We start from the raw sequence: 115,343 nt of genomic DNA, 5'->3' as shown, positions 1-115,343 counted from the left end.
ACATACTTTTTTCAATTGCACTTACTCCTTCATAACGCGTCCCACCGTGTGCTGCTTTCCCTTTCACATGTAGACGAAACCACATGGATCCTTGTTGTTTCGGGAAAAACTTCATATTTGTTGGCTCCGGAATAATAACACCATCTGCTTTATATCCTCGTAATATAGTTGCTAATGTTCCTGCTCCGCCGCTTTCTTCTTCTATTACACTTTGAAAATAAATATCTCCTTTTAATTCAATACGAGATTCAATAATTGCTTCCATCGCAAGCATTAATGCGACATTGCCGCCCTTCATATCTGTCGTTCCACGACCATATATACGATTTCCTATTTTCTCACCACTATAAGGATGATAGTCCCACTGATTCACATCTCCTTCTGGTACGACATCAATATGCCCATTTAATATCATAGATTTCCCGTCGCCGCTTCCTTTAAGGGTTGCCACAATGTTCGGGCTATCTGAAAAACTTGTACGCGGTGAAACAAAATAAGGATGATCTTTCATTTTAGAAAATGATGGCTCCCATATATCAAGATCTAAGCCTAGCTCACGTAATTTTTCAATCACAATTGCCTGCGCACCACTTTCATCACCAGATACGCTCTTTTCTTGAATTAATCGTTTTAAAAATTTTACGCTTTCTTCTTCATGACTCTCAATATAATCACAAACTTGTTTTTTTAATTGCTCCATATATTATATCTCCCCTCATTCAATTACTAGTAAGTTAGAGCCAATTTTAAAATCCGCTTCTGTATGTTGTTTTATATCTTCCACTGTGTATGGGCTCATCAATTCTTGTAAAATAAGTCCACCCTGCGTTACTTCCATTACTGCCATATCCGTAATAATTAAATCTACGCATTTTTTTGAAGTTAATGGTAATGTACACTCCGAAACAATTTTTGCATTTCCGTATTTATCGACATGATTCATCACAACAACGACCCGCTTCGCTTTTTGAGCTAAATCCATTGCTCCTCCAATACCTGGAACACGTTTCCCTGGAACAATCCAGTTTGCTAAATCACCATTCTCGCTTACTTGTAATGAACCAAGAATCGTTATATCTAGTAAACCTTTTCGAATCATCCCAAACGCTGTGCAACTATCAAAATAACTTGCTCCTGTAATAAGAGAAGTTGGCAAACCTGCTGCGTTACATAAATTTTCGTCTTCATTTCCTTTGCTTGGCGTAGGTCCCATACCTACAATTCCATTTTCCGCATGAAACATAACGTTTATATCGTCAGGCAAATGATTCGGTACAAGCGATGGTATACCAATACCTAAATTTACAATCATGCCATTTTGTATTTCTTTCGCCGCACGTCTAGCAATCTTATCTCTCACTTCTACGCCCATACCCATTTCCAATTCACTCCTTCCGACGGTACGATATAATTTACAAATACTCCTGGGACAACAATTTCTTCTGGATCTAAACTTCCAAGTGGAACAATTTCTTCTGCTTCTACAATCGTTATATCCCCGGCCATAGCAACGTGAGGATTCATGTTACGAGCACTCTTATCAAACACAAGGTTACCGAACGGATCCGCCTTTTTCGCATATACAATCGCAACCTCAGCAGTTAATGCTGTTTCAACTAAATATGTTTTACCATTCATTTCAACAGTACGTTTTCCTTCTTCTACAATCGTATCAACACCTACATCAACTAATACACCACCAAGTCCTACACCACCAGCGCGAATACGCTCTGCTAGTGTTCCTTGGGGAGAAAACTCAATTTGTAACCTTCCTTCGTTTAGCTGTCTTCCTGCATTTGGATTTGAACCGATATGAGAAGTAATTAATGATTTTACTCTTTCATTCGTAACGAGACGACCAATTCCTACATCAGGAAACCCCGTATCATTTCCTATTAAATTTAAATTTGTAACTCCTTTTTCTAAAATCGCCTGTATTAATGATGGAGGGGATCCAATCCCCCCAAATCCCCCAAACATTAATGTCATATCATCGTGGAACAAAGAAATTACTTCCTCTATCTCTTTTAATTTACCGAATGTATTCGTAATAGTTGTCATGCGATACTATGCCCTCCTTTTTGCATCATTTCTTCTACACTTTTTGCAAAAATTGAAAGTAATTCATCTAACTCGGAATATGTAGTTGTCATTGGCGGTGCTACAAGCAGTGCACTATCTTCTTTTCCTGCTTGCCCTGAAACAGCTTGGTATAAAAGAAGACCATTTTTAGCTGCAACCGAAATAAGTTCCGACGCTTTTGTAAACGGTTGCAATTCTACTCCAATCAGCAATCCTTTTCCACGCACATCAGCAATGATTGTCGATTGTTGCTGAACTTTCTGTAATCCTTTTATTAAATACTCTCCCTTTTCCGCTGTTTTTTCAGGTAGATTATGTTTCTCCATATATTCAATAACAGCTAGAGCTGTTGCTGCAGATAATGGATTTGCACTTAACGTATGTCCACTCATAACAGAACGCGATCCTCGTAAAATTGGCTCCATAACACGGTCACTTACAACCGTCGCTGCCATCGGTGTGTATCCAGCTCCTAAACCTTTACCAAGGGTCATAATATCCGGTTCTACACCCCAATGCTCCATCGCAAACCATGCACCAGTACGCCCAAGCCCAGTCATTACTTCATCAGCAATAAATAAAATATCGTAATGACTACAAATGTCTTTAATAACTTTATAATATTCTTTCGGCGGAACGACTGCACCTCCAGCTGCTCCAATAATCGGTTCAGCAATAAAAGCCGCAATATGTTCTGCTCCAATCCTTTCAATTGATCTTTCTAGTTCAGTCGCACAAGCAAGCTGACAAGTTGGATATACCTTTTGTACTGGACATCTAAAACAATATGGAGCTGGAATAGTTGGATAATCTTCTAAAATTGACACGAAACGTTGTCTACGCAGTGGATGCCCAGACATTGATAAGGCTCCCATCGTAATACCGTGATAACTCATCCATCGTGACAATATTTTATGTTTCCCTTGAATACCTCGCTCTTGAAAATGCTGGATTGCAATTTTCATAGCTGTTTCATTTGCTTCCGTACCACTATTTACAAAAAAGCTCCAGTTCAAATCTCCTACACTTAAATCGCTTAGTTTCTTAGCTAATTTTTCAGCTGGTTCACTCGTAAACTGTGATCTATAAACGAAAGCAATCTCCTCAGCTTGCTTTTTGATAACGTCCGCAATCTCCTTTACGCCATGCCCAATACCTGCCGTAATTGCTCCTGACGAGCCATCAAAATATTTATTTCCGTTTTGATCATACAAATAGACACCTTTTCCATGTGAAATCATTGGATACGGCTGACCAACAAGTGGTTTAATTAAGTAATCGCGCATAGCGCTCCCCCATTTCTCCAATTTGTATATATATATGAAGAAAATTGACGTTTCTTTCATAAAAAAGAACCCTCTGCGAAAGCAGTGAATTTATCAAAAAACTATTATAAAATATACAAATGAGTGCTAAATACCAATTTTAAAAACAGAAAATTCAGAACTTAATTCAAAGACCAACCCTTATCTATATGCTCAAATAACCCTCCCTTATATAAAATTAACGCTTCACTAAATGTTTTTCTAACATAATGTCAGCTTCCCTCAAATGCCGACATTGTGTAAACTTCGACGAAACTCCCTTTAAACTCCTTCCTGTTCTCCTACTTTATATTGCATATTTTTAAACAAATCTCGACAATTAATCCTACTAAATGCATAGCAATTATTTTTATAGAAACCAATATTTCACATATACTTCGCTCTGGTTTATACAATAAAAAAAGAACCGATTAACCACATTAATCAGTTCGGCACGACGCTCTGTTATCAGTTAATACCGTCACTTGCTAACATAAATAGAAACAATAGTATTACAAAATCACAATTCATCCTACAGTATAAAGCACAAAACCGTCCATAACTCCATTCACAATTCCTTGCGGGATATCCCCATCCCAAAGTTTCATTCCTTTCCTTAATTTCAAACTACCTTTCCTTTATAATTTATGTAGGACAATTATTACTTTGTATGTGTATTTGCCCATAATTAAAAAAATCCCTAGTTTCCTAAGGGTTTCAGGACATGGTTTCGACATGTCACGTGTTATGCTCTCAAATTTTTCATTTCGAAATACACACTTCCTCTGCCAATATGGATGATATATTTTTGTATCCTCTAGAAAATTATAACTCTCGTTCACCTAAACTTAGCTTATCCTTAAAAAATACTTATTATTAATTTTCAACCTTTCTCCTTTAAAAAACAATTTTTTCGCATAACCTCATTCTTGCTAAGCATATAGTTTTAATGATGACAAAGGAGGAATGTTCATGTCTCAATCTGAAATCGAAAAATATGGACAAGAAGCTGCACGTTACGAACAGCTCGCTCGTTACTATCAATTTCATAATCCAAAAAAATATGTAGAACTATATATGAAATATTATGATGCGCTTACGAATCTTGTACAGGCATACGAAAAAAGAAATTCACAAGAAGCTGCTTTACCATCGCACATAAGATTTTTTCACTCTGCTTCAAATACACCTGCCGTTGACATTTTAGTAAACGGGCAAAAGGTAATTAAAAATATTTCATTTAAACAATTTAGTCCTTATTTAACATTAGTACAAGGTAAGTACCGAATAGATATCGTTCCTGTTGGAAATGAAACGCCCATCTTTTCAGCTTTAGTACCAATAATGGGAAATCACACTTATACTTTTGCCGCAATAAATAGTGATAATCATCTACAATTACAACCTATGCTTGATAATACTCATTTACCAGCAGGCCAGGCAAAAATACGCTTTGCACACTTTTCTCCCGATACCCCTGTTGTAAATGTAAGTTTAAAAGCTGGCGATCATTTATTTGAAAATGTACTCTTTAAACAAATAACAGATTTTTTAGAAGTTAGCCCTGGTACAGCGGATATAGAAGTTTCACTCGCAGATCATCAAAGTGTCTTACTAACTATACCGGATTTCAAAGTCGAACCGAACATTATTTATACAATTTCAATTTTAGGTTATTCAACGAAAGATCCTAAATTAGAAGCCGTTATACTTACGAATTAAAACAGTCTACACCATTCATTTGGTGTAGACTGTTTATTTTTGAAATGCAATTTGAAATTCTGTCCAATCATTATCTGAACGACACATGATGGACCCATTATGCTTTTCTACAATTTGTTTACATACAAATAACCCAATACCAGTTCCTAACTTTTTAGTAGTTACAAATGGTTCAAAAATCGTTTCTACATTTTCAGCTGGAATCATTGGCCCGTTATTTTTTATTACAATCCGAATCGATTGATCTTCTTCAAATACATCAATGATAATTTTTCGTTCTTCTTTCATTGATTCAAGAGCGTCAATTGAGTTCATTAATATATTTAAAAATACTTGTCTCACTTCACTCCGATAACCAGTAAGCGGAATTGGATATGGCAAATTCTTTTCAATAGAAACATTTGCATTGACCAAACTTGGATATAAGAACTGTATAATGTCTTGAAACAAATCATTTAGCCAAAACCGTTCAGATTCAGTCCACATTTCTTTTTTCGATACGAGTAAAAATTGCGAAATGCGAAAATTTAATTGGTCTAATTCATGAGAAATAATATCTAAATACGATAAACTAGGATGGTCTGCCTTTAATAATTTGACAAACCCCATAATGGAAGTAAGCGGATTACGAAATTCATGTACAAAACTAGCTGACATTTGCCCTAAAATTGTCAGCCTTTCTTTATGTGTTTCGTTAATATATTGCTGTTTTTCCTCTAAATTTCTTGATATAATTTCCGAGTATTTTAAAACAGTGTAATAAATTAATTTGTCAAAACAAGTATGTATTTGGGCCATAATTGGTTTCAATTCACGTGCACTAACATCTAATTCACACATCGCTTCGAAAAGCTCATTTCTTCCTACATTTGCATTATAAACAAAATCACCTATATTCGCATCTGCTCCTGCACGTTCAATAGCAATTTTCTCGCATAATGGCTGAAGATAATTTATATCTTTTTCTTCCATAGTAAGTTCAATAATAAACTCTAATAAATCCTCTCCATTTTGAACTGCTTCTAGTCTAAATGGATCTTTATCGGAAATTATCATTTTGTTTTTCCAGTTCTCAACGAATTGGTGCCTGTTGTTTTTCAAGTGCGAACAAAATACTTCTTTAATATCCTTATCGATTGGAAAAACCTCCATTCCTCCATTTCCATGCGACGAACACCCTTTATATTTTGAATATTAACACAAAAAACATGATTCGTTAATAGATTATTGTCACATTTTGTTAATATGTGTTGATAAAATTTTTATAACTTTATTAATTGTTTAGATTGATACATTCCATTTTCCTTCCTTTCATTCAAATTTTTTATATTCGATGCGACTTTTTTTGCATCCTGCTTCATTCTTTCGTACAATAGAAAAGGAAAGGTGTGAAAAATATGGTAAATAAAAATGTGGAAGATTATCTCCAAGAAGGCATTTACGGCCAAAAGCAAAACAAACCAGAAGAACGTAATATGTATTTAACTACATTACGTGAGCGTGTAGAAATCGCTTTAACTATCGGTCAAGTAATGCAAAGTAATGTATATTCTGAAGTAGCTAGTAGCATGCGCTCTTCTCAATCATTACAAATATTCCTAAATGGTGGCATTGCTTACCCACATTTATCAAAATACATTAAATTAGCGAACGAAAAAAATGTTCCTTTTACAATTGTTCAAAATAAAGGTACAGAAACACCAATCGGTTTAGTATTATCTCATAGCACTGCTGTCGACAAAGAACAAATTTATGTAGAAGATGCTATTTTCAAACAAGAAATGAAGTAAAAGGTACACTTGATTAAATGAAATCATTCTAAGAAACGTCAAATAAACAAAAAAAAAACGAGTATGGAATCGTAAACATTTCCTACTCGTTTTTTTGCGATGTTTAAGTTCTAGTTCCTTTATTTTTTAATACACACTAATTTCATTTCTGTCATTTCTTCGATTGCATATTTAATTCCTTCACGCCCCGTACCACTTTCTTTCACACCCCCGTAAGGCATATGGTCTACTCTGAACGTTGGAATATCATTTATCATGACACCACCAACTTCAAGCTCATCAATTGCACGCATAGCTTTAAACAAATTATTTGTAAATACACCTGCTTGTAGACCGTAACGTGAATGATTTACTTGCTCTATAGCCTCATCAAATTCTTTAAATGTATTTACTGTCATAAGTGGACCGAATACTTCTTGGCACTGTACAGATACATGCTTTGGAACATTCGTTAATACAGTAGGTTCAAAAATCCTTTCATCACGTTTGTTACCACCATATAAAACGTTCGCTCCTTCTTTAACTGCTTCTTGCACCCAGTTATCGATACGGTCGACATCTTTTTTCGAAATTAAAGCTGATACATCCGTTTCCTCAATCAGCGGATCACCAACAACAACTGTTTCCATCGCTTTCTGTAACTTCGATAGAAATTCATCCATTCTCTCTTCATGTACAAAAACGCGTTGTACCGAAATACAAACTTGTCCATTATTAACAAATGCTCCCCATTTTACTCGTTCAATTAATTCATCTGTTAATTCAACATCTTCATCAATAATAACAGCGGCATTCGATCCTAGTTCTAACGTAACTCGCTTTAACCCAGCCTTTGCCTTAATTCCAAGTCCAACTTTCGGACTTCCCGTAAAAGTAATGGAAGCAACATCATCATTTGTAACTATTGCTTCGCCTACAGTTGAACCAGGACCAGAAATAATATTTAAAGCCCCTTTTGGCAATCCTGCTTCTTCAAATAGTTCAACTAATGCATAAGATGATAGAGGCGTTTGATCAGCTGGTTTTAATACAACTGTATTTCCAGCAGCAATTGCGGGGCCCACTTTATGTGCCACTAAATTTAATGGAAAATTAAATGGTGTAATCGCCCCTATAACCCCAATCGGTTTACGTATTGTGTATGCAATACGCCCATCTGCACCAGGTGCTGCATCAAGCGGTAGTGTTTCACCGTATATACGCTTCGCTTCTTCAGCTGCAAATTTGTATGTCTGAACGGTACGATCTACTTCTCCCCTTGCAGCACGTATTGGTTTTGCAGCCTCTTTTGCAATAATTTCTGCAAATTCTTCTCTTCTTTCATCCATTTTTTGTGCGACTTTCTCTAAAATAGTCGCACGATCATATGCAGATAACGTATTCATTTCTTTCATTGCATTTTTTGCAGCAATAACAGCCTCTTTTACATCTTCTTCCGTTCCTTGTGCAATTTCCGCTAATGTTTCTTCAGAGTATGGTGCGTATAATGGTTTATACGTGTTTACAGACTTCCAATCTCCATTTATATATAAATGCTTTTTCATAATTCTTCCCCTTTCAAATATATGTATACAACAATACTTCACCTAGTGAAAGGTCTGACTTATTTCATTGTAACATAGCCCTTATTCTGCCAAAAACATTATGCTCAAAAAAAACTCTGCCATCTAGCAGAGTCTACGAACTAATTTGTTCTTGTAATGAAATTTGTTTTTCATCTTCTAAAATAACAATTGATTCTACAGTTTTTGTAACTTCTAGTCTCTTTATATAGTGTCCATCTAATTCTTTCACGCAAAACTTATAATTTTCGATTTCAATGAAATCCTCTTCGGCAATTTCTATATTTTTCGTTAAAATCCATCCACCTATTGTATCAACACCATTATCATCAATCGTTAAACCTAATAACGTATTTACTTCACTAACAAGTACTTTTCCCTCTAGTATCGTTTTCGTTTCACTAACTTGTTGAATTTCTGGCTGTTCATCTGTATCAAACTCATCTTGAATATCTCCAACTATTTCTTCTAAAATGTCTTCAACAGTAACAAGTCCAGACGTACCACCATATTCATCTATCAATATAGCAATATGTGTTCTTTCTTTTTGCATTTTTAAAAATAAGTCGTGTATTGGGATGGAGTCGATAACTAAAATAATCGGCCTCATATATTGCTCTACTTTCTTATTACTAACGGCATTATGCTGCACAAAATCTGTGAAAATATCTTTAAAATTCACAAAGCCTATTACGTGATCTTTGTCGCCATCAACAACTGGATATCTCGTATATTTTTCCCGAGACATTTTTTGCAACGCTTCTTCAGCAGGCATTTCTTTACTTATAATATGCATCTCGGTTCGGGGTACCATTATCTCTTTTGCTATACGATCATCAAATTCAAAGATTTTATTTACATATTTATATTCAGACTGATTAATCTCTCCATTTTTGTAACTTTCTGAAACTAATAACCGTAATTCTTCTTCTGAATGAACTTCATCGTGCCCTTTCGGTGGTTTCAGCCCTAGCAACTTCGTAATTATTCGGGCTGATCCATTTAATAGCCAAATAAATGGAAACGCCATACGATAAAAGAAAGTTAACGGTTTAGCAACAAATAAACTCACCTGTTCAGCTTTTTGAATCGCAAATGTTTTTGAAGCCAATTCCCCTATTACAACATGTAAAAATGTAATAAACAAAAACACTAAAATTACAGCAAAAATATCTGCTAGTTGAGTAGAAATGTTCAAATTCACAAAAAATGTGTCAAACATTTGCTTTAACGCAGGTTTACCGAACCACCCAATTCCCAGTGCTGTAACTGTTATTCCTAGCTGACAAGCAGATAAATATTCGTCTAAGTTTGTAATGACTGTTTTGACAGATGTTGCGCGATTATTTCCTTCTGCAATTAAATAGTCAATTCTTGAACTTCGCACTTTAACAATTGCAAATTCTGCTGCAACGAAAAATGCCGTTAAGGCAATTAAAACAATCACTATACTTATACTATATATGTCCAAATACTTTTCCTTACTTACATTGTAAGCAAGGAAGCCACCTCCTACTTAATTTTATTCAAGTGAAGTAAGCATTCTAATACTCTAACAAAATTCTACATTTGCAACCACCTTTTTATATATTATATGCATACATAAAAAAGATATTTATCATTATGATAATCTAATTTATTTCCCTCAGTCAAATGATTCTAAATTTTAAAATAAAACATTTTTATATACACGGTATATTCTTTATAGCTTCTTTTCGTGAAAAAACACTTTCTTTGCCGATTCCACACTTCTTTTGTCATACCAGAAGGGAACTCCATTCATAAATCGAAATCATTCAACAGGATATATATAGGAGGGATTATTTTGGAATATAAAACACCATTTATCGCAAAAAAATTAGGTGTTAGCCCAAAGGCTGTTGTCCGGATTGCACAACAATTAAATCTTACTATAGAAAAAAATAAATATGGTCACTTTATTTTTACACAAGATGATTTAGACCAAATGTTAGAATACCATCTTTCACAAATAGAGAAGTCCCAAAACACTCACCCTACTCAAAAAACATCATCAAATGATGTTGAAGAATTGAAAAATCAAGTAAATACAATTGTTCAAAACATATCATCACATGATTTTGAGCAATTAACCGCTCAATTAAACACAATTACGAGAAGACTAGATCGAATGGAAGAACAAATGCAAGATAAGGCAAATGATGTTGTTACGTACCAACTTTTACAACATCGCCGTGAAATGGAGGAAATGTTAGAGCGAATTCAAAAGCTAGAATCTGCCCTCAAGAAAGAAGAACCAATCTATATTACTCCCGATACAAAGCCAATATATGAACGTGAAAAGAAACCGAAGCGCCGTAAAATGATTTTTAGTATATTTGGATTATAATTTTTAGACCCTTATTAAAATAATAAGGGTCTTTTTCATGAAGAATGATTTCATTTTAAAATCGCATTCTCTTTATTATACATATTCATTTCGTTTTATTTGGTTAACATAATATTCTTACTGTATTCTGCGATTAATGCCTGTGCATGGGCATTTCCTTGAATTACATCTCGAAATTCTTTTAAAGAATACAAATGCGTAGCCCCTTTTCGGGCATGAATTCGTACTGGTACACCTTGTAAAGTATCATGAAATTGAAATGGCTTATCTATCGGTTCAATTGGGAAACCGAGTGTTAATAAATACATATACATTCTTTTTGTAACCGCTGCGATATACCATTCTGCTTTTGTTTCTAATGCATGCATAAATAAAATAGCTGTTAGTCTTTTGAAGTGTCCTCTCCCACGAGACGTTTTCGCGATACTTAACTTGCCTATTTCATATACATTTTGCAAATCTTTCACTAAATCATTTTTAGAAAACGGATAGAAAAACTCAGAATTTGATTGTTCTGGTACCGTATACTTCATACATTCTACTGTACCGATATGATGTTCATCTTCTATTAATAAAAATCGTGATGGATTTAAATTACGTTCTACGAACATTAAGTTTCTTTCTTCACAAAAATCTCCCCACAGTTGCTCGAACCAAAAATGTTCTTCCTTTGTTTGAACACGCTGGAACATATTTCCCCGCCTTTCCCATCGCCGCTCTGTTTTTGATAACGCTTTCACTATCTATCATATAAGAACAAATCTTCGTATGCAACTAAAAATATTTACGCCTTATTATATTCTGCAAAATAAATTAAATTCCATCATAATCGCCTTTTATCCCTTATGTACCGTTCTTCTCAAAATATATTTCTATCACTTGCAAATTCATATCATATGAAGCTGTCTCCCATACTGCATATAATTCTTCTTAATCTAAAAAAATCCTTTATAAAAAAGGATTTCTTTTACTTCTTCATGCTTTTTAACCACTTCTCAAAAATTTGTACCATTCCATGTTTCCCCGCTAATTTCTCTTCTCCTTGTTTCGTTTTATATGGATATAATTGCAAAAAAACACCGCATCCAGACTCAATTTTTTTACTATGCATATGACTTCCTGGGTATACACAAATGACTTCATAAATGGCCCTTCGATGATAGATTCGCTTTCCATCTTGTTCTTCTACATATTTTATAGACCAGTACTTATACATTTGCTCAGTTGCTTTCGTATTTCCAACGTGCTGAAAAATATTGTACATTGGGCTATACTTCACTTCAATAATAATAGAAGATTGATATACGTATTTCTCTTCCTCCTTTACATAACAGTCTAATCGAATATCTGGCTTCTTCGTGTCTTCTCCATTATAAAAATTACTCCCTTTACTTAATGCAATAAGAGGATGTGTTTCAATTAAATCATTAAATGCGACATGGACTTTCATATTATCTCGATGTAAAACTACTGTCGTTCCATCTTGTAATCCATCTACATAAAAATGTTCTTGTATTTGTTCGCGAATGGAATTTCTAGCTTCAAAACCAATTTGCTCTAACATGGAAATAACGATAAAAAAAGCGTAATATTCATACACTAAAAAAGTTGGTTTATAAACAAATAATAAAGATGGAGATTGATCTGTATATTGTGGAAGTAAATCTAAATGCTGTAGTAATTGTTGATGTGGTATCGGTAAATTATATGAATTCATCTTACCTGTTTCAGAAACTTCTCTCCAAAATGGAGAATGCATTAAAGTTTGAAAGTATTGTACACTATCATGTACAAAATGCGCTAAAATTTTATATTCTTGTATCTTCATAGAACTTTTTCGTAAATCCGCCTCTTTTAGTAAATGTATATTTTTATATTTTTGTTTCTCTCTATCGGTCACTGATCCATTACGCTCAATTGTTTGTATAATCGTTTTTACAGCTTGAAATTCTTCTGATTTCTTCTTTTTTTCTCTTTCTAATATTTCAATCGTTTGACGCAAAAAATTTTCCGCTTCAAGTAAATAGAGATAAAATTGCATCGCTTTAAATTTAAGAAATGCATTTTCTATACTATTTTTTTGTTCGATAAACTTACGATTATAATATTTTGCATACGGTTTTCTTTCCGCCACTACCGCTCCTTTCCTCGTTGCTTTCCGCTCCTTTTCTTCCCATTTATATTCATGTATAAATTTTGAACTTGATTCTATTTTCTTAAAAATTTGCTTTATCTTTTTCATTTTTTGCGGCAACTTTCTAAGTAACACTAAATAAGAAGAATCTTCAATATCGCTAAGTGCAGAGAAAGTCTTTTTATAATAACCTCTATCTAAAATCAACTCATTTAAAATCGACTTCACATAGCTTTGAATCATTTCAAATTGATCATCAAAAAAATTTTTGGGAACGACTTGAAAAGCGCCATAATACGTTCGCTCTTCTATATTCACTTCAAAATGATATAAACCACAACGCCATGGATAAAAGAATTCCGTTTTTCCATGTTCATATATTAATACCTTTTGTTTTTGGTCATTTATTTCATATTTTGTCTCTTTTATATTCTTCTGTCCCTCATAGACTTTATTCCATATAAAAGTAATATTCATTGGATTTTCATAATGGTATTGCAATCTAATTGGTTTTAATTCTTGCACTTTATAAATACATTGAGCTAATGCTGTTGCAGAGGTACAAAGACGATTTAATAAAATATATTCTCCTTTTGACTCCGTTCCAATAATTAACTTTAATACAAAAGGAAACGTTTCTTTCGTATCAACGATTTCTGTTTCGTATCGTCCATCATTTTGCATAACCATACAACTCCAGTTCTCTACGCTTTTCTCTTATATATGCTAAAGAGTGTTCAAATGTAGATACTCTGTTTGCAAGTGGAGATTGCAAAAGAGGTACTAATGTTGCCCCCCTTTTTACTTCCTCTGAAAGTAAAGACCCAACCATCATTTCAGTCCCTCTTATTTTCGTCAATACACGTTGCTTTATTTGTAAATCAAATCCTTCCTCTCTACTAATCATATAAGAATGATTATTTTGGAACGGTATATTTTGCAAATAAGTCGCAATTGCATTTGCACATCGAAAAGAAATTCCCTTTGACGTATCGTGTAATGACAATACACCATGTAACTTATCTAATAGCTCTAACTCTTCTTCAGAAAACACCTCAATCATCGTTTTATTCCTGACCCAATTTATGCGAAATTCTCCTGCAGTTACTTTCAGAGGTGGTTGTAATACAACTTTCTCTTGCTCCATACACATCTCACAAAACGGAATCTTTCGTAAAGTTATTACATTCGTCCGATCTAATAATCGATCTGAGAGCTCCTTCGTTGTTTCATCAAAATTCACAGTACCAACAAATATAATATTTTCTCCAATTTCAATTGTTGGCGGAATTGAATTTTCTTTTTCTTGCACACCTTCATATAAATTTAAAATACGATTTTGTTTTTCAAGTTGAAGAACAGATAGAAATGGAGTAAACCAATGCTCAATATGTGACATATTCATTTCATCAAAAACGATTATATACAGCTGATTTTGATTTTCTTTTGCCTTCATTAACGCCCTAACTAATTTTGTTTCACTTTCAATAAAAGTACCATTTGGATGAAGGTAACCAAGTAAATCATGTGGTTCTTGATATGATGGTGAAATCGGGATCCAAACCAATTCTTCCCCGTATTGTAATCCAAGTGCTTCTGCATAAGCTTGCACAAAACGGGATTTTCCAGCACCTGGTATCCCCCCCAGAATCGTCAACATATTTGTTTTTGTACTTATATGAAAGTTATAAATATCTGTTTCATCCAGATATAGCCCTTTATTACGTACAAAACTTTTCACATACTGTAAAAAGACGGATTCACGCTCATCCCATTCCCATTCATCCTTTTGCACTTTTATTTCCTCTACCTCTACAAGCTTACCTTCTTCAGTTATTCGTTTTTTTAATTGCTCATACACATGATTGCTTACAAAATATAATTGATCTTCTACCGCTATTTCTACATACTTCATCCAATCATTAAGTTCTATATACTTACATTCCCGCTGCTGTTCAAAATATGCGATTGAACTAATTGACGATGACTTTAAAGATATATTTCCATATAACCTTCCCTCATGCCACAATAACTCAGGAGGCTCAAAGTCTTTCGGATATTTTGGCATTAGAAATGACAAATAACCATTACTAAGTTTTCTTTCTAAAGACTCTCCCTTTTTATAATCAGAAACTTTAGGTACTGGAATCATTTTATAACCGTTTGCTATTTCTCGCGCTTCTTCTGTACAAATTAACTCCACGTATATATGTCCTCTTTCATAATAGAGACGAAACATAATCAATTGCTTTTCTAGTTTTCTTTTCTTTAATTCCGAAAAGACTTTTTCATTCTTTTTATTGCTACATAAACCTTCAAATACATATGGTTCATTTTTCAATTGTTCTTGCAACGTGAATGGTATTGGCGATAGGCATTGTACAAAGAAATTCTCTCCACTCTTCTCACTCTCTGCTTTTGTAAACTTCCCAATAAACCTCATATAGTACATTCGTTTTATAAAACTTGGCTGAAGAGCTTTATGTAATTTCACCTTCGTCACCTTCTTTTTTTCATACTATTCTTAGTGTATGAAAGAAACGCAAAACTAGAAACAAAAAACCTGACGTTATCCGCCAGGTTCAAAATGAAATCGTATATTAATGAGATGGAAATGCGTTTTTCTCTTGTAAGATGGCATTATGAGCAATTTTCATTTTAGCAAGTACATATCGTAAACGATCTTCAGCGTTTTCATCTTTATGTTGCTGTAATTCCGCCAAATTCTCTACCGCACTCGCTAAATTTTCAATCACTCCTCGCAGTTCAGGATGATGATTAAAAAAAGATTCTTGCACTAACACTTTCCTTACTTCACTCGCTAAATCAACAATTCTGTTCAACTGTTCTTTTCCTTCCATTTTCATCCCTCCTGAATATCTTATGTATTAAATATTCTATAGACAAAGAAAAAAGCCCTTTAAATGAAAAGGACTTTTACATTTTTATATTTCCAGTCAATAACATATAAAGAGATGTAACAGCTGCTACAACAATTGCCCACATTACATATCTCTCTATACGAGTAAAACAACGATTTCCTTTTTCTTTTCTTGCGTACACATAAACAATGATCCCAATTCCGTATACGATTGAAACGAGCAATAAATTCTTCAAACCAGCTGCATAAATAAGCCATACAGAGTAAAGTGAAGCAATTAAAGCTAGCGAACCATTTTTCACTTTTGCATCTTTTAGTTCATTTGTAATCACTAATTTGAATTGGAATAACGCTGATAATAAATATGGTACTAAAATTGATGTTGACGCTATGAAATACATAATTTGATATGTTGACTCTGAAAACAGAACGATTATAAATATAACTTGGGCAACGCCATTTGAGATCCATAATGCCATATGCGGCGTTTGTTTTTTATTTGTTTTCGTAAAGACTTTCGGAAACACACCATCTTTTCCTGCTACATGGGAAATTTCAGAAACAAGTAAAAACCAACCTATTAATGTACCTACAAGTGAAGCAACTAACCCGATGTTAATCGCTACTGCGCCCCATGTCCCAACAACATGTTCTAATACATGTCCCATTGACGGCGTTTCTAAAACAGAAAGCTCTCCTCTTGTCATCGCTCCCATTGACAAGACAGAAATTAAAATATAAATAGACATTACTAAAATAAGTCCTAATACTGTCGCTTTACCGACGTCTCGACTATTTTTCGCTCTTCCAGATAATACTACCGCTCCTTCAACCCCGATGAAAACCCAAAGAGTTACAAGCATTGTATTCTTCACTTGACCAAGTATAGAGGAAACTGAAATAGTTCCTTCTCCCCAAAAATCATGTGTAAATGTATCCCAGCGAAACGCTGTTACCATTACAACAATAAATAATACGATTGGAACCAATTTCCCTATTGTTGCAATCACATTCATAATAGATGCTTCACGAATGCCAAATAAAATTAGAAAATGAAGTGTCCATAATAAAAGTGATGCTCCTACGATAGACGCAACACTATTTCCACCTTTAAAAATGGGGAAGAAATAACCTAATGTACTAAACAGTAACATGATTGTTGCAACGTTTCCTAAAATTCCTGCTAACCAGTATCCCCAAGCGCTATTAAATCCGATATATTCACCGAAACCAGCACGTGCATAACTATAAATTCCGCCCTCAAGCTCTGGTTTTTTTCTTGCTAACGTTTGATATACGAGTGCGAGTGGAATCATTCCCATCGCTGTAATACACCAGCCAATTATGATAGAGCCACTATTTGCTCCTACTGCTAAATCATGCGGTAAACTAAAAACACCGCCACCAACCATTGTTCCGACTACTAATGCAATTAATGGAAAAAACCCTAACTTCTTTTCTATTTGTACCACCCCATCTGTCATTCTAGGTGTTATGTTCGTTCAACTATTAAAGTCACCTTTTTCTCTAATAGACGTTTCTCTTATATTTTTTCAGGAAAACATTACTTATTCTAAAAGAAAATGAAGAAAAATGGAATACTTTTTTGAAAAAATGTATAAGTATGCACAAAAAAAACCGTTCATTTTATAATGAACGGTCATTTCATACATATAAATTTGTATATTTCTTGTAAAATTAACGAAGTAAATTCTCTTTTTGTAAAAATCGTTTTGCTACTTCTTCACTACTTTTACCATTCACATTTACTTCATAATTCATTTTTCGCATTTCTTCATCTGTAATCTTCCCAGATAATTTATTTAATACTTTTTCAAGTTCAGGATATTTCTGTAACGTCTCTTTTCTTAATAACGGTGCACCTTGGTATGGTGGGAATAATCCTTTGTCATCTTTTAGCACTTTAAGTCCGTATTGCTCAAGTTCACTATCAGTTGAATATGCATCAATTACGTTAACATCCCCAGATTGAATTGCACTATAACGTAATTTCGGTTCCATCGTTTTCACATTTGAAAATTTATAGTTATATATTTTTTGCATTCCTTTATAACCGTCTTCACGATCAGCAAATTCTAATGTGAACCCTACTTTCGCATCCTGTGCAATTTTTCCTAAATCAGAAATTGTATTTATATTATTTTGATCTGCTATTTTTTTCGGCATAGCTAGTGCATATGTATTGTTATACTCCATTGGTTTCAACATAACCATACTATATTTCTTTTCCATTCCAACGCGAGCCTGCTCATATACTTCATCCCGATTTGTACTTTTTGGCTCTTCTTTCACGAATGTAGATAAAGCTGTTCCCGAAAACTCAGGGTATATATCTACTTCCCCTGATTTCAATGCTTCGAATACAAATGCTGTTTTTCCAAGACCTGGTTTTAATTGTACATGTAAATCGGTATCTTGTTCAATAAGCTGCTTATACATTTGAATTAAAATTTCAGGTTCTGATCCAAGTTTGCCCGCAATAACAATATCTTTCTTTTCTGTATTCCAAAGAAATGGAGAAGCAACCATTATACAAACAATACAAATCGTCAATATAACACGCTTAAACGAACGTTTTGGACTCTCAAGTACCCGAAGTACTATATCAAAGAATAAAGCAAGTAACGCGGCTGGTACGGCCCCTAGAATGATAAGCGCATGATCATTCCGATCGATACCAAGCAATATGAGTTTACCGAGCCCTCCAGCACCTATAAGAGCTGCTAATGTAGCCGTTCCAACAATTAATACCATTGCCGTACGAATACCGGCCATAATAATTGGTAACGCAAGAGGAAGCTCTACCTTCCACAGTCTTCTCCAGCTATTCATCCCCATAGCTTTCGCTGCTTCGATTAAAGATTCATCTAACTCCCGTATTCCTGTATATGTATTGCGTAAAATAGGTAATAGTGCATACACAACTAATGCAATAACGGCCGGGATTTTTCCGATTCCCACTAACGGAATTAATAATCCGAGTAATGCAAGTGATGGCACCGTCTGCATTACTGCAGAAGTTCCTATTATAAATTCAGCCATTCGCTCTTTTCTCGTTAATAAAATGCCAAGCGGTACCGCAATAATTACTGCAAAAAATAATGAAATAAGCGATATTTGTAAATGCTCACTTAATGCAGTTAGTAATTCTATTTTTCGTTCTTGGAACGTCTGTATAAAATCAGTCACTGTTTAGCCTCTTTCCTTCATTTGTTCAACAATATAATTGACAATATGACGACTTGTTAAAGCTCCAACATATCGACCATTTTCTTCAACTGGAACGACTTCATCAGCTCGCAGGCGAACTAATGCTTCTTGTAAAGAAGAATGTAATGATAGTGCCTCCCCTTCTATCCGCATACTTTCATCAAGTGGCAATACATCTTCAATACTTTTCCCCTCATACCAAGGTCTTCCACGATTTCCAATGAATTCTTCTACAAATTCATTTTTCGGGTTATGTATAATTCCTTCTGGCGTATCTAATTGAACAACTTTTCCTTCTTTCATAACACAAATGCGATCTCCAAGTGATAATGCTTCTTGCATATCATGTGTTACGAATACAATTGTTTTTTGAATCTTCTTTTGCAATTGTACGATATCCTTCTGAAGTTGCTCTCTACTTAACGGATCTAGCGCACTAAATGGTTCATCCATAAGAACAATTTTCGGGTTTGCGGCTAATGCCCGCACGACACCTACACGTTGTTTTTGTCCTCCTGACAATTCATCAGGCATACGATCGCGATATACGTCTGGATCTAGCCCGACCATCTGTAGCAATTCATCGACACGGGCTTTTGTTTTTTCTTTGCTCCACTTTCTCATTTCAGGAACAACTGCAATATTTTCTGCAATTGTCATATGCGGGAACAAAGCGATTTGCTGCAACACGTATCCTATATCCCAGCGTAATTCATTAATATTATATTGTTGAATATCTTTTCCATCGATTAAAATTGAGCCTTCTGTCGTTTCAATTAAACGATTAATCATCTTCATTGTCGTTGTTTTCCCGCAACCACTCGGACCAATAAGGACAAAAAATTCTCCTTTTTTAATTTCTAAATGCAATGAATCCACTGCTTTTGTGCCATCTTCATATGATTTTGACACTTGATTAAACTGAATCACAAATACAACTCCTTTATCGTTGTTTCCTTTATTTTGATGGAATATGGAATTCATTTCAAATGATACGCATTATTCTACAAAAAAAGAGCTCACATTTGAGCCCTAACGGTCGAACAATATTGTTTTCATTATTGCTGCATATTCACGCACATACATTTTTCTCTTAGAACGTATTGGTGTTTCAGCAGCTAATGCCTCCATCTTCATTCCTAAACGTTTTGCAATTATTTTCGTTCGATATAAATGATACGTATTGCTTACAACTACCGCATGTTTCACATCATATAAATCTATACTAAACTTTACATTCTCATACGTATTTGTAGATTGATCTTCTATTAAAATACGACTCTCATCTATACCATGTACCATTAAATAGTTCCTCATACTATGAGCTTCCGGTATATCTTCATCTTCTCCTTGACCACCTGAAACAATTACTTTCACTTCAGGATGAGAATATAAATATTCCAACGCTACATCTAACCGATTTTGAAGAGATAAAGATGGTTTATCTCCAAATAACTTTGCACCTAATATAAGAACGTATGGAGAGTGATGACTCAACTTTTCACGAGCAGCTTTCTTCATTCGAAACGTCATATAAAGGATGTATAGTGGAGGTAATAATACGATTATAAGTAAGATCCATTTGTTCATAAATAAGTTTACACTTCCTTTCTTTTTATTATATAAAAAAAGAAAGGAAGGCAGAAGTGTTTTTTAAACAATCGATTTATTAGAAATACTCGCTTCGAATTTACGTTTTGAGATTACATAGTTTATAGCAATTGCTAACGAAAGGATTAATATGAAACTTAGTAAATAAAACTGTACTATGACACCTACTTTAGAAACACCAACTGTAAACAACATTAACAATACAATTCGTATTCCTGTACCAATTAATCGGAATAGGCTGTCTACACGTCCCATTACTTCATTTGGAATTTCCTCCATCATCAATACATTTCTCGCCACTCTTGTCCCCGCATTTCCAATCGCATGAAAAATCGCTAGTCCATATAAAAATAATACGGATGGTTCGATAATCATTACGGTAATTGAAATTACATAAATGCACATCGTCATAACGATTGAAACTTCTGTTTTGACATATTTCATTATGAGTGGAATACAGATTCCTGCAACAACAGCTCCAACACCGTACATCATTCCCTCTATCGCGTATACAGAGGCATTAGCTTTAAGTATATCCGAAATATAAACTGGTATTAAATAATTTGCCATCATGACACCTATAAACGGCATATAAGTAGCAAGTAAGAACCAAAAGAGCTTAGGACGGTTTTTCATAAAGTGAATTCCTTCGAACAATTGCTTCTTAAATGTTATTTTCTTTTTAATCTCTTTTTTCTTGACATACGGTATACATAAAAATAGTAAAAATGCTCCTGCAAAAGTTAACATATCTACTAACAATATCCACTTCAAAGACACAACTTCAATTAGGAAGCTCGCGGCTGCTCCTGAAATAACTTGTGTTAACTGTCCCTGTATTTCCATCGTTCCACTTAAACTTTTATAATGTTCTGCTTGAAAAATTTCTTGGTTGAACGCAAAAATTGTAGGATAAAATAATAGATAGTAAAAAGAGCCTGCTATATAAATAAGAATATAATGAATAGAATGATAGGATTGCCCAGCAAATCCCCATATAACCATTATTCCGATTACGGCTATCCCAATACCTTCATTGCATAATAATAAAGATTTTCTTGAAAAACGATCAATACTTTGCCCGATAAACGGAGTTAACAAAAACATAATCAGTGTTGAGATGATGGAAACATAACCAAACGTTGTCTCTCCTCCACTCTCTTTAATTAACAACCATGGAATCGTTATCATTACAATACCAGAACCAATAGCTGATAGACTATTGGCCCCTAGAATGAAATACAAGCGTGAATCTTTATAAAGAGATGACATATCACTCAACCCCTAGTTGCTTTTTCACCTCTTTATATACGCTCATATATGCTTTCAATTCTTTAACTACATCATGAATTAATGGTTTTGCATCTTCCCCAAGTTCACCATCTTGCACATGTAATCCATCAAGAACAACTTGTTTTGGAATTGCATTTGCATAAACACCTCTAGCGACCGTTCGCATGCTGTTTAATGCATTTATTCCACCTTTACCGCCACCAGCAACCGCTAACAACGCAACTGGTTTATGAATAAATTCATTACTACTTAAGTAATCTAAAGAGTTTTTCAGCGCACCGCTCATCGCATTATGATATTCTGGTGTACATAATACAACCCCATCCGCAGCTTTCACTAACGTTTTTAATTTTTTCACTGCCTCTAAATCACGTTGTGACTCTTCTCCATTGTATAAAGGTAACTCCTCAATTGCTAAATCATATAATTCCCCTTCAAATTGATCCGCAATATATTTTGCCACCACGCGAGTCCTACCAAATTTTCTTGGTGTACCGTTAATAACAACTAGTTTCATGATTATTTCTCCCCTTTGTTTTCAATTTCTACTTATATATTATCAGAAATTTCTACACAAAACACAATATAAAGAGTTAACTTGTTTCATAAAATAGTATGATAAACAAAAAAGAACTCATACTTTCGTATGAGTTTCGTACAATTACTTTGTTTCATCTCTCATGCTCAATGTACCTAAACTTTCATTTGCTTTAAAATGGTTATATGCTTTTTCCGCTAATCTTTTCCGTTCTTCTGGTAATTCTATATATTTCATTACGTTTTCAATTATTTTTTCATACGGAGTAAATACAATACCTGGCCAATCTATTTCGTCCTCCGGGTTGCTATTTTCCGAAATAATAAATTTCTTATTTGCCACTGCATAAGAAACTCGAGGAGTTTCAAGAATACCAGATAAGTAAAAGTGGATATTTAATATAATTTTAGACCTAGCAATTAACTCATTTCTAACAATTCCCCATGCATTATTTTTAAAAACAATATTTAAATTCGGGGCAACGACTTTTAATTGATCCAATATAGCTTGCCGTCTTGGGTTAAGAGCACCTATAAACAGTATATCAATGTCTTCAATTAATTCTTCATCAAATGCATCTTTTTTTATTTCTAAAGTTGGTGCATAGTTCATGCCTACATGTTTTATTTCTTTTCCTACTCCTCTTTGTTTTAACCATTCTATATTTTGTTTACTATATTCCCAAATTTCCTTATCTTTTAATAACATTAAATAGAGAGGATGCGCATAAGGGCTTCCTTCATATAGCTGTTCTAAATTATAAATAATTGCATTTTTCGGAAGGAGATGTGGGCTATGTGCATATGTATGCGCTCCAAAAACAATTGTATTCCCCACATTTTCGAGTATTGTTTCTGATATGATTGCTGTATTTCCCTCTTGCTCCAATCGCCATTTCAAAGCTCGCGCAACATCTATAAAACTACCATACGTCTTTGGACATATAAACAAACAATAATCATATTCTTTATTCAAATAAGCTTCCATTAGCCTTAAATTATTCTTATATAAATCTACATCCGGATATTTCAGTAAAAGATCCTTTGCATGTTTTTTTGCTACTTTATATAGTCCAGCATAATAAGCAGCAATGCACCTTCTTAATTCAATTCTTTGCTGATGTTCATCTGATACGTCCATGTTTAACAGAAGATTTGCGATACAATACGCTTTTAAATGATCACGATCATAATAATAATCTAGTAGTGGCAACAATTCTTCATACGTATTTCCATGCACAGATTCTCCTAGTTCTAGCGCCCATCGTATTAATTCCATTATTACTCCACTACTCCTTTAACCGAAATTGTATTTAATAAAATTTCGCATTACTTTCTACCATATTTGCTATATGCAACGGTAACTCATCTTTTTTCGATTCCAAAAATTTTTGTGACACTGCACCTAAATGCTTTTTATGTGGTATATAAAAAGCATTTATAGAAATTTCATAGTCAAATAAGTAATCATACACATGATAATCTACAAATAGAAGATCATTTTTCGGAAAAGGAATTTCCTTCCCTTGCAGAGCATACATCAAAGCAATATTATTTTGAGATTTTAATCGATACATTCTTGCAAGTTGATATAATGGCTCAGCCCTAGTTGGTCTATATTCCCACGCTTTTTGAAAATAAAGAACAGCTAATGCTGTATATTGCTCTTCTTGTTTCTTAGCATTTTCTTTTTCATCCACTTCTGTTACTTCAAGTTGTTTATTTGCTGAACGAGTTGCTAATTGTTCATAACAAAATCCTATTCGCAATAACGAATAAAATACCTCTTCAACCCATCCCCCTGCTTCCACTCGTTTTTTATACCATTTAATCGAATCTTCAAATTGACTTAAATGAAAATACGTTTGGGCTAAATAAAATAAATATCTTATATGCAAATCTGGCGTAGTTTCTGGATCACTCAGCCCTTGTAACAACAGCCTCTCATCTCTTTCAAATTTATCCGCTTTACTCCCACCATCACCAGGGTCATTAACGACAAGCGTCTCCAGTCTAGCTACTCTCGTATTGTAATCCTCTCCAACTTTGGAACGATCTATATCCCAATACTCATGAGTAACACCGACTGATTTCCATGGTAAAGACGCTTTTAAAAGCCGTGTAAGCCAATACTTAATATGAATATCATATTGTAATGTAAGATAGTGGTCTTCCGTTAAGCTCGTTTTATCGAAATTCGGATCAACCTCTAAAATCATATCCGCATCTAATATTAATAAATAATCTGCTTCTGGGTATGTTTTTTGCGCTAACGATACAGCTAAGCTTCTGTTATAACCAAAGTTTTTAAACGGCTCATGATGAACCGTCCCAGGTATCTCATTTTCCTTACACCAATTTTCAATAATTTCAGGCGTATGATCAGTTGATCCAGTATCACAAATAGAAACAAAATCTACAATTGATTTCGTAGCATTTAAACATCTTTCCATAATTCTAGACTCGTTTTTAACAATCATACAAAGACATAACTTTTTTTCTTCCCCTACATTCTTCACTTGCTCATTTCCCATTTAACCACCTCATATTTTTTAACACGCTCTCTCCATATGTAACATCATTTCTTAGCTACACTGATGACATAATCATTCTTTTACTATTTATGAAAACTTCATTTTATTTATTCTTATTTTTATGTTGGGACATATTTCATGCAGCGCTTTATACTTAATACAACCAATACAAAAAACATAATGCGGGAATCCGTATATTTCAAAGTCTAAGAGGAGGTTATATTTTGTTGGATTACATTTGGCTAGATGACAAATCACCAATTTTAGCACAACTACCAAGCACCTTTAAATCTGCAGCTATATTGCTACACCCTTTTGTCCAAATGCCTTTAGGATGGGAAAAGTCTATGAGAAAAAAACCATATGAGCACATCTATCCTAGCGCTGAAGAAATCATTCATAATGGGAAATCCGTTTCTTGGAAGGAAATAATGCCTTATAGTGGATTACATTCATACGCAGAATTAGCAATGGCCATGTTGACTTCCATTGGTGCTTTTACAGAAGAATATAAAAGAGAGGATTTAGCTGAAAAGCTACATTCAAACTTAAAAGAAGATCTTTATTATCCAACAGAAGATTATACGTCTATATTTTTATTACATAAATTACTTAAACTCCTCGGTTCTAAAGGTGCAAAAAATTTATATTTCTCTGAACCAATTCTTGATACAAGCGGATTATTAGAGATAAATAATACTACTCCATTAGATATTTGGGACATTAGCAATAATGAGTTAATTATTACTAGCGAAGACAATGAGTATGCGTTTATGAGTATATTCGATTCCTTTACAACCTTATTATTAGCTAAAGAAGAAAATATAGAATATATTGTTCAATCAATGAACGTTGAAGCTGTCATTTATGACAAAAAAACGATGATTGATTGGTATTTTTAAATTAGTAATTTCTTAAACTATAAAAAAGAAACTTGCGCTTATGCACAAGTTTCTTTTCAAAAATCATCCTCTATTTTTTCACAACTTCATGCCCACCGAACTGATTACGAAGGGCTGAAACTACTTTTCCATGGAATGTATCATCTTCCTGAGAACGGTAACGCATAAATTATGACATTGCGATTACTGGTGCTGCAGCTTGCAGTTCAAGTGCAGTTTCAACAGTCCATTTTCCTTCTCCTGAAGAGTTCATTTCACCTTTAATACCATCAAGTTTAGGATCTTCTGCAAATGCTTTTTCAGTTAAGCCCATTAACCAACCACAGGTAACTGATCCATTCGGTAAAGTTACATAATATCCGTTTCGAAACAAACTCTTTTTCTAGTTTTTGAGTAACTTGTTCTTTCGCTTAATAGGTATGTGGTTTGTTGTACAAACTCAATATTTTTAGTAAGATTTCGTAAGGTGTTAGGGGACAAAAAGTTTTAAATTTCGTGAGCAAATTGTAGTAATAGATTAGATCAAAAATTGTATTGCTGGTTGATAGTTATGTCATATGCTAATCACACAGCTATCAACCCTCCCAATGATAAAAGTCAATACTGAATTTGCAATCATCTATAGATCAATCATTTCTACAAGCAACGCTCTGACCGAATAAATAATTAATCCCTCTTCTTCAGATATCTGTTAACTTCTATAATTTCTTCTTTTCTTCCATAGCGTTTTATTAATTAATTTGTTTTTATATAAATAGATAGTAACTACTCCCCCTCCCGTTCTTCTCTATATTTTGATCATACACATTGAAAATCTCTTTTTTCTTACTCCTTCCTTACAAATTCCTTACGTTCAAAACTACTTCTATATTTCGGTGGTTTTTGTTTTAAGAAAATTTAGTTCTATTAACTTTGTAACATTGGAATAACAGCAAATGCCAATCAATTGAAGTAAAGTAAATGCTTCAAAAATAGAAAAAATAGGAATTCCTCTTGATAGACATAGAAATCCGGTCCTCAATATAGAAATTTCCTTATGTAAAAATATAGCGTATTATAATTATAAAACTTAATCAATTTCTTATTTTTCAGAAAAATATAAAAATATACCAGAATTTATTGTATAATGTTGTAAAAAGATGTCGGAGGGATTTAATGTTACATAAAATATCTCAATTCACAATTAAGCTTTCATCAATTCTTTTATCACTCTTATTATTATTAAATTTACCTTATTTATTTATCACTCAAAATGGATTTACCTTTCAACCAATTCTTTTTTTTAATCAGATTGTTACTATGTTAAAAGATGTTTTCTCCCCTGAATCATTAGTAGTGATAGGATCAGATCCAAAATTTGGTGGTTTCAAAAAAATACCCTTATTCCCAACTGTTTTAGAACCTTACCTATATTCATTTACTGTATTATTTTTAGCCTTTTTACTTGCGCTCTTTCTATCATCCAGCATGGCATTTTTTTATTTTTTAGCAAAAGATTATATAAAAAAATGGATAAACCGAATTGTGTTCATATTAGAAGCTGTCCCTGATATGATGATGATGATTTGTTTGCAAATATTTTTCATATGGGTACTTAGGAAATTCGGGGAAGCTCCTTTCACCATTATTTCTTTTAATGAAAATCGAGCTTATTTACTCCCAATTGTATCTTTAGCAGTCTTACCTACATTACAAATGTTTCGGATGATGGTGTTATACATAAAAGAAGAACATGGAAAAGATTATGTAGAGGTTGCCTATGGAAAAGGCCTTTCATCAAGTTATATACTATGCATTCATTTATTCAAAAATATATCTATCCACTTCTTCCACCATTTAAAAACGATTTTTGTTTTCTTACTTTCTAATTTATTCATTTTAGAATTTGTTTTTAATATGGAAGGCATTATTCAATTCTTATTTAATAAGGCGTTTATTTCACCTCCAGCTGCATTTATCATACTGGTTATGATTATTTTACCGTTTTATACTATTTTTCAAATAACCTCATTCATGATGAATAGATGGCAAAAGCACTTGAAAGGAGTAGCATTATGAAATCTATTTGGAAATCAAAACGCTTTTTAATCGGCTTTACCTATTTATTTATACTTATTTCAGCTAGTTTTATTTATAGTTGGTTCTTTAAAGATAACATCCCAAAACCTCCTCAGTTACTTTACAATGACAATAACGAATTACTTGGAAAGGCTCCCTTTCCGCCGTCGTTAATTCCGCCTTTTGGATCTGATCGTTTTGGAGAGTCTGTTTTCTTTCAAATTATAGAAGGAGCAAAATTTACTATTCTATTAGCCGTGGCAATTAGCTTCTTTCGAATTTTATGCGGAACATGTATAGGAATCCTCTTAAGTTTATATGCTCCAAAACTCAAGAGATTTTTCCAGGCATGCTCAGAAGTTTTTTATTATATTCCAACTCTATTTATCGCATTCATACTCATCACACCCGTTAATATTGTAATCACATCAAATGCTGATGGGTTAAATCCAAATATTTCATTTACGTTTTATCAAGTACTCGTACTTATTTTCGTCGCTCTGCCTACACTTTCTTTATATATATCCTCAGAGGTTGATGAATTTATGAAACGAGATTACATTTTAAGTTCACAATTATTGGGTGCTAGCCGTTTTCATATTATGAAAAAACACTTACGAGTCTTATTACTTGACCGCTTATTTGTATTATTTATGGAACATATCGTCCAAACACTCATACTCGTTATCCATTTAGCGTTGCTTAACATTGTAATTGGCGGGATTCAAATGCGTGAACTCTATGACGGAGTACTCAAACCTGTTTCTCTATCTAATGATTGGGCAGGTCTTATTGGCTTAAATCGTAATGAAATGAATCTTTCATGGTGGATTATTTTTTATACTCTCGCTTCTTTCTTTATTACGATTCTATTTATTAAGCTTATGACAATCGGGATTCAAGATGCACTGAAAGCAAGAGATTCGCAAACTGTAGCAATTCAAACCGTTCCTGATCATAAAAAATTTGTTAAAGGTAAAGATTCTTTTTCTTTTGCAAATAAAGTGAACCTTTAATCCTGTCTCATTAATCAAGTATGGATTGGCATTGATATTAGTAGAATATAAAAAAGATGATCCCTATTGCATACAGGGATCATCTTTTTATGCAGTCTAACTTTTTTACATGTACTTTGTTAAACTCATATTTTTTATATTTAATGTGAATTATTTGCAATCACAATTATACTGTTTAAAATCGATTACCATACGTCCTTGAATTCTACCTTGTTCCATTTCTTCGAATACATTTTGTACTTTATCTAGAGAACAAGTTTGAACAACAGGCACTACTTTTCCTTCTGCACCGAACATAAATGCCTCTTCTAGATCCTTACGAGTACCGACTAGAGAGCCAACCACTTCAATTCCATCTAATACAAGTCGCGGAATGTTTAAATCCATCGTTTCTACTGGTAAACCTACTGCAACGACTTTACCACAAGCACGTACTGCATCAACTGCAGAGTTGAATGCTACTTTTGAAACAGCTGTTACTACAGCAGCATAAGCACCACCAAACTCATCTTGAACAATCTTATCAGCAGGACCTTGAGAAATTGGATTGATTGTCATATCAGCTCCAACCTCTTTTGCTAAGGCTAATTTATCGTCATTAATATCTACTGCAATTACCTTTGCACCAAATACGTTTTTAGCATATTGAATAGCTAGGTTACCTAATCCACCACAACCATAGATGACGATAGGTTGGCCAGGTTTAATATTGGATACTTTTATAGCTTTATATGTAGTTACCCCCGCACATGTGATTGATGATGCTTGAGCTGGATCTAATCCTTCTGGTACTTTCACCGCATAATCAGCTGTCACAATACATTGTTCAGCCATACCACCATCTACTGAATAACCAGCATTCTTAACTTCACGGCAAAATGTTTCCCTACCTGTTACGCAATATTCACAACGTCCACAAGATTGGAACATCCATGCAATACTTACACGGTCCCCCACCTTTAGTGAAGTAACATCATCAGCGATTTTCGTCACAATACCTATACCCTCATGACCAAGAATACGGCCATCTGTATTTCCAAAATCATGATTTGCAACGTGTAAATCAGTATGACAAACTCCACAATACTCTACATCTACTAGCGCTTCACCTGAGTGTAACGGACGTAATTCTTTTTCAATAATTTCAATGTTTGCTTTACTATTTTTATTAACTACTACTGCTTTCATATGTGATCTCCCCTTTAGTGTTTTAGAATTTTTCATGAGTTCATCTCACAACTTCTGTCTTCACTAGTTTGGCTAATCATTGTGCCAAGTTTAAGTGTTCAATCATCATTACATGTTCATCATAACATGACACTTCAAAAACAAATTGTGAAATTATGAACAATGTTTGAATTGTTGTATAAATCGTTTTATATTTTTTTAATGAGAGTCATCACTGGCTATAAGTAAGTCACATATTTCTACAAGAAAATAAATAAACAAACTATTCACTAATAAAAAAGGGGCTGTCTCATAAGTCTCTTTCGAAGTAAGATCACATGAAATTGAAAAGGCAGAAACGTTATAAAATCAACATTTCTGCCTTTCACTTTTTATTCGATTTTGGCTAAAAAGCACCTTTATTAGACTTAACTATAACATTTTAATTGCTCTTATGTATTCTGTCATACTATACGAAACATTTATTCATACTTATTATTATTTTCCCCATGTTTCACTGCATACAATGCAGCTTGCGTACGATCATCTACTTCTAATTTAGCTAAAATATTTGAAACATGTGTTTTTACAGTTTGTTCTGTAATATGAAGCACTGCTGCAATTTCTTTATTACTTCGCCCTTTCGCAATTTCACGAAGTACTTCTTGTTCTCTTTTCGTTAACATAGAAAAAGGGTTTTCTTTTTCTTTCTTGACTACTGATCGTCCTAATAGTGCTGGTGTTACTTTCGGATGAAAATTCGTATTTCCTTCATGTACTGCAATAATAGAAGCTACAAGTTGCTCAGGTTGTACTTCTTTTAATTGATAACCATCTGCTCCGGCTTCAAGTGCTGGTAAAACATAATCTTGCTCTGAAAAACTGCTTAATATTAGTATCTTTATTGTTTCATCATATTGTTTTATCTGTTTTGTTGCTTCAATACCATCCATCTTCGGCATTGATAGATCCATTAATACTACATCTGGCCTTTTTGTTTGGACGAATGTTAACGCATCTTCTCCATTTTCTGCTTCCCCAACAATTTCAAATTCTTCTCTCGTTTTCAAAAAGAATACAAGTCCTCTTCGAACGATATGATGATCCTCAACTAGTAGTAATTTAATTTTCAACCTTCTTCTCCCCTTCAAACTGGCAATTGAATTTCAATTTTCGTACCCTTTTTCAGCTCCGTTTTTATTTGAAATGATCCCCTCATTAACTGAATACGTTCCTTCATACTTTTTAAACCGAGTGCTGACTCTCTTACTTGCTCTTGTATAAATCCTATTCCGTTATCCTCTATGTAAAAATACAACTGGTTATCTTCTATTTTTAAAAGAACATGTACCTTTTCACATGAAGCATATTTTTTACAATTATGTATCGCTTCTTGACTAATACGCCATAAAACCTCTTCTATTTCATCACCAATTGAAACCATTCCATCAATTCGAACTTCCACGTGAATTCCTAACAACTTTCCGTAATTTTTAATTGCTTCAGCTAACCCTTTCTCTAATCCTTCCGGTCTTAATTGCCAAATCAAGAGTGTCATCTCTTGTAATGCTTCCTGTGATAATTCTCCAATATAGCTCAACATCTCTTGCAAGTCTCTATCTTGCGTCATATTTAGAGTACCTTTTGCGGTTAACATGATAGAAAATAACAATTGTTTTACTGAATCATGTAAATCACGTGCAAGTCGATTTCGTTCTGCTACAACTACATATTTACGTTCTTTCTCTACTAACTGAATACGTTGTATAGTTGTTCCTATTTGAAATGCAATTGATTCTAATAATGCTAATTCTTCCTCTGAAAAATTTGTTTTTTGAGGCGAGGCCACATTTAATAGACCAAACTTCTCTGATCCAGACCTAAGGGGAATTGTCGCATGGTGCGTAACATTTTCGGTATCTCCCCAATTACATTCAATCGCATCCTCTATTCGCTTACATTCAATAATATTAGTCGCTTTTTCCAACCTGCCATTCACAAAACGCTCTACACACCAGCAATCTCCTTCACACATCGGCTTCTTCTCTTGCCACGTAAGAGCTGGCGGTAAGTTTTCATCCACAAGCATACGGTGCTTTCCACTTTCATCAATAAAAAAGATCCAGCCTGTTTGCAAATTCATAACTTGTAACAATGTATGTAACACTTTTTCCAACATGTCTTGTAAGTCTGTTGCTTCATTTAATAATTCAGCAATTGCTTTTAATGCCTCTAAACGATGCATCTCTTTTTCTTCAAAGTTCATTTTCATCACCATCTATCATTATAACATTAAGAAATTTCTAAATTCTACAAATTAAAAAGAACTGAATTTCTTCAGCTCTTTTTTATATCAATCATTTTATTATTATTTTTCTATCCAATGCTGAAAGCAGCATTTCCGTTACCAAACTATTCTACTTTAGCTGTCCGATAAATATTGTCCACCTTGGCTATGCTGTAAACTTTCAGTAGTAACAACCATATTTGCTGCTGGCATTTGCACTTGATTCTTATGGAACATAGACATTAATTCAAATCTTACTTGTCTAGAAGTTTCAAAATAATCTTCCGGTTTTATTAAACCTGTAATACAAAATTCATATCCAACGTATTTCAGATTCGGATTTAAATCTGTAACACCTACATATTTAAAAGGTTCAACAGCTTCATCCTCTACTTTATAAAGACTTGGAGTCAACTTTTCATTACAATTCACACAAACTTCCTCTAACAATTCCTTAACTCTTGTCGGATCTTCCTGATAACTTACCGTAATTCGTTCAATTACACGCATCCAACCTTTATTAAAATTTTGTATCGTTCTAATCTCTCCGTGTGGTATGGTAAGGAGTTTTCCTGACCATTCACGAATTTGCATAAAACGAATACTAATTTCCTCAATCGTTCCTGAGTTTGTTCCGTTAAAAGTAACAAAATCGCCAACACGAAACTCTTTGTCCGCTAATCTCGCAAAGCCTAATATAACATCTTTCAGCATCTGTTGTGCAGCAAAACCGATAACAACCCCCGCTATCCCTGCACCTGCAATGATACTTTTTATATCTACAAATTGGCTAATTAAATATATGATTAGACTAATGATAATGATATATCTAAAAATAGATCGAATCACACTTTGAATCGTTTGCTCTACCTCTTCATCAAAAAAGCTTGATTTCCTAAAAAACCAATCAATAATGCGGTTTATGACAAATGAAATAATGATTAGAACGAAAGCAAATAGTAAAAATCTTAAAAGTAAAAACTCTCTTACATAATTAAAAAATTCTTCAGTATACGTTAATAAACTCATCTAACCACTTCCTTACTAATTAAAAAATTCATAATCGTCTCAGTTTATTCTAGGAAAATCTATTATCTTCTCTAAAACGTCGCTACCCTTACTATGTATTTTGACTTTATTACTAATTCACTTTAAACAGTATGTCTAGATGTTCTTTTCCTTTCCCTTTAAATATACCCTTTTTAATAACCTAAGGGGAGCTAATCGTGAAATTTTTTAAACGTTAAAACTTTATTCTACTCATTACGATTTCAACTAATTTATTCATTAACTAGATAAAAAAAGAGCTGAATTTATCAGCTCTTTTATTCGATATTAATTGTTGTTTTACTGTTTTTTTCTTCTTTCAATTTTGGCAATTCAATTGTCAGTACGCCATCTTTATAATTTGCTTTAACATTTTCTTCCTCAACTCGTTGAAAATTAAAGCGTCGAGTTACAGAACCTATAGAACGTTCTTTACGAATATATATGCCATTCTCATTTTTTTCTTCTACTTCATTATGATTAGTTGCTTGAATCGTTAATACATCTTGTTCAAATTCAACTTGAATGTTTTCTTTTTGAAAACCCGGTAAATCTGCTTTTACTGTATATTTATCAGACTGTTCATGAACATCTACTTTAAAAGTATCCATGTTCATCGGTTTAAAGAAAGCATCTGTCATCCCTTCTAATAAAGAAGGCCCAAAATCAAAAATACCATTTTGACGTTTTGTTATCTCTGGAAATAAATTACGCATATTTTTTCCTCCTTATTATTTATGAATGAAAGATTATCTCTTTCTGCCTTTATTATAACACTTGGTCAAAAAAGGTCAAAGATTTTATTTGACCTTTTTTGATGTATATTTTACCAAATAAAACAAATAAGTTATATGACTTCTCTCCCTCTTATAAAGAGGAAAATATTCACATAACAACGAATAGTATATTTGCTCTTATTTTTTCTTACGGAGGTTACATACAATGGGGTATATTGAAGAACTTAGAAAATTTGTCGGATCAAGACCACTCAATCTAGCAGGAGTTGCTGTAGCTGTTTTCAATGAACAAGGACAAATATTACTTCAACAAAGGTGAAATGGTATTTGGGGTGTTCCTGGTGGATTCGTTGAACTTGGTGAATCAACAGAAGAAGCTGGGAGACGAGAAGTGCTCGAAGAAACAGGGATTGAAATAGGAAGCTTACAGTTAATAAGCGTATTTTCTGGAAAAGAATTTTTTGTAAAATTACCAAACGGGGATGAGTTTTATCCTATAACAATCGCATATCTTTGCAAAGACATTAAAGGCGGCTTGCTAAAAGCTGATGGGATCGAATCATTAAGTGTACAATTTTTTGGTTTTGATAAGCTACCAGAGAATATTAGCCCATTTATAAAAAAGTTAATTGAGCAAAACCTCGTCTCAATTTAAACGCAAAAAGAGACCTTTTTTAAAGGCCTCTTTTTTTCACTTCACTTCTGCGTTTAAGCAAGATTTAAAATGTCCAAGTGCAAATTCATGCCCTTGCGCATTAAAAGATGCAACCGCCTTTTCATAAACTACAATTTTAAACCCTTTATTATAAGCATCTACTGCTGTATGAAGAACACAAATATCAGTGCAAACACCTACAAGATGAACTTCTTCTATTCCTCTTTCTCGTAACTTCATCTCTAGGTCTGTTCCTGCAAATGCACTATATCGTGTTTTATCCATATAATATACATTCTCTGCATTTTTATATGTTTCATACACATCTTGTAATTCACCAAATAAATCCCTTCCATTTGTACCGGCTATGTTATGAGGCGGGAATAACTTTGATTCTGGATGATATACATCGTTTTCTTCATGTTTATCGATTGCAAAGACTACGTAATCTCCATTTTCAATATATTGCTTCGTTAAATGGACAATTTCCTTCTCAATTTCTTGTCCTGGTTTTCCGCATGTTAAAGCACCTTTCTCAGCTACAAAATCATATGTATAATCAATATTTATAAGAGCTCGTTTCATTACTATCTCTCCTTCTCCTGTTTCACAGTAAACAATAGAAAATTTGTTATTACGACATCGTATGTACTATTCGACATTTCAAATGAAATACCTACATTTTTCTTCTGAAACTTACCTTATTCCGAGTTTATCATATAATAGCTAAACAATGGTAAAACAAATAGACCCTATCGATAAGTCATAAATTTGATAATGGAACTTAACTTGCATCATAAACCAAATTACTGACATCATCATATTAATCAAGAAGATACAAATACACCAGTTCACCTCTTCAACCGCTTTTTCTGTCATAGTAGTAACAAGTGGTCTCTTCCTAATTTAATCATATTAGAAAACGAAACAAGTGATTCACTATTACAACCTCTAGTATAAACAAAAAAGTACACTACTTTTTGAGTAATGTACTTTTTATTCTTCTTATGACGCTGGTTTTGTTTCGAATGTTGCTTGATTAAAACTAATAACCTTTCCTTTCGGATCATTGTTTTCATACTGAACTGCCGTAATTGTATGACTACCTGTTTCAAGCGTCTTTTCTTTTAATTGTACTGTTGTCTGTGTTGTACTAGTTACTTGATATTTATCTGCAAACACTCGATCTACAAATACGAATGTTTCTTTATCATTTTGAAAATTAGAGAGCTCTAATTCAACGTGTTGAATTAAAGTATCCTTTTTAATGAATACAGCTGGTATATTACCATTCTCAGAAGTACCGTCTGGTGTAATAACTTTTACTTTTCCTTCTCCAATTGGCATTACGCCTTCCGGAAATACAACTATATTCTCATTACTTGCGTTTACGACTTGTTCTTCAGGCTTTGATTGTGTACCCTCTTTTTCCTTTGGAGCACCGCAACCAACTAATAACAATACAGACAATCCAGTGATTATGAATTTTTTCAAAATTCATCCCCCCTGTCATTTCATTATAATTTATTATACAAAAATAACTTTTAAATTTTAAGACTACTTTCAACACTTTCATGAACAACTAGAATCTTGCTCACGATTAATGTATCATACTTTCCTTAATAGAACATTAATTTTTTTTATGAAATAAATAGTAATTCCCTCTTATCTATCATTTTAGCCTAATGGATTAATTACATACCTATCCAAAATAAAAAGACATTGTTTCATTCAATGTCTTTTTATTTTCGGCTTTAAAAAACAAATGTTGTAATCTCATCCACTTCTTTTCTTGGAAGTTTCTTCGGCTTATCTTTCGGAAAACCGAGTGAAATAACCATATTTATTTGTTTTTCAGGCTCAATTTGTAAATATTGTCGTAGTTCATCTTGAGCTAACAATACCGGTCCTGTCATTGGGCATGTACCAAGCCCCTTCGCATGTGCAGCTAACATTAAGTTTTGTGCCGCTAAACAGCTGCTCTTAATTCCTTCTTCTTCCCAAACTGAATCTGGAACAAAAGCAATCGGATCAAATATTTTTTCACGAAACTTTGATTCATATGGCGTTGCCAAACATACGATTAATACTGGTGCCTCCGAGAAAGCTGTTGCATATGGTCCAAAAGAACGTGTAAGTAATTTCCCTGCTTTCTCTTCTCCGTTTTCTGCCGCTTTTGCCGCAAGTTTATGTAATGCATCCCATGTCATTTGTTCAATTTCTTTAATTTTCTCTCGGTTCATAATGACCAAGAACTCCCAAGTTTGTGAGTTCGTATCACTCGGTGCATAACGAGCACAATCAATAATTTCTTTTATATCACTAGTGGATACTTCTTGTTCTGTGAACTTTCTAACACTTCGTCTACCGTGAATTACTTCTTTAAAATCTTCATAATTCATACATTAAATCCCCTTTTTACAGCGTTTTCAAATCTTGTCCTATGTTTGAATTATATCATGAAAAAAAGCTGGAGTAATACCAGCTTTTTTCTTCAATATTAGTTCGTAACTTTAAACAAACGAATACTTTCTTCATATGCAACTTGGAGTTTCTTTGTGATCGGTCCTCTTTCCCCGTTCCCGAACTGCTCGTCACCAATTTGAACGACTGGGAATATTTCAAGTGGCGTCGCTGTGAAGAAGCATTCATCGGCCTCATACACTTCTTGAAGTGGAAATTCTCTTTCTTCTACTTCAATATGTAACTCTTTCGCTAATGTAATAACGTAGTGACGTGTAATGCCGTGTAGAATGAAATTGTCAGCCGGATGTGTAATCAATTTATTATTTTTCACCATAAAGAAATTTGAATGACACCCTTCCGTTACAATTCCATCTCGTACTAATATCGCTTCTTGATAGCCTTGTTCGTTTATTTTATTTTTGATCATAATATTAGGTAGCAGGTTTAAGGATTTTATATGACAGAACTTCCAGCGTATATCCTCTTCTACAGTAACTTTTATTCCTCGTTCCATAGAAGCAATTGGTCGTGGAAAAGAAACAATGTTTGCAAAATATGTTGGTTGCATATTTGACTCATATACATGATTACGCGCTTGAGCCCCTCTTGATATTTGCAAATATACATTCCCATCTTCTTGAAATTTATTTTTTTCAATCATTTGATATAACTCTTCCACTAACTCTTCCTTAGTAAACGGTGGAATTAATTTTATTTCTTCCATAGAATGAAAGAATCGTTCTAAATGTAAATCTAATAAATGTGGCTTCCCATCATATAGTCTGAATACCTCGTATATACCATCACCAAATTGAAAGCCTCTCTCCTCTAATGGAATCATTGGCTGTTCTTCCTTCGTATTTACAATTCTTCCGTTAAATAAAATCCAATCTTTATGAGTAGCTTTCATTTATTCCCACTCCTTTATTACATGATTGTTTTAATTGTACAACTTATGCATGATCAAAAGAAGGAATTTTCTGCATTTTAATAAAATAAAAAGTGCATCACCTATTTAAAGTGATGCACTTTTTATTTACTTCAGAAAATATTTTTCAATATCATCTAACATAAGATTTGCAGCTACAATACCACCTGCTGTATTCCAAATCACTTCATCTACTTGGAATACTTTATTATCTTTAGAAGCCTGCAGTTGTTTAAATAGTGGATCTTCTGTCCATTCTTTTGCTAATGTATTTCCTTCATTATTCTTATCCGCGTCTTTATCAGATGTGAAATAGAATAAATAATCCCCGTCCATATTTGGAATTTGCTCTTTTGTAATTCCTTTAATTGCAAATTCATCTTTATCTTGTAATGGTGGTCTTTTAAATCCAATATCATTTAATACAACACCTGAGAATGAATTTTTTTGATAAATACGAACGTCACCAGGGACGAAACGAATAATAGAAACTTTAGAGTTAACTTTATCACCTAATTTTTCTTTTATTCCTGCAATACGCTTTTTATAATCATTAAGAGCATTTTGCCCTTCTTTTTCTTTATTTACAGCTTTCGTATAAAGTGTAAAGTTTTCTTTCCAATCACCGCGTAATGTTTCAGCATATACTGTTGGCGCGATTTCTTTTAATTGCTCGTATATTTTTTCGTGACGCATTTTATTTCCGATAATTAAATCCGGCTGAAGCTTCATTACTGCTTCTAAATTAATGTCACGCTCAGTTCCTACTACTTTCGTATTTTTTAACTCTTTCGCTAAATGAGGATACCATTCATCACCAGCTCGTGGTTTCGTCGTTCCAACCGGCGTTACTCCAACAGATAAAAGTGCCTCAGCGCCCTCATTTGTTAAAACCACAACTCTTTTTGGCGTACCATTTACTGTCGTTTCTCCCATTGCATGCTTTATACTATAAGAACCTTTTGCCTTTACTGATGTATCTTTATCTTTCTTCTCTTCTTCTTTACCGCACCCTGCGATTACGACCATTAGTAACATAACGCAAAGTATAAGAATATTTTTAGTGCGTGTCATAAGCCCTCCTGGATGAAATTGATTATCATTTACACTTAAAGGTTAATGTATATCTCATACATTGTCAATAGATATATCAGAAAACTTTTTCAATATATATAATTACACCCTCATTTTTATTCAAAATATTTTTGTGCCTATTTGCTACTCAAATTTTTTTAATCGTAACATATGAAAAATAAATGGACATAAGAAAGTAATTGTAATTCCAGTCACTGCATAACGTAAATAATACATATCAGGTATTACTTTTTTTAGTATAAACTGCATTATTAGCATGATACTTAGGCCCAATACTGTTTTTACCACTTGCATTTTAAAATCATTACTTTCATTCATATTAATAAAATGATTCTCTAACATGATACCAATCGTAGAACCTGTCAAAACTCCTAGTAATTTAAGATTATCTACTTGGCTTGTCATAACATACATAATGAGTGAAACAGCCAATATAATTCGTTGTAACAATATAAATTTCCTATCACTTAATCCCATTGTTACCTTCGTATATAAATAAACAACTATGACACTAAATAAAACGGCACCTATTATATCACTGAGCCAATGTACACGTAAATATAGACGAGAAATAGCAACTAATATAATAAAAACAATACCAATGATCCAAATGATTCTCTTTTTACATAAAATCATGAATGAACCCCAAAACGTTGTTGCTAACTGCACGTGTGTACTTGGGAAAGAATAACTTGCAGCTGATTTTTCATATAAAGATTGAATTCCGTCGTATGTATACGGTCGCGGAATTTTCATAAATTCTTTTATCACTATCCCTATATATCCAGAGAAACAAAGCATAACAATCATATGAAATGCTTTTCTTTTAGAAACGCACCAATACGAAATTGAAATAACAATTAAATATAATGTTTCATTTGCAATAATAGATACAAGTTTAAAAAATGCTGTAAGTACACTTCCCTCCAGACTGATCATCCATTCAAGAAATAACATATCAATATTAAACATACAAACACGATACCTCCCTAAAATTTAATTCTGCTATTTTTCAGCACTTCATATAAAGTGAAACTTTAATCAGTGGGGGTTTTCTTCATCCCCCACTGATTATTAGCCCCCACCAATCGGACTTTAATGGGCAGCCCGATCCCCATTTAACTTCTTTGCTTTCGCTGAATTTTGAGGTGGGGTTCTTACTGCCCATTAAAGTGGGATAAACTAGTTGATTAACATTTCAAATTTATACACCTACTTACTTTACATGTTAAGAACATATAGTACCACATACTAATAATAGATAATATGTTAAAACATCCAATCATTTTTATAGATTTCCAATGATTTTTGGGCTTTATATACAAAATCACTCTAATTACAAATAAAAAAACCGCCCTTAAGTAAGGCGGTTTCTATCATTTTGCTTTAACCAATTTAATATAAATATATACGATTGATAGTGAATATAACGTATGCAAAATAAAAGAAATAAAAGGGCTATTCCAGTGGTACTATACAGCAAACCGAACTTTAAAAAAACATTTAAAAGCGGTGAAAAGTTCGTTATGCTTTGTAATGTAAGTAGCATACAAAACAAAAGGAAAAACACTGGAGCATATTGTAATTCATACGGCTTTCTCTTCTTATTCATTCTTTTTCGAATAAACATATGGCTTAGCTCCGCTACTAAAAAACACCCTCCAATTAATACAAGACCAGAAGTCATCGTCATACATCCACCTGCCTTATTTTTATCCCACATAACTACTCATCGCTATATTTTCTTCACATATATTCCGTCTTCCACATTAAATCCAAAGCTCTCTATGAAAGATTTCGCTTGTTCTGTTAATTCCGTTTGTAATACCTTTATCTCTTTCACATTTCTTTCTTTCATCATCATTTCAAATGTGAAATACGTATTTGTCCCATAACCATAACTTTGATAGTCAAAGTGAATAATTAACTGAGATAAAATCGCAGTCTCCTCTTGTACATTATAGTCTATTACACCGATATATGTATCATCAACCTTCACACAATACTGTACTTGATTCTCAGTTAAACTATGTGAGCGAAACATTTCTTTCACAACGTTTTCATTTTCTACAGTTACTTTTTCAAACGTAATCATATGTTGTCCATCCTTTTACTATTATTGTATCAATAATACGTCCTATTTATGAAAAAAACCTTAAGACCGTATGCGATCTTAAGGTTTTTCTAATTAAACTAAGCTATACGCACGTTTCGTTTCTTCGTGGAACTTATTCGTATCGTATTTATGCTCAACATAAATTTGATGCCATACCATAAACGCAAGTACAGTCCAAATTTTACGGCTATAATCGCCTTTATCTGCACAATGTGCTTCCAGTAAGTTTAATACATACTGTTTGTCGATTAAATGCTCTGTCTTACTCTCGTTTATAATATTGATAGCCCAATCATGCATTTCGTCTTTTAACCAGTGACGAATTGGTACTGGGAATCCAAGTTTTTTACGATCTAATACGTGATCTGGAACGATTCCGCGTGCTGCTTCACGTAAAATAGCTTTCGTAGTTCCGTTAGCAATCTTAAATTCAGTTGGAATTTTAGATGCAACATCGAATACTTCTTTATCTAAGAACGGTACACGAAGTTCTAATGAGTTTGCCATTGTCATTTTATCAGCTTTTAATAAAATGTCACCGCGTAACCATGTGAACATGTCAATGTACTGCATTTTGCTTACATCATCATAATCTTTAATTTCGTTATACAATGGTTTCGTGATATCCATATAGTTAACACTTTCATTGTAATACTTCATTAATTCAGCTTTCTCTTCTTCACGGAAGATTTTCGCGTTTCCATAGTAACGCTCTTCAATTGGCGTACATCCACGCTCTAGGAAGCTCTTTCCTTTAAATCCTTCTTTAAGAGCACCACTTAGTGCTTTTAGAACGCTCTTACCTGGGCTAGGAATGTAAGAGAACATTTTCAGTGAGTTTGGCTCACGATAAATGTTATAACCACCAAATAGCTCGTCTGCACCTTCGCCTGAAAGAACAACTGTTACATGCTTACGTGCTTCTTTTGCAACGAAGTACAACGGTACAGCTGCTGGATCTGCTAAAGGATCATCCATATGCCAAATGATTTTTGGGAATTCATCCATAAACTCTTTCGCTGAAATGAATACGTTATGGTTTTTAACGCCTAATTTCTCAGCAGTTTCTTTCGCAACATCAACTTCACTGAAACCACGTTGCTCAAAACCAACAGAGAATGTTAAAAGATTTGGATTCATTTCTCTTGCGATAGAAGCGATGATAGATGAATCGATACCACCAGATAAGAATGAACCTACTGGTACATCACTGCGCATATGCACTTTTACTGAATCATATAACACATCACGAATTGCTTGGATATGCTCCTCTTTCGTTGCACTTGAAGCATTGAAATAAGGTTTCCAGTAGCGATGGATTTCCATCTCTTTACCGATTTCTTTTACGAAATAATGACCAGGTTCGATTTTATTAACATCAATTGTTAATGTTTCTGGCTCTGGACCATATTGGTACGTAAAGTAATGTTGTAATGACGTTGGGTTAACGCCTTTATCTTCCATCACATGCATAATACTTTTCTTCTCAGATGCGAAGAATGTAGTATCACCTTGTTGTGCGATGTATAAAGGTTTAATACCGAAGTGGTCACGTGCACCGAAAAGTTTCTTTTCTTCACGATCCCAAATCATAAATGCAAACATACCACGAAGGTAGTCTACACATTTTTCTTTCATATGTGCATACAATGCAATGATAACTTCTGTATCAGATTGCGTTGCAAACGTTGCACCTTTTTCAAGTAACATTTCACGTAATTCTACATAGTTGTAAATTTCACCATTAAAAATAATTACATATCGATCATTTTCATAAGTTAGCGGCTGATGTCCTGCCTCTAAGTCAATGATACTTAAACGGCGGAAGCCAAATTGTACATGCTCATCACGAAAATATCCTTCGTCATCTGGACCACGGTGGAAAATCATCGTGTTCATATTTTCAAATTGATGTTTTTCTGTTTCTGAAAACTCTCTAGGGTTTTCACATAAACATCCTACAAAACCACACATACTTCTTACCCTCTTTCAGTTTTCATTCTGTCTCTATACTACTATATCAACCCTATTTATACTAGCATAATCAACTGAATATGGCGACCAAAAACTATAAAAAAATCACTCCATTTCACATTTTTAACAATTTTTTATGAAAACATGAAAATTAGGCAATCACCTTTCTCCGCTTTTGTCATATGATATTGCAAATTGATTTCTAGGAGGGAATACCATGAGTGAAGAAAAAAAAGACTCTTCTCGCCCACCGGTTCGCAATTATTTAAAGCAAATTGATGATTTCTTCGAGCAAACACCACTTCGCAATGTAATTGCTGATTTAAATCATTTTTTCCAAAAAGGAAATCGTTTATTAACATTCCCTGTAGATTTATATGAAGTTGGTGAAGAACTCGTTGTTACAGCTGAACTACCAGGTATACAAAAAGAACAAATTCAAATTGAAATACAAAATGAATACTTAAAAGTCTCTGTAAAAGAAGAGATACTGGAAGAAGAAGAGCAAACATCCCATAACTATTATCGCCGAGAACGTTCTATTTCAGAAGCATCCAGATTAATTAAATTACCGTACTCCATTAATAAAAAAGCAGCAAAAGCTTCGTATCAAAATGGCGTGTTAGAAATTCGGGCTCCAAAACTTCCACAGCAACATGACATTTTATCCATAGATTAATGTAAAAAAGAAGGGTGCTTTAATCTGCACCCTTCTTTTTATTCTGCTAATCGCTTCATATCACGTATAATGTCCTCATACGGCGTATTACTAATACCACTGTACTTTTTCATTACTTTTCCGTTTTGATCAATTAAATAAAATGACGTACCATGTATCACTTGACCATTTTCAGGTTTATCTACAAGTGATTGGAAATTATCTTTTGAAAACTTTGTAATATCTTCTAACGAATAACCTGTTAACAGGTTCCAGTTACTTGTATCTTCTGTAAACTTTTGAATGAAAGCTTTCAAGTTTTCTGGCTTATCAAGGTCAGGATCTACGCTAAATGATACAAACTGAACATCTAATTTCTCTTCCTTTGCCATTTTCTGTAATTTAGCCATATTAGCAGTCATTGGCGGACAAACTGTTTGACAGTTTGTGAACATAAAATCTGCAACCCAAACTTTCCCTTTTAAATCTTTTGTACCAAATGGCTTTCCATCTTGATTCGTAAATTGGAAAGTTTCTAAATCCCAATTCAATGGTTTACGAAGCTTTGAACCTGATCCACTACATCCAGCAAGTACAAAGAGACAAAATACAACCATAAGACCAATTACTTTTTGATAACGCTTCATTTATAAACCTCTTTTCTCTATCCTAAATTTAAATAGGTTATGTTTATCATAACAAAAGTTAACACTACGAGAAAATTGTTTACTACATTTGTTCACGAAATCGTACGAATTTACGTATGTTACTTCTTTATTTCAAGCGAATTACTAGACAAAATAATTTTTTTACTATTATTTCTCTAAATAATCGTCGCAAAACTAATTTTATTGTTATTTTTGTAAATGCATCTTCCTGTTTTTTTACAATTATTTAAACATTCATCCATGTTATACACTGTATTCCTTAACAACATTTCGGTACAATACAATTACAACGATTTTAAATGAGGTGATGTTCATGGCAAAGCGCTATGAAAATATGGATAATGTGAGTACAAAAAAATCAATTCGCTCTTTTATACGCTGGCGTAAAGAACGAAAGCAAAACAAAAAAGATTTTTCTTTCTTAGTAGAACAATCACCCGTTAAACAAAGTGCATTTTTGCAAAGTAATATTGAAAAAACGACTGTCACATGGATTGGGCATTCTACTTTTCTTATCCAAACGAATGGACTTAATATATTAACGGATCCAGTATGGGCCAATAAATTGAAGCTAGTCTCAAGACTTACTGAACCTGGTCTTTCTATACAAGAACTACCTAAAATTGATATTGTCCTCATTTCACATGGTCATTATGATCATTTAGATTTTTCAACACTTCGCCAACTTAATGATGACGTATTATACTTAGTACCCATTGGGCTAAAAAAATTATTTACTCGTAAAAAACTCAACAATGTAGAAGAGTATAAATGGTGGGAAAGTACGACTATTGATGATGTTTCCTTTCACTTCGTACCTGCTCAGCACTGGACGAGAAGATCATTATTTGATATGAACACATCTCACTGGGGTGGATGGATTATTAAAAATGACAATGTGGAGGAAACCATTTATTTTTGTGGAGACAGTGGCTATTTCCAAGGTTTCAAAGAAATTGGCAAACGCTTTTCAATTGATATTGCCCTTATGCCAATTGGAGCTTATGAACCAGAATGGTTTATGAAAATATCTCACGTTTCACCTGAAGAAGCAGTGCAAGCTTATTTAGATTTAAATGCTACACACTTTATACCAATGCATTACGGAGCTTTTGCACTCGCTGATGAAACACCTCGCGAGGCAATAACAAGGCTTCGAAATAATTGGAATTTACGTATGTTACCGTGGGAACAACTGCATGTACTCTTTTTAGGTCAAACTTTCACTTATAATAGCGTAACAAATGATAAACAAGTAAATGAAAAAAGCGAAACGTTACATGTATAACATAACTACTTATTTTCTATATTCAACATATACTATAGAAAATCATAAAGTGAAACTTTAATCAGTAGGTGTTTTTTTATGAATGAATATTTACAGACTCGCTATATTATTAGCGGTAGCGCATGTATAGCCCTTCTTATTTCTTACTTTCTATTCACTTGAACTACCCCCACTTAACACTCTAACGAGCTGTTTGAAGTGGGGGATTCCTACGAACACTAAGGTATCCCTCAGTTTTATGAGTAGGCAATCCCCGTAATTCCTACGGTTAGCAGCCTTATGGCCTCTTTTCTCAGATTTTCCGCTGCATTCACATCTCTATCATGATACATACCACAAGAAGGACACTTCCATTCACGCAGGTTTAGGCTTTTCACATCTTTATTTTTGTAGTCGCAATGCGAACAGGTTTGGGAACTAGCGAATGTTTTTGACACCACAATCACTTTTTTCCCATACCAGCTTGCCTTATACAACAACATCGCTTTGAATTGTGCCCATGATACTTCTTGAATCGCTTTCGCTAGTTTGTGATTCTGTAACATATTCGATACTTGCAAATCTTCTATCCCAATCACATCGTGGTTTTTGATGATCCTTGTAGAGAGTTTTTGCAAGTAATCCGTTCTTGCATTTTTGATTCGTTCATGAATACGAGCGACTTTCATTCGCTGTTTATGCCAATTCGCTCCGCCTTTTGTACGTCTAGATAGAATACGCTGGGCATGAGCGAGTTTCTTTTCTAATACCCGAGACCATTTTGGATTACCGAATACCTCACCCGTTGAAAGAATAGCAAAGTTTTTCACCCCAACATCTATACCAACAGTGGAATCGGTCTTCGGCAATTCTTGTACTTCTGCTTCAGCAAGAATCGAGACAAAATATTTTCCACTTGGATTCCTTCTGACAGTAGCACTCAAAATTCGTCCTTCTATCTCACGACTTTTGACAAATTTGACAAGACCAAGTTTCGGTAACTTCAATTTATTATCTATAATCGCAATGTTTCCATTTGTATGTTTCGTTGTATAGGATTGGACTTTATTGTTTTTCGATTTAAACCGAGGTGCTTTGTTTTGTTTTTTGAAGAATCTTGCATACGAGTCAGCGAGGTTGTGAAGAGAAGATTGAAGAGCGATACTGTCCACTTCTTTTAGCCATACAAATTCTTTTTTGAGAATAGGTAATTGCGAAGAACAAGTGCCATAGGATAACCCTTTTCCTGTTTCTTTATACCTATCATTCCACTTTTCCAAAAAGTAGTTAAATACAAATCGTGAACAACCAATTGTTTTCGTAATAGCTATTTTTTGTTCTAAACTAGGATAGATCCGAAACTGATACGCTTTATGGATAAGCACCGCTTTTCACCTCACTTCCTTTTTATTTGTTTACAATCTTTTTCATGATATACGTAGGAACGATATCATGATATAACCAAATAATACTGATCACGTATTATTTCTTCTTTTTTGTCGAAAGTCCTCTGTCCCTTTCAAAAAAATACAAATGAAACAATTTCGTAGATGTAAAAATTCCTCTGAGCTATAACATTTTCTTTCTATAGGAACGAACTGATTACGATACCGGTACCTTATACTGATTCTTCACCAAGAAGAACCTTTAGGCTGTTGCCTAACCGTCATTCAGCTCCCACCTACTCATTGGAACACGTCCTACCCATTCCTTGAGGTGGGAGTTTTCTGTCGGGAAATGATAAAGTGAAGCTTTAATCAGTGAGGGCTTGGCTTCATCCCCCACTGATTATTAGCCCACATCAATCGGACATCTCCTGCGTAACTTCTTTTCTTTATGTAGGGAGTCCTACTGTCCGCAAATAGCAGCATAAAAAAGCTACTTGAAAATTCATTTCAAGTAGCTTTTTTATTATTCTGCTAAATACATAAATCCGATTGCACCCGGACCTGTATGAGTACTAATAATAGGCGTTGTAAAGAAAATTTCTGATTTAGCAAATCCACTTACTTTTTCAACAGCCGCTTTTACATTTTCAGCTAAAGGAATTGCTTTCGCATGCGGAATTGCCACAGCTTTTACAACTTTTCCAGCTGTATCTTCCTCAAATAACTTAGCTAACGTTTTTACAATTTGACCTTGGCTACGCACTTTCGTTACAGGGTTATAAACACCCTCTTCAAGGCTAGCAATTGGCTTTATATTAAGTAGCGAACCGATAAACGCTTTTCCTTTACCGATACGCCCACCCTTCACTAAGTTTTCTAATGTATCTACTACTACATATAATCGAGTATTCTTCCTTACTTCATCTACACGTTTTAAAATTTCTTCTAGTGAGCGTCCTTCATTTGCCATTTTCGCAGCTTCAACTACTTGATATGCTAAAGCATGTGTAATAAATTGCGAATCAACAACTGTTACTTTTGTGTCGGTCATTGATGCAGCACTATTTGCAGTTGCCACAGTACCACTCATTCCACTTGTCATATGAATGGAAAGTACTTCACTTCCATCTTCCCCTAACTTGTCATACATTTCTACAAATGTACCCATTGCTGGTTGTGATGTTTTTGGTAGTTCCTCTGATTTAATCATTTCTTCAATAAATTCATCTGGTTGTAGATCAACGCGATCTAAATATGTTTGTCCATTTACAGAGATTGATAATGGTAGAACATGGATGTCATACTTCTCAATTACCTCTTGTGATAAATCTGCCGTTGAATCTGTTACAATTTTAATTTTTTGCATATTATATTCTTCCCTTTCCAATACGCTCTCCTTGTTATTATACTAGTATTCCCATTGCTTTCAACAATTTGAAACGAAATTTCATTAAATTAATTATATTTTTATATCTAAAATGAAAAAGACAGAGCTCTTAACCCTGTCCCCACTCTATATTATGCATTTTTTTCAAGAGTATTTGTTTTATATACATTTAAATAATCATTCCACTTCAAACAATTTTGTAAATATTCACGGAAAGAATACGAAAATCTTGGGTGCTTTTGTTTTTGAATTTTTGCAATAAATAATTGAAGACGAGACTGTATTAGAAACGATAATGGATGCTGCGCTTGTAGGACAGGGATTTCAAATATTTTAATACACTCCCCTGTTGAATGAGTGAAATAAAAACTTTTCGTAATCACAATATCAATCCTCTTTTTCATTGGATTTTTGAACTTCTTCTACTTTACGCTGTAACACGTTGTTTAAAGTGGCGACTCCCATTAATACAAAAGTATCCCTAGACAATCTCTGTAGTCCTTATGGTTAGAAGATTTATACTCTATTCATCTTCACCTAATCCATCCCCCACCCTAAATTCCTAATAAGATAAGGACTCGTTATCCGTATATTGCTTAATATATTCAGTATAAACTTATAAAAGCGCAAAGTTTGTCTAAATTTTGGAGATTCTATAATTTTTTTCTTCTCTATATTGTATACGTTTATAACTAGAGTATAACAAATAAATAAAAAAAGTGCCTTTATAACGAGGCACTTTTCGACTGAATTTCTTCTTCTCTTTTCTTTTTTCGCTTACTAACAATCTTTGATAAAGCGATACTAATTTCATAAATACAAATAAGCGGTACCGCAACTAAACTATGTGATAAAAAATCTGGCGGTGATATACACGATGCAATGATAATCAATGCTACGTAAGCATACCTTCTTATTTTTATTAGAAATTCCGCCGTCAATAGTCCAATACTCGTTAAAAACATTACTACTACTGGCAATTCAAAAATTACAGCAAATGGAACTGTTAAATTAAGAACAAAATGAAAATACTTTTCTGTCGTAAACATCGTATTAAACATTTCATTACCTATCGTAGTTAAAAAATGAAATAAAAACGGCATTACAACGAAATATCCAAAGCATAAACCTGCAATAAATAATATAGACAATACCGGTATATACATTAACGTCATCTTTTGTTCATTTGGATGTAAACCCGGTTTTACAAATAACCACATTTGTATAGCAGCAAAAGGAATTGTACAAACGATAGCAAATACTGTAGCAATCGAGAAAAAAATCCACAATACATCACTTGGACCGAGAACAGTTAATTTCATTGGTAAGTCTTTTACAAGCCAAAAATAAATATCCTTCGTAAAAGTAAACCCAACAATTAAAAATAGTACAAAGGATAACACGGTATATATTACTCGTTTGCGAAGCTCAACTATATGTTCTACTACACTCATTTCCCGATCTTCCATCTCGTTCACCACACTTTATTTATCCATTTCGAAGAAAATTCATTACATTTTTTCTTTCTTTTCCTTCTCTTGAAATGCATCATCAGTCAATTCTTTCGTTGATTTTTTAAATTCTTTTAACGTTTCCCCTAAAGCCTTTCCGATTTCCGGCAATTTTTTCGGCCCAAATAAAATAAGTACAGCTACTAAAATTAAAATTAATCCTGGAAAGCCAATATTTGAAAACATTTCTCCATCCCCTTTATTAGTAGATTCCTTGTCCTACTATTGCATAATTTTATTTTGTCAAAAAAGTTTGAAAACGTCAACAAAACCATTACCTTTTGTCAAAAAAATTCAAAAATATAATCAATTATACAAATTTCATTTTCTATTGCTCTTGTGTATGATATGGTAAGGGAAAAGACATATTATTTTATCCCGCTTTAACGGGTAGTAAGAACCATCACCTTAAAATTCAGTGCAAGCAAAGAAGTTACGTGGGGGGTGGGCTGCCCGTAAAAGCCCGATTGATTCAACTAATAATCAGTGGGGGGATGCCCCCCACTGATTAAAGTTTCACTTTATAATAGTAGAAAGGATTACCATTATGACTGAAAAAATGACACGAATGACACAATTTGTGAAAGAAGAAATCGCAAATGCAATAACACATGGTATCGGTGCCATTTTAAGCATCCCTGCCTTAATCATATTGATTATTCATGCTTCTAAGCATGGTACCGCATCAGCTGTAGTTGCATTTACTGTTTATGGTGTAAGTATGTTCTTACTGTACTTATTTTCAACGTTGCTACATAGCATTCATCATCCAAAAGTAGAAAAAATATTTACTATTTTAGATCATTCAGCCATTTACTTATTGATTGCTGGCACGTATACTCCTTTTCTACTTATTACACTCCGCGGCCCATTAGGATGGACATTACTTGCTATTATATGGACCCTTGCAATCGGAGGTATCATCTTCAAAATTTTCTTTGTACGTCGCTTTATTAAGGCATCAACGCTATGTTATATCATAATGGGATGGCTCATAATCGTTGCTATTAAACCACTTTATGAAAATCTAACTGGACATGGTTTTTCACTACTTTTAGCAGGTGGTATTTTATATTCTGTAGGAGCTATATTCTTCCTTTGGGAAAAGTTACCTTTCAACCATGCCATTTGGCATCTTTTCGTATTAGGTGGTAGTGCGATGATGTTCTTCTGCGTACTCTTTTACGTCTTACCTACAGCATAATAAAAAAGGTTTCAGCTTAATGTAAGCTGAAACCTTTTTTATTACTTATGTAATTGTGATGCGATAACATCCTGTGTATACTTCGTTAACTCTTTAATATCCATAGTCGCATACTCTTCAGGTGTAATCGGCTTAGAAATTGTTACTGTTGCACGAGCTCGCTTCATACGATTTCCATTTGCTTCAAACATTTTATATGTCCCATCTAATGTTACAGGTAAGATTGCTACACCAGATTTTACAGCAAGATGAAAACTCCCAGCCTTAAACTCTCCAATTTCGCCACCCTTACTTCTCGTTCCTTCAGGGAAAATTACGATAGAATGTCCATCCTTCAATAGTTCAATCCCATCTTTAATCGCTTGAAGTGACTGGCGACGATCGCTACGATCCATAAATACACAATTCATAAGTTCCATCCAAGTTGGTACAACTGGGAACTTTTTAATCTCTGCCTTTGAAACGAAGCCAATTGGTTTATTTAAATAACCTAGTAAAACAGGGATATCCATATTACTCTGGTGATTACTTACAACTAGTACCGGCTTATCTTTCGGAACATTTTCAAGTCCTTTAACTTCTACTGTTCCTCCAGCTACACGTACCATTTTCTTACCAAACCAATTTGTCGTTTTGTACACAGCATTATCTTTTTCTTGTGGCGACATCGTATTTACTTGTCTTTTAAGACGCCACATTCTCGGTGTAATCGCAATTACGATTAAAATTAAATAAAAGATTTTAAAAAACGTTTGAATCATACAGAACCCCCACCTATTATCATTCCGACCTTCATTATACTAGACAAACGAAGGAAAAAGAAGAAAAAATGTCCAAACAACAAGTGTTTGGACATTTTTAAGTATGATATATTAGAAACGTTTTGCTAATTCACGAGCATTAGCAATTGCTGCTTCTTTAATTTCTTGTGCTTTTTCAGGGTTTGCATTCATACCTTCAACTGCAATATATTCAGTATCATTTACACCGACAAATCCTAATACAGTTTTTAAGTGATTGCGTCCGAAGTCTACAGCTGCGTATGCTCCTTCAGAATATACGCCACCTGTTGCTTGAATGTGAAGTGCTTTTTTACCTTCTAACAAGCCAACTGGACCATTTTCAGTATATTTGAATGTTTTACCTGCGATTGCTACGTTGTCTAAGTATGCTTTTACTACTGGTGGGTAGCTAAAGTTCCACATTGGAGTTACAAATACATAACGATCTGCATTCATAAATGTTTCTAAGTTTGTGTTCATTGCTGCAACTTTTTGTTGTTGAGCTTCAGTTAAAGCTTCAAATCCTTCACCTGCTGCAAATTTACCCCAAGCAGCGAATACATCTGCATCGATTGCTGGTACTGTAGTATTGAATAAATCAATTGTTACAACTTCATCTTGTGGATGTTCGTTTTTATAAGCTTCGATGAATGCTTCCCCTACTGCCATTCCGAAAGAACCTTCTGCTGAATTTGGATTTGCTGTAATAAATAGTACTTTTGTCATTGTATTCTCTCCCTTTTCTACATTTTATCTTTAATTTGAGATTTATAATTTTAAAGTAAATAACTTACCTTATGTAAGTATAATACAAAAAGTTTCATTCGATGTCAATAAAAAATAGCTACTTTTTTTTCGTAAGTTAATGATTTATTTTGTTTCCTTAAAATTCAGTATATAGATATTAAGAATTCTTTCATAGAAAAAGGTTAGCTCTACAAATTATAGAGCTAACCTTTTATTACATATTATTTTTGAAATACATGTTTTACTTTTTCAGCTGGAATATTACTTCCGCCTCTACCTTTTACATCTTCAATCATCATAGTAATAACCATATCTGGTGAATTTAAATCAAATGCAGCGAACCAGCCTAGTTCTTTTCCTTCAGCCTCTTTTGATACTTTTAATTCCGCTGTACCTGTTTTTCCAGCAAGAGTCATGCCATCAATTTTAGCAATTTTCCCAGTACCATCTGGATCATTAATTACTTTCGTCATAGCAGTTTTTAATATATCCTGATTACCTTTTGAAATGACATTCTCTTTCCAAACTTTTGGCTGCTTATCTGTTTTAATAATGTATGGAGAAGGTATGTTTCCATCATTAACAATTGGTGCGTACGTTAATGCTAGATGGAGTGGTGTCATTAATACTTGGCCTTGTCCATAACCTGTGTCTGCCATTTGAATATCATTTTTAATACTATCATTTGCGATTTTAGAAGCTGGGAATCCATATTCAATTGGTAATTTCTCATCGAATCCAAATTTTTTCGCTTCACTCATAAATTTGTCTTTTCCGATTTTCAAAGCTTCTTGTGCGAAATAAATATTATCCGAGTATTTCATCGCCTTATCAAAATCAATCGGATTTGCATCTTTTACACGAGTTACATAATAATTACCCCAAGAAGAATCTTTTGTCCATTTTAATCCTTCAATTTTTAACTCTTCTTTTGGATCAATTGTTTTCGTTTCAAGACCGATTGCAGCTGTAATCGGCTTAAATACAGATCCTGGAACTGATAATTGTGTAAATCGATTCGTCATCGGTTTTTTCGGATCATTATTTACCGCATCACGTTGCGCTTTTGAAGCCCCTCTTGTAAGGGTATTTGGGTTATAAGCTGGTGTGCTCACAAGTGCAAGTGTTTCTCCAGTCTTTGGATTAATTGCTGCACTTGATCCTACCTCATTTTTCATTTCATTATAAATTTCGCTTTGAACTGCACTGTCAATCGTTAAAGTTACATTTTCTCCATCAACAGCATCTGTTTTTGCTAAATTTTTAATTTCTTTTCCTTGTGCATCTTCTATGAAGACACGACCGCCTTTTTTACCGCGTAACTTTTCTTCCAGTACTTGCTCTAAACCAGCTTTACCTACTGGATCATCTGCTTGATAACCTTTCTTTTGTAACGTTTTTAAATCTTCAGCATTCACTTTTCCAATATAGCCAGTAAGATGTGCGGCTTCTTCTCCTAATGGATATGAGCGAACATTTACTGGTTTTGTTGCAACACCAGGTAAATCTATGTACGTATTTTGTGTTGCTCCTTCAGGCAATATTCCAATTGGTACAAGGTAATTTGGTTTTACCCATTTCGCTGCTAGTTTTTGATCAATTTCTTCGACAGACATATTTAGTAACTTCGCTACCGTTTCTTTCGTTTGCGGAGCTGTATCCCCTAATTTTTCAGGAATCAATCCGATTTCAGAAGCTTTACCATTTACCGCAAGATATTTACCGTTACGGTCATATATTTCTCCGCGCTTCGGCTCTGTCGTTTGCATACGCACTTTACTATCTTTCGTCATACCTGGGAATATAAAATCAGGAGTCCAATCTATTTTCCAAGATTCTTTATCTCCATCCTTTTCTTTCACCATTTTTGCTTCATGGCTAAAAGTGATTTTACCACCAACAGTATCCATGCTTACTTTAAAAGGAACAGGACCTTCATCTTTTTTATCTTCTTTTACTTCTCCTGCTTCTACTTTTAAGTCTTTCACTTCAATGCCAGAATAAATTTTTTCATATTTCTCAGTGAATTCTTTCTTTGAAATATCTTTTTTTGCCTTTTCTGATAATTGATCATACATTTCTGCAAATTTTTGTTTATTCCATACTTTTGCATATGTATCAAATGCTTCTTGTGGTTTTTCTTCTTTACCACATCCGACTAACATGAATGTTAAGCAAAGAAAAAGAATCCCCCATATTTTTCTCAATCGATTCTCCTCCTCTTTCTATCTTAATACTCTTGAAAATTTTAGCATTTTTACATGCTACCATTCATTATAGCACTATCGAATCTCATCTATAAACCTATATTGATGGATACAAATAAAAAGATTGATGTGAATTTTCACATCAATCTTTTTTACTATTGTTGCTTCTCATATACATGATAATAGTACGTATACGGATTTTTTTCATCCGTTAAACCTTTTTCAACAAAAATTTCTTTCCAATTTGTCATATCCATTTCTGGGAAGAATGTATCTCCTTCAAATGCATGATGGATTTTTGTTATATATAACTTGTCTACGTAAGGTAAAAAGAGATCATAAATTTGCGCTCCGCCAAAAATAAAGATCTCTTCTTCATTTTTGCATAGCTCAAACACTTCTTCTACAGAATGTGCTACTTCACAGCCTTCAACACGATACCCTTCATTACGAGTTACAATAATATTACGTCTTCCAGGCAGTGGCCTACCAATCGCTTCATAGTTTTTTCTTCCCATAATAAGCGAATGACCCATCGTTGTTTTCTTTACATATTGTAATTCACTCGGTAAACGCCAAGGTAAATTATTATCTTTACCAATTACTCTATTCTCGTCCATTGCGACCATAAATGAAACTATCATCTTTTCATCTCCTCTACAATTACACTGCAACCGGTGCTTTAATTGCTGGGTGTGGATCATATCCTTCAATCGTTAAATCTTCCATTTCAAAATCAAACACAGATTTCACATCTGGATTTAATGTAAGTTTCGGGAACGGACGTGGTTCACGCGCCAATTGCTTTTCTACTTGCTCAAAATGGTTTGTATAAATGTGTGCATCTCCAATTGTATGAACAAATTCTCCCACTTCAAGTCCGCATTCATGTGCAATTAAATGTGTCAGCAGTGAGTAACTTGCAATGTTAAATGGAATTCCAAGGAATATATCACCACTTCTTTGATATAGCTGACAAGAAAGTTTACCGTCTGCTACATAAAACTGAAATAACGTATGACAAGGTGGTAATGCCATACTTGGTACATCTTCAGGATTCCAAGCAGATACAATTAGGCGACGTGAATCTGGCGTTTTTTTAATCATTTCAATTACATCTTTTAATTGATCAAGCGTCTCACCAGCTGTCGTTTTCCAAGCACGCCACTGCTTACCGTATACGTCTCCTAAATAACCATATTTATTTGAGAAGTCATCATCTTCTAAAACGTTCTTTTTAAACAATTCCATTTGCTCATCGTACTGAACTTTAAATTCCTCATCTTGTTGTGAGCGAAGACCGAAATCAGTCATGTCAGGACCTATATACTCGTCACTTTCTACCCAACTCTTAAATGCCCATTCATTCCAAATGTTGTTATTATGCTGCAATAAATAACGAATATTTGTATCACCTTTCATAAACCAAAGTAGTTCACTTGCTACAAGTCGAAACGGCACTCTCTTTGTTGTTAATAAAGGAAAACCTTTACTTAGATCAAAACGCATTTGATATCCAAATACAGATACAGTGCCTGTCCCTGTACGGTCTTCTTTCTTCGTACCATGCTCCATTACATGGCGGCATAAATTTAAGTATTCATTTTCAGCATGTTTCATATGTAGAAAAACCTTCTTTCAATCTTATATGGAATTTATCATACCATGAAAAACAGTAAATTTAATCATCATAATCAATAAAAAATATTTCTATATTAACAGAATTCTACTGCTTTATATTTTTACAAAATGTAAATTTATAATCACCTGACCCTAAATCTCTTTCAATATTATGCTCTGCTTTCCAATTCATTTCGTCTATCCGTAATGTAGCACTCGTATTAGGTGGTACATATACATGTAAAGATGCTCGTTCCATTTCTAAACGCCACTCAATCTTAATTTCTCCATAAGCTGTTTCACGTTTCACTTTAATCCATTCTAAATTTGAATCAAAATGTGGTTGTACATAAAAATGTTTATATGCAGGTTTGGCTTCATCCACTTCTAATCCAACAATATAACGGTATATCCACTCAACGATAGAGCCATATGCATAATGATTGTAAGAATTCATACTATCATTCCAAAGTGTCCCATCCTCTTTCACGCCATCCCAATGTTCCCAAATCGTTGTGGCACCTCGTTTCACTTGGTATAACCATGATGGATAATCTTCATGAAATAGAAGCTTACAAGCAAGGTCATGACGGTTAAACTTGCTTAATATTAAATTTAAATAAGGTGTCCCTATAAAACCAGTTGTTAAATGATTTTTACTTTCTTTTAGAAGCTCAATTAACCGATTAAATACTTTCTCCTTCACATTATCTTTCACTAGTTCAAAAAGAAGTACTAATATGTGGGCTGTTTGTGTATTTGAAATTAACCTCCCATTCGGTGTAACGAATTCATTTTGAAACGCTTGAACAATATTTCTATGTAAATCTGCATAATACTTAGCATCTGTATTTTTACCTAAAATTTCAGCAATTCTTCGTAAAATCGATGTAGAATATGCATAAAAAGCCGTCGCAATAAAGTGCTTGTCTGTTCCGCCTTCAAATACATCTGGTTTTGTATCTAATGCAAGCCAATCCCCTAAATGGTAACCTGTATCCCATATATACTCATTCTCACCTTGTGAACGTATGTAATCTATATATTTTTTCATGCTTTCATATTGTTCTTTTAAAATCGATACATCTCCGTAATGCAAATAGTGAACCCATGGACAAATAATAGCTGCATCGCCCCAACCACCAGAAGTATCCAGTTCAAAATCTGCTCTTTTCCCAAACGCATCTGGAATAACTAAAGGCACAGCTCCGTTTTTATTTTGGTCTAGTGATAAATCTTGGAGCCACTTTTTAAAGAACAATTGTACATCCATAATTTGTGTAGCTGTTCCAATGAACATTTGTGCATCTCCAGTCCATCCGAGTCGATCGTCCCGCTGCGGACAATCTGTTGGCACATCAAAAAAGTTCCCTCTTTGAGACCATTCCACATTATGATGAAGTTGATTGATTAATGGATTGGACGTTTCAAATTCTGACGCTTTTTCCATGTCAGTATGTAATACAATCCCTTCAAAATCTGCTATTTGAGGGGGCTGAGTTAATCCACTTACCTTCACATACCTAAAGCCTTGATATGTAAAATGAGGTTCAAACGTTTCCTCTTCCTCTCCTTTTGCTATATACACTATTTTTTGTTTTGCCTTGCGGAGATTTCCATTATAAAAACTACCGTCTTTATTTAATATTTCAGCATGATGCAATTCTATCTTTTGTCCAGTATAAACATGACGGACTTTAAACCGAACCCAACCTACCATATTTTGCCCCATATCAATAAGCCATTCATGATTGGGTAGTTTTGAAATAGCGATTGGTTTTATAATTTTCACTTTACGAATCGCTTCATTTTCCTGTGCAACAATTATTTGTTTGGAATGCTCAATTACTTCAACATCTTCTAGCACTTGTTCACTTTCTTCTAGCCTAGCGTCATAAACTTCTCCTTCATAAATTTCCGAATACAAAATAGGGCTTGGAGTTACTCTCCATGATTCATCTGTTACAATTTTTTCTTTCGTTCCATCTTTATACGTGATATGTACTTGAGCAATTATCGCTCTCCTTCTCCCGTAATAATTACGTACATGATGCATGGTAATCGGCCCTTTGTACCAGCCATTTCCTACCATTGCGGAAATATCATTTTGACCAATCTTTAATACATGCTTTATATCATACGTTTGATACAACACTCTCTTATCATAACTTGTCCATCCCGGGGTAAAATAACAATCTCCAATACGCTCTCCATTTATAGAAGCCTCGTATAATCCTAAACTAGTCATATATAAACGTGCTTTTTTAACTAATTTTTTAATAGAAAAGCTTTTATTAAAAGACATTACCTGTGTGCGCTCTTTTTTCGCAGCAATCCATTTTCCGCTCCAGTTACCTTGCCCTTGTAATCCAGTCTCCCAAAATGCTACTTCTGACCAAGCTGACTCTTCTTCATGATTATCCCATGCCTTCACTCGATAAAAATAGCATGTTTCCGTACTATATGAAAACGAATTGATTGGTATATATAAACTTTGATCTGTCTCTACCTTCTGCGAATCAAATACTATAGTTTTAAACCCTCTATCCTTCGCAACCTGCAATTGATACGCAAGTTGTTTTACATTTCGGTTACTCGACTCGAGTTGCCAACTAATTTTAACAACTTGCGTATCTATACCTATCGGATTATTTTTATTATTACAGAGCAATTTCTTTATTGTTAGCACACTTCTTCACCGTCTTTTCTAAATTTTAATTTAAATTAATTATAATAAAAATAAAATTCTAAATAAATAATAATTTTATTCATCCTTACAAAATTATTAACTTTCCATAATTAAAAAGGTTTTCATTTTCTATTACCGAAAGTATAGTGCGGTAGAACAAAATTTATATTTGGAGGTTTGAAGTATGTCTAAAATTGAAACGCCTGTTATGACTTCTTTACAAACAACGGTTGAAAAAATGATGAAGGATTTAAACGTGCCTGGAGCTGCTGTAGCTATTATAAAAGACGGTGAAATGATTATTTCAGAAGGTTTCGGCTATCGTAATTTAGAGACAAAAGCCCCTGTTACACCGCGTACTTTGTTTGCAATCGGTTCCTCAACGAAAGCTTTTGGCACACTTTCATTAAGCTTATTAGCGCAGCAAAAAAAGTTTAATTGGGATGCTCCTGTCCAGTCTTATATACAAAACTTCTCTTTATCTGAACTACTTGCTAGCTCACAAGTTACCGGACGAGATTTAGCCTCTCATCGAACTGGCGTAAGCCGCCATGAGGCTCTTTGGTATAGCTCTTCCTTATCTCGAAAAGATCTCGTTGAAAAAATAAAGCATTTACCACTTGATGCACCGTTTCGGACTTCATTTCTATATAACAACTTAATGTATGCGACAATTAGCTATATTGTAGAAAACATCACAAATCAAACGTGGGAGCAATACGCTACAGAACATATTTTAGAACCTTTAAATATGAGACATACAAACTTCTCTGTTACCGATTCACAAACGACAGAAGACTATGCTTTACCTTACATTGAAAATGATGGTGAAATAAAAGAAGTTCCATTCCGCAACATCGATACAGTCGGTGCTGCTGGATGTATTAATTCTACAATTGAAGATATGGCAAATTGGGTACTTCTTCACTTAAACAATGGAAAATTTGGAGATCACGAATTAATCTCCTCTGAATTATTACAACAAATGTATACACCACACAATTCAATTCCAGATCAACCAGTTTTATCACTTCCTGAATCTCCATTAAATAGTTACGGCCTTGGTTGGTTTATAAGCGCTTATCGTGGTAATAAGGTGATTCATCATGGTGGTAATATTGATGGATTTTCAGCGCTTGTTTCTTTCATACCAACAGAAAACATCGGCCTTGTCATTTTAACGAATGCTGGAGGCACATTACTGCCTACTTATCTAGCTAATCAAATTTATGACGAACTACTTGAATTAGAATCCATTGATTGGCATAAACGTGCTGTAGAAGATACTGAAAAAATGAAGGAAATGATGAAAGAAGCAACTGAATCCATTCCAGAACAAATTAAAGGGACTACACCTTCTCACAAATTAGAGGATTATACTGGTACTTTCGAACATCCTGCATACGGAACATTACAAGTATACAAGCGTGATGATTCATTATTTGTGCAATTCATGGAAATGGACATTCAATTAACACATCATCATTACGACATCTTCTCTGCAAAAGTTGACTTATTCCAAATGAAAATGAGTTTATTATTCGCTTATGAAATGAGTGTGAGTGGTGAATTTCCATCCCTTCAGTTACATGTGCCAGCTACACTTAGTACTCAGCCACTTGTATTTAAGAAAACAAAATAAATATTTTAATAGAGGGACGATAACTCTTCCCTCTATTCCCCTTTTCTCTATGCAAAAAGGATAATACATAAAGGATACCGAATTCTATTATTTATCTAATTAAATTATCTGGAGGAAAAGCTATGTACACAGAAATTTTTAAAGAAGTTGTTTCAGTTACTCATCACGATTATTCAGGCTGTATAGATAAGAAAGGATGGGACGATCCCACTACTTATTTACATTCAATCGAGAAACTAGAGAAACAAGGAGAACTAACACCAGTACGCTTTACTGAAATTGTAAATGACTACTTACTAGACTATAAAGACAATCATATGTTTTTCAAAATTAGCACTAGCGATCAACCTCTTAACAACGTGGGCTTCCAAGTGAAAAGATACGAAGATCGCTTATATATTACATCTACTTCAGAAGAAAAAAGAGTAAAAAAAGGACAAGCTATCCTTGCATTAGACAATATGAAGATTCCTGATTTATTAATAAAATATAAAAAGTATTTAAATGAGAATTCATATGAACGTGAAAAATGGGGATATGTTTTATCAAAGTTTTCAAATTGTACACTTATAGATGAAAATGGATTGCCCCAAACAATTACTTTACAAAAATATAAACAGAGCAAATATACACCTATATATTCAATAGAAAAATGTAATAAAAATACACTCTTAATTACTTTGACAGACTTCGCAAATGCTGAAGCTATCAATACATTATTAGACTCACACAAAGGTGAGCTTAATGCTTTTCCGAATTTAATTATAGATGTGCGATTAAATCGTGGCGGAAGTGATGATGCATTTTTCAACCTACTTCCTTACTTATTTGAAGACAAAGAAATTTCTCTTTTCGATTCTTCAGAAACAATGCAATTAAATCATACAGAACGAAACTTTCATTTACGTATGAAAGACATGAAAATGGAAATGGAAGATTATGATTCTTTAGACGAACTTTCCAAATTATTCACTAATATGTTTATTCAAGATTTAAAAAAGAATTATAAAAAAGGATTCGTTACATTTAATACTTCTAGTTTACCAAAAGAACTTCAATCATTAAAAATACATGGACGAAAATCACCTAGTAAAGTAGTCATATTAACAGATGTTACATGTGGGAGTTCTGGCGATTCTTTTGTAGAAGTTGCAAAAAAATCATTGAAAGTAAAAGTAATAGGTCGTCCTACTGCTGGTGTAAATGATTATTCTAATTTAGCAGTAATGGAATGGGCTGATACATTCGCTCTTTATTATCCTACTTCACGACTTTCTATTATAGATAAAGGCGAAGGAATGTCCGGAATTGGTATACAACCACATATACATATTCCGTGGACTCCGGAACATATACAAGAAGATATAGATGTAAAGTTAGCATTACAACTACTTCAAAACGAAGAATGGTAAAAAATAATAGGTAGGTGTGAATCACACCTACCTTTTCTATTTCATATCAATCTTTTCTGGTTGAAACCAAATTGGCTTTAATAACTCAAAGTTTTTATGATCCTCTAAAACGATAGTAAGGCGTTCTAACGTATCATCTAACATATGCGGTGCTGCTCGTAATGTCCAGACAACTGATGAGAAAACTGTCATACCTACGTACACCGCATATAATTTCCAAAACTCCTTTGGTATTATACCATTAAAGTATCCTTCTATTTGTCCGATTGAATACGGAATACTAATGTCTCTTGCAAATAGTGCAATTTTTACGAAATCATGAAGTGGATCGCCCCAATCATAACCATTAAAATCAACAACACCTACATATTTCCCATCCCGTACAATTATATTTTCTAAATGAAAATCATCGTGTTGAAATCGATTTGGGCGATTCTTTAAGTATATTTCATTTTCATCGATAAACTTAATGATTTTATCATCATTTTTTATTTTTATTCCGCACGTTTTATATGCCTCTACATATTTTTGATGTTTTTTCATTGCTCTTTCATACCATGGAAGAATATCCTCAGGAGCTTCATATGTATGCATTTTTGCTAAATCTTTCCCTGCCTCTATACCAATCTCATATTGTTCTTTTGGCGTATATGTAGGCAACAACTTTTTCGCATCTTCCCCCTCTATATATGAGAAAATACTATATACACCTTCTTCTTCCAATATACCTATTTCAATCGGCCTTTGCACCTTTACGTTACGTTTTACCATTTCATTTAAAATTTGAAACTCTATTTTCCTTCTTTCATACTCTTGTACATCGCCAATCCGTACCATATATTTTTCATTATTAATTGTCGTAACTATATATTTCCTATCAGGTGAGAAACCTTTAGAAATTTCTTCAATATTCGCTGCATCTTTTACTATTTGTATATTGTTTTGCCATGTTGCAATTGTTTTCATGTATATTCCTCCTTACATTTCTACATTTGGTGTGTAAGCCACTTCTATAATAAACCCATTCGGATCATAAAAATCAATCGTATAGTACCCTTCCGAATAATGATTCATTTCCATCGGACCACGTATTATCTTTATTTTCGTGCTAGAAAGAAATTCTGCTACCTCATCAACTACTTTTCTATTAATAGCTTGGTAACAAATATGTCTTGGTCCTAAAGTTCTTACGATTTCTTCATCTACTTCTTTAAAATATATTTCACTTTCTCCTGTGCTATATGCTACTTCATTTAACTTTCTCCAGCCAATTATAGAAAATAACATATCATAAAAAGAAATGGACTCCTCTAAATTCGCTACCCAAAATTCAATATGATGAATACCTGCTCGAAGTGTATTCATATTAAGAATACGCCCCTTGTACTACTTGCACAATTTCCATCGGTGTATTCACCATATAATCTGGTGCATCTTTTTTCACTGTTTCAATAACATCATACCCCCAAGATACCCATATTACATTCACCCCAACCTTTTTACACGCTGCTACGTCTCGCTGCTCGTCACCGACGTATAACATATCTTTCTCTGTTATTTTTTTCGATTTTAAAAACCTTTTTATCATTTTATCTTTACCAAATAAATTTTTAGAACAATACACTTCTTGTATATTTTCTATATCATTATTGTGTAAAAATGCCCGAATGTGCTCTTCTAAGTTCGATGAGATGACTGCAATTCCGTAGCCTTTTTTATGTAGTTCATCTAATACTTCTTTCATCCCATCGAACAAAACGAAATTTTTTATAGCAGGCTGATATAATTTATAAAATTCCAACGCTAATATCGGTAGTTTATACAGTGGTACATTAAGTTGTTTACATCTCTCTGGCATCGTTAATTTACGTAAATGTTCAATTTCGTCTTCCTTTACTGCTTTATACCCATGTTTTTCAGCAAGTTGATTATAAATTGGTACAAATATATTTTGTGAATCTACTAATGTGCCATCAAAGTCAAAAACAATATATTTTTGCATTGTCCTACTCCCTTTACTTCTTTTTCTAAACCTATTTTATTCAACAACATAGTCGTCTTACCCTTCTATAAACATAAAAAAAGAACAAGATTTCTCTTGTTCTTTTTAAGAAAGCCATTTTGGCGGCACATTCGTATTCCAATAAATATTTCCCAACTCATGATGTCCGGAGTACCCATCATCAAAACGGTGATAGTGGAAATTAAAATAATACCCATCTTGCGGTGGATGATCTCTTCTTACGTGGAAACGCAATAAGTCATTTCCTGTTTTCGTATCGTAAACGTGAAAAATCTTTTCATTATTTCCACCAGCTGGTTTTTGAGAAATCGCTAATGATTGTAACGAATCTTCCGGTACATCATTTGCTAGTTCAGCAATTGCCTCTTCAATCTTCGGTAATATTACATCTTTAAACTCATCTTCAATTACTGGACCAATTTTAGTACCAAACTTTTGCATCGACTGTTTCTCTGCTTCTTGCATTGCATAAGTAATAAAAGTATCGGTGGTTAACCTGTCATTCGTTTCTTCATATGTATAGGACGTACTCTCCAAATTTTGTTGCCCAGCTGTGCTCGTAGGCTTGTCCGCAGCTTTGGCATTATCAAGCAATATGGAAGGAGGCGTCACTAAACCAAATGTAAATACGGTAATTAATGCGACTAAGGTTTTTCTAAACCAATTTGGCATGTATGTTTCCTCCCCTTTCACTCATTATATTTTATATAACGGTTGTTTTCTCTATTATACAAAATGATTGTAATTTTTGCACTTTACAATTTTGTTAACGTTCACATATTTTTCACTTGAATATGAAATTGTAAGATTTCATACAATAAAAATACAACAATAATGAGGAGGAGCTCCGATGACTTTAGATGCCATGTATTCCGCCGCAAGCATACTCGTTTTAGTATATTTTATTTATCAATGTGTTACAGATTAGAAAAAAGAGCCATTTTTCGGCTCTTTTTTCTATGGTAAGAATACTATCCAACCAATCCATACTATAAAAATGACTCCAGCAATTAAAGCTGGTAATAAATAAAAATGAGAAAGTATAACTATTCCATATAAAAGTAGTACTGGAAGTAATAAATAGCGATCTGCCCTCCATCTTAACAATAGTAATTTTCCTTCATCACAATATAAATGAAGAAACATTTTTTTCGCAAACTCAGTCCAATAATCGCGTGCATAGCGGGAAATTGCAAATAAAGCAAATGCAAGAATAATAGCGGCAATCCATTTCGGACTCATAATAATACTGACAGTGCTTATACATACAATTTGAATATAAAATATTCGTGCACTACTTGTACGAAAAAATTCTTTTAAAAAGGATTCAACAATACGATAATCCGTTTTCTTTCCTAAAAACTTTTTAGAACGCGGAAACATCCACGGCTTTTTATTCGAACTACTCGGTTTAGCTGCATGACCACCAACTTGCATAATCCGACTCGTCCAGCGCATACTTTCTTCTTTTTCTCTCTCAACTTCTTTAAAAAAGCAATTTTTATAATTTAATTTTTCTTTTATCAATATGATAATTAGAAACACTGTTAGACCGATACTTAGTATAGAATACCATGGATTTTTATAAATAAGAAACAAACTCAATCCAAAAAAGGATAGACTTATAGAAAATATTACATTTTTTATAATCCATAGTAGCCATCGTTTCCCCACACGTACATGAATAAATCTCGTTAATAACGCCAACAAAAATCGAAATACAGTAAAGAATAGCCAAAATAATACGACTTGTATCTTCGTCACTCCAATACTTTTCATCAACACTGGTAACATCGCAACAACTACTACTACATTCGTTATTGCTATTCGAATAAACGTATATGTCATGCCATACTGGATTAATTTTTGCATGTGAGCGGGGTACGAAATTAAAAATAAACTATCCGCTTGCTCAAAAAATGAGCGAACTCCTCTTCCATATGTAATCGCATAAAATGCGAGTAGACTTAATCCGAAATAAACAGTCTCTCCCATCGATAATTCTTCCGTCCATAGTGAACGATAATAAATCCCCATAAATATAAATGCTGGAATAACAATATATAGCGCAACCGTCCAATCCGTTATAGAACGTATGGACTTCCATTTGCGCCCCAGTTCATGGCGTAATCTTTTATAAAATTGTTTTTTAATCATGCTGTTCACGCCTTACGATTACATCAAAACAATCTAATAATGAACTTCCTGGCATTTCTGCTAACGTTTGAATTGCCTCTAAATGGCCATCTGCGACTAATGTACCTTGAGAGATGAGTAAAAATCTTTCGCAAATTCTTTCAGCTGTATCTAATACGTGCGTACAAAGTAAAATTCCTGCCCCGCGTTCTTTTTCTTTATATAAATAACTTAAAAACTCTTTCGTAGCTACTGGATCTAGTCCGATAAAAGGTTCGTCAATGATATAAAAATCTGGTTCTGTTAAAAACGCTAATATAAGCATCGATTTTTGTTTCATACCTTTAGAAAACTTTGATAAATACTCATGTTTATGCTTATCCATTCGAAACATATGTAATAACTCTTCAGCTTTCCGTTCCCAGCTTCCGGCTTCGTTCTCGCGAGCTGCCATTAATAATTCAATATGTTCCCAAAGCGTCAAATAATCATAATATGTCGGGTGTTCTGGCACATATGCATACGGATTTTTCTTCTCGCCAAATGATATTTCACCATCCACATTTATAAGTAACCCGAGCATCGTTTTAATCGTCGTACTTTTCCCGGCACCATTTGCGCCAATAAGAGCAACTAATTCGCCTTGCTCAATCGAAAAGGCAATATCATGAATTGTTTTTTCACCTATTTCATATCCAGCAGAACGGATATTTACTTCTAACATACATTCCCCTTCTTTCCATTTTCAATACAAACTAGGAAAAGAATAACATATAACCATCTATATATCATTATAAAATATTTATTTTCATAGCAGGAATAAATATTTTTTAACAGAATACTTAATGTTTGATTACATTTAATTGGAGTGGATAATATGTCTTTTCAAATTCGTGAAGCTACGATAGACGATATAGATGCGCTTTGCTCTTTGACGAAAGAATTAAAAGGTTCTTCTATTTCCTATGAAGATATGAACAACCGATTGCAATTCGTACAAATGAGTCCTTTTGATTTTTTATATGTTTATGAGGAAGAAGAAACTATATTTGGATTACTTGGGTTTCGTATACGTGAAAATTTAGAAGATGTAACTCGTTATGGGGAAATTTCAATTATTAGCGTTGATTCTACAATACGACGGAAAGGCATTGGGCAAGTATTAATGGATTATGCTGAACAATTAGCAAAGAAGCATAATTGCATTGGCACATGGCTAGTTAGTGGAATAAAAAGAGTAGAAGCTCATCCTTTTTACAAAAAATTAGGATATGAAGTGAATGGATATCGATTTGTAAAACATTTTTAAACTACTTGTTAATTGAAAGGACTATAACTATGACAAACATTCAAGCAATTTTCATTGATCGTGACGGTACAATTGGTGGCGATACTACCATACATTACCCAGGATCCTTTACATTATTCCCTTTTACAAAAGTAGCTCTACAAAAACTAAAAGCTAATCATATAAAAATTTTCTCTTTTACAAACCAGCCAGGTATCGCGGATGGGATAGCAACTGTAGCCGATTTTGTACAAGAATTAGAAGGCTTCGGTTTTGATGATATTTACGTATGTCCTCATAAACACGGTGACGGTTGCGAATGTCGTAAACCAAATACAGGCATGCTACTACAAGCAGCTGAAAAACACGGGCTTGATTTAACACAATGTGCTGTAATTGGTGATCGCTGGACTGATATCGTTGCAGGAGCAAAAGTGAATGCGACAACAATTTTAGTACGAACAGGCGCTGGATACGACGCTTTACATACGTACCGAGACAAGTGGGCACATATTGAACCAAACTACATTGCAGAAAACTTTGAAGATGCGACAAATTGGGTTTTAAATCAACTATAATGCAAATGAAAAGAGACGCCTTCAAAATGAATGCGCCTCTTTTCATCTAATATTTTTTAAAACGTCAATTCATAATGGAAATAACGATTATCTCTCAAATAACCATTTTCAGCGTATAATCGCTGCGCTGATAAATTATCAATCTCCGTTTGTAATTTTACACCTTTCGCACCATTTTCTAAGGCGAATCCTTTCGCAGCTTCTAATAATTTTTTCCCTGTTCCTGCCCCGCGCTTAGCAGCTTGTACAAATAAATCATTTAAAATCCATAATTCTTTCATCGAAATAGAAGAAAATGATGGATATAATTGCGTGAATCCAATATATTCACCGTCTTCAACTGCTACGAAGATAACAGATTCTTTTCTCTCCATTCGATTTCGTAAAAATACTTTTGCTCCTTCTAGATCGGAATCTTGTCTATAAAACATACGATAGTTATTAAAAACTGATGCTAGTCCATCTAAATCTGCAATTGTTGCCTCATATATTCTCATTTTACTCCATTCCCCTTCCAATACTGTCTCATTATATCCGTTGCCCATTTAGGCTGTACAATTTCTTCTTTCGGCATAAACTCTTTCATTATTGGCTTTATATCCAATATAGGGGTGCCATCAATAGCATCTAACCCCTCAACAATAATTGATTTACCTTCTCTTTTCATTACCTTTACAATGGTTGCTCCTATGCGATTCGGACGATTTTTCCCGCGCTGTGCAAAAATGCCTACTTTAGGATAATCATTATTATTTCTAGGGTGTCTAGCAACATATTGAATTTGTTCATCAGTTACTTTATGAAAATAAAAAACTACTTCAATATGAGAAAAATCTTCAATCCCTTGTATACTTTCCTCTGTATACATTTCAGTTAAAGTAATATAGGATCTTACTTCTCCCCACTCATCATCTTTTATTTCCTTTCTTTCATTATGTACAAATGCGATTGGTTGAACTGAAAACATACGCATTCCCCCTTACATGTAACCACTTACATTATAAAATATTTTCTGAATGTTTTCCACATATACAAATTAGGTTACATAATATAATTATAATCTATCTCCTACGGCGAAATTAACTGCTTCAACTGCATGTATATAAGTCGTATCGAATATTGGAATGGATACGTCTTCCTGCTTTATTAATAATCCTATTTCTGTACATCCTAAAATGATACCCTGTGCGCCTTTTTGCACTAAATCTTCTATAACTGCTTTATAATACTCTCTGGATTGAGATACGATTTTTCCTAAACATAATTCTGTATATATGACTTCGTTTATTTTTTCTCTATTTTTTTCTAATGGCACTATGACTTTTATATCATTCTCTTTAATACGTGATTTATAGAAATCTTGCTCCATTGTATATTTTGTTCCAAGTAAACCAACAGTTTGAATACCTTTTCTTTTCATTTCTTTCGCAGTTGCATCTGCGATATGTAAAACTGGAATATGAATATTCTCCTTTATTTTCTCAATTACTTTATGCATTGTATTTGTGCAAATAATAATAAAGTCTGCGCCTCCCATTTGTAATGAATATGCTGCATTCCCTAGAATTTCTCCTGCACTATCCCAATCACCGCTAGTCTGGAATCCTTCAATCTCTTCAAAGTCTACACTATTAATTAAACATTTAGCTGAATGTAACCCACCTAATCTACTTTTTATTTCTTCATTTATGATTCGATAATATTCAGCAGTTGATTCCCAACTCATACCACCAATAAGACCTATCGTTTTCATTAAACCCACACCCACCTTATACTATTTATTCAAGATAATTACGACATTTTATTATGTATATTATACACAATAAAACAAGACTTTACGTTTGAAATATAAAGTCTTGCTTTAACTATTTCCAAGGAAATTTTATAAGAATATTCTGAAATTAACCACCTAATTTTTTTATAGAATCTTCATATCGATAATGAAAACATTCTCGATACAACTGTTTAATTTCATCATATGATGGCACACGTGGGTTATTTGCTGGACTTCCACTTTCAATTGCATCTGACGCCATTTTAGAAACAGCTTTTTCAAATTCAACCTCACCAATTCCGTATTCTTTTAAATTTGGAATACGAAGATCAAAACAAAGTTTTTTTATTTCCATCAGCGTGTAGTCGGCTACTTCTTCATCACAATAAGAATACATATCTTTATTTAAACAGCGGCCAATTTCCGCTAATCTTTTTACCGCACTACCTTTTGTATATTCTAAAACTGTAGGTAATAATATTGCATTTGATATACCATGTGGTACATGAAATAACGCTCCTACTGGTCTTGACATTCCATGAACTAATGTAACAGATGCGTTTGAAAATGCAATTCCAGCTTGTAAGGAAGCAATCATCATCGCTTCTCTTGCCTCCATATTGTCTCCATCTTCATATGCAATACGTAAATATTTCATAATACTTTCAATAGCGGAAAGAGCGAGTACATCTGTAAGTGATTGTGAAACTTTAGAAATATATGCTTCGACTGCATGACATAATGCATCTATCCCTGTTGCTGCTGTAATATGAGGTGGTACAGAACGTGTTAAAATCGGATCAATAATCGCTACTTGCGGGGTAAAACTCGGATGCTTCATCATCATTTTTACATCTGTTCGTTTATTCGTAATTACTGCTACACTTGTTACTTCTGACCCAGTACCCGAAGTTGTTGGAATTGCAATGAGCGGTAGCGGATCATTGTCTATTTCCATATCCTTTTGGACATAATCTTCCACTTCTCCACCATTTGTATATAACACCGCAACTGCTTTTGCTGCATCGATACAACTTCCACCACCAAGACCGATAATAAAATCACACTTTTCTTCTTTACAAATAGTTAGCGCCTCTAACACGTGTATATTTGTAGGCTCAGCATTTACTTTATTATATGTAATAACAGTAATCCCTTTCGTATTTAGTTGTTGTATACACCTCTCAACATATCCTAAATCCTCCATAATTGTATCCGTAACTATAAACGCTCTTTTCCCGAATTTCTTGGATTGTTCCCCCAGTTTTTCAAGCGAATTTCTTCCATATAATACAGACTTCGGCATACGAAACTCAGCAACTTCTTGCAAGTACTCCACCCCTTCTTTCCCTAATTCATGTTTTCGTCTATAAAATATCTATTTAATAAATCCCTGTTAAAGTATAGAACGCGATAACTAAAAATACAGCAAACGTTTTCAAAACTGTAATTGCAAAAATATCTTTATATGACTGTTTATGAGTTAATCCGGTTACTGTAAGAATAGTAATAATAGCCCCGTTATGTGGTAGTGTATCCATTCCGCCTGATGCCATTGATACGATACGATGCATTACTTCTAATGGAATATCAAATTGATGAGCCGCTGCAATAAACTTATCTCCCATTGCACTTAAAACGATTCCCATTCCTCCTGATGCAGAGCCTGTAATACCGGCTAAAATATTCGTCGTGACTGCTCCATTCACGAGAGGATTTGTGAATGTGGCAGAGATGCCATCTCTCATAATCGCAAAACCTGGAAGTGCGGCGATGACACCACCGAAACCAAACTCAGCTCCTGTATTCATCGTTGCAAGTAGCGCTCCACCAATACTTGTATTCAATCCAGCTTGAAATCCTGTTACGACTCGTTTCCAATATAATAATAACGTTGTTACAATACCTATTATAAGTGCCAATTCTACCGACCAAATTCCAACTACTGCACTTAATTCTACTTTTCCAAATGCTTTCATACCAATTGTAGAAAAATCAAAACCATTCGGATACCACTTCGGTATCATAATAGTAAAAACTTTATTCATTACACCTACTAAAATAAGTGGTATAAAAGCAATTACTTGCTGTGCTCTTGTAATTTCAAGGCTTTTCAGTAACGGCATATCTTTTTGTTTTACTTGTAAAGAAGCTGCCATTTCAGTATTACTATCGTTAAAACCAAAATATCCTTCTCCTGCTGCCTTTGCCTTCTTACGTCTACTCTCTAAATATAGTAAACCTAATGTAAGAACAAAAATTGCTCCTACAATTCCAAGTATCGGTGCAGCATAAATGTCCGTTTTGAAAAAAGTTGTAGGTATTACGTTTTGAATTTGTGGTGATCCAGGTAGCGCATCCATCGTAAACGTGACTGCTCCAAGAACAATCGTTCCAGGGATTAAACGTTTTGGAATATTCGCTTGTCGAAACAGCTTTGCTGCGAATGGATATACAGCAAACACTACTACATACACACTAACACCGCTATATGTTAAAATAGCCCCCATTAATACAATTGCTAATATCGTACGTTTTTCACCAACTAACTCTATAATTGTCTTTGCAATTGAGTCCGCAATTCCTGACATTTCTACTACTTTCCCAAATATTGCTCCAAGTAAAAATACAGGAAAATATAGTTTAATAAAACCTACCATTTTCTCCATAAAAATATTCGAAAAGAAAGGTAATACAAAACTAGGCTCTGTCAAAAATACCGCAAATAAAGCAAAAATCGGTGCAAATAAAATAACAGAAAAGCCTCTATAAGCTACAAACATAAGTAAACTAAGTGCTAATAATATAATAACTAGCTCCAATTATACCCCTCCTTTGACAGAAGATTCAAACTTTTATTGATAAACTTCTACTACTAATCTTTTGATTCTGACATCCCTCCTCTTATTCATACAAATTTTTCATGCTAAAAATGTCTAATTATAAGTATTCGATTACATATGAAAAATCCCTTTAAACAAAAAACGATTTCATCATCATACGTTATAAAGGGATTATTAGTCTCTATATTTACTTCTTTATCAAACTATTTTCTAAACAAAAATGATGTAGTTCTTTTACATCATTTACGATATGAGTCGCACCAACTTCAGTCAATTCCGTTTCACTACCATAGCCATATAAAACGCCGATCGATGCAATTTCATTATGATTCGCGCCGATTATATCGTGCTTTCTATCTCCAATCATAACAATTTCTTCTTTATTAAGTTCTTCATTTGTTTGTAAAATATGAGCAATGATTTCTTCTTTTTTTATTCTTGTACCATCTAAATTACTTCCAATGATACCTTCGAAATAATTTGTTAGTTGAAAATGCTCTATAACTTGTTCAGCAAATATAGTAGGCTTTGAAGTTGCTATAAATAAACGATTTCCAGTATCTTTTAATTGTTTTAAAAGATTTGGAATACCCTCGTAAACATTATTCTCCAACAATCCACGTTGCTTTAAATATTCTCTGAAATAAAAAACAGCTCGTTCAACTTCTCCTTCATTCATATTATATCTCTCTACAAATGATTGCTGGATGGGTGGACCAATAAATGAATCTAACTCGCTTATATGTAATTCTTCAATGCCAACCTTTTTTAATGCATACAATACTGAATTGACAATCCCTTCTTTCGGATCCGTCAATGTTCCATCTAAATCAAATAAATATGTTGTGTACACGTTTCAATCCCCCACTCATTTTACTTTATAAGTAACCTATAACAGCTTTTCCTATTACCTCTTTTATTATAATACTATCATTATCTTTTTTTCTGAAAAATTACTTTTCCTATGTCACATACTTTCAGTTACAAAAAAAGATACATATGGTAAAGTGAAAAAGTTACAATTATTTTAATAGAAACTGGTGAAACAAATGTCAATTACGTTAATTTTTATAATGGCTTTCACAATTATTATCCATGCGGTTGAAACTAGCTCTTATAGTATTCGATTAGCTGGTGTACGTTTAAAAAAGATTGCCGTTGCCTTATCCGTCGTAGGAATGGTACTGCTTATTTCTAGAACATCTAACTTACTACAAGCCTTTTTAATCGGTGGTATTGTCGATGAAGCAAAACTAGATTCTTCGATTGATTTAGAGCATATTATACGTCTCGTTCTATTATCTGCTTCTATCGGTACATTACTTGCAATTATACTGTATCCAACTTTGACAAAACTATTTGGATACGTCATTCAAAATTTTGAAACAGATGGTTCATTCATTCGAATGATGAAGACGAATAACATTCAAAAGTTAAAGTACACAAAAAAATATGTACGGTTTCCAAAGTTAGAAATGATTCATAGACTACGCATTGGTGGTATTCCAAAACGTATTATGCTTATTAATATGTTTGCTACTGCTATTTATACAGCTGGTGTTCTTTCTGCTCTTTACGCTTCATTTCTAAATCCAGATTATGCAACAAACGCAAGTACAGCTTCTGGTCTTGTAAATGGTTTTGCTACAATTTTATTAACCGTACTACTCGATCCACGCATCGCTCTTTTAACTGAACGTGCTTTACAATCAGAGAATGGTGCTGAGTCTATGAGTAAAATGTACGGTTGGCTAATGATTTCTAGACTTTTCGGTACATTATTAGCACAACTACTATTTGTACCAGGTGCTTACTGGATTTTATGGATTATTGAACTAATACATTAATTTACTAGAAAGGTGAATATATCAATGAATATCCAAACAGAGCAACATATCATTCGCTTGATAGAAAACGACGAATGGATGATGAACGTATTACAATTAGCAAAATCACTTGAGCTACCTGATTGGTGGATTTGTGCCGGGTTTGTTCGTTCTAAAATTTGGGATACTTTACATAACTACGAAATAAGAACAACTACACCAGACGTTGATGTCATTTATTTTGACCCTTTTCGTAAAGATGAGATATACGAACAATTATTAGAAAAGAAACTAATAAATTTTGATGCCTCTATACCTTGGTCAGTAAAAAATCAAGCTCGTATGCATGTAGTGAATAATATGCTACCGTACTCTTCTTCTGTTGATGCTATTTCTAAATTTCCTGAAACAGCAACGGCTTTAGGGGTTACATTAGACGAAAAAAACAATGTTATATTAACAGCTCCGTGCGGTATTGAAGATGTTCTTTCCTTACAAGTGAGACCAACAGCTCATTTTCTTGAATCAAAAGAACGATTACATATGTACAAAAACAGAGTTATAAAAAAGAATTGGCAAAGTAAGTGGCCTAGCATTACAATCACATATCCAGAAATTTAGAAAGGATGCTTCTTATTTAGAGAAGCACCCTTTTCTTCATTTCAAAAAATGTATGACTGTTTCTGCAAATCTATCTGCTTCCTCATAATGAGGTGAATGACCGCTCTCTTCAAATACGATATACTTGCCGTTTCGGGCATCTTTATTAAATATTTCAATTTGTTTTTCACACGTTACTACATCATGTTTTCCTACTATTAATAGCATTGGACTTTGTACATCTTTTATTTTTCGTAATAATGAAGTATGAAATGCTCCTTCTAATTTTAATCTATCAAAATGAATCTTGGAGCGATTTGAAAATTCTTCCCACTCTTCATCACTATATAAACTCTCGTCTGTCACATCTTCCTTATAATTGTAAAGTTCCATTCTTTTTTCTTCTAATTCATCACTTAATCTTATATAAGATTCTAACAACTCTTCTGAACAAGCATTGCTAGATGAATAAGCAAAGCACTCTTTTGCTACTTCTTCTTTTCTATACTTTTTTAATAAATGCCCTGCCTTTTGTAACAAAGCCCTACTTGTTAATGCGAAATCGAAAGTTGGTCCTTCAAATATTATTTTCTCTATTGAACTTGGATATATCGATGCATATAACAATGCTAAATATCCACCGAAAGAATGTCCAATTACAGACCACTTCTCAATTTGTAATACTTTTTTTAATTCCTCACAGTCTTCAATCAAATCATTTAATCCAAAAGCTTCGTCTTCAGTAATTTTTTCTGAGCGACAAACACCTTTTTGATCTATCATAATTACATATAAAGAATCTTTTAAACGTTCCGCTTGATGAAATGAAAAATCATAGCAACTTTCCCCTGGTCCACCATGCAAGTATAAAACTGGCTTATTTTTAGGATTTCCATGTGTTTCAACGTATAGCTTTTTGCCTCTAATATGCATGTATTTCCCTGCTTCTATCAAATTCGCCTTTATGATCATCACCTTCTTTTTTTACTGAATATTATAACACCTACTGTTAAATAATCCCTATTACATTTAAAAAGACGATAATGATTGCGAGCGGTGCTACAAATCGAAGTAAAAACGCCCAACAAGTAAATACTTTCTTTCCATAATTACCACCTACAAAAAACTCTGCTTCTAATACCTTCTTTTCCATTTTAAATGAAACGAAAATACTAATAAATAGTGCACCAAGTGGCATTAATATATTACTAGATAAGAAGTCTACTGCATCAAAAATATTCTTTCCGAAAATCGTAATATCACTCCATACTCCAAATGATAACGCTGATGGTATACCTACTAAGAAAATGCTGAAACCGATCATCCATGATAACTTTGTTCTTCTTTCTTGTTCGCCATTTGCTAATGCTGAAACAACTGTCTCTAATAGTGAAAATGCCGATGTTAATGTCGCAAATGTAAATAGTGCAAGGAATACTGTTAAGAAAACCCCACCAAATGGAATTTGACTAAATACTGATGGTAATACGATAAATAGTAATCCCGGCCCTTCTGTTGGCTCCATTCCTAATGAAAACACGGCCGGAAAAATTGCGAGTCCTGCAAATAATGAAACAAATAAATTCAATCCAACAATTGTTATTGCTGATTTTGGTAAACTTTCTTTTTTATTTAAATAGGAACTATACGTGACCATAATCGATATCCCGATACTAATCGCAAAGAAAGATTGCCCCATTGCGAACAAAATACTTTCTGAAGTAATCTTTGAGAAGTCTGGTTGTAAGAAAAACTTCACACCTTCCATTGCATTATCAAGTGTTAATGAGCGAACAATAAGAGCGACAAATAAAACGAACAACGCTGGCAACATATATTTACTTGCTTTTTCAATTCCGTTTTGTATACCTTTTGATACAACCCAAATCGTAATGAACATAAAAGCGAAATGTCCCATAATTGCCCAAACGGGATTTCCAATTGTTTCAGTAAATAATGAACCGTAATTTTGTCCTGGAGTAATAAGTTGTCCCGTTACTCCTCTGAATAAATAAATTAACACCCATCCACCTACAACACTATAAAACGAAAGTAGTATAAAACACGTTCCGACGCCAAGGCGTCCAATCCAGTGCCACCCTGTATTTGGTGCAATACTTTTAAATGCGCCAATTGCTTGTTTCTGTGTACTGCGTCCAATCATAAATTCAGCTATAAGTAGTGGTAGTCCAATTAATACTGTAAATAATATAAAAATTAAAAAGAATGCTCCTCCCCCGCTCTTGCCAGCGATATAAGGAAACTTCCATATTGCGCCAAGTCCAATTGCCGATCCGGCTGCAGCCATTATAAAACCTAATTTCGAAGTCCATTGCTCTGTCTGTTTCATCTTATTTTCCTCCTAATTAAATTTATTTATATAAATAATTAAATTATATAGACCAATTCAAATAAACCCTCCATTTCTATTTCCATAAAATAAAAAAATGGCTCAACGTCTCTATATAAAGAGACGCTAAGCCATTTACTTAACGCGGTACCACCCTTATTGATTCCATTATGAATCCACCTTAGTAGTAATCGTTTGATTACAAACCTAATATCGAAGGTTAACCGTTAAGATTTACTAAGAATGTGATTCCGTTCCACCTTACTGCTCCTAGGCGAGTTCAGGATGTCATTTGACTATGTCACACCAACCCATAGCTCTCTGTACAAATATACGACCTTACTACTCCTATTCAACACATTTTAATATTTAGAATATATTTTCTTTTGAAATTAATATGAAGTATATCGGTTATATTTGTAACTGTCAAGCTATATATTAATTTTTTTGTCGAAAAGAATGTTCCATTGTAACTTTGTACAATAAAGCAGTGTTATTAATCATCTAGATCATCATGATCCATATCGTCTTCATCTTGGTCATCATCATCTTCATTTTTTATTAATTCAAATTCCTTTTCCGCTATGATATTCCCGTTTTTCTTATTAATATATATTTCTTCCTCACCTACATTTGTTTCTACCTCTATTTCATATACACCATTATCGTCCATACGTTCTACATCAATTTCCTCTACAACTCCATTTACCTTTTCAACTGCAATTTGTTTAGCAGTTTCCGGACTAAACTCTTTACTTTTATAACTTTTTTCTTTTGTCTCTTCAAATCCCGTTTCTTCATGTTCCATTGCATTTACATCATATGCTGTCCCTCCAGCAATTAAAAGCACCATTACAATTCCAATCCATAATTTCATTTCATGTTCCTCCTCTTCATTTCTTTCTTACTTACATACTAAAATGTTAAAATGAAAGAAAACTGTGAGAAACATTAAAATTTGATGAGAATCCGTTTATTGTTGTGATTACCCTTCGTCATCATCTTCTTGATCATCATTGCCTTCTTCTTGATCATCTTCATCTTGTTGTTGTGATGACTCCTTTTGCTGAATAGCGCTATTTACCGATGTAGTAGAAATGACTTCACCTGTTATCGTATGTATCCTTACATCGACCGTTTCTGTCTGTTTTTTTATAATAATTTGGTAGGTAGACGTACCATTTATATCAACTACACTTACCTTCTCTATAAATCCACCTGGTACTTTTTGTAACGCAACTTCTTTCGCCTGCTCTTCTGGTATAACTTTTTGTATTTGTGAAGTACCAATAAAAGCGCCTGTATTTTCTTCAATTTCTACTATCACATTCTCATTTGCACTTTTCTCTATTTCTATTACATATATATTCTTTTCATTTTTTTGCTCAAGTCTAATTCTCTTTACATTCCCTGGCACTTGCTGCACTGCAATTTCTTTTGCCTGCTCTTCTGTAATTTTTGTCATCGGCTTCTCTAACAATTGAATTTGACCAGTTGTTTTTTCAATCTCAACTACCTTACTTTGCTTATCATTTGTTTCTACCGTAATTACAAACACTTCTATCTCATTTCTCTTTTCTAATATAGTAAGTTTAATTTCACCTTGTACTTTCTGTAGCGCCATTTCTTCCGCTTTCTCTTTCGTTATTGTATTACTTTTTAATGATATTTCTTTAGCGCGTTTTATCTCTCCATTTTGAGCATCTACTATTATTTCATATGAGCCTTGTTCATTTGATAGATTTACCTTGTAAAAATCTAGCTCCCCTTTATTTACTAATTTCATGCTTTTAATTTTTCCAGGATATTGTTCCGACACAATATTTTGAATTTGTTTTTCAGATAATATTGTGTCTCCTTGCTTAGAAATGATACGTTGTGATACAAAAGCTACACTAGCAAGCACAAAACAAAGTAACAATGCAACCTTCCATTTCTTTTTCATTTTCAAGCTCCCATCTCTTTATAAAAAAAAGGCAAATACACTGTAACTTTCGTCCATTTTCCCTCTTCACTTTCCAGTTGTATATCACCTTCATGAGCATCAATAATTTGTTTCGCAATCGATAAACCTAAACCAGTACCGCCTGTTTCCCTACTCCTCGCTTTATCAACTCGAAAAAAGCGATCAAACACTTTCTGTATATCTTCCTTAGGAATTCCAAAACCGTAATCTTGAATAGAAAAATAGACTTTTTCTTTTTGTATTCCTACTATAATATCTATAGAATCTTTACTGTATTTCATTGCATTATCTAATAAAACTACTAATACTTGTTTTATTTTTTGTTCGTCAATATTTACAACAATCTTTTCTTCCTCTGTAATAACACGAAAATCCCGATTATATGTTTTTTCTAGTTGTTCCGCAGTCATCTTACATAATCGGACCAAATCTGATTCGTTAGTCTCCAAATTCCACTCAGCACTGCTGTTTGCAAGAAGCAACATTTGATTCGTCATACCTTTCATTCTTACTGCCTCAGAATAAATCGCTTCTACAGATTCTTCCAAAACATCTTGTTTTTTCATTCCCCATCTTTTTAATAATTTTGCATAACTTTCAATAACTGTTAACGGTGTTCTTAATTCATGCGAAGCATCTGAAATGAACTGTTGCTGCTTTTCAAAGTTCTGATGTAATAAATCGATCATTTTATTAAATGTCGTTCCCATTTTGTGCAATTCATCTTTTGATTTTTTCTCAAGCGGTATTTTTTTGAATATCCCTCTATCCTGTATATGCTCCATTGTTTGTATTAAAGAATTTACAGGTTTTAAAATGAGTTTACTTAACATTCTTCCCGCAAAAAAAGACGGAATTAAAACGAAAAGTGATGCAATAACTAATACATTTTTTAACATATTCAAATTCTCTTGCAAACTATCTAAACGTTCTGTCATTTCTAACGAAACGATTTTTCCATCATGCCAAATGATTGGTATTTTTATATAAGCAAATTTCCCTCCATTCTTCTCATAAATTCCCGCCGATTCTCTTCTTTCAAATTTCGTATTTACTGCTGGGATTGGTTTTGTACTATCTACTTCTTGTCTAATCATTACCTTTGAATTTTCATTAATAACTCTAATCATACCGTTTGATGGTAAGTACGGTTGCAACAGATTTACTGCGTCTATTTCTTTTGCTGATTCTGCATTCATTCCTTCTATAATATGTACTGCCTCACGTTTTAAACGTTCTAACTCTCCGTTCGTAGTCACTTTATAAAACAAAAAATATATAGAACTATTAATAAGTAACAAAATAAGTAGTAACCATACTGTAGAAAATAAATATATTTTATTTTTAATTTTCATATATTACACCTTTAAGACATAACCAACACCTCTAACAGTGTGAATAAGCGGTACGTCTATATTACAATCTACTTTTTTACGTAAATATCGAATATATACATCGACTACATTTGTATCACCATAATAATCAAATCCCCAAACATTCGTTACGATTTGTTCTCGATTTAACACTTGATTTTCATGTTTCATTAGAAAGTGTAATAAATCAAATTCACGTGGTGTTAAGTCGACTAGATTATTCCCTCTTTTCACCTCACGTGTTTTCTCGTCTAAATATAAATCAGCAACTTGATAACTACTATGCTCCTCTTCTTTTATTACGTTTGAAATTCTTAAACATGCTCTAATTCTCGCTAAAAGTTCTTCGATTTGAAATGGCTTTGTAATATAATCACTTGCCCCTTGATCTAAGCCACTCACTTTATCAACAACTGAGTCACGAGCAGTTAATAAAATAATAGGTATTACAGCATTTTTCAAACGTATTCTTCGAAGAACTTCTAATCCACTTATATTTGGAAGCATTACATCAAGTAATATTAAATCCCAGTTACCATTGCCGAACTTTTCCATTGCCTCTGTACCTGTTTTTGCAATTTCACTTTCATATCCTTCAAATTCTAATTCTAACTGCACGACACGAGCAATTTTTTCTTCATCCTCAACGATTAAAATCTTTTCTCCCATAAAAGCCTCCTATAATATATATTTGCACCATTTTAGTATAACAAGTAATACTTTCCTTCAAAAGAAAAAATACCCAATATATTTTCTCCTTAATGAAAAAAATCAGGAATGAAATATATTCCTGATTTTTAAAGAGACAATCCAACCCATTGCCAATATGCATAGTAAAATATAACCATTACAAATATATAAATAACGCTTAAATAACTACTTAATTTTAATAAATCTTGTGGTTGAAAAGTTTCTCTATCACTTTCTTGAAATAATAGTAGTGCTTTAGAACTGACCGGAAAGGTTAAACAATAATTCATTCCAACAATACCTAAAAATAAGACAGCTACTTCATTTAATTGTAGACTACTTGCAAAGTATAGTAGTGGCGGAATAAAAATTACCGCTCTCGTAGTGTGAGATGTAATATATAAATGTGATGTTACGGAAAGAATAACAATTACTAGTAGCACAATGAAAATTGATTGACCATCAATAAATTTTGTTATAGAAAATAACTTCTGCATAATCCATTGCGCTGCACCACTTTCCATTAATGATTTCCCTAATGCAATTGCTGCTCCAACAAATAAAATTAAGTTCCACGAGACACCTTTTAAACTTTCTTTCCACTGCATTACGCCGAGTTTTGGTAAAGTTAATAAAAATACCCCTATTATAGTTACGGTTGCAATTTCCAAACCGTGTAACCATTCCGTTAGCCAAAATGCTACCATCGTTAATAAAATACTTATTGTATACTTTTCATTTCGCGATAATTCAAACTTAACCTTTTTCTGTTGCAGTTTCGTTTTTACTTCCTCTTTGTCTAAAAATAATATTAATATTACGCGACAACTTATAAAGCTCATCATGATTCCAAATGGTAATCCCCATATTAACCACTCTACAAATGTAATGTTTTTATTATTAAATTCCTTTAACATATCTAGGGCGATTAAATGTGAGCCTGCCCCAATAATCGTAGAACTTGTTGAAACTAAAATAACAGTAGGCATTAAAATTGCTAATGCTTTCGTAATTCTTCTACTTCCAATTTCTTTAGATATAGCTTGAAAAACAGGTAATACAACCGCTGCGCGTCCCGATGTAGATGGAATAAAGAAGGCAAGTATTTGAATAATCATTGTTAAAATCCAGCATAATCCTGATATATTACGAGCACGATTCACAACAAAGTACGTCATTTTTTCAGCTAGACCGGTAATCTGAAGTGATCTTCCTAAAATAAACGAACCGATCATAAGCCAAATCACATCCGAAGCTAGCGAATCAAATAAAAGATCTTGCTTTGCTGTTCCTGAAATAATTAGAAATAATACAGAACCTAGTGCAATATAGGCCGAATTTATCGTTGTTGTTGTCCATAATATAATTGCAGAGCAAAATCCAAACAAACTCCATTTTGCTTCCATCGTTAATGATGATGGAAGCAAAAGAACTATTTCTACAATTACTATAAGTGTTACGGGCAGAACCCAGGATGACTTAACTTTCGGAGTATCATTATTATTCACATGTAATTCCACTACATTTTTTTCAATCATGATACGTACCCACTTTTATTCAAACGAGAAGCGATTTGATAACCAACTAAAACTGTACGCATCGTACTCTCTGTACAATCACGAAGCCATTTCTCCGCATTAGAAAATGCATTTTCTAATGAAGATGGCATTGGTAATATGCTTGTATATGCATCAATTCCGTAATCGTAATTAATACGGGCTCCTTTACCGACTGTCCCTACTAACGCTATTACTGGTAATCCATATCTTTTTGCACATTTAGCCACCTCAGCCGGAATTTTCCCTCGTGGTGTTTGAAAATCTATACTTCCTTCCGCTGTAAATACAAGATCACACTTTAGCAATAGTTTATTTAAATCCATATACTTCATAATAATATCGTATCTCGGATGAAGCGTTGCCCCAATTAAAGCTTGCAGTCCAGCACCAAGACCGCCAGATGCACCACTTCCTGGTGTATGATGTACATCTATACCTATATCTTTTTTTATAATAGAAGCATAGCGCTCCAATGCTTTTTCTAGTTCTATTACTTGTGCTTCATTAGCACCTTTTTGCGGACCGAACACTCTAGCTACTCCATGCTCACCGCATAATTGATTAAACCAATTACAAGCAACATCGATTTGGACATGTCTTAATCTAGGATCTACTTGTGACGTATCTATTTTTGAAACTTGTAATAAAGAGGTGCCACCTTGAATTTGTATTTCCTTTTCATCTTCATTTAAAAACTTTACGCCTAACGCTTCAGCCATACCAGCACCTCCATCAGACGTACCTGAATCACCACATCCTATTAATATACGATCTACTCCTTTGTTTAAAGCTAATTCTATTAACTGTCCAACACCATGAGTAGTCGTTTTTCTTGGATCCCGTAAATCTCTCGGTACAAGGCGTAGCCCAGCTGCCGCAGCCATTTCAATAACAGCTGTACGCTCACCATTTCTCGTTTCAAAAACACCAAAATAAGATTGTATCTCATCTCCAACAGGTCCCATTACTTGTACTTTATACATTTTTCCACCAGTAATATTTATAATTGTCTCTGTAAAACCTTCCCCACCATCAACCATTGGTAAAGTCTCTACAGTAGCAAGTGGCATAACTTTTAAAATCCCTTCTTTCATTACATTAGCAGCTTCCTTCGCCCCTAAACTTTCTTTAAATCCTGATGGTACAACTAAAATACGCATGTATTATTTCTCCCTTCACCTTATATATCTTTCGTATCTACGGCTTATATTAAAGGTGAAAAAAGAGAGCACAATTAAGCTTACATTAAAATCTGATGAGAAAGTGCTGAATTTTGCGCACTAAAAAATCCGTTGCACTATGAAATAGCGCAACGGATTTATTCCTTTACTTTTTATCCACTTTTATTTCTCTATTACGGGACAATACTTGTACGATTTAGAGTTTCCTGTACACAACAAGCAATTGCTTTTAGCTTATATTTTGTAGTAACAGTATGACAACCTTTTATATGTGGTAACAACTACTACGTTAAAACTTACAAGTTAGTACGAGTTCGTTAGTTTAATATATATTCCATGTGTTTATATTAAGCACCCAATAAAATGTCATCTCACCAAAGCTCGTACCTCTTTTTCTACTCTATCATTGCACATAGTACTCCATGATGGTACAACCATCATGGAGTTTATTCTTCAAAATAGCCATTTCTTTTTCTACCCACTTCTCATATATGCTTATGCATGTTTACGTTAAACCACTACAAGCTTTTATCATATATGGTATTGCACTCAATTTTTTGTATCTTCAAGATTTTTAAGATGCTTTTCTAAGTATTTTTTCCCTGAATTACTTTTAGGCATAAGACCAAGATGTTCATATTCCCAAATAATCATTCTCTCGTGGGAATTTTCATCTGAAAGGTCATCATAATTAAAGTCAATATTAAACTTTCCTGTATTATCAAAAATCATAGTGAAATTTGTCCAAGCTTCTTGATCATTATCAATAAACTCTTTCTTCATTCTCTTAATACAATCTAACAAACGATGCCACTTCTTAAAATATTCTTCTTCTGGGACATTAAAGAGTTCAAAAATACTATGACTGTAAATAGGAGTACTATTCTCTTCAGGGTAGTAATAAAAATATGACTCTTGAGCACCTTCCCCAACCTCACCATACAGATAAACCTTAAACCACTTCTCTGGAATTGTATCAATTACAACCTCTGCTATTTCATTGTATAACTTGCTTAATTTTTCATCATTCATCTAATTTTCCTCCTGGTACATTATCAAAATTCTTCAATCTCCATCTATCTTCATCACCAATTTTATATCTAATAACAAAACTGTCTGGACGTTTTGAATTCCCGCTATAATTCGGCGTTATTTTCACCCTAACTTTATCACCATCATTAAGAGCATTAGCCCATTCATTCTCTAGTTTTTTCCATTCTCCTCTGTTTAAGTTACTATTCATTGGAACTAAATTATCCATATTACCAGAGCCTTTAAATATAGTTGCAATTAAATGTCCGCCGTCATCATCATCCAAACGGTCATTCCCACCTACCACTCTCTGAGCGTAGTTATTCCGCTTACCATCACCTAATTGAAGGCTACCCTCGCAACTTGCAACACGTCCTTGACTATCTGTTGTATATGTATATCCTTCTTTACTTGTATACTCAACATTTGGCTTTAATATCTTTTTACGTTTTTCCCTAGCATATTGTTCTCCATAGTTTACTTTTACAGGCCCTTCACCCGTACCCTTAACAACCTTACTTTCCATATACTGATAAGCCTCTTTCAGAGAATACTGTCCTCCTCCTGAGACCTTTCCTACTCCAGCCATGGCGAAGCCTTTTCCCTCGCCTGGGATCCATTTGTATTCCAGTAATGTTTTTACTGCGTGCTGGATCTTTTCATTCCCCTGCAAGAAAGTTGTTTTTACGGTTGTGGCACCTTTGTTCCATAGGCTTCCGATTTTGTCGGCAAATCCTTTTGCTGTGGAGGCTACAAAGTTTACACCCTCTTTTACTTTGTGGCTGGCTGTTTTTATGCCATCGACAGCTGCTTTTTAGTACCTATTTTTCACTTTTTATAATCTCAATCTAATATTAACTTTATCTTTATTATATATCATTTTTATACTGAGACGAAAAAAGCACTTGTTGCCTTTAATTGACAATCAAGTGCTTTAAGTTCATATGTTTTTAAGTAGCATAAATTTGTAAGTTTTATAGTAACAGTATGACACCTTTTATATGTCGTGACAACTACTATGTTAAAACTTACGAGTTTGTACGAGTTCGTTAATTTAATGTCCATTCCATGTCTTTATATTCGTCGCACAGTAAAATGTCTTCTCGCCTAAGCTCGTACTTCATTTTCTATTCTATCATTGCACACAGTACTCCATGATGGTACAACCATCATGGAGTATATGTTTTCAAACACCCTATTATTTTTTCTGTCTTTTAATTAGTTAAATAGGATTATTCGGAAATTCACTATGATACTTATCAATTAATGTTTTATAATTTTCATCATTTGGTACTTCACCTAAATATTTATTTTTCCATATAATCATTTGGTCACTAAAACTATATTCTGTATCGAACCAATTTGTATAATCGTAATGCATCTTAAATTTCCCACTACTTTCAAGAGACATTGTAAAAGAATACCAAAGTTCCTGCTCATTATCTTTAAAAACATTTCTTAATTCATCGCTCAATTCAAACAGCTTTCTTTTATTTTTTTTAAATTCTTCTTTATCAATAGCATAGTTAAATGGGATTTTCACACTGTAATTAAAGCATTGTCTATTTTCAGGTGTATTATAAAAAAAGTAAGTTCCCCCTCCAGTTTCCGATATCTGAGCATAAAAATAAAATTTCTCCCATTCTTCTGGAATCATTTCATTAACTGTTTCGGCTATTTCTCTATACAACTTATTCATTTCTTTTTCCACTTTAATCAACCCCCTGCGCGATTTCTAATCGTTTTCTCAAATATTCCTTTTCCTTCTATTTCATAAACTATCTCAAAATAATTTGGTCTTAGTGAAGTCCCTTGATAAACTGGTTCAATCTTTACAGATACTTTTTTCGGCGGAATTTCACTTAAAGCATTAGCCCATTCTTTCTCCATGTTATACCATTCTCCACCTGACCGATTAATCTGTTTATTTTGAGCGACTAAATTATCAATGTCACCGGATCCATGGAATTGTGTCCCTATCAAGTGACCACCATCATCATCATCAGGCAACCTATTTTCTCGTCCTGCTGCTACCTGCATTCCTGTATTTCTTTTTCCTTTTTGAAGTATTAATTCTTCTGCCTCAACATCTACTATTCTACCAAGCTCATCTGTTGTATATTTATAACCATCCTCAGTAATATAACGTACGTTTGGCGCAAGTTCTTTCCTTCCATTTTTCCCTTTAATAATTTGTTTCCCAAGATCCCCCTCTTTTATTTCAGTTATCTTAGGAGTATTACCCGTACCCTTAACAACCTTACTCTCCATATACTGATAAGCCTCTTTCAGAGAATACTGTCCCCCCTCTGAGACCCTTCCTACTCCAGGCATGACATAGGCTTTCCCTACACCTGGGATCCATTTGTACTCCATTAATGTTTTTACTGCGTGCTGGATCTTTTCATTCCCCTGCAAGAAAGTTGTTTTTACGGTTGTGGCACCTTTGTTCCATAGGCTTCCGATTTTGTCGGCAAATCCTTTTGCTGTGGAGGCTACAAAGTTTACACCCTCTTTTACTTTGTGGCTGGCTGTTTTTATGCCATCGACAGCTGCTTTTCCAGCTTTTCCAGCTACCATTGTTACGCCTTCGCCTAGTTTTTTTCCTGCTTTTACAATCGTCTTCCCAAAGCTAGAAGCGACATACTTTATTCCTTTTCCAGCAAGACTTGCCACTTTTCCAACAGGAACAAAGTTTAGGAGCGTCCATCCTGCGGCGATGAGTCTTTCTTTTGATGATAATTCTTTTCCTGTAATAGGGTCTTTACCGGTAACTGCACGAATTGCATCATTTACTCCGATGAATTCAGCTGCTCCTTCTATTCCCTTTTCCCACCATGATTTTTCATGTTTCTTTTCTTTTTTATGGGCTTCTTTCAATTTTTCATTTTGTTTCTTTTGATATTCTTCATCTGCTTGACGAAACTTTTGAGCGATACGCCGTAATTCTTTTTCTGTAACTTGTAAGTTACGTATGTAAGATTCCATGAGTCTCATTGATCTCATATATTCCCCATAAAAATGCTGACTCGTTGCTCCTTGCCATTGCAATTGAATACTAAACATAGATTGAGTGAGATTTTGTTGTATGTTCTGGCTGTGTGTTTGCATCTCTGATATGTTTTTGGCAATTTGTTCGAGTTGTTCAGGTTTGACCTTAATTTCCAAACCTTCTCCCACCTTCCTCTATTTTATACCAAAAAGAAATAGAACTGCATCAATTTTTACTTATCCCCTTTAGAAAAAACATCAAAAATACTATTATCACAAATCGCTTCAATTTCTTCCTTTACAAATAATTTTTGAAATTTTGTTCCTGGATTTAATATTACATTTGCCTCTAAATCTATCGTCTTTAATAATTCAACTGCATTCATAGAGACATATGGACATTCTTCTGGAATAACCATTTCTAAATGTTTCAAATCAGAATACAGTGGTAACATTAATCCTTCTTCCATTTCAAAATAATGAATTTGCAATTGTGTATTATCAGTTGAAATCAAATTCCCTTCTTCATCTACAGTTGTATCTCCCTCTACAGAAGCAACAACGTACAAATTTGATTTCTGTAATATCTCATAAAAACGAACTCTTTTTTCTTCATTCTGTAAAGCTTCCACTAACGCCTCATCTAATGGACAAATTTCTAGTAAATTCATTGAACTTCACTCCTTATGTGAAATAAATTCGCCATCTTACTCAAGGTAAGATGGCGAATTTTATAGCAAATTATTTTTTAACGTTCATAGATTTAATTGTATCTACATTCTCTTTTGCTTGTTTCGTTATTTCTCCATTAATAGCATTTACATATTTATCACGACTTAAAAATTCAAAACATTTATATGCATTATTCGTGTCAGTTGCGGACATATATCCTGCACCTTTATTCAACATTTTTAGAGCTACCGTATTCATCCATTCTTTTGCATCTGCTTCTGGATATCCTAATTCCATAGAACGATAAGTTAATTCAATTGCTGAAGCTAAATCTTCAATCGTATCTTTATTTCCACTTACCTTTGCAGCTTCAAATGTACTCAAATACTCAATTGCCGCTTTTACCCCATCTTTAATTCCTAATTCTTCGATACCTGGTGTTTTATATAAAATTTGATAGTTGTTTAACGCTGATTTATATTGCGTTTTTTCTAACTGTTTTGCTTCTTTAATTACAAGACTAGCAACATTAGAAAATCCTGTTTTGTCAACAACACCACGAGAAGCTGCTTGACCATAATAATGCAAGGCATTATAAAGGTTTGTTTGTCCTTTTTTATTCTCTTCATCACTCGCTAATTGAATAAGTTGGATTCCCTCCATTTTTTTGGATGCATTATCAATCATATACATACCACTAATTTGGCCAATCGTTTTATCAATATCCTTTAACTGTGCAAGTAATGTGTATGATGGTAATAAGTTTTTACTTACTTCACTTTTCCATCCTGTCGTTCCATTTATTTTATTCCATTCATTTTCTGTATCTGTCCATAATTTATTCGCATAATTCACCATTTCTTCTCTTGAACGTTCCAATGGGTGCTTTGTACGAATTGCATTTGCAATATTTAATACCGCTGTATAATATTCTCCATTATTTGCAGCATCGTTTGCTTTTCTTTCAAACATTAGCGGCATTAATAATTTATGAGATTCATCTTGAACAGATTTTTCTACTCTTGCCGTATTTGCTAATAAATTCGCTTTATTTATAGCATCTTCGACTTTGAAATTAGAATCTTTAATTTGTCCACGAAGTCCCTCTACAGCCGCACTAAATTGCTGTTCTAATTTTTCTTTTTGTTCTCCTGTTGCACCGTCAATATACTTATTTGCTAATAGTAAAGCATTTTCATATTGTGGATTCGCTGGATTTAAATAGGTTTCTATTTGCTCGATTTCTTGACTAAATGGTTCAGATTTCACTTGTGCTTTTTGAGTACTTGAATCGATATTACTTGTTTTCTCGTTATTTTTGGCACCTTCAGTCTTTGCATCTTTTTGGTTTTTCTCAGCTAGTGTACTTGTTGCCTCATTTTCTTCTGTAACTACTTTTTCTTCATTACTACTAGTATTTTCTTTTACCGGTCTTGCATTTTCTTTTGTTTCAGTTGTAAACTGCACTACTGAGGTTTGGATATTAAGTTTCTGTAATTCTTCTTGTAATAGCTTGTTGAAAATCTCTTCTACATCTTGATTCGCTTTTTCTACTAATGCAGGATCTACACTTTCAAATACTGATGTAACTAAATAAAATTTACTTAATGCTTGTTCTAAAGATGCTACATCCCCTGTATTTGACCACTCTCTTTTTTCTTCTATTGCTGTTTGATAAACTTTTTCTGCTACAGATTTAATATAATCCTTCTTATTTTCACTTAAATATCTTTGTAGCTCTTCTTGAGTGGTAACCGATTCATTCAGTACGTTCATTTGATTACGTAAATAGAATAGCGCTCTCTCATTTGAATATTCACCACTTGTAAGAATTTGTTCTACATTATCTAATGCTAACTTATGTTCTGCTATCGATTTTGATTTTGATGGTGTATTCAATTGGCTAACGAGCGTCCAGTCTTCTTTTTTACTATAGTAGTTCGTTAAATTATTTAATGCATTTTCATCTAGTTCTTTTTGACTCGTATAAAAATCATTAAAGAAAACAGATGAGTAATATTTTCCATTTCCAGCGTACCACTCAACTAAAATGTCACCCGTTTTTGGTGATACTGTAATTGTTGGGTGTGTTGGTGTTGGATCCGGTTTTTGTTCTGGTTCTGGTTTTGGTTTTTCTGTTTCAGTTCCTCCTGTTTCAGTTCCTCCTGTTCCAGTTCCTTCTGTTCCAGTTCCTCCTGTTCCAGTTCCTCCTGTTCCAGTCCCTCCTGTTCCAGTTCCTCCTGTTCCAGTCCCTCCTGTTCCAGTTCCTTCTGTTCCAGTCCCTCCTGTTCCAGTTCCTTCTGTTCCAGTTCCTTCTGTTCCAGTTCCTCCTGTTCCAGTTCCTCCTGTTCCAGTTCCTCCTGTTTCGGTATTAGTTTTTGGCGGTTCTACAGTAGATGTAGGTATTTGAGCATTATCATTATTTTTACTTGGTTCCGCCACAGGTCCAACCACATTAGTTGGTAAATCTAGTTTTTGTGGAGTTGGTGCATCCGATAATTTGATTTGTGGATCTTTCTTTTCCACCGATACTTCATCTGGTTTATACGTTACCGGTGTAATTGGTGATTTATTATTTCCAATTAAGTCTGCTAAATTAATAGTTGGTTTTTCGCCGGGTTTTTCATCTTTTTTTGCAGGATCAGCGACTAAATTTGGGAACATAGACTGTAAATCGCCCCCTGTAATACGATCATCTTTTTTCTCTTCTGTATTACTTGCTAGTTTTACTGGTTCTTTTCCTGCTGTTTTAAAGCCTTTGTCATACACAAGATATCCTGATGTTCCTAGTAATGCTACCGACATTACGGATATAGCGACTTTTTTCCCTAAGTTATTATTGTTTTCCTCCATGTCCTTTTCCCCTTTTCCTATCTTTATTGAATCCAACCGTTTGTTTTCATTTCTGTTAGCTTTTCTTGCGCGGCTTTTACTTCAGATTCATTTTCATTTGCTTGCACTGTTTTTCTTAAGAAACGACTTGCTTCCTCGTATTTTTTCTGTTTAATTTTAAACATCCCGAATGCAAAATTCACATGCGGATTTTCATCGTTTTGTGCGTATGCTTCTGTGAAAAGCTTCTCTGCTTCATTCACTTGTCCCACTTTATCGTATAAAATCCCTATATTTACAAGCGTATTTATGTCGCGTGTTCCACTGCTGACAACTCTATTGTAAGCTTCTAACGCTTGCTGATATGCAGCAGTACTCTTTGCACCATCTCGCGTTTCATAAAATTGACCCGCTTCGTAATACACAATTCCAAGTTGATTTAACAACTCAATATTTTTCATATCTTTTTGAATTGCTACTTGTAAAATGTGAGATGCTTGTTGATAATTCATTTCTTTCTTCGCACTATCAATTAAGTTTGTTTTATTCCAAAGCACATATAAATTTGAAAGTTCAATTGTATATATGGCATTCTTTGAATCTTGCATGATAGCTTCTTTAAAGAAAGATTCTGCTTTGTCTAACTGTACTGTTGCGGTTGATAGTTGACCTTTTAAATATGAAACAATTGCCTTATCCTCATTTGTTTTCGTACTCATTTTGACAATAACATCTTCTGCCTTTTCAAATTCTTTCATTTTCATATGACTTACAGCTAAATCTCGCATTGCATCTTTTTTGTATGGTTCAATTCCCTTTGCATTATTCGCTAGCGCTTGTTCAAAATTTTGCACTGCTTCTTGATATTTCCCAATTCGGAAATTTGCTGAGGCTAATAGATAAGCAGCTTCATTATTTTCTTTATCTATTTCTCTATCTTTTATTAGTTTTGTAATATAATCGATTGCAATTTTATTTTTTCCTTCAGCAACGTAAATCGTTGCTAATTGGAGATAAGCCTCGTCTTTACTCTTCACAGCAATTGCCTGTCCAACAGCTTCTTCTGCTTTTGTATATTTTTTATCATCATAAGCTTGTCGTGCTTGTTCCATAAACTTTTGATATTTCGCGTTTGTTGTGTAGAAATAAAACAACGTCGAACCACCTATTACAACCACTACAGTTGAGCCAATAATCAAAATCCGTTTTTTATTCTTTTTCCACCATGTAGAAAAAGCCGATGGTTCACTTTGTTCATGCGCTATTGTAAGTGGTTGATTTGATGCTTTTGCATTTAAAATCTCATCATCTATATCATATTCCACTTGTTTTTTCGTTTGTTTCCGGCTCTGTAGAATATTATTTGGAACTGTAATTGTAGCTGCCACTTCTTGCTGCGACTCTGTTCCTTCGCCTTCTTTTATCTCTTCAATAATGCTTTCAATTTCCTGTTTTAACGCCTGATCAATGTTTGGAAATTGTACGATTCGTGAATAGACGAAACAAGCAAATGCTGCATTGTTTTCTCGTTCCAATTCAGTAGCTAATTCCAAATAATGTTGTAGGACCATTTTATTATTTATTTCAGGCTCTTGACTCTCCATAGTTTGAATAATATATGCGAGTTCTTTTTGCAGAGCTGTTGATGGATTGAGTGAATTGAAAATTATTTTATATTCATATAATGCCGCTTGTTTAAATCCTCTCTCTTCTAATAATCTTGCAATTTCCAAACATTTTGATACAAAAAGAGAGTGTTCTTCTGCTGACTGCCTTTCCGCATCAATTTTTATTCTTTCTCTCACGCTATTAAATACATCGTACCACTGTGCAAAGCTTGGGCATTCTGCGAAAGAATTACTACTCCATGCCTGCTTAAATAATTTTGCAATTTCCCCGTTCCATTGATTATGTAATACTTGCTGAAGTAACGTATATCTTTCACATTCTGTCTGCATTTCTTCCGTTTTAAAGTAACTTGCATCCGTCCATTTTTTATTTCGAACCTCTTCACTACACCAACTTAATATTTCTCCTAATAAAATAGCCCCAGCAAATCGATCGGCTTCTTTTTGCCATACTCCACTTGTCAAATACTTTGGTGCGTAACCCGCTGAACCTGCTGGCAATAACGAAGGCCTTTTCGTTTTTGGGCCATACATTTGCTCAACGTCAACGAGTTCGATATAGTGTTGGCCTTCAATTGCATTTTCACTTAAGAAAGGTACAAGTACGTTGCTAGACGATAAATCATTATGAGCAACTTCATTTTCTTCCATCATTTTAAGTGTTGTAAGAAATGCTTCTGCAATAAAGAAACATTGTTCTTTTGATAACATTCGTTGTTCTTGTAAAATATCAGCCCAAGTTGGACCTTCAATCCAAGGCATTACAATACTATTAGCAAGATCTTCTGATTTTTCGATAGCAGATGTATGTTCTTCTTTAGTAACGATATAGCGTGAACATACTTTCAGACCCACTAAGGAAGAAAGTGGTTTCAAAAATGCTAGTTGATGTTTTTCCTCACGATAGCGTTCCTTAAAAACTTTTAATGCAATTCGTTCTACACCATTTTCCTGTTGTAATTGATAAACTGTTCCTTGTCTTCCCTCTTGACCATAGGGCATCTCAATACCAATTACAGCTGGGTGTTTCTCAAAACGATAAACATCTTTATTAAGATTAATTTTTTCTCCTACTTCTGGTCGGAATCCCATTTTATCCCCTTACTCTCGTATAACAATTTTTCAAAAAAAGACCAGGAACAATAGCTCCTGGTCTTTTGCAATTGTTCTATTCTTAGTATGTGTTATCTGTACTACGGAATTTCTCAGCAATACGTTTTAGGTCTCTCGAAATTCCTTCTAAAATAGGAATGTATTGTTGCATTTTTTGTTTAGAATTTTCAAATTCCCCTCTGAATTTCGCTTGTGTTGACCCAGCCCATTGACCATCTAAACTTTTAATATCGCCTTCAAGTCTATTAACTTGACTTTGCGCTTCCGCAGCTGCGTTATTAAAGTTATTAGCAATTCTTTCAAGGTCTTCTGGTCTAATTTTAATTTCTGTCATTGTATTAATTTCCCCTTTCAAATCATAAATGATACAACAATTAGATTATAAACTATATTCATACAATTTTAAAAGAGTTAAATTGCAAAAAAATTCTATTTTATAGTAATTTAATCCTATTTTAATATTATTTCACTTTTAATTCAGACCATTTCACACTAATTTTGTCTGTCATCGTGCGAAGTAAATGTAACGGTGTATATGCACATTTTATTTTTATTGGCTTTCTACGTATGCAATATCCATCCCCACTTAATAATTCTTGATCCATTTCAGCATGTGGAAGTTTCATATTAAAGAAATACACATCGTTATTGTGAGTCGTTCCTAATAAATAACCAATACTTCTCTTTCTAATTTCCGCAAACCATTTTTCATGTGAAAAGTTATTTACACTAGATGTTGTAGCCGCCGTTAAAAAATGAATCCCTTTATTCTTACAATTTTGAACTATTAGTTCCATTTTATTTTTCGCCTCATAATCAATAGATAATACAGTTAACATTTGATCAATATCATCAATTGCAATGATTATTTTCTCATATGGAAACTCCACTGTTACGTTTGGATCTATAGAAGGTACTACTGCTTCTCTATTATTTATTAGCTCTAACAATTCATCTAACATTTCTTTTAATTGCATATCATTTGTAACTTTCTTCTTCACATGAGGTAAATCTCCAAGAGCTAATATGCCAGTAGGTCTTTCACCAAGGTCTACTAAGTATAGCTCAACCTTTTCTGGAGAGTATTGGTATGTAGTAGTGAAAAGAAGTGTTTGTAATAATGATGTTTTTCCACCTTCTATTCTTCCACCGATAAATATATGATTCATTTCGTCCAATGAAAAATTTTGCAAACAGATATCATCTGTTTCAACTCCTGCAGAAATTTGAGTTGGTTCTAATTGCTCAACTAAATCTTCTACAAATATTTCTTTAGGAACCATTGGAATCTCTTTTGCTTTTTCACCATTCCATTCACTGCCCATTTTTTGAATAATCGTTTTTAATTGCTGTGAGTATTCTAATTCACTTTCACCTATAAACGGTAGTGCTGCTTGGAACAATTCAGGTGGTTGACCTTTCATTAACCCACGGCCAGTAGGAACTTCAATTAACGGGAAATTTGGTCTACCAACTAAACTAGGATATTCAGCTCTATCTTGCAATTCAAATGTAATTGCCATCGGTATATTATTACGAACACGATCAAACATATCAATTGTTTGATTAAGTGAGAAATAGAAGTACACGCCATATGTGCTTGATTCGCGTAATAACATTTCTAATACTTCATTCTCTTTTTCAAATTCATTTTTAAATCTTATATAACCATCTACCATTACAACGATAGCAGGAATTTTCTTTCCAACCATTCGATTATACATAGAGAATGACTTTGCACCTATATTAGAAAAACTCTCTTTTCTATGCGTGATTTCCTTCTTTAAAAATCCGAATAGACGTTTCATTTTTTCATTTTCGTCCTCTTGTACAACCCCGCCTACATGAGGTAAATCTCTAAAATCTAAGAACATACGACCAAAATCAATAATATAAAAATTCACTTCTTCTGGTGTATGAGATACTGCTAAGGACATAATAATTGTTTGTAACATCGTTGTTTTTCCTGTTCCTGGCATACCATAAATATTTAAATGTCCTTCTTGTAAATCTAACTTCAACGGAAATTGCGCTTGATTTGCAACATCATCAATTAATCCTATTGTTACTTGTAAATATTCTTTCGGTTTATTCCACTCACCAATTGTCCAATTTTCCATAGCATAAAATTCTTTTAACAATAATTTTTCCGGTAATGGATCCAGCCAAGGTCCTGGTAATGCTTTAATATTTTCTTTTTCTGATACGCTCTGTACATATTGAATAAAAGCTTGTAATTGCTTTGGACTATTTGTCATTGGTTTTGGACGCTTTTTCACTTTTATTCTTTCACCGGAAAGCTTCACTTCTGTAAAGTCAACAATATCAAGAACTTTCTCTTCATCTGGATTATAAGGTGCTCCACTCCATGCAGATTGGAATAATTCCAATACTTCATTGCTACCAACTTGAAGATATCCTCGCCCTGGTACATTGATTTTAGATGCATCTGGAATCTTTAACATTTCACGACTATCCGCGTCATCTTGTACACGTAAACAAATTCGAAAACGTGAGTTACTCCAAATCTTGTCATTTACAACCCCTGAAGGTTTTTGAGTTGCTAATAATAAGTGAACTCCTAATGTCCTTCCTATTGCAGCGACACTAATTAGCTCGTCCATAAATTCTGGTTGTTCCTTTTTCATTTGAGCAAACTCATCAATAACAATAAATAAATGTGGTAAAGGTTCTTTTTCACGCCAGCTTGTTTCATAATATTCATCTAGATGCTGAACATTTCCAGCTTGAATGAATAATTTTTGTCTCCGTTCTAGTTCTGCCTTTAATGAAATTCTGGCACGCTCAATTAAGTTCGGGTCCTCTAAGTTCGTAATAGATGCAATAATATGCGGTAATCCCGCAAATGTGTTTGACATCCCACCACCTTTATAATCGATAAGCATAAATGCCATCTCATGAGGGTGATAGGTTGCTGCTAACGCTGCTATTATAGACTGAATTACTTCACTTTTTCCTGATCCTGTTGTACCAGCCATTAGACCATGTGGACCATGCCCTTTTTTCTCTATTTTATCGTGAATATTTAGAAAAACAGGTTTACTTCCTTCTCTTACACCAATTGGAACCGGTAATGAAGTCGGATATCGATTTTCTTTCCATCTCTCTAGCACTTGTAACTCTTCCATATTTTTAGCTTGAAACAAGTCTAAAAATGTTAATACTTTCGGAATGTTGGCTGCTGTAGAACTTTTCATTCGAATTGGAGCAATGCTTCGCGCTCCTAGTTCACATCGCTCGAATGAAAGTCGATCCACTTTAAAACTAGCACGCGTTGTTCCACTATTTTCAGCTGAGCTTGAAAACGTTTCTACTAACTCACCATTTTCTCCATTTAAGCTTATTACAAGATCACATTCCATCGGTAAGCGTTCCTTTTGTTCCGCAAAAATAAATGTAGAAGCTCCTACACTTTCACCTTCTCTAAGTAACATTGGAGTTAAAGGATCATCTTCTAAAAATTCTCTCGCTGATAAGAAAAATACATACATCGGAATTAAAGGAACTTTTGCATCTGCTTGCGCAGAAGAATTATAGATTCTACGCATATTAAGTGGGGTAAATAGTACTTCAGCTAGTTTCTGTGCATCTTGTTGATTTTCAGATAAAAAGCGCATACTTCTCTGTTCATCCCATACGTGAGGAAGCCACCTCATCCAATCCCACTGCTTTTTCTCCTTCTCATGATAAAATGCTGCTATTTTCACTTCATTTGGTGCATGATGCGTCATAATTTGCGTCGTTACAATTCGAATAAAGTTTAGTCTATCTTCTTTATTTCCGACTACACCAATTACATCATTTTTTTTCAAAGAAATTGAAATATGGCCATTCGGTATCGTATTGAAATCCCTTTTCACATTTTGTGCTTCTGTAACTAATGGGTCTTCTTCATAACCTTTCTGCTCAGGCACCTTCAATTCTACAAGGAATGGTCTTTCTCCAGTTCCAATACGAATATCTAAAAAGTCCGGACTTTCAGGTGTTCTCTCCCATAAATTACTTTCCCGATTTTCAATTCTTTGTACACTTTTTAATGGGCTTGGATTTTGTGTAATTAAATATTTTGCTTGTTCAACCTTTAACGTATCTAATTCCACTCGATGCTTTTGAATTTGCTCTAAATATCTTGTTTGTAATTGTTCAACCATTTGACGATGTTCTTTCTTTTTACGGAAATGTCCCATCGTTGTAATTATATATGATCCCAACATCGGAATACTTGAAACCATCATTAATGGCATATAACTTGCATTCATCTTCATAAATTTCATCATTACAAAATATAACACTAATGTTAAAACCGTCATCATTGCAGGCATTAACATTGTTTCAATTGAAAACTTCGGCTCCTCCGGTATATTCGGTGGATCATGAATAATAACATCCCCTGTTGGTATATCTACTTTCACACGCGGAGAGCGTTGAAAATACGGTGACTTTTGCACAAAACATTTCTCCTTCCCCATCCAAAAACTATTACTCAATGATTTTCCATACATAATCTTCTTCACTAGAAGACATATCTTGTTTAACGGGTTCATTATAAACTTCTTCTGCTGGCATCATTTCAAAAGAAGGGATAATTGCTCCTTTTTTATGTAGCATTACATATTGTCCATCCCACACATCATTATCGCGCAACGTTTCATCATTTCGAATAGAATGCCATTCTTCTTTATCTTTTGTCACTCTAATTTCATACATACCGCTCAATGTTTCATCTATTTTTTCATGATGTAAAATTGCTTCAATAATTTGTACCGCTTTTACGTCATTTGGAATTGCAATATCAATTTCTTCATTTGACTGTTTTATGTATGTCACAATAATCTCTTCCACGTTTATTCACCTTTTTTCCATCGTGTTTATTACCAAGAAACATCTAAAAATGAAATATCATCGCTTGTCGGAGAGTTCTGTGCCCTCTCAATTTCTTTTAACACTTCCTCAACGTTATACTGCTTAAGCAGCGTAAGTCCGTCTGAGTGAATAACTATCCGATTCGCTTCTTGTCTAGATAATGTCTTTGAAAAAACCGCCAATTCCCCACCAATAATGCCTCGCCGTGTAGACCATCTTTTCTCTATATTTCTCTCAAACTTCATTACATTCGAACAATTCTCTTTATCTTGAAACAATTGTACAAATGAATCGCCATGTGTAACTATCGTTATTTGTACTTTATCTTCATTTGGAATAAGTTCTATTTTCCCACCAATAAACATAGCTTCACTACCTTGTTTTCGCTTTTCCTCCAAGACATCGCGAAGTAACCACGGTGTTTGTTCTGGCAATCGAAATGCATTCACTTCCTCTGAAGCTTCTTCTATCCAATTATTTAACTGTTCATTTAATAATGTAGCAATATCCAGTCCACTTCCTTGACATGTATCAAACAAGTTTACTAACTTCATACCAAGAAATTCTGCAGCAATTTCACCATGAAAAGACAGCCCTACACCATCACATAACGCAAATATGAAACGAGTTCCATTATCTTGAAATGCTAGGAAGTCTTGTCCACCCTCATTTAAATCCTGCGTTTCCTTTGCTCTTACATAGCTATATCGATATGTAAAATGTTTCATTTTCTTTTCTTGCAATATCGTTTCTTTCTTTTGCGAGAGGATATATTTCAACATACTCCCCCTCCTATCGAACCGGCGTTGCGGCAGACATTTGAAATCCAAGTGATACTAAGTCCGCATTTGTCCCTGGAAACATCATCACAGCACCATCTGTAATATGAAACCCATGCTCCGTCATCATCTCACGATAGCTTTGAGGTATAGGCGATGAAAGTCTTTGCAACTTTGCACCATATTCATCTGTAATCTCTGTATTTGGCATAATCCCTTCCCACTTCTTTATATTAGAAATTTGCTCTTGCATAATTTCATCTGAAATAAAAATATTTTCAATTAGTACGTTTCCATCAGGTACAGACATATTCATAATTCTTCGTACAATTAATTCTGGATCTTCACCAGTTGAAGCCCCATCTGTCATATGACAAACAACAGGGGCTGGTCCATCTTGTAAATTTGGTAATTCCTTTTGCAATAACTTCTCCACTACAGAGAAAGCTTTTGCTGTATCAGTTAAACGATGCGTTTGAATTTTTTCTAATGGGCGCAGTCTTGCTACCTCATCTATTGTTTTCACACCACCCAATAAATCAAAAACATGATCGCTATAGGCTAAAATAGATAACTTATATCTTGGAAGCAGGCGACTACCTTTTGTTGAACGAAATACCATTTGGCGAATCGCTAAAGAAAGAGCATCCGTTACAATATCAATTCTTCTTTTTTCTTCTCCGCCTGCATCCATCATTTGGTTCATTGATGCGCTTACATCAAGAAGATAAATTATATAAGCTGGTGTTTGTTGTGTTGCTTGAGTTTGATATAACATGTTTCATACCCTTCCATACATTATTATATGAACTTTTTTTATATTCATATTTCATTATAACTTATGAATTTTCTTTTTCTCAATTCATTATAAAATGTTCTTAATATAATTTACATATTTTCACACAAAAAATATTATTATTCTCTTCCACTTTTATTAAAATGCAAAGTACCCTTCTATACTATAGAAGGGTGCTCATGTTATGGTATAAGACGCGTACAATCTCTTGGAAAAGCGCTCGCTTCTCTCACATTCGATAATTCTAAAAATTTATATACAACTCTCTCTAACCCAATTCCAAAACCACCGTGCGGGGGACAACCGTATCGGAATGTATTTAAATAAGATTGAAATTTATCTGGATGTAATCCTTTTTCTTTAAAGGAAGTTAGTAACATTTCATAATTATGAATTCGCTGTGCCCCTGATGTTATTTCTAATCCTTTATATAGTAAGTCGAACGAATCAGTAATAGATGGATTCTCGTTATTCGGCATCGTATACATCGGTCTCGCTTCTTTCGGATAATGTGTAATGAAAACAAACTCACTCTTATATGTTTCCTTCACATATTTCCCTAGTAACTTCTCACCTTCTGTATCTAAATCACCAATTGGCGATTCTTTCCGATACTTACTTTTTAAGATTTCTTGTGCTTGTAACAATGTAATTTTCGGTATTTCTGTAATAACAGGTACTTCTATTTGTAATAGTTGTAGTTCTTTCTCACAGTTTTTTGCTACTTGTTGAAACATATATCGTAATACATCCGTTTCTAATTGCATCACTTCATGAAAATCATTTATAAAGCCAATCTCTACGTCTAACGATATATATTCATTCAAATGACGGGAAGAATTGTGATGTTCCGCTCTATATACAGGCGCAATTTCAAACACACGTTCTAATCCTCCCGCTACCATCATTTGCTTATAAAACTGTGGTGATTGAGCTAAATACGCTTCTTTTTGGAAGTATGGCAACTTAAAAACATTTGCTCCTCCTTCTGCTCCTTGCGAAACAATTTTTGGAGTATATATACGTGTGAAATCGTTCTCTATAAGGAATTCACTAAAGCTCTGGACGAGCGTAGATTTCACTTTAAATATAGCCGCGGTTCGCTCATGTCTTAATGATAATACCCGTTCATTCAGTAGTTGATCTAAGCCAACTTGTAACTTCTTTTTATTTATTTCAAATGGAAGTGGTTCTGCGCCATTTAATATTTTCACTTCGTGAGCAAGCACTTCAATCCCTAATTCTGTTTTCGAAGTCTCTACTATTTGGCCTACGACTTGAACAACACTCTCCACATCTACTTTAAATCCAGCTAGCTCGTTTTCTAATACGCATTGCATAACCCCTGATCGATCCCTTATTAATAAAAAACTAACATTACCTAGATGACGAATCTTTTTTACCCATCCTTGAAGTAATACAACTTTTCCGCTTTGCTTTGTACATTCTTTTGTGAGTGAACGCTTCATTACATTTCCCTCCAGTAAATTTATATTTATTTACGTTATTGTTATCATCGTCATCATCCACGGTCACTCACCTTCCTTCAAAGAATACAAAAATCCGCCCCTATAAATAGGGACGGATTTTTCCGCGGTACCACCCAAATTGTCATAATGACCATCTTAGCCCTGATAACGGTAGGTACCGTTTGCTTTTACTAATTATCACGTTCAAAGCAACACTCACAGGTGTCTTTCCATCATGCGGTGTCGCAATCTTCTCAGCAACCGATTGCTCTCTGTAGACCTTTGCATCATGTACTTTTCCTGATCATCACTTTTTATATTTACAGAGTATTCTATCTCTTCGTTTTATAAATTGCAAGTAATTTTTAAATATATTTTGATTTTTCAAATCCACTTTTGTACAATCTCCTCTAAAGCCATTCCACGTGAGCCTTTTAATAATACAACATCATTTTGCGTTATAATTTTTAATACTTCCTCTGCTATCTCGGCTTTATTATCAAATGATTGTACTTTTCCTGCATGATAGTTCTTTCTTGCTTCTTCCGCTACAATTTTGGCTAACTCTCCATACGTAAATACATATTGAATGCTCTCCTCATTTAACATTTTACCAATTTCTCTATGATATGTTTCACCTTTCTTCCCTAACTCCAACATATCCCCAATCACTATCATTTTTTTCTTATAGGCATTTAATTTCTGCAACGTTTCAATTGCAGCCTTCATGGAGGAAGGACTGGCATTCCATGCATCGTTAATAATTGTAAAACCTGTTTTAGCAGTTAAAAACTGAAAGCGCATTTGTGTAATATTTATTTGCTGCAATGCTTCTTGTATCTTTTCTGTAGGGACATTGTAAAATTGCCCTACAGCAATTCCAACGATCGCATTTAAAATATTATGCTTTCCATGTAAAGGAACATCATACTTCACTTTTGTTGAATCACTTAATTTAAAGTGAACACCATATTCATCTAATTGTACGTTCGTTGGAAACAAATCATTTGTATACTTTCCACCAAACGACTTACTTTCTATACCTAGCATATTAATATTTTGAGAAAGTAATGGCTCATCACCATTATATAAGAACAGTCCATCGTCATGTAATCCGTCTATAATTTCAAATTTAGCCTTCGCAACCTCTTCTCTTGATCCAAGCGTCTCTAGATGTGACTGTCCAATCATTGTAATAATCGCTACATCTGGCTGTGCGATTCGTGATAAATTTCGAATTTGTCCTTTTTCACTCATTCCCATTTCAAGTATTAAGAACTCAGTATTTCGTTCCATTTCTAAAATTGTTAACGGTAAACCGATTTGACTATTAAAATTACCTTTTGTTTTATGCACTCTATAAGTTGAACTTAAAATGCTTCCTATTATATCTTTTACCGTAGTCTTGCCATTACTACCTGTAATTCCTATTACTTTTACATTTATCTCTCTTCGATAAAATTGTGCCAATTGTTGCAAAGCAAACAAAGTGTCATCTACAAATATAATTGGAATCCCTTTTGGCGGAGTACCGTAAGACTTTTTCCATAAGGAAGCGACAGCTCCATTATCCATTGCTTCTTTCACATACTCATGCCCATTTTTCATCCTAATGATTGGAACAAATAAATTTCCTTCTTTCATGTTTTTGGAATCTATGCAGACACCATGTATCTCTATAAGATGAAACGATTCTTGTAATCCTTCTCCATTTACTACTTCTTCAAGTTTTTTCAAATTCATTTGAATCAAAGTATCACCTTTTTCCATTAAATTACATATTTACTGTTTTATTTACACATATTAATAAAAATTTTATAGCGAGGTGTGTATATGCAAAAAGCGATTAGTTTCTTTCTCCTATTGTTTTGCCTAATTGTAGTAAACGAAACGTACGCCTATTCACCAAAATCTTTACCAATCTCTCAAAACTCTGATCAATGGCAAGTGAATATTGATAAACCGAAAAAAACAAACAAGAATATGCTTCAAGCTAAAAAAGATGAATTTCAAACATATCAATTTTCAGTGAAAAATGTTGGAAACAGTGAAGTATATAATGTACAAGTCGAAGTATTCCGCAACGAGCCAAAAACAAAAACGAAATATGAACTCTTCTCCCTAAAGGAAAACCGTTTAGCAAGCGGAAAAACTGGATTTGAACATGCTAATTTTCCAGTTGCTACAAAAGCAGATGAAGTTGATGTAATGATTACTTGGCAAGAACACCCTTTCCGCTCCATGCGAAATGGTCAAAAAGTGGAGTCTAGAAAATTTAAAGAGCATTTTGTTTTTAAGGATGAAAAAAAATAAATGGAAGACGAATAAATTCACATTATCATTTATATAGCTTACTTTACTAGTACCAGTTCTAGAGCAAATTAAAAAGTCGTGGCTTATACATGCCACGACTTTTTATATTAATTCGTACTAATTCCTCTCGCTGCCCAAATACGATCGATATCAGCGGCATGTTGTCCGCCATATAAAAGAGCATCCGCTTGCTTAATCGCTTTCGCTCCATCACTGAATTTAGAGTTTGGTGTTAACGACCAGTGCGATTGTAAAATAATTTTCGTTGCTACATCACGACCAAATGCTTGCGCCATCTCATATTGTCCTTGAGCCCAAATTTCTCCATCATCATGTACCTCATTTGTAATATCTTTCGGATACACTTTATTCGTATCTAATCGGCGTAAGCACGTCGGATCTGAACTAGAATAAGCAGTCGCATCCCATTCTCCAACACATGCTTTTCCGTACCCAGTTGTCGATACTGCATCTTCATACGTAGCACCTAAGAAGTCACCAAATCCTTCTCCCATCGCTCCGCCTTCTGCTGAACTACCAAAACCGGGTACTTGATTATCTTGAATCGAATGGCCATACTCATGCGCGATAATACCAGCATCTTCTGCATCATCTACTCCGCCAGTACCGAAAGTTAAAGCTTTCGTTGTCGGAGAATAAAATGAATTATCAGCCGTCGTTCCATTCACATTCACTTTAATAGAGCGATTATTAATATTTTTAAAACCTAGACTTTGAATGTAACGTTGTAAAGTATCGATATGATAATACGACATCACATCTTCAAAGCTATCATTTGCACGTGTATAGTTAAATTGTAAGTTTGTAGATTTCGTTAATGCTGTTGAATCTGCATCATTGTTATCTTTTAAACCTACTTTACTACCGCTAGATACGACTGGATTAGGTAAAAATACTTTTCCTGATCCTTCTGCTTTACGGTTTATATCAACTTTTTTAATTAACTTTCCATTTTCTGCATCAATAAATGTTTCCCATGCACCAAATGGATTATTAGAATGGACTACAACTTTATATACTGGACGAGCAATTCCTTCTTCAACAATATATCCAAATTCTTTCTCTGTAGGAGCCCATAAGTTTTGTTCACTTACTTCTCCAACATACGCCATTGATTTTTGTATTGCATCTTTTTCACTAATTTTTGTAGTAGCTTCCTTCACACCTTTAACAGATTGATAATCAGAAACAGCAAGTACTCCTTTTCCTTCTCCATTAAGAGTAACTGTAATTTGTTTTGAAAATACAGGTGCACCATTCACAACTTGTTGGAACCTAACATATGAAGCTACTGACGTTTCTGTTGTAGAAATATATTGTAAGTCTGAAAGGTCTGCTTTTAATCCATACTGCGCAGCATTTTCTTTTAAATATTCTGTTGCTTTTTTCTGCGGCGAATAAGCTTCTAGCTTTACTTGCTGTTGTTTTTCCAATGCCGAAACTGTAGTAATCGTCCCCATTACTAACGGCACAGTCATTGCCATTGCCACCATTTTTTTATTAAACATAGAACCACTCCCCCTAATAAAGTAGCTCAACCTTATCCCATTACCACTAGGCAATCATTCCCCACAAAATGGGGGGATAAAAATTGAATCTACGAGTAATTCTCTATGAACATTTCTATTACCTTTCCATTTAGGGGGAGTGAAATTTTCTCAATATTTATGTGTAAAGCGAAAACAATACTGTAGAAATAAATTTAAACAGCATTTTAATTAGCGTGTTATGGAGAAAGAATTTTTCTAGAGGTCCTATCGAATGTATTATGCGGAAAATAGCCGGATAAATTTCCATCATACAAAAAGGAAGTTGGAATCATTCCAACTTCCTTTTCTTTAATTAGCTGAGCTTAATTTAATGCGGAATTTTGTCTCACCTAAAGAAATTTCATCGTCTTTATTCGTTAAGTGACCAAATGTAAATTGTTTAACGAGTAAGTTTTCTTCCAACAACTCTTTATGATTCGTTAACGTTTGCTGTAGTTCTTCCTCTGTATCAAGAATTACATCTACTCGTAAATTAACAGGTAAATTCAACTGCTTACGATATTCTTGAACGGCGCGAATGAATTCACGTGCTACCCCTTCTTGTAGCAATTCTTCCGTTACATTCGTATCTAACATTACTGTATATTGTCCGTTAGTTGTATTAGAGAATCCAGATTTCGCAACTTTCTCTACTACTACATCTTCAGTCGTTACAACTATTTCTTCTCCTGATGCTACTTCGTAAACTGCTCTTTCTGTAGAGACAAAGTTTTGTACCTCGTCTTGTGATAATTGTTTTAGCCAGCCATTTACTGCATTCACATTTTTACCGAACTTCGGCCCAGCCGTTTTAAAATTCAGCTTTAATTGATAGGATGTGTATTTCGTTTCATCGAGTTCAACATGGAACGCCTTCACATTTAACTCATCCATAACGATATCACGATAAGATTCCCAATCCATATCATTTTCATTATGCTCAAGTAATACAAGTTCCGCTAACGGCTGTTTTACTTTTAAAGAATGTTGATTACGATTACTTCTTCCAAGTTCAACAACTTGTAAAACTGCATCCATTTCCGCTTCTAATTTCGGCTGAAGTAGTGATTCATTTACAACTGGATAATCGGCTAAATGAACGCTACTTCCAGTTAAATTCAAATGAATATCTTCAGCGACAAACGGTGTAAATGGTGCAATTAGTTTACTAATTGTTACAAGCACTTCATGAAGTGTCTCATACGCAGCTGCTTTTTCAGCATTCATACCAGATTCCCAGAAACGATTACGTGATCGCCTTACGTACCAATTACTTACTTCATCTACAAGCGCCGCGATTTCACGAGCTGCATTCGTAAATTGATAATCATCAAGTGCAGTTCTCACTTTTTTCGTTGTACTATGCAATCTTGATAATACCCATTCATCCAATTTCGTCCGCTTTACGTCATACGTTTCGTTCGGATTATACTCATCTAACTTTGCATATAAAACGTAGAAGCTATACACATTGACTAATGTATCTACAAATTTAGATTTTGCTTCTAATACTGTTCTTTCAGAAAAACGCTTCGCATTCCACGGAGCACTGTCAACGAGTAAAGCCCATCTTAAAGCATCAGCACCAAACTTCTCTACTAAATCAACTGGATCTAGTGCATTCCCTTTACTTTTAGACATTTTCTGTCCTTCCTCGTCTAGAACATGCCCTAGTGATAGCACTCGTTTATACGGTACTTTTCCAGTATATAGTGCTGATACAGCTAATAAACTATAAAACCAGCCGCGTGTTTGATCAATTCCTTCTGCAATTACATCTGCTGGAAACTGTTCTTCAAATAACTCTTTATTTTCAAACGGATAATGATATTGCGCAAATGGCATCGAACCACTATCAAACCAAACATCAATTACTTCTGGTGTGCGATTCATTGTACTTCCGCATTTTTCGCAGCAAACTTGCACTTCATCTACATATGGCTTATGCAATTCTAAGTCTTCAGGTGTCTCTTTCATACTATGCTTTCTTAAATCAGCAATGCTTTTCGGTGCGAATTGATGATCGCAACTTTCACATTCCCATACGTTTAATGGTGTTCCCCAATATCTATTTCGGCTAATATTCCAGTCCACCATGTTTTCTAAAAACTTACCAAATCGTCCATGTTTCATATGATCTGGATACCAAGTAACAGTATCGTTGTTTTGTAAAAATGTATCTTTAATTGCAGTCGTTCGGATTAACCAACTTTCACCTGCATAATAAAGAAGTGGTGAATCACAGCGCCAACAATGTGGGTAACTATGCTCATACTTTTCTTTATGATAAAGTAAACCCTCCTTCGCTAAATAACGAACGATATCTACGTCACAATCTTTTACAAATTTACCTTTCAAAAATGGTACTGCTTCTGTATATTCACCTTTCTCATCTACAACATGTAAGAATGACAACCCTGCACTTTGAACAACTCTATAATCGTCCTCCCCATATGCTGGAGCGATATGAACGAGTCCTGTACCACTATCTGCCGTAACAAAATCTGCTGCGATAACGTGGTAGCCATTTGTAACTTTGTTCATTGGAAATAGCGGCATATAAGATGTGCTTACTAATTCTTCACCTTTATGGACAGATAGTACTTCATAGTCTTCTTTTAATACATCTTGTACACGTTCTTTTGCAACAATGTATACATGACCTTCTTGTTTCGCTTTCACGTATTCCATATTTGGATGTACAGCGAGCGCGACATTTGCTGGAAGTGTCCAAGGTGTCGTTGTCCACCCTAGGAAATACTCATTTTCACTATCTGTCACTTTAAACTTAACTGTTGCACTTAAATCTTTTACTGTTTTATACCCTTGCGCAACCTCATGTGAACTTAGTGAAGTTTGACAGCTTGGGCAATATGGTGAAACTCTATGTCCCTTATACAATAAGCCTTTTTCATGAATCGTCCCTAAAATATGCCATACACTTTCGATATATGGATTCTCTAACGTAACGTATGGATCATCCATATCTACCCAATAACCGATACTTTCAGTGAATTCACGCCACTGTTTCTCATATGTGAATACACTCTCTTTACACTTCTTAATAAATGGTTCAATTCCATACTCTTCGATTTCATGTTTACCAGAAATACCGAGTTGCTTCTCAACACCTAATTCTACAGGTAAGCCGTGCGTATCCCATCCCGCTTTTCTTAATACTTTATAACCAGCCATCGTTTTATATCTTGCTACTACATCTTTAATTGTTCGTCCAAGTGCATGACCTACATGCGGTAGTCCGTTCGCCGTTGGTGGTCCTTCATAAAACACAAAAGATTGTGCGCCTTCTCGATTCTGAATTGATTGTTCGAAAATGCTCTGCTCGTTCCACTGTTTACGAATACGTGTTTCTCTCCCTACAGCTGACTCTTTTACATCTACTTTCTTCATCTACAATCACTCCTTTTGAATGTTTTAAAGCACACAAAAAACCCGTCCCTATAAAATAGGGACGGGTTTACCCGCGATACCACCCTAATTCTATTAGCTCTTCACTAATAGCACTTAGCAACGTACTATCATACGTGTTCTTTGTAACGGTAGACATCCGTCCGAGCTTACTCATTTTCAGCCTCGGCTCCTCGGAGATGATTTTCAAATAAAGTCTGCACACCGGCTTTCAGCAACATACCGGCTCTCTGGGGAACAGTACACTATTTTACTCTTTCTCGTCTTCAGATTTGTATACTTTGTTAAAAGCTATTTTATGCCATCAGTCGATAAATTGTCAACTAATTCAAAATATATTTTATCCCGCTTTAATGGGCAGTAAGACCCCCACTGATTAAAGTTTCACTTTATTTATATCTTTTTTCGTTCTTCTTATACAATTACTTTTCAAATTCTCGCAGTGCTGCTAAATTTTCATCATCCTCGATAAGTTCAGCGAAAAATCCCGACTCATCCTCACGAAGTACAATTTCAAACTCTTCCTTCGCCTCTTCATTTCTGTTTAACTGCGCTAAATAACAAGCACGATCGTATCTCGCTAACAAATCACTCGCATCAATTTTTAATGCTTCATTTGCTATTTCTTCTGCCTTTCGTGTTTGGCCGGCACCATGATAAGAAGATGCTAAAGAAAGAAGAATTGCTGTTTCATTCGGATGATGTATAGAAGCATTTTCTAATACGTGAATTGCCTCTTCAAACCGTTCTTGACTTTGATATATTTCTCCTAAAGCAAGAAACGCTCTACTTACAAACGGTGTTTGCTCCGTTAATTGTAAAGTAATCTTTTCTGCTTTTCTTTCTTCTCCCATTTTAAAGAATACTTGTGCTTGTAAAAGAAGCGTATCATAATCATCTGGTAACTCTCGAACCATTTGCTTCGTTAATTCTGCAGCATCCCGTAATCTATCTTCTTCCTCACACTCTATGAAAAGATTTACAAGTTGCTTCGCTACATCGTAATCCCATTTACTTTCTAATGATGTTTGCAATACATCTATCGCCTCTTTATACATCGCCACATTCTCATAAAATAGTGCAAATCGCTGCGCTGCCATACTATTTTTTTGATTTAACTTTAATGAGATTTCATATAAATCAATGATTGTAGTAATAATCGAAATTTCTTTCGCACGGTTTTTCATGCGATAAAAAGCTCTTGTAATTATGGATTTCTTCGGCTGTTCATTTTGTTGACGTTCAATCCACCTTTCTGTAACTGCAGATGCTGCATACATAAACGCCATACTTCTTTCTGCCTTTTTCACTTTTAATATATGAAGAAAATCTCGTATGTTAGACCATTTCTTATGTTGTTCTATCGCTTTTACATATACATCAAATATACGTTCATTATTTACATCTTTTTGTATCACTTTCATGGCAATTTCAATTGCTTTTGCATTTCTATTTTTCACTAGTACTTTTGCATAATGATATAGAACTTCTGTATGCTCACCATCTAATTGTAGTGCGTATTCAATCTGTTCTTGTTCTTTATCTATTTCATCCATCGCTCCATACACATATGCAACCGCATCTAATCTCCATATTTCAGGTACTTCGTCTGCCAATTGTTCTAGTTCAGTTAGCAATTCCTCCTGTAGATTCATTTCTACTGAAAGCTGTGCCAAATATTCCATATTAATATGCAACGGCTCTTCTTTCATCGCCTGAACCATATGATTTTGTTCTTTAGAACGATTTTCTTCTTTTTCGTATATTTCCGCAAGCTGTAAATGTACACCGACGAAATTCCCATCAAGCTCTAAACATCTTTCATACGCTTGTTTTGCTTCCGTCAATTGCCCTAATAGCATAAGTGTTTCACCAATTCGGTAATACGGTAATGCCGTTTCCTTTTGTTCTATCGCCCTTTTATATCTTTTCATCGCTTGGCCATACTGTCCGATAGATTCATATAAAACACCTGTATAACAACCGTATTCACTTACTTCATTTCTTTCTTTTTGTAACGTTCTTAAAAATGCTATTCCTCGTTGTACAAATACTGTTCCTTTCATTCGATTCACATATTCATCTAACGCACTTGCTACATTATATTCGCTCTGCTTTATACCACTCTCTAACTTAGACAATGCTACTTTAAACCCTTCTTCACTTCCACCAAGTTCAACTTCAGCATCCCATAAAACCATTCCTGCATTCATAAGAAAATCTTGACTCTTTTCAATTTGTTTTTCAATACCGAGAATATATTCTTTCGCTTCCTTATACTGTTCTCTTGCCATATAAACTTGCGTAAGTCCGAAGTGAGAATAAACATCATCATGATTTTCTTCTAAAGCACGAGTATACAACGATTCTGCTTCTTCCAGGCTATCATTTTGAAAATGATAGTCACCCAGTTTTACATATAGAGGTGCCTTATCATCACAATTCTCAATACCTTTTAATAGAATTTCTTTCGTACTTTCTTCATCCTTCAAATCAGATTCGTATATTTCCGCAAGTTTCGTATAAATGTATGGTGCATTACTATCCAAATGAATTGCTATTTTAAGCCCTTTTATCGCTAAATATAATTTCCCTAATTGATGTGCACATCTCGCTCGCTCATACCATACATGTGCCTCATTTTTATACTCTTTTAACAAATCATTAAAGATTTCATACGCTTCTTCATATCTTTCTAAATCTATTAATATTAACCCGTGATTCGTTAAAGTGAATCTTTCAGGGCTACGTTCCAAGGCGACTTGAGAAAACTGCAACGCCTTTTCAGATTGATCGATATACATATATGATAAAGCGAGAAAACTCCAAGCAATCGGCTGATCCGCGTCTAATTGTAACGAGGAACGAAAACTTGAAATCGCTTCTATATAACTTTCCTGCTCAAAAGCATACCTTCCGTTTATTAAATGATATAAAGCACGATTATTTTTCTTCTCAACACTCGCAAGCATTTGCCCCGCTTTTTCTAGTTCTTCAAGGCGAATAAAGCACTGTGCACCATGCAATTTAACAAAATCTGAGTTCGGAAACTTCTTCATTAACTTTTCTATACAATATAAAATAAATTCTTTATCTACTTCAACATCTAAATGCTTAACCGTATACAACCATGTATTCGGATTATCACTCGTCCCTTTTAAAAACTGTACTAAGTCATGAATCCCCTCTTTATCTTGTTCATCCAAATGATCTGTTAAAGAAAAAATAGATTTAAAATAATGATGTTCTTCTTCATTTAAAAATGATAGTAGTTCCTTTTTTTCTTTCGGAACAAACGTAATCGCTAAACAACCTGTATAACGATATTTTTCTTGTAACTTCCTATATTCCACAATAACTGGTTCGATAAAGTTCGGATCTTGAACATAAAATGCTTGTAACGTATCATCATATCCAGCTAGCACTTGCACATGTGAAGCATGTTCAATATCTATACTTAATAAAACGGGAATCCCCTGATCTAACAGTCTCTTATAATTTTCTACATTCCCTTTAAAATAACGATATTCATAACCTAATTCTTCTAAATAAGAAACAGTATCTGAAAACTTGGATCCTGTCATATCAAAAATAAACTCTGCTATTTCATCTTGTGTACGTTTTTCTCCCCATAACTGCAACATCATTTCTAAACTTGTCGGCACACAATAATTATCCTTTTGTACAATCGGAACGATCGGCAGGTGAACCTTTTTTCCATCTGGATTTTTTTCTAAATTATGATATAAAGACCCTTTTAAACTTTTTTCTTCTTTTAATAACTGTTGTAAATCTACAAGTTTATTCATTTTGTAAAGCGCTTCTGCTCGCAAATGTACGAAATAAGCTTTATACGCATGATAAGGAAGCTGTTTATTTATGTTATCTATTACTGATAACATATCTTCGTACTCCCCTAAATCTAATACATATTTTATCTTTTCAAAATGAAAATATGGTACTTGCGGGAACTTTACAATCGCATCATCAATTAGCTGTAATGCACGTTTTTGTTCTCCTTTATTCGCATATAACTGTGATAATAAATAGGTAGATAACTCTTCACAATCTTTATGCTGCATACCAGCTATAAATTGTTCTTCTGCTTTCTCCCATTCACCTGTATGCATATAGACGTATCCCCATTTATCAAACACGGCACGTTCACTGTACTCCTCTGCTTTTTGCATATAGATTAGCGCTTCTTCATTTCGTTTCATTTCTAAAAGACATCTTACTAACGTAAAATATGTTTTCGCTAAAAAATCGGCATCTATTTCTTCTTTATTGCTCTCTTCTAAAGCCTCTTTTAGCAACTGTTCTGCTTCAAGAATTTTCCGCTCATCAATTAACTCATCACAATATAAAGAGAGCGTTCTCATATTTGGGAATTTTTTATAAGCGTAGCGAATGAGGAATGAACTGTATTGGTGCATAAGCCCTTCATCAGTAAGACGAATTAATATATCAAACTCCTTATATGAAGGAATATTAGCAAGCCAATTCTTTACATAAGATAAAGTATTCTTTTCTTTTATATATGAAATTTCATTATTTATTTCCTGTAATCCCTCTATAAATCTCTTGTCTTTCAAACAAGCATCTAACTGCTTAAAATCTAGCATGTATTCACCTCGAATATTTATTTATACTGCTACTTGCTTAGATTTTACACATCATATTGTATGTATTCAACTAAAATCTCCTATAATGGATAGTATTATTTAATATTATTTGGATTTATAACAAAATATAGTAAAAATGATTGTTTTTCTCCATATTTTGTTTGATTAAATGGAATAACGTTACATGCGGACCTTATCTTTATATAGTTGAAATCAGTACATGAAATTATATCGGCGATAATTTAAATATATCGGTTCCGTCAAGAAGTCTGTGTAATTTGATAAGGCCCAATACATTGGTTTATCCAGTATGAATTTATAATGATTTGGTATGTGAAAAGTGAAGCTAGCTTCACTTTTCACA

General features: G+C 34.0%; 97 protein-coding genes, 3 pseudogenes and 3 other annotated features (1 of these 103 running past the window's edge). Of the genes and pseudogenes, 17 read left to right on the top strand and 83 right to left on the bottom strand.

The genetic code is table 11. The features are described from left to right. The 4 genes in view from ACTFSI_RS15630 to ACTFSI_RS15615 are tightly spaced (at most 15 nt apart) and all read right to left on the bottom strand, a layout consistent with a single transcriptional unit that may run on beyond the window. Positions 1 to 700, bottom strand: the 5' portion of a protein-coding gene (locus ACTFSI_RS15630) for a peptidase (RefSeq protein ID WP_139895487.1). It extends 569 nt beyond the left edge of the window; the window shows 700 of its 1,269 coding nt (coding positions 1–700); the start codon lies at positions 698 to 700; its stop codon lies beyond the left edge, outside the window. Between the two features lie 15 nt (positions 701 to 715). Next, complete coding sequence (locus ACTFSI_RS15625) at positions 716 to 1,378, bottom strand: CoA transferase subunit B (RefSeq protein WP_000525283.1); 663 nt, start codon at positions 1,376 to 1,378, stop codon at positions 716 to 718. Further along, a complete protein-coding gene (gene atoD / locus ACTFSI_RS15620) occupies positions 1,363 to 2,061 on the bottom strand; it encodes an acetate CoA-transferase subunit alpha (RefSeq protein WP_000208105.1) in 699 nt (232 codons plus the stop codon). The genes ACTFSI_RS15625 and atoD overlap by 16 nt, the downstream gene beginning before the upstream one ends. After that, positions 2,058 to 3,368, bottom strand: coding sequence for an aspartate aminotransferase family protein (locus ACTFSI_RS15615; RefSeq protein WP_001205894.1), 1,311 nt, complete (start codon positions 3,366 to 3,368; stop codon positions 2,058 to 2,060). Before ACTFSI_RS15615 ends, atoD begins: the two co-directional genes overlap by 4 nt. Before the next feature lie 990 nt (positions 3,369 to 4,358). On the opposite strand from ACTFSI_RS15615, the gene ACTFSI_RS15610 reads away from it, so the two are divergent. Beyond that, entirely contained in the window at positions 4,359 to 5,108 is a 750-nt protein-coding gene (locus tag ACTFSI_RS15610) for a DUF4397 domain-containing protein (RefSeq protein ID WP_000083263.1), read from the top strand. Positions 5,109 to 5,141: 33 nt separating this feature from the next. On the opposite strand, the gene ACTFSI_RS15605 is transcribed toward ACTFSI_RS15610, so the two are convergent. Then, positions 5,142 to 6,260, bottom strand: a complete 1,119-nt coding sequence (locus tag ACTFSI_RS15605; RefSeq protein WP_000451748.1) for a BA2291 family sporulation histidine kinase — start codon at positions 6,258 to 6,260, stop codon at positions 5,142 to 5,144. A gap of 245 nt (positions 6,261 to 6,505) precedes the next feature. Between ACTFSI_RS15605 and ACTFSI_RS15600 the strand changes: the two genes are divergently transcribed. Then, the gene (locus ACTFSI_RS15600) at positions 6,506 to 6,898 is read left to right on the top strand and encodes a YueI family protein (RefSeq protein WP_000247572.1); all 393 of its coding nucleotides are present in this window, start codon (positions 6,506 to 6,508) and stop codon (positions 6,896 to 6,898) included. A 119-nt stretch (positions 6,899 to 7,017) separates the two neighbouring features. Here ACTFSI_RS15600 and ACTFSI_RS15595 read toward each other — a convergent pair whose 3' ends face one another. Then, positions 7,018 to 8,442: an aldehyde dehydrogenase family protein gene (locus ACTFSI_RS15595; RefSeq protein WP_440045470.1), complete on the bottom strand. Its 1,425-nt coding sequence runs from the start codon at positions 8,440 to 8,442 to the stop codon at positions 7,018 to 7,020. 133 nt (positions 8,443 to 8,575) lie between these two features. Continuing rightward, positions 8,576 to 9,931 (bottom strand): hemolysin family protein, encoded by a 1,356-nt coding sequence (locus ACTFSI_RS15590; RefSeq protein ID WP_440045469.1) that lies wholly within the window; start codon positions 9,929 to 9,931, stop codon positions 8,576 to 8,578. 354 nt (positions 9,932 to 10,285) lie between these two features. Between ACTFSI_RS15590 and racA the strand changes: the two genes are divergently transcribed. Then, positions 10,286 to 10,828, top strand: coding sequence for a chromosome-anchoring protein RacA (gene racA / locus ACTFSI_RS15585; protein ID WP_138322062.1), 543 nt, complete (start codon positions 10,286 to 10,288; stop codon positions 10,826 to 10,828). A gap of 95 nt (positions 10,829 to 10,923) precedes the next feature. On the opposite strand, the gene ACTFSI_RS15580 is transcribed toward racA, so the two are convergent. The 12 genes from ACTFSI_RS15580 to ACTFSI_RS15525 form a co-directional block, all read right to left on the bottom strand. Continuing rightward, positions 10,924 to 11,520, bottom strand: coding sequence for a hypothetical protein (locus ACTFSI_RS15580; protein WP_000487805.1), 597 nt, complete (start codon positions 11,518 to 11,520; stop codon positions 10,924 to 10,926). A 275-nt stretch (positions 11,521 to 11,795) separates the two neighbouring features. Then, a complete protein-coding gene (locus ACTFSI_RS15575; protein WP_001178630.1) occupies positions 11,796 to 13,646 on the bottom strand; it encodes a hypothetical protein in 1,851 nt (616 codons plus the stop codon). Next, positions 13,636 to 15,456: an AAA family ATPase gene (locus tag ACTFSI_RS15570; protein WP_197225385.1), complete on the bottom strand. Its 1,821-nt coding sequence runs from the start codon at positions 15,454 to 15,456 to the stop codon at positions 13,636 to 13,638. The genes ACTFSI_RS15575 and ACTFSI_RS15570 overlap by 11 nt, the downstream gene beginning before the upstream one ends. A 106-nt stretch (positions 15,457 to 15,562) precedes the next feature. After that, a complete protein-coding gene (locus ACTFSI_RS15565; protein WP_000398576.1) occupies positions 15,563 to 15,823 on the bottom strand; it encodes a hypothetical protein in 261 nt (86 codons plus the stop codon). Between the two features lie 76 nt (positions 15,824 to 15,899). Continuing rightward, positions 15,900 to 17,327: an arginine-ornithine antiporter gene (gene arcD, locus ACTFSI_RS15560; RefSeq protein ID WP_000129464.1), complete on the bottom strand. Its 1,428-nt coding sequence runs from the start codon at positions 17,325 to 17,327 to the stop codon at positions 15,900 to 15,902. 214 nt (positions 17,328 to 17,541) lie between these two features. Then, the gene (locus ACTFSI_RS15555; protein ID WP_440045468.1) at positions 17,542 to 19,053 is read right to left on the bottom strand and encodes an ABC transporter permease/substrate-binding protein; all 1,512 of its coding nucleotides are present in this window, start codon (positions 19,051 to 19,053) and stop codon (positions 17,542 to 17,544) included. Positions 19,054 to 19,056: 3 nt separating this feature from the next. Then, positions 19,057 to 20,004 (bottom strand): ABC transporter ATP-binding protein, encoded by a 948-nt coding sequence (locus ACTFSI_RS15550; RefSeq protein WP_138322064.1) that lies wholly within the window; start codon positions 20,002 to 20,004, stop codon positions 19,057 to 19,059. A 102-nt stretch (positions 20,005 to 20,106) separates the two neighbouring features. After that, positions 20,107 to 20,664 (bottom strand): YdcF family protein, encoded by a 558-nt coding sequence (locus tag ACTFSI_RS15545; protein WP_044790689.1) that lies wholly within the window; start codon positions 20,662 to 20,664, stop codon positions 20,107 to 20,109. Between the two features lie 63 nt (positions 20,665 to 20,727). Then, positions 20,728 to 21,957, bottom strand: coding sequence for an MFS transporter (locus tag ACTFSI_RS15540; protein WP_044790690.1), 1,230 nt, complete (start codon positions 21,955 to 21,957; stop codon positions 20,728 to 20,730). Position 21,958: 1 nt separating this feature from the next. Continuing rightward, complete coding sequence (locus ACTFSI_RS15535; RefSeq protein ID WP_000780354.1) at positions 21,959 to 22,495, bottom strand: NADPH-dependent FMN reductase; 537 nt, start codon at positions 22,493 to 22,495, stop codon at positions 21,959 to 21,961. Positions 22,496 to 22,639: 144 nt separating this feature from the next. Next, positions 22,640 to 23,794, bottom strand: coding sequence for a DNA-binding protein (locus ACTFSI_RS15530; protein WP_070805930.1), 1,155 nt, complete (start codon positions 23,792 to 23,794; stop codon positions 22,640 to 22,642). Between the two features lie 34 nt (positions 23,795 to 23,828). After that, a complete protein-coding gene (locus ACTFSI_RS15525) occupies positions 23,829 to 25,049 on the bottom strand; it encodes a tetratricopeptide repeat-containing glycosyltransferase (protein ID WP_000526212.1) in 1,221 nt (406 codons plus the stop codon). 138 nt (positions 25,050 to 25,187) lie between these two features. Between ACTFSI_RS15525 and ACTFSI_RS15520 the strand changes: the two are divergent. Then, a pseudogene (locus tag ACTFSI_RS15520) lies at positions 25,188 to 25,951 on the top strand (DUF2711 family protein). A gap of 70 nt (positions 25,952 to 26,021) precedes the next feature. Here the strand turns inward: ACTFSI_RS15520 and ACTFSI_RS15515 are convergent. Then, a pseudogene (locus tag ACTFSI_RS15515) lies at positions 26,022 to 26,291 on the bottom strand (6-phosphogluconate dehydrogenase); the annotation flags it as partial. An 815-nt stretch (positions 26,292 to 27,106) separates the two neighbouring features. On the opposite strand from ACTFSI_RS15515, the gene ACTFSI_RS15510 reads away from it, so the two are divergent. Both ACTFSI_RS15510 and ACTFSI_RS15505 read left to right on the top strand, forming a co-directional pair. Then, a complete protein-coding gene (locus tag ACTFSI_RS15510) occupies positions 27,107 to 28,009 on the top strand; it encodes an ABC transporter permease subunit (RefSeq protein ID WP_138322067.1) in 903 nt (300 codons plus the stop codon). Further along, complete coding sequence (locus tag ACTFSI_RS15505; RefSeq protein ID WP_000836560.1) at positions 28,006 to 29,025, top strand: ABC transporter permease; 1,020 nt, start codon at positions 28,006 to 28,008, stop codon at positions 29,023 to 29,025. The genes ACTFSI_RS15510 and ACTFSI_RS15505 overlap by 4 nt, the downstream gene beginning before the upstream one ends. 150 nt (positions 29,026 to 29,175) lie before the next feature. Here the strand turns inward: ACTFSI_RS15505 and adhP are convergent, their stop codons facing one another. From adhP to ACTFSI_RS15480, 5 genes are all read right to left on the bottom strand, one after another. After that, complete coding sequence (gene adhP, locus ACTFSI_RS15500; RefSeq protein ID WP_138322068.1) at positions 29,176 to 30,213, bottom strand: alcohol dehydrogenase AdhP; 1,038 nt, start codon at positions 30,211 to 30,213, stop codon at positions 29,176 to 29,178. A gap of 461 nt (positions 30,214 to 30,674) precedes the next feature. Further along, complete coding sequence (locus ACTFSI_RS15495) at positions 30,675 to 31,325, bottom strand: response regulator (RefSeq protein WP_101167090.1); 651 nt, start codon at positions 31,323 to 31,325, stop codon at positions 30,675 to 30,677. A gap of 14 nt (positions 31,326 to 31,339) precedes the next feature. Next, positions 31,340 to 32,437 carry a sensor histidine kinase gene (locus ACTFSI_RS15490; RefSeq protein WP_440045502.1) on the bottom strand — a complete coding sequence of 366 codons (1,098 nt, stop codon included), beginning with the start codon at positions 32,435 to 32,437 and terminating at the stop codon, positions 31,340 to 31,342. A 177-nt stretch (positions 32,438 to 32,614) separates the two neighbouring features. Beyond that, positions 32,615 to 33,508 (bottom strand): mechanosensitive ion channel family protein, encoded by an 894-nt coding sequence (locus ACTFSI_RS15485; RefSeq protein ID WP_000055420.1) that lies wholly within the window; start codon positions 33,506 to 33,508, stop codon positions 32,615 to 32,617. Between the two features lie 296 nt (positions 33,509 to 33,804). After that, on the bottom strand, positions 33,805 to 34,242 hold the full coding sequence (locus ACTFSI_RS15480) for an Hsp20/alpha crystallin family protein (RefSeq protein ID WP_001245061.1): 438 nt from the start codon (positions 34,240 to 34,242) through the stop codon (positions 33,805 to 33,807). Positions 34,243 to 34,468: 226 nt separating this feature from the next. Here ACTFSI_RS15480 and ACTFSI_RS15475 point away from each other — a divergent pair. Then, a pseudogene (locus ACTFSI_RS15475) lies at positions 34,469 to 34,918 on the top strand (NUDIX hydrolase). Between the two features lie 36 nt (positions 34,919 to 34,954). Here ACTFSI_RS15475 and ACTFSI_RS15470 read toward each other — a convergent pair. From ACTFSI_RS15470 to asnB, 9 genes are all read right to left on the bottom strand, one after another. Then, the gene (locus ACTFSI_RS15470; RefSeq protein ID WP_044790700.1) at positions 34,955 to 35,503 is read right to left on the bottom strand and encodes a cysteine hydrolase family protein; all 549 of its coding nucleotides are present in this window, start codon (positions 35,501 to 35,503) and stop codon (positions 34,955 to 34,957) included. 420 nt (positions 35,504 to 35,923) lie between these two features. Next, positions 35,924 to 36,412, bottom strand: a complete 489-nt coding sequence (locus ACTFSI_RS15465) for a hypothetical protein (RefSeq protein ID WP_000713490.1) — start codon at positions 36,410 to 36,412, stop codon at positions 35,924 to 35,926. Between the two features lie 260 nt (positions 36,413 to 36,672). Beyond that, entirely contained in the window at positions 36,673 to 37,320 is a 648-nt protein-coding gene (locus ACTFSI_RS15460; RefSeq protein ID WP_001105300.1) for a nitroreductase family protein, read from the bottom strand. A gap of 98 nt (positions 37,321 to 37,418) precedes the next feature. Continuing rightward, positions 37,419 to 38,294, bottom strand: a complete 876-nt coding sequence (dat, locus tag ACTFSI_RS15455) for a D-amino-acid transaminase (RefSeq protein WP_000648366.1) — start codon at positions 38,292 to 38,294, stop codon at positions 37,419 to 37,421. 126 nt (positions 38,295 to 38,420) lie between these two features. After that, complete coding sequence (locus ACTFSI_RS15450) at positions 38,421 to 39,386, bottom strand: ABC transporter substrate-binding protein (RefSeq protein ID WP_440045467.1); 966 nt, start codon at positions 39,384 to 39,386, stop codon at positions 38,421 to 38,423. A 144-nt stretch (positions 39,387 to 39,530) separates the two neighbouring features. After that, on the bottom strand, positions 39,531 to 40,379 hold the full coding sequence (locus ACTFSI_RS15445; RefSeq protein WP_044790702.1) for a phosphatase PAP2 family protein: 849 nt from the start codon (positions 40,377 to 40,379) through the stop codon (positions 39,531 to 39,533). A gap of 385 nt (positions 40,380 to 40,764) precedes the next feature. Continuing rightward, positions 40,765 to 41,094 (bottom strand): hypothetical protein, encoded by a 330-nt coding sequence (locus ACTFSI_RS15440; protein WP_440045501.1) that lies wholly within the window; start codon positions 41,092 to 41,094, stop codon positions 40,765 to 40,767. A 48-nt stretch (positions 41,095 to 41,142) separates the two neighbouring features. Continuing rightward, positions 41,143 to 41,502, bottom strand: coding sequence for a GNAT family N-acetyltransferase (locus tag ACTFSI_RS15435; RefSeq protein WP_044790704.1), 360 nt, complete (start codon positions 41,500 to 41,502; stop codon positions 41,143 to 41,145). A 93-nt stretch (positions 41,503 to 41,595) separates the two neighbouring features. Then, on the bottom strand, positions 41,596 to 43,497 hold the full coding sequence (asnB, locus tag ACTFSI_RS15430; RefSeq protein WP_000333816.1) for an asparagine synthase (glutamine-hydrolyzing): 1,902 nt from the start codon (positions 43,495 to 43,497) through the stop codon (positions 41,596 to 41,598). Positions 43,498 to 43,714: 217 nt separating this feature from the next. On the opposite strand from asnB, the gene ACTFSI_RS15425 reads away from it, so the two are divergent. Further along, entirely contained in the window at positions 43,715 to 44,176 is a 462-nt protein-coding gene (locus tag ACTFSI_RS15425) for an Hsp20/alpha crystallin family protein (RefSeq protein ID WP_001288082.1), read from the top strand. Positions 44,177 to 44,214: 38 nt separating this feature from the next. Here ACTFSI_RS15425 and ACTFSI_RS15420 read toward each other — a convergent pair whose 3' ends face one another. Beyond that, positions 44,215 to 44,802: an SCO family protein gene (locus tag ACTFSI_RS15420; RefSeq protein ID WP_000833353.1), complete on the bottom strand. Its 588-nt coding sequence runs from the start codon at positions 44,800 to 44,802 to the stop codon at positions 44,215 to 44,217. Between the two features lie 334 nt (positions 44,803 to 45,136). Here ACTFSI_RS15420 and ACTFSI_RS15415 point away from each other — a divergent pair, with 334 nt between their 5' ends. Further along, the gene (locus ACTFSI_RS15415) at positions 45,137 to 46,111 is read left to right on the top strand and encodes an MBL fold metallo-hydrolase (RefSeq protein WP_440045466.1); all 975 of its coding nucleotides are present in this window, start codon (positions 45,137 to 45,139) and stop codon (positions 46,109 to 46,111) included. 236 nt (positions 46,112 to 46,347) lie between these two features. Here the strand turns inward: ACTFSI_RS15415 and tnpB are convergent, their stop codons facing one another. The 5 genes from tnpB to ACTFSI_RS15390 form a co-directional block, all read right to left on the bottom strand. Further along, complete coding sequence (gene tnpB, locus ACTFSI_RS15410; RefSeq protein ID WP_138322072.1) at positions 46,348 to 47,475, bottom strand: IS200/IS605 family element RNA-guided endonuclease TnpB; 1,128 nt, start codon at positions 47,473 to 47,475, stop codon at positions 46,348 to 46,350. A 526-nt stretch (positions 47,476 to 48,001) separates the two neighbouring features. Beyond that, positions 48,002 to 48,844 (bottom strand): DegV family protein, encoded by an 843-nt coding sequence (locus ACTFSI_RS15405; RefSeq protein ID WP_041184214.1) that lies wholly within the window; start codon positions 48,842 to 48,844, stop codon positions 48,002 to 48,004. A 152-nt stretch (positions 48,845 to 48,996) separates the two neighbouring features. After that, positions 48,997 to 49,248 (bottom strand): DUF2535 family protein, encoded by a 252-nt coding sequence (locus ACTFSI_RS15400; protein ID WP_000629015.1) that lies wholly within the window; start codon positions 49,246 to 49,248, stop codon positions 48,997 to 48,999. 342 nt (positions 49,249 to 49,590) lie between these two features. Next, a complete protein-coding gene (tatC, locus tag ACTFSI_RS15395; protein WP_044792531.1) occupies positions 49,591 to 50,334 on the bottom strand; it encodes a twin-arginine translocase subunit TatC in 744 nt (247 codons plus the stop codon). A gap of 42 nt (positions 50,335 to 50,376) precedes the next feature. Next, positions 50,377 to 50,562, bottom strand: a complete 186-nt coding sequence (locus ACTFSI_RS15390) for a twin-arginine translocase TatA/TatE family subunit (RefSeq protein WP_000492443.1) — start codon at positions 50,560 to 50,562, stop codon at positions 50,377 to 50,379. Between the two features lie 361 nt (positions 50,563 to 50,923). Here ACTFSI_RS15390 and trhA point away from each other — a divergent pair, with 361 nt between their 5' ends. Further along, complete coding sequence (trhA, locus tag ACTFSI_RS15385) at positions 50,924 to 51,580, top strand: PAQR family membrane homeostasis protein TrhA (protein WP_000136887.1); 657 nt, start codon at positions 50,924 to 50,926, stop codon at positions 51,578 to 51,580. A 41-nt stretch (positions 51,581 to 51,621) separates the two neighbouring features. Here trhA and ACTFSI_RS15380 read toward each other — a convergent pair whose 3' ends face one another. The 6 genes from ACTFSI_RS15380 to ACTFSI_RS15355 all read right to left on the bottom strand — a co-directional run bounded on the left by ACTFSI_RS15380 (position 51,622) and on the right by ACTFSI_RS15355 (position 59,625). Continuing rightward, positions 51,622 to 52,341, bottom strand: coding sequence for a lysophospholipid acyltransferase family protein (locus ACTFSI_RS15380; protein ID WP_440045465.1), 720 nt, complete (start codon positions 52,339 to 52,341; stop codon positions 51,622 to 51,624). Positions 52,342 to 52,452: 111 nt separating this feature from the next. Continuing rightward, positions 52,453 to 53,088 (bottom strand): FMN-dependent NADH-azoreductase, encoded by a 636-nt coding sequence (locus tag ACTFSI_RS15375; RefSeq protein WP_000170021.1) that lies wholly within the window; start codon positions 53,086 to 53,088, stop codon positions 52,453 to 52,455. Between the two features lie 242 nt (positions 53,089 to 53,330). Then, a complete protein-coding gene (gene pbpC / locus ACTFSI_RS15370; protein ID WP_440045464.1) occupies positions 53,331 to 55,316 on the bottom strand; it encodes a penicillin-binding protein 3 in 1,986 nt (661 codons plus the stop codon). Positions 55,317 to 55,471: 155 nt separating this feature from the next. After that, positions 55,472 to 55,960, bottom strand: a complete 489-nt coding sequence (locus ACTFSI_RS15365; RefSeq protein WP_044792535.1) for a dihydrofolate reductase — start codon at positions 55,958 to 55,960, stop codon at positions 55,472 to 55,474. A 19-nt stretch (positions 55,961 to 55,979) separates the two neighbouring features. Continuing rightward, entirely contained in the window at positions 55,980 to 56,936 is a 957-nt protein-coding gene (locus tag ACTFSI_RS15360; protein ID WP_440045463.1) for a thymidylate synthase, read from the bottom strand. A 106-nt stretch (positions 56,937 to 57,042) separates the two neighbouring features. Continuing rightward, on the bottom strand, positions 57,043 to 59,625 hold the full coding sequence (locus tag ACTFSI_RS15355) for a family 78 glycoside hydrolase catalytic domain (protein ID WP_440045462.1): 2,583 nt from the start codon (positions 59,623 to 59,625) through the stop codon (positions 57,043 to 57,045). A gap of 184 nt (positions 59,626 to 59,809) precedes the next feature. On the opposite strand from ACTFSI_RS15355, the gene ACTFSI_RS15350 reads away from it, so the two are divergent. Both ACTFSI_RS15350 and ACTFSI_RS15345 read left to right on the top strand, forming a co-directional pair. After that, entirely contained in the window at positions 59,810 to 61,267 is a 1,458-nt protein-coding gene (locus tag ACTFSI_RS15350) for a serine hydrolase (protein ID WP_139895498.1), read from the top strand. A 122-nt stretch (positions 61,268 to 61,389) separates the two neighbouring features. Further along, positions 61,390 to 62,679 (top strand): S41 family peptidase, encoded by a 1,290-nt coding sequence (locus tag ACTFSI_RS15345; protein ID WP_440045461.1) that lies wholly within the window; start codon positions 61,390 to 61,392, stop codon positions 62,677 to 62,679. Positions 62,680 to 62,715: 36 nt separating this feature from the next. On the opposite strand, the gene ACTFSI_RS15340 is transcribed toward ACTFSI_RS15345, so the two are convergent. The 6 genes from ACTFSI_RS15340 to ACTFSI_RS15315 all read right to left on the bottom strand — a co-directional run bounded on the left by ACTFSI_RS15340 (position 62,716) and on the right by ACTFSI_RS15315 (position 67,562). Next, positions 62,716 to 63,645 carry an aminoglycoside phosphotransferase family protein gene (locus ACTFSI_RS15340; protein WP_044792539.1) on the bottom strand — a complete coding sequence of 310 codons (930 nt, stop codon included), beginning with the start codon at positions 63,643 to 63,645 and terminating at the stop codon, positions 62,716 to 62,718. Positions 63,646 to 63,657: 12 nt separating this feature from the next. Then, positions 63,658 to 64,044 (bottom strand): VOC family protein, encoded by a 387-nt coding sequence (locus ACTFSI_RS15335; protein WP_001094656.1) that lies wholly within the window; start codon positions 64,042 to 64,044, stop codon positions 63,658 to 63,660. Position 64,045: 1 nt separating this feature from the next. Further along, a complete protein-coding gene (locus ACTFSI_RS15330; protein WP_440045460.1) occupies positions 64,046 to 64,681 on the bottom strand; it encodes an HAD family hydrolase in 636 nt (211 codons plus the stop codon). A 105-nt stretch (positions 64,682 to 64,786) separates the two neighbouring features. Next, positions 64,787 to 65,374 (bottom strand): YpjP family protein, encoded by a 588-nt coding sequence (locus tag ACTFSI_RS15325; RefSeq protein ID WP_001134413.1) that lies wholly within the window; start codon positions 65,372 to 65,374, stop codon positions 64,787 to 64,789. 285 nt (positions 65,375 to 65,659) lie between these two features. Further along, positions 65,660 to 66,859 (bottom strand): ABC transporter permease, encoded by a 1,200-nt coding sequence (locus ACTFSI_RS15320; RefSeq protein WP_440045459.1) that lies wholly within the window; start codon positions 66,857 to 66,859, stop codon positions 65,660 to 65,662. Further along, the gene (locus ACTFSI_RS15315) at positions 66,852 to 67,562 is read right to left on the bottom strand and encodes an ABC transporter ATP-binding protein (RefSeq protein WP_048552336.1); all 711 of its coding nucleotides are present in this window, start codon (positions 67,560 to 67,562) and stop codon (positions 66,852 to 66,854) included. Before ACTFSI_RS15315 ends, ACTFSI_RS15320 begins: the two co-directional genes overlap by 8 nt. A 153-nt stretch (positions 67,563 to 67,715) precedes the next feature. On the opposite strand from ACTFSI_RS15315, the gene ACTFSI_RS15310 reads away from it, so the two are divergent. Beyond that, positions 67,716 to 68,147, top strand: a complete 432-nt coding sequence (locus ACTFSI_RS15310) for a GNAT family N-acetyltransferase (protein ID WP_000009781.1) — start codon at positions 67,716 to 67,718, stop codon at positions 68,145 to 68,147. A 29-nt stretch (positions 68,148 to 68,176) separates the two neighbouring features. After that, positions 68,177 to 68,704 (top strand): HAD-IIIA family hydrolase, encoded by a 528-nt coding sequence (locus tag ACTFSI_RS15305; protein WP_000181893.1) that lies wholly within the window; start codon positions 68,177 to 68,179, stop codon positions 68,702 to 68,704. A gap of 56 nt (positions 68,705 to 68,760) precedes the next feature. Here the strand turns inward: ACTFSI_RS15305 and ACTFSI_RS15300 are convergent, their stop codons facing one another. The 6 genes from ACTFSI_RS15300 to ACTFSI_RS15275 all read right to left on the bottom strand — a co-directional run bounded on the left by ACTFSI_RS15300 (position 68,761) and on the right by ACTFSI_RS15275 (position 74,174). Next, positions 68,761 to 69,201 carry a GNAT family N-acetyltransferase gene (locus ACTFSI_RS15300; RefSeq protein ID WP_001223874.1) on the bottom strand — a complete coding sequence of 147 codons (441 nt, stop codon included), beginning with the start codon at positions 69,199 to 69,201 and terminating at the stop codon, positions 68,761 to 68,763. Next, complete coding sequence (locus ACTFSI_RS15295; protein WP_138322077.1) at positions 69,198 to 69,671, bottom strand: SAM-dependent methyltransferase; 474 nt, start codon at positions 69,669 to 69,671, stop codon at positions 69,198 to 69,200. The genes ACTFSI_RS15300 and ACTFSI_RS15295 overlap by 4 nt, the downstream gene beginning before the upstream one ends. Positions 69,672 to 69,758: 87 nt before the next feature. Further along, positions 69,759 to 70,457, bottom strand: a complete 699-nt coding sequence (locus tag ACTFSI_RS15290; protein ID WP_138322078.1) for an aspartate/glutamate racemase family protein — start codon at positions 70,455 to 70,457, stop codon at positions 69,759 to 69,761. Between the two features lie 148 nt (positions 70,458 to 70,605). Beyond that, entirely contained in the window at positions 70,606 to 71,808 is a 1,203-nt protein-coding gene (gene eutG / locus ACTFSI_RS15285) for an alcohol dehydrogenase EutG (RefSeq protein WP_138322079.1), read from the bottom strand. 52 nt (positions 71,809 to 71,860) lie between these two features. Next, the gene (locus ACTFSI_RS15280; RefSeq protein WP_071708775.1) at positions 71,861 to 73,300 is read right to left on the bottom strand and encodes a GntP family permease; all 1,440 of its coding nucleotides are present in this window, start codon (positions 73,298 to 73,300) and stop codon (positions 71,861 to 71,863) included. Between the two features lie 208 nt (positions 73,301 to 73,508). Continuing rightward, the gene (locus tag ACTFSI_RS15275) at positions 73,509 to 74,174 is read right to left on the bottom strand and encodes an HAD family hydrolase (RefSeq protein WP_000288829.1); all 666 of its coding nucleotides are present in this window, start codon (positions 74,172 to 74,174) and stop codon (positions 73,509 to 73,511) included. Positions 74,175 to 74,370: 196 nt separating this feature from the next. Between ACTFSI_RS15275 and ACTFSI_RS15270 the strand changes: the two genes are divergently transcribed. After that, complete coding sequence (locus ACTFSI_RS15270) at positions 74,371 to 75,168, top strand: lipid II flippase Amj family protein (protein ID WP_000028910.1); 798 nt, start codon at positions 74,371 to 74,373, stop codon at positions 75,166 to 75,168. A 24-nt stretch (positions 75,169 to 75,192) separates the two neighbouring features. After that, positions 75,193 to 75,768: a nucleotidyltransferase family protein gene (locus tag ACTFSI_RS15265; RefSeq protein ID WP_074565292.1), complete on the top strand. Its 576-nt coding sequence runs from the start codon at positions 75,193 to 75,195 to the stop codon at positions 75,766 to 75,768. Positions 75,769 to 75,804: 36 nt separating this feature from the next. Here ACTFSI_RS15265 and ACTFSI_RS15260 read toward each other — a convergent pair whose 3' ends face one another. The 22 genes from ACTFSI_RS15260 to ACTFSI_RS15155 all read right to left on the bottom strand — a co-directional run bounded on the left by ACTFSI_RS15260 (position 75,805) and on the right by ACTFSI_RS15155 (position 104,832). Next, a complete protein-coding gene (locus ACTFSI_RS15260) occupies positions 75,805 to 76,719 on the bottom strand; it encodes an alpha/beta fold hydrolase (protein WP_074565293.1) in 915 nt (304 codons plus the stop codon). Between the two features lie 37 nt (positions 76,720 to 76,756). Then, positions 76,757 to 78,097 (bottom strand): sodium-dependent transporter, encoded by a 1,341-nt coding sequence (locus ACTFSI_RS15255; protein ID WP_074565294.1) that lies wholly within the window; start codon positions 78,095 to 78,097, stop codon positions 76,757 to 76,759. Between the two features lie 116 nt (positions 78,098 to 78,213). Further along, positions 78,214 to 78,462, bottom strand: a binding site (T-box leader). 131 nt (positions 78,463 to 78,593) lie between these two features. Next, the gene (locus ACTFSI_RS15250; RefSeq protein WP_074565295.1) at positions 78,594 to 78,974 is read right to left on the bottom strand and encodes a PepSY domain-containing protein; all 381 of its coding nucleotides are present in this window, start codon (positions 78,972 to 78,974) and stop codon (positions 78,594 to 78,596) included. 108 nt (positions 78,975 to 79,082) lie between these two features. Further along, complete coding sequence (locus ACTFSI_RS15245; protein WP_074565296.1) at positions 79,083 to 80,042, bottom strand: PepSY domain-containing protein; 960 nt, start codon at positions 80,040 to 80,042, stop codon at positions 79,083 to 79,085. A gap of 2 nt (positions 80,043 to 80,044) precedes the next feature. Next, entirely contained in the window at positions 80,045 to 81,418 is a 1,374-nt protein-coding gene (locus tag ACTFSI_RS15240; protein WP_074565297.1) for a sensor histidine kinase, read from the bottom strand. 3 nt (positions 81,419 to 81,421) lie between these two features. Then, positions 81,422 to 82,105, bottom strand: a complete 684-nt coding sequence (locus ACTFSI_RS15235; protein WP_138322080.1) for a response regulator transcription factor — start codon at positions 82,103 to 82,105, stop codon at positions 81,422 to 81,424. 128 nt (positions 82,106 to 82,233) lie between these two features. Beyond that, a complete protein-coding gene (locus ACTFSI_RS15230) occupies positions 82,234 to 83,664 on the bottom strand; it encodes an SLC13 family permease (protein ID WP_074565299.1) in 1,431 nt (476 codons plus the stop codon). Further along, on the bottom strand, positions 83,661 to 84,845 hold the full coding sequence (locus tag ACTFSI_RS15225; RefSeq protein WP_074565300.1) for a glycerate kinase family protein: 1,185 nt from the start codon (positions 84,843 to 84,845) through the stop codon (positions 83,661 to 83,663). Before ACTFSI_RS15225 ends, ACTFSI_RS15230 begins: the two co-directional genes overlap by 4 nt. A gap of 570 nt (positions 84,846 to 85,415) precedes the next feature. After that, positions 85,416 to 85,898, bottom strand: coding sequence for an antitoxin YezG family protein (locus ACTFSI_RS15220; RefSeq protein WP_000997350.1), 483 nt, complete (start codon positions 85,896 to 85,898; stop codon positions 85,416 to 85,418). Beyond that, on the bottom strand, positions 85,891 to 86,571 hold the full coding sequence (locus ACTFSI_RS15215; RefSeq protein WP_244294691.1) for a DNA/RNA non-specific endonuclease: 681 nt from the start codon (positions 86,569 to 86,571) through the stop codon (positions 85,891 to 85,893). Before ACTFSI_RS15215 ends, ACTFSI_RS15220 begins: the two co-directional genes overlap by 8 nt. A 549-nt stretch (positions 86,572 to 87,120) precedes the next feature. Beyond that, entirely contained in the window at positions 87,121 to 87,609 is a 489-nt protein-coding gene (locus ACTFSI_RS15210; protein ID WP_000410096.1) for an antitoxin YezG family protein, read from the bottom strand. Positions 87,610 to 87,614: 5 nt separating this feature from the next. Continuing rightward, positions 87,615 to 89,066, bottom strand: coding sequence for a WXG100 family type VII secretion target (locus ACTFSI_RS15205; RefSeq protein ID WP_440045458.1), 1,452 nt, complete (start codon positions 89,064 to 89,066; stop codon positions 87,615 to 87,617). 56 nt (positions 89,067 to 89,122) lie between these two features. Further along, positions 89,123 to 89,560: an SseB family protein gene (locus tag ACTFSI_RS15200; protein ID WP_001050356.1), complete on the bottom strand. Its 438-nt coding sequence runs from the start codon at positions 89,558 to 89,560 to the stop codon at positions 89,123 to 89,125. A 70-nt stretch (positions 89,561 to 89,630) separates the two neighbouring features. Beyond that, on the bottom strand, positions 89,631 to 92,414 hold the full coding sequence (locus tag ACTFSI_RS15195) for a hypothetical protein (protein WP_138322084.1): 2,784 nt from the start codon (positions 92,412 to 92,414) through the stop codon (positions 89,631 to 89,633). Between the two features lie 23 nt (positions 92,415 to 92,437). Further along, positions 92,438 to 95,113: a tetratricopeptide repeat protein gene (locus ACTFSI_RS15190; protein ID WP_000506919.1), complete on the bottom strand. Its 2,676-nt coding sequence runs from the start codon at positions 95,111 to 95,113 to the stop codon at positions 92,438 to 92,440. A gap of 82 nt (positions 95,114 to 95,195) precedes the next feature. After that, positions 95,196 to 95,468 carry a WXG100 family type VII secretion target gene (locus ACTFSI_RS15185; RefSeq protein WP_000136046.1) on the bottom strand — a complete coding sequence of 91 codons (273 nt, stop codon included), beginning with the start codon at positions 95,466 to 95,468 and terminating at the stop codon, positions 95,196 to 95,198. Between the two features lie 127 nt (positions 95,469 to 95,595). Continuing rightward, positions 95,596 to 99,603, bottom strand: a complete 4,008-nt coding sequence (gene essC / locus ACTFSI_RS15180) for a type VII secretion protein EssC (RefSeq protein WP_001172769.1) — start codon at positions 99,601 to 99,603, stop codon at positions 95,596 to 95,598. 31 nt (positions 99,604 to 99,634) lie between these two features. Beyond that, positions 99,635 to 99,997 (bottom strand): EsaB/YukD family protein, encoded by a 363-nt coding sequence (locus tag ACTFSI_RS15175; RefSeq protein WP_000391133.1) that lies wholly within the window; start codon positions 99,995 to 99,997, stop codon positions 99,635 to 99,637. Positions 99,998 to 100,026: 29 nt separating this feature from the next. Next, positions 100,027 to 100,800, bottom strand: a complete 774-nt coding sequence (locus ACTFSI_RS15170) for a hypothetical protein (RefSeq protein ID WP_000922386.1) — start codon at positions 100,798 to 100,800, stop codon at positions 100,027 to 100,029. Between the two features lie 10 nt (positions 100,801 to 100,810). Beyond that, positions 100,811 to 101,575, bottom strand: coding sequence for a vWA domain-containing protein (locus ACTFSI_RS15165; protein WP_000966843.1), 765 nt, complete (start codon positions 101,573 to 101,575; stop codon positions 100,811 to 100,813). Between the two features lie 200 nt (positions 101,576 to 101,775). After that, positions 101,776 to 103,062: an aspartate--tRNA(Asn) ligase gene (aspS, locus tag ACTFSI_RS15160; RefSeq protein WP_138322085.1), complete on the bottom strand. Its 1,287-nt coding sequence runs from the start codon at positions 103,060 to 103,062 to the stop codon at positions 101,776 to 101,778. Between the two features lie 105 nt (positions 103,063 to 103,167). Further along, positions 103,168 to 103,379 (bottom strand) — a binding site (T-box leader). Between the two features lie 67 nt (positions 103,380 to 103,446). After that, a complete protein-coding gene (locus tag ACTFSI_RS15155; RefSeq protein WP_138322086.1) occupies positions 103,447 to 104,832 on the bottom strand; it encodes a UDP-N-acetylmuramoyl-tripeptide--D-alanyl-D-alanine ligase in 1,386 nt (461 codons plus the stop codon). Between the two features lie 63 nt (positions 104,833 to 104,895). On the opposite strand from ACTFSI_RS15155, the gene ACTFSI_RS15150 reads away from it, so the two are divergent. Continuing rightward, positions 104,896 to 105,375 carry a hypothetical protein gene (locus ACTFSI_RS15150; RefSeq protein WP_001167915.1) on the top strand — a complete coding sequence of 160 codons (480 nt, stop codon included), beginning with the start codon at positions 104,896 to 104,898 and terminating at the stop codon, positions 105,373 to 105,375. Positions 105,376 to 105,482: 107 nt separating this feature from the next. Here the strand turns inward: ACTFSI_RS15150 and ACTFSI_RS15145 are convergent, their stop codons facing one another. The 3 genes from ACTFSI_RS15145 to ACTFSI_RS15135 all read right to left on the bottom strand — a co-directional run bounded on the left by ACTFSI_RS15145 (position 105,483) and on the right by ACTFSI_RS15135 (position 114,979). Then, positions 105,483 to 106,904 (bottom strand): M36 family metallopeptidase, encoded by a 1,422-nt coding sequence (locus ACTFSI_RS15145; RefSeq protein WP_440045457.1) that lies wholly within the window; start codon positions 106,902 to 106,904, stop codon positions 105,483 to 105,485. Positions 106,905 to 107,234: 330 nt separating this feature from the next. Beyond that, positions 107,235 to 110,336 (bottom strand): isoleucine--tRNA ligase, encoded by a 3,102-nt coding sequence (gene ileS / locus ACTFSI_RS15140; protein ID WP_000754919.1) that lies wholly within the window; start codon positions 110,334 to 110,336, stop codon positions 107,235 to 107,237. Between the two features lie 54 nt (positions 110,337 to 110,390). Further along, positions 110,391 to 110,630, bottom strand: a binding site (T-box leader). 146 nt (positions 110,631 to 110,776) lie between these two features. Continuing rightward, the gene (locus tag ACTFSI_RS15135; protein ID WP_138322087.1) at positions 110,777 to 114,979 is read right to left on the bottom strand and encodes a bacteriocin-processing peptidase family protein; all 4,203 of its coding nucleotides are present in this window, start codon (positions 114,977 to 114,979) and stop codon (positions 110,777 to 110,779) included. Between the last annotated feature and the right edge of the window lie 364 nt (positions 114,980 to 115,343).

This window comes from Bacillus cereus group sp. MYBK101-2 (assembly GCF_051918845.1).
In the GTDB taxonomy this organism is placed as follows: Bacteria; Bacillota; Bacilli; order Bacillales; family Bacillaceae_G; genus Bacillus_A; species Bacillus_A paranthracis.
This window is presented reverse-complemented; position numbering and strand designations above follow the sequence as displayed.

Coding starts and splice junctions, on each gene's coding strand:
- ACTFSI_RS15615 (WP_001205894.1), bottom strand. CDS start 3,368: ATGCGCGATTACTTAATTAAACCACTTGTTGGTCAGCCGTATCCAATG.
- ACTFSI_RS15415 (WP_440045466.1), top strand. CDS start 45,137: ATGGCAAAGCGCTATGAAAATATGGATAATGTGAGTACAAAAAAATCA.
- ACTFSI_RS15425 (WP_001288082.1), top strand. CDS start 43,715: ATGAGTGAAGAAAAAAAAGACTCTTCTCGCCCACCGGTTCGCAATTAT.
- ACTFSI_RS15545 (WP_044790689.1), bottom strand. CDS start 20,664: ATGAACAAATGGATCTTACTTATAATCGTATTATTACCTCCACTATAC.
- ACTFSI_RS15155 (WP_138322086.1), bottom strand. CDS start 104,832: ATGGAAAAAGGTGATACTTTGATTCAAATGAATTTGAAAAAACTTGAA.
- ileS (WP_000754919.1), bottom strand. CDS start 110,336: ATGAAGAAAGTAGATGTAAAAGAGTCAGCTGTAGGGAGAGAAACACGT.
- ACTFSI_RS15380 (WP_440045465.1), bottom strand. CDS start 52,341: ATGATTCAAACGTTTTTTAAAATCTTTTATTTAATTTTAATCGTAATT.
- ACTFSI_RS15195 (WP_138322084.1), bottom strand. CDS start 92,414: ATGGAGGAAAACAATAATAACTTAGGGAAAAAAGTCGCTATATCCGTA.
- ACTFSI_RS15375 (WP_000170021.1), bottom strand. CDS start 53,088: ATGACAAAAGTACTATTTATTACAGCAAATCCAAATTCAGCAGAAGGT.
- ACTFSI_RS15490 (WP_440045502.1), bottom strand. CDS start 32,437: ATGCATCGTTTAGAGGCATTAAAAGCAATTGCTGAATTATTAAATGAA.
- ACTFSI_RS15480 (WP_001245061.1), bottom strand. CDS start 34,242: ATGCGTAATTTATTTCCAGAGATAACAAAACGTCAAAATGGTATTTTT.
- ACTFSI_RS15510 (WP_138322067.1), top strand. CDS start 27,107: ATGTTACATAAAATATCTCAATTCACAATTAAGCTTTCATCAATTCTT.
- ACTFSI_RS15250 (WP_074565295.1), bottom strand. CDS start 78,974: ATGAAATTATGGATTGGAATTGTAATGGTGCTTTTAATTGCTGGAGGG.
- ACTFSI_RS15245 (WP_074565296.1), bottom strand. CDS start 80,042: ATGAAAAAGAAATGGAAGGTTGCATTGTTACTTTGTTTTGTGCTTGCT.
- atoD (WP_000208105.1), bottom strand. CDS start 2,061: ATGACAACTATTACGAATACATTCGGTAAATTAAAAGAGATAGAGGAA.
- ACTFSI_RS15485 (WP_000055420.1), bottom strand. CDS start 33,508: ATGAGTTTATTAACGTATACTGAAGAATTTTTTAATTATGTAAGAGAG.
- ACTFSI_RS15325 (WP_001134413.1), bottom strand. CDS start 65,374: ATGCCAAATTGGTTTAGAAAAACCTTAGTCGCATTAATTACCGTATTT.
- ACTFSI_RS15235 (WP_138322080.1), bottom strand. CDS start 82,105: ATGGGAGAAAAGATTTTAATCGTTGAGGATGAAGAAAAAATTGCTCGT.
- ACTFSI_RS15165 (WP_000966843.1), bottom strand. CDS start 101,575: ATGTTATATCAAACTCAAGCAACACAACAAACACCAGCTTATATAATT.
- asnB (WP_000333816.1), bottom strand. CDS start 43,497: ATGTGTGGTTTTGTAGGATGTTTATGTGAAAACCCTAGAGAGTTTTCA.
- ACTFSI_RS15150 (WP_001167915.1), top strand. CDS start 104,896: ATGCAAAAAGCGATTAGTTTCTTTCTCCTATTGTTTTGCCTAATTGTA.
- ACTFSI_RS15470 (WP_044790700.1), bottom strand. CDS start 35,503: ATGAAACGAGCTCTTATAAATATTGATTATACATATGATTTTGTAGCT.
- ACTFSI_RS15540 (WP_044790690.1), bottom strand. CDS start 21,957: ATGTCATCTCTTTATAAAGATTCACGCTTGTATTTCATTCTAGGGGCC.
- tatC (WP_044792531.1), bottom strand. CDS start 50,334: ATGGAAGATCGGGAAATGAGTGTAGTAGAACATATAGTTGAGCTTCGC.
- ACTFSI_RS15600 (WP_000247572.1), top strand. CDS start 6,506: ATGGTAAATAAAAATGTGGAAGATTATCTCCAAGAAGGCATTTACGGC.
- ACTFSI_RS15240 (WP_074565297.1), bottom strand. CDS start 81,418: ATGAAAATTAAAAATAAAATATATTTATTTTCTACAGTATGGTTACTA.
- ACTFSI_RS15440 (WP_440045501.1), bottom strand. CDS start 41,094: ATGACTTCTGGTCTTGTATTAATTGGAGGGTGTTTTTTAGTAGCGGAG.
- ACTFSI_RS15170 (WP_000922386.1), bottom strand. CDS start 100,800: ATGTTGAAATATATCCTCTCGCAAAAGAAAGAAACGATATTGCAAGAA.
- ACTFSI_RS15220 (WP_000997350.1), bottom strand. CDS start 85,898: ATGAATGATGAAAAATTAAGCAAGTTATACAATGAAATAGCAGAGGTT.
- ACTFSI_RS15265 (WP_074565292.1), top strand. CDS start 75,193: ATGAATATCCAAACAGAGCAACATATCATTCGCTTGATAGAAAACGAC.
- ACTFSI_RS15535 (WP_000780354.1), bottom strand. CDS start 22,495: ATGAAACTAGTTGTTATTAACGGTACACCAAGAAAATTTGGTAGGACT.
- ACTFSI_RS15450 (WP_440045467.1), bottom strand. CDS start 39,386: ATGACACGCACTAAAAATATTCTTATACTTTGCGTTATGTTACTAATG.
- ACTFSI_RS15310 (WP_000009781.1), top strand. CDS start 67,716: ATGTCTTTTCAAATTCGTGAAGCTACGATAGACGATATAGATGCGCTT.
- adhP (WP_138322068.1), bottom strand. CDS start 30,213: ATGAAAGCAGTAGTAGTTAATAAAAATAGTAAAGCAAACATTGAAATT.
- ACTFSI_RS15580 (WP_000487805.1), bottom strand. CDS start 11,520: ATGTTCCAGCGTGTTCAAACAAAGGAAGAACATTTTTGGTTCGAGCAA.
- ACTFSI_RS15225 (WP_074565300.1), bottom strand. CDS start 84,845: ATGCGTATTTTAGTTGTACCATCAGGATTTAAAGAAAGTTTAGGGGCG.
- aspS (WP_138322085.1), bottom strand. CDS start 103,062: ATGAAGCGTTCACTCACAAAAGAATGTACAAAGCAAAGCGGAAAAGTT.
- ACTFSI_RS15505 (WP_000836560.1), top strand. CDS start 28,006: ATGAAATCTATTTGGAAATCAAAACGCTTTTTAATCGGCTTTACCTAT.
- ACTFSI_RS15255 (WP_074565294.1), bottom strand. CDS start 78,097: ATGAAACAGACAGAGCAATGGACTTCGAAATTAGGTTTTATAATGGCT.
- ACTFSI_RS15270 (WP_000028910.1), top strand. CDS start 74,371: ATGTCAATTACGTTAATTTTTATAATGGCTTTCACAATTATTATCCAT.
- ACTFSI_RS15330 (WP_440045460.1), bottom strand. CDS start 64,681: ATGCAAAAATATATTGTTTTTGACTTTGATGGCACATTAGTAGATTCA.
- ACTFSI_RS15295 (WP_138322077.1), bottom strand. CDS start 69,671: ATGTTTTCAGTTCAACCAATCGCATTTGTACATAATGAAAGAAAGGAA.
- trhA (WP_000136887.1), top strand. CDS start 50,924: ATGACTGAAAAAATGACACGAATGACACAATTTGTGAAAGAAGAAATC.
- ACTFSI_RS15230 (WP_074565299.1), bottom strand. CDS start 83,664: ATGATTGAAAAAAATGTAGTGGAATTACATGTGAATAATAATGATACT.
- ACTFSI_RS15360 (WP_440045463.1), bottom strand. CDS start 56,936: ATGAAACATGCTGAAAATGAATACTTAAATTTATGCCGCCATGTAATG.
- ACTFSI_RS15305 (WP_000181893.1), top strand. CDS start 68,177: ATGACAAACATTCAAGCAATTTTCATTGATCGTGACGGTACAATTGGT.
- arcD (WP_000129464.1), bottom strand. CDS start 17,327: ATGACAGATGGGGTGGTACAAATAGAAAAGAAGTTAGGGTTTTTTCCA.
- ACTFSI_RS15200 (WP_001050356.1), bottom strand. CDS start 89,560: ATGAATTTACTAGAAATTTGTCCATTAGATGAGGCGTTAGTGGAAGCT.
- ACTFSI_RS15460 (WP_001105300.1), bottom strand. CDS start 37,320: ATGAATTATGAAGATTTTAAAGAAGTAATTCACGGTAGACGAAGTGTT.
- ACTFSI_RS15260 (WP_074565293.1), bottom strand. CDS start 76,719: ATGATCATAAAGGCGAATTTGATAGAAGCAGGGAAATACATGCATATT.
- ACTFSI_RS15145 (WP_440045457.1), bottom strand. CDS start 106,904: ATGTTTAATAAAAAAATGGTGGCAATGGCAATGACTGTGCCGTTAGTA.
- ACTFSI_RS15605 (WP_000451748.1), bottom strand. CDS start 6,260: ATGGAGGTTTTTCCAATCGATAAGGATATTAAAGAAGTATTTTGTTCG.
- ACTFSI_RS15565 (WP_000398576.1), bottom strand. CDS start 15,823: ATGGAAGGAAAAGAACAGTTGAACAGAATTGTTGATTTAGCGAGTGAA.
- ACTFSI_RS15365 (WP_044792535.1), bottom strand. CDS start 55,960: ATGATAGTTTCATTTATGGTCGCAATGGACGAGAATAGAGTAATTGGT.
- ACTFSI_RS15435 (WP_044790704.1), bottom strand. CDS start 41,502: ATGATTACGTTTGAAAAAGTAACTGTAGAAAATGAAAACGTTGTGAAA.
- ACTFSI_RS15405 (WP_041184214.1), bottom strand. CDS start 48,844: ATGCAAAAAATTAAAATTGTAACAGATTCAACGGCAGATTTATCACAA.
- ACTFSI_RS15625 (WP_000525283.1), bottom strand. CDS start 1,378: ATGGGTATGGGCGTAGAAGTGAGAGATAAGATTGCTAGACGTGCGGCG.
- ACTFSI_RS15340 (WP_044792539.1), bottom strand. CDS start 63,645: ATGAAAACAATTGCAACATGGCAAAACAATATACAAATAGTAAAAGAT.
- ACTFSI_RS15290 (WP_138322078.1), bottom strand. CDS start 70,457: ATGAAAACGATAGGTCTTATTGGTGGTATGAGTTGGGAATCAACTGCT.
- ACTFSI_RS15390 (WP_000492443.1), bottom strand. CDS start 50,562: ATGTTTTCAAATATTGGCTTTCCAGGATTAATTTTAATTTTAGTAGCT.
- ACTFSI_RS15190 (WP_000506919.1), bottom strand. CDS start 95,113: ATGGGATTCCGACCAGAAGTAGGAGAAAAAATTAATCTTAATAAAGAT.
- ACTFSI_RS15575 (WP_001178630.1), bottom strand. CDS start 13,646: ATGCAAAATGATGGACGATACGAAACAGAAATCGTTGATACGAAAGAA.
- dat (WP_000648366.1), bottom strand. CDS start 38,294: ATGAAAGCTACTCATAAAGATTGGATTTTATTTAACGGAAGAATTGTA.
- ACTFSI_RS15350 (WP_139895498.1), top strand. CDS start 59,810: ATGTCTAAAATTGAAACGCCTGTTATGACTTCTTTACAAACAACGGTT.
- ACTFSI_RS15345 (WP_440045461.1), top strand. CDS start 61,390: ATGTACACAGAAATTTTTAAAGAAGTTGTTTCAGTTACTCATCACGAT.
- ACTFSI_RS15595 (WP_440045470.1), bottom strand. CDS start 8,442: ATGAAAAAGCATTTATATATAAATGGAGATTGGAAGTCTGTAAACACG.
- ACTFSI_RS15530 (WP_070805930.1), bottom strand. CDS start 23,794: ATGGAATTAATACGATGGGCGCTAGAACTAGGAGAATCTGTGCATGGA.
- ACTFSI_RS15525 (WP_000526212.1), bottom strand. CDS start 25,049: ATGGGAAATGAGCAAGTGAAGAATGTAGGGGAAGAAAAAAAGTTATGT.
- ACTFSI_RS15135 (WP_138322087.1), bottom strand. CDS start 114,979: ATGCTAGATTTTAAGCAGTTAGATGCTTGTTTGAAAGACAAGAGATTT.
- ACTFSI_RS15315 (WP_048552336.1), bottom strand. CDS start 67,562: ATGTTAGAAGTAAATATCCGTTCTGCTGGATATGAAATAGGTGAAAAA.
- ACTFSI_RS15320 (WP_440045459.1), bottom strand. CDS start 66,859: ATGATTAAAAAACAATTTTATAAAAGATTACGCCATGAACTGGGGCGC.
- ACTFSI_RS15610 (WP_000083263.1), top strand. CDS start 4,359: ATGTCTCAATCTGAAATCGAAAAATATGGACAAGAAGCTGCACGTTAC.
- ACTFSI_RS15185 (WP_000136046.1), bottom strand. CDS start 95,468: ATGACAGAAATTAAAATTAGACCAGAAGACCTTGAAAGAATTGCTAAT.
- ACTFSI_RS15445 (WP_044790702.1), bottom strand. CDS start 40,379: ATGTTTAATATTGATATGTTATTTCTTGAATGGATGATCAGTCTGGAG.
- ACTFSI_RS15335 (WP_001094656.1), bottom strand. CDS start 64,044: ATGAATACACTTCGAGCAGGTATTCATCATATTGAATTTTGGGTAGCG.
- ACTFSI_RS15420 (WP_000833353.1), bottom strand. CDS start 44,802: ATGAAGCGTTATCAAAAAGTAATTGGTCTTATGGTTGTATTTTGTCTC.
- ACTFSI_RS15300 (WP_001223874.1), bottom strand. CDS start 69,201: ATGAGAATATATGAGGCAACAATTGCAGATTTAGATGGACTAGCATCA.